This window comes from Staphylococcus sp. LKG4-2 (assembly GCF_050955665.1).
In the GTDB taxonomy this organism is placed as follows: Bacteria; Bacillota; Bacilli; order Staphylococcales; family Staphylococcaceae; genus Staphylococcus; species Staphylococcus saprophyticus.
In genome coordinates this window covers 1,038,090-1,153,432 of record NZ_CP194532.1, presented here as the reverse complement: position 1 = coordinate 1,153,432, position 115,343 = coordinate 1,038,090, and the positions used below count along the sequence as shown (strand labels likewise).

Annotated in this window: 117 protein-coding genes, 2 tRNA genes, 3 rRNA genes and 2 pseudogenes (2 of these 124 cut by a window edge); 35 read left to right on the top strand and 89 right to left on the bottom strand. The window is 33.1% G+C overall.

The window, feature by feature from the left end; translation table 11 throughout:
* The 5 genes from rlmD to gatC all read right to left on the bottom strand — a co-directional run.
* A protein-coding gene (gene rlmD / locus ACM6UH_RS05605) for a 23S rRNA (uracil(1939)-C(5))-methyltransferase RlmD (RefSeq protein WP_011302769.1) crosses the window boundary here: on the bottom strand, nt 1-777 show its 5' portion. Its footprint begins 585 nt before the window's first position; only the first 777 of its 1,362 coding nucleotides appear in the window; it begins with the start codon at nt 775-777; the stop codon falls past the left edge of the window.
* 85 nt (nt 778-862) lie between these two features.
* Entirely contained in the window at nt 863-1,780 is a 918-nt protein-coding gene (locus ACM6UH_RS05600) for a diacylglycerol kinase (RefSeq protein WP_002482831.1), read from the bottom strand.
* Nucleotides 1,781-1,938: 158 nt separating this feature from the next.
* Nucleotides 1,939-3,366, bottom strand: a complete 1,428-nt coding sequence (gatB, locus tag ACM6UH_RS05595) for an Asp-tRNA(Asn)/Glu-tRNA(Gln) amidotransferase subunit GatB (RefSeq protein WP_011302768.1) — start codon at nt 3,364-3,366, stop codon at nt 1,939-1,941.
* Nucleotides 3,367-3,378: 12 nt separating this feature from the next.
* Nucleotides 3,379-4,836, bottom strand: coding sequence for an Asp-tRNA(Asn)/Glu-tRNA(Gln) amidotransferase subunit GatA (gene gatA / locus ACM6UH_RS05590; RefSeq protein ID WP_002482829.1), 1,458 nt, complete (start codon nt 4,834-4,836; stop codon nt 3,379-3,381).
* Nucleotide 4,837: 1 nt separating this feature from the next.
* On the bottom strand, nt 4,838-5,140 hold the full coding sequence (gene gatC / locus ACM6UH_RS05585; protein ID WP_002482828.1) for an Asp-tRNA(Asn)/Glu-tRNA(Gln) amidotransferase subunit GatC: 303 nt from the start codon (nt 5,138-5,140) through the stop codon (nt 4,838-4,840).
* A 375-nt stretch (nt 5,141-5,515) separates the two neighbouring features.
* Between gatC and putP the strand changes: the two genes are divergently transcribed.
* Nucleotides 5,516-7,051, top strand: a complete 1,536-nt coding sequence (gene putP, locus ACM6UH_RS05580) for a sodium/proline symporter PutP (protein ID WP_011302766.1) — start codon at nt 5,516-5,518, stop codon at nt 7,049-7,051.
* A gap of 122 nt (nt 7,052-7,173) precedes the next feature.
* Here putP and ACM6UH_RS05575 read toward each other — a convergent pair whose 3' ends face one another.
* The 11 genes from ACM6UH_RS05575 to ACM6UH_RS05525 form a co-directional block, all read right to left on the bottom strand.
* Nucleotides 7,174-8,382: a CamS family sex pheromone protein gene (locus ACM6UH_RS05575; protein ID WP_011302765.1), complete on the bottom strand. Its 1,209-nt coding sequence runs from the start codon at nt 8,380-8,382 to the stop codon at nt 7,174-7,176.
* A gap of 12 nt (nt 8,383-8,394) precedes the next feature.
* Complete coding sequence (ligA, locus tag ACM6UH_RS05570; RefSeq protein WP_011302764.1) at nt 8,395-10,398, bottom strand: NAD-dependent DNA ligase LigA; 2,004 nt, start codon at nt 10,396-10,398, stop codon at nt 8,395-8,397.
* A gap of 3 nt (nt 10,399-10,401) precedes the next feature.
* Nucleotides 10,402-12,618: a DNA helicase PcrA gene (gene pcrA / locus ACM6UH_RS05565; RefSeq protein WP_011302763.1), complete on the bottom strand. Its 2,217-nt coding sequence runs from the start codon at nt 12,616-12,618 to the stop codon at nt 10,402-10,404.
* Nucleotides 12,618-13,307 carry a heptaprenylglyceryl phosphate synthase gene (locus ACM6UH_RS05560; RefSeq protein WP_011302762.1) on the bottom strand — a complete coding sequence of 230 codons (690 nt, stop codon included), beginning with the start codon at nt 13,305-13,307 and terminating at the stop codon, nt 12,618-12,620. The genes pcrA and ACM6UH_RS05560 overlap by 1 nt, the downstream gene beginning before the upstream one ends.
* 118 nt (nt 13,308-13,425) lie before the next feature.
* Nucleotides 13,426-14,100 carry a M15 family metallopeptidase gene (locus tag ACM6UH_RS05555; RefSeq protein ID WP_047503222.1) on the bottom strand — a complete coding sequence of 225 codons (675 nt, stop codon included), beginning with the start codon at nt 14,098-14,100 and terminating at the stop codon, nt 13,426-13,428.
* A gap of 249 nt (nt 14,101-14,349) precedes the next feature.
* Nucleotides 14,350-14,652, bottom strand: a complete 303-nt coding sequence (locus ACM6UH_RS05550; RefSeq protein ID WP_002482821.1) for a YerC/YecD family TrpR-related protein — start codon at nt 14,650-14,652, stop codon at nt 14,350-14,352.
* An 86-nt stretch (nt 14,653-14,738) separates the two neighbouring features.
* The gene (purB, locus tag ACM6UH_RS05545; protein ID WP_041079959.1) at nt 14,739-16,034 is read right to left on the bottom strand and encodes an adenylosuccinate lyase; all 1,296 of its coding nucleotides are present in this window, start codon (nt 16,032-16,034) and stop codon (nt 14,739-14,741) included.
* Nucleotides 16,035-16,248: 214 nt separating this feature from the next.
* Nucleotides 16,249-16,437, bottom strand: a complete 189-nt coding sequence (locus ACM6UH_RS05540; protein ID WP_002482819.1) for an NETI motif-containing protein — start codon at nt 16,435-16,437, stop codon at nt 16,249-16,251.
* Nucleotides 16,434-17,012 (bottom strand): DUF2179 domain-containing protein, encoded by a 579-nt coding sequence (locus ACM6UH_RS05535; protein WP_037538142.1) that lies wholly within the window; start codon nt 17,010-17,012, stop codon nt 16,434-16,436. The genes ACM6UH_RS05540 and ACM6UH_RS05535 overlap by 4 nt, the downstream gene beginning before the upstream one ends.
* Before the next feature lie 85 nt (nt 17,013-17,097).
* Nucleotides 17,098-17,919, bottom strand: coding sequence for an ammonia-dependent NAD(+) synthetase (gene nadE / locus ACM6UH_RS05530; protein WP_011302758.1), 822 nt, complete (start codon nt 17,917-17,919; stop codon nt 17,098-17,100).
* Complete coding sequence (locus ACM6UH_RS05525) at nt 17,912-19,381, bottom strand: nicotinate phosphoribosyltransferase (RefSeq protein ID WP_011302757.1); 1,470 nt, start codon at nt 19,379-19,381, stop codon at nt 17,912-17,914. Before ACM6UH_RS05525 ends, nadE begins: the two co-directional genes overlap by 8 nt.
* 223 nt (nt 19,382-19,604) lie before the next feature.
* On the opposite strand from ACM6UH_RS05525, the gene ACM6UH_RS05520 reads away from it, so the two are divergent.
* Nucleotides 19,605-20,669, top strand: coding sequence for a nitric oxide synthase oxygenase (locus ACM6UH_RS05520; RefSeq protein ID WP_011302756.1), 1,065 nt, complete (start codon nt 19,605-19,607; stop codon nt 20,667-20,669).
* Between the two features lie 39 nt (nt 20,670-20,708).
* A complete protein-coding gene (locus tag ACM6UH_RS05515) occupies nt 20,709-21,512 on the top strand; it encodes a prephenate dehydratase (protein ID WP_011302755.1) in 804 nt (267 codons plus the stop codon).
* 120 nt (nt 21,513-21,632) lie between these two features.
* On the opposite strand, the gene ACM6UH_RS05510 is transcribed toward ACM6UH_RS05515, so the two are convergent.
* Both ACM6UH_RS05510 and ACM6UH_RS05505 read right to left on the bottom strand, forming a co-directional pair.
* A complete protein-coding gene (locus ACM6UH_RS05510) occupies nt 21,633-23,192 on the bottom strand; it encodes an SLC13 family permease (RefSeq protein WP_011302754.1) in 1,560 nt (519 codons plus the stop codon).
* 134 nt (nt 23,193-23,326) lie between these two features.
* Entirely contained in the window at nt 23,327-24,409 is a 1,083-nt protein-coding gene (locus ACM6UH_RS05505) for a glycosyl hydrolase family 28-related protein (RefSeq protein WP_011302753.1), read from the bottom strand.
* 137 nt (nt 24,410-24,546) lie between these two features.
* Between ACM6UH_RS05505 and ACM6UH_RS05500 the strand changes: the two genes are divergently transcribed.
* The 4 genes from ACM6UH_RS05500 to ACM6UH_RS05485 all read left to right on the top strand — a co-directional run bounded on the left by ACM6UH_RS05500 (nt 24,547) and on the right by ACM6UH_RS05485 (nt 28,001).
* Nucleotides 24,547-25,098 carry a cysteine hydrolase family protein gene (locus ACM6UH_RS05500; protein ID WP_011302752.1) on the top strand — a complete coding sequence of 184 codons (552 nt, stop codon included), beginning with the start codon at nt 24,547-24,549 and terminating at the stop codon, nt 25,096-25,098.
* Nucleotides 25,099-25,154: 56 nt separating this feature from the next.
* The gene (locus ACM6UH_RS05495; protein ID WP_011302751.1) at nt 25,155-26,084 is read left to right on the top strand and encodes a manganese-dependent inorganic pyrophosphatase; all 930 of its coding nucleotides are present in this window, start codon (nt 25,155-25,157) and stop codon (nt 26,082-26,084) included.
* A 145-nt stretch (nt 26,085-26,229) separates the two neighbouring features.
* Nucleotides 26,230-27,609: an aldehyde dehydrogenase gene (locus tag ACM6UH_RS05490; RefSeq protein WP_047503235.1), complete on the top strand. Its 1,380-nt coding sequence runs from the start codon at nt 26,230-26,232 to the stop codon at nt 27,607-27,609.
* A 299-nt stretch (nt 27,610-27,908) separates the two neighbouring features.
* On the top strand, nt 27,909-28,001 hold the full coding sequence (locus ACM6UH_RS05485) for a type I toxin-antitoxin system Fst family toxin (protein ID WP_011302749.1): 93 nt from the start codon (nt 27,909-27,911) through the stop codon (nt 27,999-28,001).
* A gap of 133 nt (nt 28,002-28,134) precedes the next feature.
* Here ACM6UH_RS05485 and pglS read toward each other — a convergent pair whose 3' ends face one another.
* Entirely contained in the window at nt 28,135-29,172 is a 1,038-nt protein-coding gene (pglS, locus tag ACM6UH_RS05480; RefSeq protein WP_047503237.1) for a 6-phosphogluconolactonase, read from the bottom strand.
* 132 nt (nt 29,173-29,304) lie between these two features.
* Between pglS and ACM6UH_RS05475 the strand changes: the two genes are divergently transcribed.
* A complete protein-coding gene (locus tag ACM6UH_RS05475; RefSeq protein ID WP_002482807.1) occupies nt 29,305-29,709 on the top strand; it encodes a YolD-like family protein in 405 nt (134 codons plus the stop codon).
* Between the two features lie 125 nt (nt 29,710-29,834).
* Here the strand turns inward: ACM6UH_RS05475 and ACM6UH_RS05470 are convergent, their stop codons facing one another.
* Complete coding sequence (locus ACM6UH_RS05470; RefSeq protein ID WP_002482806.1) at nt 29,835-30,005, bottom strand: hypothetical protein; 171 nt, start codon at nt 30,003-30,005, stop codon at nt 29,835-29,837.
* A 616-nt stretch (nt 30,006-30,621) separates the two neighbouring features.
* Here ACM6UH_RS05470 and ACM6UH_RS05465 point away from each other — a divergent pair.
* Nucleotides 30,622-31,662, top strand: coding sequence for a C45 family autoproteolytic acyltransferase/hydolase (locus ACM6UH_RS05465; RefSeq protein WP_002482805.1), 1,041 nt, complete (start codon nt 30,622-30,624; stop codon nt 31,660-31,662).
* 68 nt (nt 31,663-31,730) lie between these two features.
* Here ACM6UH_RS05465 and ACM6UH_RS05460 read toward each other — a convergent pair whose 3' ends face one another.
* The 3 genes from ACM6UH_RS05460 to ACM6UH_RS05450 all read right to left on the bottom strand — a co-directional run bounded on the left by ACM6UH_RS05460 (nt 31,731) and on the right by ACM6UH_RS05450 (nt 33,681).
* Complete coding sequence (locus ACM6UH_RS05460; protein ID WP_047503239.1) at nt 31,731-32,582, bottom strand: DUF4097 family beta strand repeat-containing protein; 852 nt, start codon at nt 32,580-32,582, stop codon at nt 31,731-31,733.
* Nucleotides 32,579-33,139, bottom strand: a complete 561-nt coding sequence (locus ACM6UH_RS05455) for an HAAS signaling domain-containing protein (protein ID WP_011302746.1) — start codon at nt 33,137-33,139, stop codon at nt 32,579-32,581. Before ACM6UH_RS05455 ends, ACM6UH_RS05460 begins: the two co-directional genes overlap by 4 nt.
* A gap of 95 nt (nt 33,140-33,234) precedes the next feature.
* Nucleotides 33,235-33,681: a hypothetical protein gene (locus ACM6UH_RS05450; RefSeq protein ID WP_156676095.1), complete on the bottom strand. Its 447-nt coding sequence runs from the start codon at nt 33,679-33,681 to the stop codon at nt 33,235-33,237.
* A gap of 206 nt (nt 33,682-33,887) precedes the next feature.
* Between ACM6UH_RS05450 and ACM6UH_RS05445 the strand changes: the two genes are divergently transcribed.
* On the top strand, nt 33,888-34,448 hold the full coding sequence (locus tag ACM6UH_RS05445) for a thioredoxin family protein (RefSeq protein WP_002482801.1): 561 nt from the start codon (nt 33,888-33,890) through the stop codon (nt 34,446-34,448).
* Nucleotides 34,449-34,529: 81 nt separating this feature from the next.
* On the opposite strand, the gene pmtD is transcribed toward ACM6UH_RS05445, so the two are convergent.
* From pmtD to ACM6UH_RS05410, 7 genes and pseudogenes are all read right to left on the bottom strand, one after another.
* Complete coding sequence (gene pmtD / locus ACM6UH_RS05440; protein WP_048787481.1) at nt 34,530-35,258, bottom strand: phenol-soluble modulin export ABC transporter permease subunit PmtD; 729 nt, start codon at nt 35,256-35,258, stop codon at nt 34,530-34,532.
* On the bottom strand, nt 35,258-36,130 hold the full coding sequence (gene pmtC, locus ACM6UH_RS05435; protein WP_011302742.1) for a phenol-soluble modulin export ABC transporter ATP-binding protein PmtC: 873 nt from the start codon (nt 36,128-36,130) through the stop codon (nt 35,258-35,260). Before pmtC ends, pmtD begins: the two co-directional genes overlap by 1 nt.
* Before the next feature lie 20 nt (nt 36,131-36,150).
* Nucleotides 36,151-36,813, bottom strand: coding sequence for a phenol-soluble modulin export ABC transporter permease subunit PmtB (pmtB, locus tag ACM6UH_RS05430; RefSeq protein WP_011302741.1), 663 nt, complete (start codon nt 36,811-36,813; stop codon nt 36,151-36,153).
* A gap of 15 nt (nt 36,814-36,828) precedes the next feature.
* Nucleotides 36,829-37,715: pseudogene (pmtA, locus tag ACM6UH_RS05425) on the bottom strand (phenol-soluble modulin export ABC transporter ATP-binding protein PmtA).
* Nucleotides 37,712-38,092 (bottom strand): PSM export ABC transporter transcriptional regulator PmtR, encoded by a 381-nt coding sequence (gene pmtR, locus ACM6UH_RS05420; RefSeq protein WP_011302738.1) that lies wholly within the window; start codon nt 38,090-38,092, stop codon nt 37,712-37,714. Before pmtR ends, pmtA begins: the two are co-directional and overlap by 4 nt.
* 206 nt (nt 38,093-38,298) lie before the next feature.
* Nucleotides 38,299-38,487: an SE1626 family protein gene (locus ACM6UH_RS05415; protein ID WP_002482795.1), complete on the bottom strand. Its 189-nt coding sequence runs from the start codon at nt 38,485-38,487 to the stop codon at nt 38,299-38,301.
* A 222-nt stretch (nt 38,488-38,709) separates the two neighbouring features.
* Complete coding sequence (locus tag ACM6UH_RS05410) at nt 38,710-38,805, bottom strand: Trp-rich small protein (protein ID WP_100217374.1); 96 nt, start codon at nt 38,803-38,805, stop codon at nt 38,710-38,712.
* 203 nt (nt 38,806-39,008) lie between these two features.
* Between ACM6UH_RS05410 and ACM6UH_RS05405 the strand changes: the two are divergent.
* Nucleotides 39,009-40,299: pseudogene (locus tag ACM6UH_RS05405) on the top strand (aminotransferase class I/II-fold pyridoxal phosphate-dependent enzyme).
* A 47-nt stretch (nt 40,300-40,346) separates the two neighbouring features.
* Here ACM6UH_RS05405 and ACM6UH_RS05400 read toward each other — a convergent pair.
* Nucleotides 40,347-40,814 carry a bacillithiol transferase BstA gene (locus ACM6UH_RS05400; RefSeq protein ID WP_002482793.1) on the bottom strand — a complete coding sequence of 156 codons (468 nt, stop codon included), beginning with the start codon at nt 40,812-40,814 and terminating at the stop codon, nt 40,347-40,349.
* A gap of 298 nt (nt 40,815-41,112) precedes the next feature.
* Here ACM6UH_RS05400 and ACM6UH_RS05395 point away from each other — a divergent pair, with 298 nt between their 5' ends.
* Nucleotides 41,113-41,601: a GNAT family N-acetyltransferase gene (locus ACM6UH_RS05395; protein WP_047503242.1), complete on the top strand. Its 489-nt coding sequence runs from the start codon at nt 41,113-41,115 to the stop codon at nt 41,599-41,601.
* Nucleotides 41,602-41,629: 28 nt separating this feature from the next.
* Here ACM6UH_RS05395 and ACM6UH_RS05390 read toward each other — a convergent pair whose 3' ends face one another.
* The 4 genes from ACM6UH_RS05390 to ACM6UH_RS05375 form a co-directional block, all read right to left on the bottom strand.
* On the bottom strand, nt 41,630-42,103 hold the full coding sequence (locus ACM6UH_RS05390) for a MarR family winged helix-turn-helix transcriptional regulator (protein ID WP_047503244.1): 474 nt from the start codon (nt 42,101-42,103) through the stop codon (nt 41,630-41,632).
* A gap of 195 nt (nt 42,104-42,298) precedes the next feature.
* A complete protein-coding gene (locus tag ACM6UH_RS05385; protein ID WP_011302733.1) occupies nt 42,299-42,505 on the bottom strand; it encodes a hypothetical protein in 207 nt (68 codons plus the stop codon).
* A 574-nt stretch (nt 42,506-43,079) separates the two neighbouring features.
* Nucleotides 43,080-43,595, bottom strand: coding sequence for a hypothetical protein (locus ACM6UH_RS05380; RefSeq protein ID WP_048787479.1), 516 nt, complete (start codon nt 43,593-43,595; stop codon nt 43,080-43,082).
* Nucleotides 43,596-43,938: 343 nt separating this feature from the next.
* On the bottom strand, nt 43,939-44,259 hold the full coding sequence (locus ACM6UH_RS05375) for a hypothetical protein (protein ID WP_048787478.1): 321 nt from the start codon (nt 44,257-44,259) through the stop codon (nt 43,939-43,941).
* A 351-nt stretch (nt 44,260-44,610) separates the two neighbouring features.
* On the opposite strand from ACM6UH_RS05375, the gene ACM6UH_RS05370 reads away from it, so the two are divergent.
* The 3 genes from ACM6UH_RS05370 to ACM6UH_RS05360 all read left to right on the top strand — a co-directional run bounded on the left by ACM6UH_RS05370 (nt 44,611) and on the right by ACM6UH_RS05360 (nt 46,299).
* Complete coding sequence (locus ACM6UH_RS05370; protein ID WP_037554460.1) at nt 44,611-45,132, top strand: hypothetical protein; 522 nt, start codon at nt 44,611-44,613, stop codon at nt 45,130-45,132.
* Nucleotides 45,125-45,628, top strand: coding sequence for a hypothetical protein (locus tag ACM6UH_RS05365; protein WP_048787477.1), 504 nt, complete (start codon nt 45,125-45,127; stop codon nt 45,626-45,628). The genes ACM6UH_RS05370 and ACM6UH_RS05365 overlap by 8 nt, the downstream gene beginning before the upstream one ends.
* Before the next feature lie 182 nt (nt 45,629-45,810).
* Nucleotides 45,811-46,299, top strand: coding sequence for an AAA family ATPase (locus tag ACM6UH_RS05360; protein WP_002455578.1), 489 nt, complete (start codon nt 45,811-45,813; stop codon nt 46,297-46,299).
* A 28-nt stretch (nt 46,300-46,327) separates the two neighbouring features.
* Here the strand turns inward: ACM6UH_RS05360 and ACM6UH_RS05355 are convergent, their stop codons facing one another.
* From ACM6UH_RS05355 to ACM6UH_RS05265, 19 genes are all read right to left on the bottom strand, one after another.
* Nucleotides 46,328-46,738, bottom strand: coding sequence for a YolD-like family protein (locus ACM6UH_RS05355; RefSeq protein ID WP_048787476.1), 411 nt, complete (start codon nt 46,736-46,738; stop codon nt 46,328-46,330).
* 9 nt (nt 46,739-46,747) lie between these two features.
* Nucleotides 46,748-46,939: a hypothetical protein gene (locus tag ACM6UH_RS05350; RefSeq protein ID WP_048787475.1), complete on the bottom strand. Its 192-nt coding sequence runs from the start codon at nt 46,937-46,939 to the stop codon at nt 46,748-46,750.
* Between the two features lie 101 nt (nt 46,940-47,040).
* Nucleotides 47,041-48,009 carry an Abi family protein gene (locus tag ACM6UH_RS05345; RefSeq protein ID WP_048787051.1) on the bottom strand — a complete coding sequence of 323 codons (969 nt, stop codon included), beginning with the start codon at nt 48,007-48,009 and terminating at the stop codon, nt 47,041-47,043.
* A 167-nt stretch (nt 48,010-48,176) separates the two neighbouring features.
* Entirely contained in the window at nt 48,177-48,512 is a 336-nt protein-coding gene (locus ACM6UH_RS05340) for a hypothetical protein (protein WP_048787050.1), read from the bottom strand.
* A complete protein-coding gene (locus tag ACM6UH_RS05335; protein ID WP_172439363.1) occupies nt 48,509-48,835 on the bottom strand; it encodes a hypothetical protein in 327 nt (108 codons plus the stop codon). The genes ACM6UH_RS05340 and ACM6UH_RS05335 overlap by 4 nt, the downstream gene beginning before the upstream one ends.
* Nucleotides 48,832-49,368 carry a hypothetical protein gene (locus ACM6UH_RS05330; protein ID WP_048787049.1) on the bottom strand — a complete coding sequence of 179 codons (537 nt, stop codon included), beginning with the start codon at nt 49,366-49,368 and terminating at the stop codon, nt 48,832-48,834. The genes ACM6UH_RS05335 and ACM6UH_RS05330 overlap by 4 nt, the downstream gene beginning before the upstream one ends.
* A 40-nt stretch (nt 49,369-49,408) precedes the next feature.
* A complete protein-coding gene (locus ACM6UH_RS05325; protein WP_048787048.1) occupies nt 49,409-49,882 on the bottom strand; it encodes a phage terminase small subunit P27 family in 474 nt (157 codons plus the stop codon).
* A 1,141-nt stretch (nt 49,883-51,023) separates the two neighbouring features.
* The gene (locus ACM6UH_RS05320; RefSeq protein ID WP_145461622.1) at nt 51,024-51,497 is read right to left on the bottom strand and encodes a hypothetical protein; all 474 of its coding nucleotides are present in this window, start codon (nt 51,495-51,497) and stop codon (nt 51,024-51,026) included.
* Nucleotides 51,498-51,508: 11 nt separating this feature from the next.
* The gene (locus ACM6UH_RS05315; protein ID WP_433912011.1) at nt 51,509-52,030 is read right to left on the bottom strand and encodes a hypothetical protein; all 522 of its coding nucleotides are present in this window, start codon (nt 52,028-52,030) and stop codon (nt 51,509-51,511) included.
* Between the two features lie 109 nt (nt 52,031-52,139).
* Entirely contained in the window at nt 52,140-52,340 is a 201-nt protein-coding gene (locus ACM6UH_RS05310; RefSeq protein WP_240925441.1) for a hypothetical protein, read from the bottom strand.
* 91 nt (nt 52,341-52,431) lie between these two features.
* Complete coding sequence (locus tag ACM6UH_RS05305; RefSeq protein WP_145461619.1) at nt 52,432-52,845, bottom strand: hypothetical protein; 414 nt, start codon at nt 52,843-52,845, stop codon at nt 52,432-52,434.
* Nucleotides 52,842-53,126 carry a hypothetical protein gene (locus ACM6UH_RS05300; protein ID WP_064783239.1) on the bottom strand — a complete coding sequence of 95 codons (285 nt, stop codon included), beginning with the start codon at nt 53,124-53,126 and terminating at the stop codon, nt 52,842-52,844. Before ACM6UH_RS05300 ends, ACM6UH_RS05305 begins: the two co-directional genes overlap by 4 nt.
* Complete coding sequence (locus ACM6UH_RS05295) at nt 53,113-53,916, bottom strand: bifunctional DNA primase/polymerase (protein WP_433912010.1); 804 nt, start codon at nt 53,914-53,916, stop codon at nt 53,113-53,115. The genes ACM6UH_RS05300 and ACM6UH_RS05295 overlap by 14 nt, the downstream gene beginning before the upstream one ends.
* A 166-nt stretch (nt 53,917-54,082) precedes the next feature.
* Nucleotides 54,083-55,699, bottom strand: a complete 1,617-nt coding sequence (locus tag ACM6UH_RS05290; protein ID WP_174543094.1) for a phage resistance protein — start codon at nt 55,697-55,699, stop codon at nt 54,083-54,085.
* Nucleotides 55,700-55,758: 59 nt separating this feature from the next.
* A complete protein-coding gene (locus ACM6UH_RS05285; protein WP_174543092.1) occupies nt 55,759-56,067 on the bottom strand; it encodes a hypothetical protein in 309 nt (102 codons plus the stop codon).
* A gap of 1 nt (nt 56,068) precedes the next feature.
* Nucleotides 56,069-56,416: a hypothetical protein gene (locus ACM6UH_RS05280; protein ID WP_064205791.1), complete on the bottom strand. Its 348-nt coding sequence runs from the start codon at nt 56,414-56,416 to the stop codon at nt 56,069-56,071.
* Between the two features lie 4 nt (nt 56,417-56,420).
* Nucleotides 56,421-56,597 (bottom strand): hypothetical protein, encoded by a 177-nt coding sequence (locus ACM6UH_RS05275; RefSeq protein WP_174543090.1) that lies wholly within the window; start codon nt 56,595-56,597, stop codon nt 56,421-56,423.
* A complete protein-coding gene (locus ACM6UH_RS05270) occupies nt 56,594-56,896 on the bottom strand; it encodes a helix-turn-helix domain-containing protein (RefSeq protein ID WP_174543088.1) in 303 nt (100 codons plus the stop codon). Before ACM6UH_RS05270 ends, ACM6UH_RS05275 begins: the two co-directional genes overlap by 4 nt.
* 14 nt (nt 56,897-56,910) lie before the next feature.
* Nucleotides 56,911-57,126, bottom strand: coding sequence for a helix-turn-helix domain-containing protein (locus ACM6UH_RS05265; RefSeq protein ID WP_103301597.1), 216 nt, complete (start codon nt 57,124-57,126; stop codon nt 56,911-56,913).
* A gap of 143 nt (nt 57,127-57,269) precedes the next feature.
* Here ACM6UH_RS05265 and ACM6UH_RS05260 point away from each other — a divergent pair, with 143 nt between their 5' ends.
* Both ACM6UH_RS05260 and ACM6UH_RS05255 read left to right on the top strand, forming a co-directional pair.
* Nucleotides 57,270-58,112: a helix-turn-helix transcriptional regulator gene (locus tag ACM6UH_RS05260; protein ID WP_174543086.1), complete on the top strand. Its 843-nt coding sequence runs from the start codon at nt 57,270-57,272 to the stop codon at nt 58,110-58,112.
* Nucleotides 58,113-59,282 (top strand): tyrosine-type recombinase/integrase, encoded by a 1,170-nt coding sequence (locus tag ACM6UH_RS05255; protein WP_115338437.1) that lies wholly within the window; start codon nt 58,113-58,115, stop codon nt 59,280-59,282.
* Between the two features lie 111 nt (nt 59,283-59,393).
* Here ACM6UH_RS05255 and groL read toward each other — a convergent pair whose 3' ends face one another.
* Nucleotides 59,394-61,016: a chaperonin GroEL gene (gene groL, locus ACM6UH_RS05250; RefSeq protein WP_011302732.1), complete on the bottom strand. Its 1,623-nt coding sequence runs from the start codon at nt 61,014-61,016 to the stop codon at nt 59,394-59,396.
* A 62-nt stretch (nt 61,017-61,078) separates the two neighbouring features.
* Entirely contained in the window at nt 61,079-61,366 is a 288-nt protein-coding gene (gene groES / locus ACM6UH_RS05245; RefSeq protein ID WP_002482789.1) for a co-chaperone GroES, read from the bottom strand.
* Nucleotides 61,367-61,543: 177 nt separating this feature from the next.
* On the opposite strand from groES, the gene mroQ reads away from it, so the two are divergent.
* Nucleotides 61,544-62,296, top strand: coding sequence for an intramembrane glutamic endopeptidase MroQ (gene mroQ, locus ACM6UH_RS05240; protein WP_069793563.1), 753 nt, complete (start codon nt 61,544-61,546; stop codon nt 62,294-62,296).
* Nucleotides 62,297-62,352: 56 nt separating this feature from the next.
* On the opposite strand, the gene ACM6UH_RS05235 is transcribed toward mroQ, so the two are convergent.
* Nucleotides 62,353-64,029: an SdrH family protein gene (locus ACM6UH_RS05235; RefSeq protein WP_069822303.1), complete on the bottom strand. Its 1,677-nt coding sequence runs from the start codon at nt 64,027-64,029 to the stop codon at nt 62,353-62,355.
* A gap of 192 nt (nt 64,030-64,221) precedes the next feature.
* Here ACM6UH_RS05235 and ACM6UH_RS05230 point away from each other — a divergent pair, with 192 nt between their 5' ends.
* The 6 genes from ACM6UH_RS05230 to agrA all read left to right on the top strand — a co-directional run bounded on the left by ACM6UH_RS05230 (nt 64,222) and on the right by agrA (nt 69,349).
* Nucleotides 64,222-64,851, top strand: coding sequence for a nitroreductase family protein (locus tag ACM6UH_RS05230; RefSeq protein ID WP_002482786.1), 630 nt, complete (start codon nt 64,222-64,224; stop codon nt 64,849-64,851).
* A 170-nt stretch (nt 64,852-65,021) separates the two neighbouring features.
* Nucleotides 65,022-65,807 carry a carbon-nitrogen family hydrolase gene (locus ACM6UH_RS05225; RefSeq protein ID WP_011302730.1) on the top strand — a complete coding sequence of 262 codons (786 nt, stop codon included), beginning with the start codon at nt 65,022-65,024 and terminating at the stop codon, nt 65,805-65,807.
* A 758-nt stretch (nt 65,808-66,565) separates the two neighbouring features.
* A complete protein-coding gene (locus tag ACM6UH_RS05220; protein WP_011302729.1) occupies nt 66,566-67,135 on the top strand; it encodes an accessory gene regulator AgrB in 570 nt (189 codons plus the stop codon).
* A 2-nt stretch (nt 67,136-67,137) separates the two neighbouring features.
* Nucleotides 67,138-67,299, top strand: coding sequence for a cyclic lactone autoinducer peptide AgrD (gene agrD / locus ACM6UH_RS05215; RefSeq protein ID WP_002482783.1), 162 nt, complete (start codon nt 67,138-67,140; stop codon nt 67,297-67,299).
* Between the two features lie 25 nt (nt 67,300-67,324).
* On the top strand, nt 67,325-68,620 hold the full coding sequence (gene agrC / locus ACM6UH_RS05210) for a quorum-sensing sensor histidine kinase AgrC (protein WP_011302728.1): 1,296 nt from the start codon (nt 67,325-67,327) through the stop codon (nt 68,618-68,620).
* 12 nt (nt 68,621-68,632) lie between these two features.
* On the top strand, nt 68,633-69,349 hold the full coding sequence (gene agrA, locus ACM6UH_RS05205) for a quorum-sensing response regulator AgrA (RefSeq protein WP_002482781.1): 717 nt from the start codon (nt 68,633-68,635) through the stop codon (nt 69,347-69,349).
* 76 nt (nt 69,350-69,425) lie between these two features.
* On the opposite strand, the gene ACM6UH_RS05200 is transcribed toward agrA, so the two are convergent.
* The 6 genes from ACM6UH_RS05200 to ACM6UH_RS05175 form a co-directional block, all read right to left on the bottom strand.
* Complete coding sequence (locus tag ACM6UH_RS05200; protein ID WP_048787269.1) at nt 69,426-70,394, bottom strand: carbohydrate kinase family protein; 969 nt, start codon at nt 70,392-70,394, stop codon at nt 69,426-69,428.
* Entirely contained in the window at nt 70,391-71,875 is a 1,485-nt protein-coding gene (locus tag ACM6UH_RS05195; protein ID WP_011302726.1) for a sucrose-6-phosphate hydrolase, read from the bottom strand. Before ACM6UH_RS05195 ends, ACM6UH_RS05200 begins: the two co-directional genes overlap by 4 nt.
* A gap of 85 nt (nt 71,876-71,960) precedes the next feature.
* Nucleotides 71,961-72,914, bottom strand: a complete 954-nt coding sequence (locus tag ACM6UH_RS05190; protein WP_011302725.1) for a LacI family DNA-binding transcriptional regulator — start codon at nt 72,912-72,914, stop codon at nt 71,961-71,963.
* 145 nt (nt 72,915-73,059) lie between these two features.
* Complete coding sequence (locus ACM6UH_RS05185; protein ID WP_002482777.1) at nt 73,060-73,284, bottom strand: sulfurtransferase TusA family protein; 225 nt, start codon at nt 73,282-73,284, stop codon at nt 73,060-73,062.
* Nucleotides 73,285-73,305: 21 nt separating this feature from the next.
* A complete protein-coding gene (locus tag ACM6UH_RS05180) occupies nt 73,306-74,394 on the bottom strand; it encodes a YeeE/YedE family protein (protein WP_047503257.1) in 1,089 nt (362 codons plus the stop codon).
* Between the two features lie 215 nt (nt 74,395-74,609).
* Nucleotides 74,610-75,257: a redox-sensing transcriptional repressor Rex gene (locus ACM6UH_RS05175; protein WP_002482775.1), complete on the bottom strand. Its 648-nt coding sequence runs from the start codon at nt 75,255-75,257 to the stop codon at nt 74,610-74,612.
* A 145-nt stretch (nt 75,258-75,402) separates the two neighbouring features.
* On the opposite strand from ACM6UH_RS05175, the gene ACM6UH_RS05170 reads away from it, so the two are divergent.
* Both ACM6UH_RS05170 and ACM6UH_RS05165 read left to right on the top strand, forming a co-directional pair.
* Nucleotides 75,403-77,331 carry an ABC-F family ATP-binding cassette domain-containing protein gene (locus ACM6UH_RS05170; protein WP_047503261.1) on the top strand — a complete coding sequence of 643 codons (1,929 nt, stop codon included), beginning with the start codon at nt 75,403-75,405 and terminating at the stop codon, nt 77,329-77,331.
* A gap of 364 nt (nt 77,332-77,695) precedes the next feature.
* The gene (locus tag ACM6UH_RS05165; RefSeq protein ID WP_041784785.1) at nt 77,696-79,297 is read left to right on the top strand and encodes a MutS-related protein; all 1,602 of its coding nucleotides are present in this window, start codon (nt 77,696-77,698) and stop codon (nt 79,295-79,297) included.
* A gap of 151 nt (nt 79,298-79,448) precedes the next feature.
* Here ACM6UH_RS05165 and ACM6UH_RS05160 read toward each other — a convergent pair whose 3' ends face one another.
* The 5 genes from ACM6UH_RS05160 to tsaE all read right to left on the bottom strand — a co-directional run bounded on the left by ACM6UH_RS05160 (nt 79,449) and on the right by tsaE (nt 82,581).
* Nucleotides 79,449-79,871 carry a VOC family protein gene (locus tag ACM6UH_RS05160; protein ID WP_011302720.1) on the bottom strand — a complete coding sequence of 141 codons (423 nt, stop codon included), beginning with the start codon at nt 79,869-79,871 and terminating at the stop codon, nt 79,449-79,451.
* A 147-nt stretch (nt 79,872-80,018) separates the two neighbouring features.
* Nucleotides 80,019-81,047 carry a tRNA (adenosine(37)-N6)-threonylcarbamoyltransferase complex transferase subunit TsaD gene (gene tsaD, locus ACM6UH_RS05155; protein WP_011302719.1) on the bottom strand — a complete coding sequence of 343 codons (1,029 nt, stop codon included), beginning with the start codon at nt 81,045-81,047 and terminating at the stop codon, nt 80,019-80,021.
* Nucleotides 81,040-81,504, bottom strand: coding sequence for a ribosomal protein S18-alanine N-acetyltransferase (rimI, locus tag ACM6UH_RS05150; protein WP_002482770.1), 465 nt, complete (start codon nt 81,502-81,504; stop codon nt 81,040-81,042). Before rimI ends, tsaD begins: the two co-directional genes overlap by 8 nt.
* Nucleotides 81,477-82,139, bottom strand: a complete 663-nt coding sequence (gene tsaB / locus ACM6UH_RS05145) for a tRNA (adenosine(37)-N6)-threonylcarbamoyltransferase complex dimerization subunit type 1 TsaB (RefSeq protein WP_011302718.1) — start codon at nt 82,137-82,139, stop codon at nt 81,477-81,479. The genes rimI and tsaB overlap by 28 nt, the downstream gene beginning before the upstream one ends.
* A complete protein-coding gene (gene tsaE / locus ACM6UH_RS05140; RefSeq protein ID WP_011302717.1) occupies nt 82,120-82,581 on the bottom strand; it encodes a tRNA (adenosine(37)-N6)-threonylcarbamoyltransferase complex ATPase subunit type 1 TsaE in 462 nt (153 codons plus the stop codon). Before tsaE ends, tsaB begins: the two co-directional genes overlap by 20 nt.
* 580 nt (nt 82,582-83,161) lie before the next feature.
* Between tsaE and ilvD the strand changes: the two genes are divergently transcribed.
* The 9 genes from ilvD (at nt 83,162) to ilvA (ending at nt 94,152) form a co-directional block, all read left to right on the top strand.
* A complete protein-coding gene (ilvD, locus tag ACM6UH_RS05135; RefSeq protein ID WP_047503264.1) occupies nt 83,162-84,850 on the top strand; it encodes a dihydroxy-acid dehydratase in 1,689 nt (562 codons plus the stop codon).
* Between the two features lie 12 nt (nt 84,851-84,862).
* Complete coding sequence (gene ilvB, locus ACM6UH_RS05130) at nt 84,863-86,653, top strand: biosynthetic-type acetolactate synthase large subunit (RefSeq protein WP_048787270.1); 1,791 nt, start codon at nt 84,863-84,865, stop codon at nt 86,651-86,653.
* Nucleotides 86,650-87,123: an acetolactate synthase small subunit gene (ilvN, locus tag ACM6UH_RS05125; protein ID WP_002482765.1), complete on the top strand. Its 474-nt coding sequence runs from the start codon at nt 86,650-86,652 to the stop codon at nt 87,121-87,123. The genes ilvB and ilvN overlap by 4 nt, the downstream gene beginning before the upstream one ends.
* 44 nt (nt 87,124-87,167) lie before the next feature.
* Nucleotides 87,168-88,172, top strand: coding sequence for a ketol-acid reductoisomerase (gene ilvC, locus ACM6UH_RS05120; RefSeq protein ID WP_037538061.1), 1,005 nt, complete (start codon nt 87,168-87,170; stop codon nt 88,170-88,172).
* A 150-nt stretch (nt 88,173-88,322) separates the two neighbouring features.
* A complete protein-coding gene (locus ACM6UH_RS05115) occupies nt 88,323-89,858 on the top strand; it encodes a 2-isopropylmalate synthase (protein ID WP_011302712.1) in 1,536 nt (511 codons plus the stop codon).
* A complete protein-coding gene (gene leuB / locus ACM6UH_RS05110; protein ID WP_048787271.1) occupies nt 89,855-90,895 on the top strand; it encodes a 3-isopropylmalate dehydrogenase in 1,041 nt (346 codons plus the stop codon). Before ACM6UH_RS05115 ends, leuB begins: the two co-directional genes overlap by 4 nt.
* Nucleotides 90,896-90,912: 17 nt before the next feature.
* Entirely contained in the window at nt 90,913-92,283 is a 1,371-nt protein-coding gene (gene leuC / locus ACM6UH_RS05105) for a 3-isopropylmalate dehydratase large subunit (RefSeq protein WP_433912009.1), read from the top strand.
* 1 nt (nt 92,284) lies between these two features.
* A complete protein-coding gene (gene leuD / locus ACM6UH_RS05100) occupies nt 92,285-92,860 on the top strand; it encodes a 3-isopropylmalate dehydratase small subunit (protein ID WP_002482760.1) in 576 nt (191 codons plus the stop codon).
* Nucleotides 92,861-92,883: 23 nt separating this feature from the next.
* Nucleotides 92,884-94,152: a threonine ammonia-lyase IlvA gene (gene ilvA / locus ACM6UH_RS05095; RefSeq protein ID WP_048787272.1), complete on the top strand. Its 1,269-nt coding sequence runs from the start codon at nt 92,884-92,886 to the stop codon at nt 94,150-94,152.
* Between the two features lie 672 nt (nt 94,153-94,824).
* Here ilvA and rrf read toward each other — a convergent pair.
* The 21 genes from rrf to ACM6UH_RS04990 all read right to left on the bottom strand — a co-directional run.
* Nucleotides 94,825-94,939 (bottom strand): 5S ribosomal RNA (rrf, locus tag ACM6UH_RS05090).
* Nucleotides 94,940-95,017: 78 nt separating this feature from the next.
* A 23S ribosomal RNA gene (locus tag ACM6UH_RS05085) occupies nt 95,018-97,940 on the bottom strand.
* 284 nt (nt 97,941-98,224) lie between these two features.
* Nucleotides 98,225-99,777 (bottom strand): 16S ribosomal RNA (locus ACM6UH_RS05080).
* Together the 16S, 23S and 5S rRNA genes with 2 tRNA genes alongside form the textbook arrangement of a ribosomal RNA operon.
* Before the next feature lie 142 nt (nt 99,778-99,919).
* Nucleotides 99,920-99,993, bottom strand: a tRNA-Gly gene (locus tag ACM6UH_RS05075).
* A gap of 25 nt (nt 99,994-100,018) precedes the next feature.
* Nucleotides 100,019-100,101: transfer RNA gene (locus tag ACM6UH_RS05070), tRNA-Leu, on the bottom strand.
* Between the two features lie 373 nt (nt 100,102-100,474).
* Nucleotides 100,475-100,924, bottom strand: a complete 450-nt coding sequence (locus tag ACM6UH_RS05065; RefSeq protein WP_041784782.1) for a SprT family protein — start codon at nt 100,922-100,924, stop codon at nt 100,475-100,477.
* Nucleotides 100,917-103,067 (bottom strand): Tex family protein, encoded by a 2,151-nt coding sequence (locus ACM6UH_RS05060; protein ID WP_061050526.1) that lies wholly within the window; start codon nt 103,065-103,067, stop codon nt 100,917-100,919. The genes ACM6UH_RS05065 and ACM6UH_RS05060 overlap by 8 nt, the downstream gene beginning before the upstream one ends.
* 148 nt (nt 103,068-103,215) lie before the next feature.
* A complete protein-coding gene (gene sigB / locus ACM6UH_RS05055) occupies nt 103,216-103,986 on the bottom strand; it encodes an RNA polymerase sigma factor SigB (RefSeq protein WP_002482756.1) in 771 nt (256 codons plus the stop codon).
* Entirely contained in the window at nt 103,961-104,443 is a 483-nt protein-coding gene (gene rsbW / locus ACM6UH_RS05050; RefSeq protein WP_002482755.1) for an anti-sigma B factor RsbW, read from the bottom strand. The genes sigB and rsbW overlap by 26 nt, the downstream gene beginning before the upstream one ends.
* 1 nt (nt 104,444) lies before the next feature.
* Nucleotides 104,445-104,771: an anti-sigma factor antagonist gene (locus ACM6UH_RS05045; protein WP_011302705.1), complete on the bottom strand. Its 327-nt coding sequence runs from the start codon at nt 104,769-104,771 to the stop codon at nt 104,445-104,447.
* A 78-nt stretch (nt 104,772-104,849) separates the two neighbouring features.
* Nucleotides 104,850-105,893 carry a SpoIIE family protein phosphatase gene (locus ACM6UH_RS05040; protein ID WP_206170445.1) on the bottom strand — a complete coding sequence of 348 codons (1,044 nt, stop codon included), beginning with the start codon at nt 105,891-105,893 and terminating at the stop codon, nt 104,850-104,852.
* A 294-nt stretch (nt 105,894-106,187) separates the two neighbouring features.
* The gene (locus ACM6UH_RS05035) at nt 106,188-106,550 is read right to left on the bottom strand and encodes a type II toxin-antitoxin system PemK/MazF family toxin (RefSeq protein WP_433912008.1); all 363 of its coding nucleotides are present in this window, start codon (nt 106,548-106,550) and stop codon (nt 106,188-106,190) included.
* A complete protein-coding gene (gene mazE, locus ACM6UH_RS05030) occupies nt 106,547-106,717 on the bottom strand; it encodes a type II toxin-antitoxin system antitoxin MazE (protein WP_037538046.1) in 171 nt (56 codons plus the stop codon). The genes ACM6UH_RS05035 and mazE overlap by 4 nt, the downstream gene beginning before the upstream one ends.
* 87 nt (nt 106,718-106,804) lie before the next feature.
* Complete coding sequence (gene alr / locus ACM6UH_RS05025; RefSeq protein ID WP_061050525.1) at nt 106,805-107,953, bottom strand: alanine racemase; 1,149 nt, start codon at nt 107,951-107,953, stop codon at nt 106,805-106,807.
* Between the two features lie 115 nt (nt 107,954-108,068).
* Nucleotides 108,069-108,419, bottom strand: coding sequence for a holo-ACP synthase (gene acpS / locus ACM6UH_RS05020; RefSeq protein WP_002482750.1), 351 nt, complete (start codon nt 108,417-108,419; stop codon nt 108,069-108,071).
* 63 nt (nt 108,420-108,482) lie between these two features.
* The gene (locus tag ACM6UH_RS05015; RefSeq protein ID WP_061050524.1) at nt 108,483-108,983 is read right to left on the bottom strand and encodes a PH domain-containing protein; all 501 of its coding nucleotides are present in this window, start codon (nt 108,981-108,983) and stop codon (nt 108,483-108,485) included.
* Nucleotides 108,976-110,514: a PH domain-containing protein gene (locus tag ACM6UH_RS05010; RefSeq protein ID WP_047503187.1), complete on the bottom strand. Its 1,539-nt coding sequence runs from the start codon at nt 110,512-110,514 to the stop codon at nt 108,976-108,978. Before ACM6UH_RS05010 ends, ACM6UH_RS05015 begins: the two co-directional genes overlap by 8 nt.
* A complete protein-coding gene (locus ACM6UH_RS05005) occupies nt 110,507-110,986 on the bottom strand; it encodes a PH domain-containing protein (RefSeq protein ID WP_011302698.1) in 480 nt (159 codons plus the stop codon). The genes ACM6UH_RS05010 and ACM6UH_RS05005 overlap by 8 nt, the downstream gene beginning before the upstream one ends.
* A 202-nt stretch (nt 110,987-111,188) precedes the next feature.
* Nucleotides 111,189-112,709: a degradosome RNA helicase CshA gene (cshA, locus tag ACM6UH_RS05000; RefSeq protein ID WP_433912006.1), complete on the bottom strand. Its 1,521-nt coding sequence runs from the start codon at nt 112,707-112,709 to the stop codon at nt 111,189-111,191.
* A gap of 625 nt (nt 112,710-113,334) precedes the next feature.
* On the bottom strand, nt 113,335-114,690 hold the full coding sequence (locus ACM6UH_RS04995) for a UDP-N-acetylmuramoyl-tripeptide--D-alanyl-D-alanine ligase (RefSeq protein ID WP_047503189.1): 1,356 nt from the start codon (nt 114,688-114,690) through the stop codon (nt 113,335-113,337).
* Nucleotides 114,691-114,702: 12 nt separating this feature from the next.
* A protein-coding gene (locus ACM6UH_RS04990; protein WP_061050523.1) for a D-alanine--D-alanine ligase crosses the window boundary here: on the bottom strand, nt 114,703-115,343 show its 3' portion. It continues 430 nt past the right edge of the window; 641 of the gene's 1,071 nt are visible here — the last part of the coding sequence; the start codon falls outside the window, past its right edge — the gene reads right to left on this strand; it ends in the stop codon at nt 114,703-114,705.

The following is a 115,343-nucleotide window of genomic DNA, read 5'->3' as shown; positions in this document are numbered from 1 at the left end:
TGAATTTTGTCCCATTATAACGTTGGAATGTGTATCATTTACATTTTGTTTAATACTCACAATTGCTGGAAAATGTTGTTTTAAACGTTCTGTTAGGATGTCACCTTGTTTAAATTTTTTGCCATTTGTTACAAAAATGACCATGAGTTCTCTAGAATGATGCCCTGTTCTTATTACAACATGACGCATCATGCCTTGCTTTTTACGCTCATTATAAACACTGATGTTTAGTTCATTGAACCACGCTTTTAATTTATTTATAACTTCTTGGTGTAGTTGGTCTTGAATCAAACATTCATCCATATTAATAATATCGTGGCTACGTTGACGATAAAATCCTGTTATAACTTTATTCTCATTGTTTTTACCCACTGGAATTTGTGATTTATTTCTGTAGTACCAAGGATTTTCCATACCAATCGTGTCATGAATGATTGTATCTTTAAATCCAGCTTTACGTTGAAATAAATTCACAACTTGTTCTTTTTTCATATTTAACTGCGCTTGATATGTCATGTGCTGCAACTGACAACCACCACATTTATAATAATATATACACGGTGGTTCTACTCGATCAGTGCTTTTTTCTTTAATTTCAACCAGCTTACCAATTGCGAAGTTCTTTTTCACTTTGATTACTTTAAACGCTATCACTTCATTAATGAGTGCATTGGGCACAAAAATTGGATAACGATCAAATTTCACAACACCATGACCTTCATGTGTTAAATCTATCACTGTTCCTTCAATTACTTCATTTTTTTGTATCGCATTCATTACTTCACCCCACATTAAAAGAGGTTAGGATGTATGTTGACTGACCTAACCTCGTAGTTTAATCTAAATCGTATTTTTATTTGTATCATTGTTCTATAATTTCTTCATTTTTAATATCATTTGGTGTGAATACTTCAATATGTTGTTTCAAGTTTAAAAAATTACCAGGTAATTTGCCTCCATATTCACCATCTACATTTAATTGCATATCGGTGAATGATGAAACGCTAATAGATTTGGCCTTCTTGTAATGTACTTTAGGATGCTTGGTATGTTCACCTCTTGATGCTAACGTCATAATGTGGCCTAATTCAGCTAAGTTAGCTTTTTCAACGATAATTAATGTAAAGTAACCATCATCCAATTTAGCATCGGGGACTAATTTTTCAAACCCAGCCATTGAATTCGTAAGCCCTAGTAAGAATAACAAGGCTTCTCCTTGGAATACTTCGTCATCATATTCAATACGAATATCCACGGCTTTCATTTGAGGTAACATTTCAAAACCTTTGATATAATACGCGAATGGTCCTACAATGGATTTCAACTTACTCGGAGTTTCGTATGATACTTGAGTTAGTTGTCCACCTGCAGCTAAGTTAATAAAATAACGACTATTCATCTTACCAATATCCACACGTGTCATATGTCCCTCAATAATGACATCTATCGCACTCATGATATCTGTGGGTAAATGTAATGCACGACCAAAATCATTCACAGTGCCCATCGGTATAATACCTAAACTTGGTCTATTTGGCTTTTCAGCAATGCCATTTATGACTTCATTTAAAGTACCATCTCCACCAGCTGCAATCAGTACATCGTAATTTTGTTCTAAACTACGTGCTGCTTCTGTAGTTGCGTCGCCTACTTTTTCTGTGGCATATGCGCTTGTTTCAAATCCAGCTTTTTCTAATTTAATTAAAACATCTGGTAATGTGCGTTTAAATAATTCCTTTCCAGATGTTGGATTATAAATGATTCTAGCTCTTTTTCTCATAATTTATCCCTCTACTTCATATACTCAATACCTATATTATATGATTTACATAGATGTTAAAAGCATTTTAGGTTAAATTCCAAAGAAAATATTTAAGGCACATCGCATTTAAAAGACCCTGTAGCATAATTTGAGCTACAGGGTCTAGATATATTGAATTATCGTTTATCCAATTCTTGTTTTAACAATTGGTTAACTAACTGTGGATTAGCTTGGCCTTTAGAAGCTTTCATAATTTGTCCAACTAAGAAGCCCATAGCCTTACCTTTACCATTCTTATAGTCTTCAATAGATTGCTCGTTATTATCCAATGCTTCATTTACAAATTTAAGCAATGTTGCTTCGTCAGAAATCTGCACTAAGCCTTTATCTTCCATAATTTGTTTTGCATCCCCGCCATTTTCAGCTAGTTCAGGGAATACTTTTTTAGCTATTTTACTACTCATTGTGCCATCTTCAATTAATTTAATCATACCCGCTAAGTTTTCTGGCGTTAACTTAGTATCTAATAAATCAATTTGATTTTTATTTAGATATTCGTTTACGCCACCCATTAACCAGTTAGATGTCAATTTAACATCTGCACCTTCTGCAACTGCACCTTCGAAGAAATCAGACATTTCTTTTGTCAGTGTAAGTACGTGTGCATCGTAGGCAGGTAAACCATATTGATTTACATACTTTTCTTTTCTTTCATCAGGTAATTCAGGAATCGTTTGACGAACGCGTTCTTTCCATTCTTCATCTACATATAAAGGTACAATATCTGGTTCTGGGAAATAACGGTAATCGTCAGATCCTTCTTTAACACGCATTAATAATGTCTTACCATTAGACTCGTCAAATCGACGTGTTTCTTGTAAAATTTCTCCACCATTTAACAATTCTTCTTCTTGACGTTTTTCTTCGTATTCAAGACCTTTACGAACATATGTAAAGGAGTTTAAGTTTTTCAACTCAGCTTTTGTACCAAATTCTTCTTGACCATACGGACGTAATGAAATGTTGGCATCACAACGTAATGAACCTTCTTCCATCTTACAATCTGAAACGCCTGTATATTGAATGATTGAACGTAGTTTTTCTAGGTATGCGTATGCTTCTTGAGGAGAGCGAATATCTGGTTCCGATACGATTTCAATTAATGGTGTACCTTGTCTATTTAAATCAACTAAAGAATAACCATCTTTATGTGTTGATTTACCAGCATCTTCTTCCATGTGTAAACGCGTAATACCAATGCGTTTTGTTTCACCATCAACCTCGATATCGATATAACCATTTTCACCAATTGGTTGATCAAATTGTGAAATTTGATAAGCTTTTGGATTATCTGGATAAAAATAGTTTTTACGGTCAAATTTAGATTCTGTAGCAATTTCCATGTTCAATGCCATTGAAGCTCTCATGGCCCAATCAACAGCACGTCTGTTTACAACTGGTAATACACCTGGATATGCTAGGTCGATAACATTTGTGTTTGAGTTCGGTTTTGCTCCAAAATGCGCTGGCGCTGGAGAAAACATTTTAGAATCTGTTTTTAACTCAACGTGGACTTCTAGTCCGATAACTGTTTCAAAATGCATGATTTCCACTCCTTATAGTTTTTCGTATTCATTATGAAAATTAAATTTTGTTTCATATTGGTAAGCGACACGATATAGTGTTTTTTCATCAAATGGTTTACCTATAAATTGTAAACCGATTGGGCGGCCATTTGATTGTCCACAAGGAACAGAAATACCTGGTAAACCAGCTAAATTAACTGGCGTTGTTAATAAATCGTTCGCATACATTGTAAGTGGATCATCTATTTCGTCACCTAAATTGAAAGCTGTTGTAGGTGTAGTTGGACCAACGACAACATCATAATTTTCAAATATACGATTGAAATCATCTTTGATTAATGTTCTAACTTTTTGTGATTTTTTATAAAATGCATCATAATAACCTGAACTTAATGCAAATGTTCCCAAGAAGATACGGCGTTTAACTTCCTCACCAAAGCCCTCACTTCTAGACATTTTATATAATTCTTCTAATGAGTTCGCTTCTGGAGAATGATATCCATATCTAATACCATCGAAACGAGACAAGTTAGAAGAAGCTTCAGAAGATGCAATTACATAATAAGAAGGAATCCCATACTTCGTATTCGGTAATGATACTTCTTCTACAGTGGCACCAAGACCTCTTAAAGTTTCGACTGCTTCTTTTACAGATGCTTTGACTTCATCAGAAACACCTTCACCTAAATACTCACTTGGAAGCGCGATTTTCAATCCTTTAATATCTTTACCGATATCAGAAGTGTAATCAGCATCTTCAACTGGCGCACTTGTTGAATCATTTTCGTCTACCCCAGTAATTGCTTCCAAGACTAATGCATTGTCTTTAACTGTACGTGTCAATGGTCCAATTTGATCTAATGACGATGCAAAGGCTACTAGACCAAAACGTGATACACGGCCATATGTTGGTTTCAAACCGACAATTCCACAATAAGCTGCTGGTTGACGAATTGAGCCACCAGTATCAGAACCTAAACTGAAAGGAACTAAACCAGCTGCAACTGCTGCGGCAGAACCACCCGAAGAACCACCAGGTACTGCAGTATGATCGAAAGGATTTACAGTTTTTTTGTAATATGATGTTTCAGTGGAACCACCCATAGCAAATTCATCCATATTTAATTTACCAATAAGCACTGCTTGTTCATTTCGTAATTTATTCATCACAGTTGATTCATAAATTGGTACAAAGCCCTCTAACATTTTACTAGCACATGTTGTTTCTACACCTTCAGTAATAATGTTATCTTTAATACCCATTGGAATACCAAATAACTTGCCTTCCATTTGGTCTTTTGCTTGTAATTCATCTAATTCTTGTGCTTTTTTAATAGCATTTTCTTTATCTAATGCAAGAAACGATTTGATCGTTGGATCAGTTTCTTCAATTGCATCGTAAATATCACTTACAACTTTAGATGGTGTAATTTCTTTGTTTTTGATTAAGTTGATCAAATTCTCAACAGATTCATAACGGATGGTCATCTTAAGCGTCCTCCTCATTCATGATAGATGGTACTTTAAACTGTCCATCTTCCGTCTCTTTAGCATTTTTTAATGCAAGCTCTTGAGGGATGCCCTCGATTGCTTTATCTTCACGTAATACATTTTGTAAATCTAGTACGTGATATGTTGGTTCAATTTCACTAGTATCCGCTGTATCTATTTGATTAGCAAAGTTTAAAATGCTTTCTAATGTATTTTGCATTTCAGTCGTTTCATCTTCAGTAATTTGAAGTCTTGCTAAATTTGCTATATGTTCAACTTCTTCTCGTGTAACTTTAGCCATTAAATAAAAGCCTCCTTTTTACTCATTCATTACAAAATTGTACCAAAATTTCGTTGAAAAATCTAAGTTTTTCAATAATAACGGTAAATTAAAATTTTATATTGCTATTATTTACTTGTCATTCATACGTTAAAAATGGCATTGTTTAAATTTCACCACCTAAATCACGCACGATTTATTTTTTTAAATGCATAATCAATCATTGCACTTTATATTTCATGTAACTATACATCATTATATGGAAGCGCTTAACAAAGCATGGCTAAAATGTATTTTTTCATTAAACTAAAATAATACTATTCTATTTATAAATTACATTGTATAATAATTCATATACCACAATAGAATCATTTAAAACAAAGGGAGATGAGGACGATGCTGATATTAGGCACTTCATTGGCCAACCAAGTACATGCAAGTTGGCAAACATATATAATGATCATCATATATTTCACTATATTATTATTTATCGGTTACTACGGATACAAACAAGCTACAGGTAATTTAAGTGAATTTATGTTAGGTGGTAGGAGCATCGGTCCTTATGTGACAGCACTTTCAGCAGGTGCATCAGATATGAGTGGCTGGATGATTATGGGTCTACCAGGATCTGTTTATAGTACTGGGTTATCTGCTATGTGGATTACCATTGGTCTTTCATTAGGCGCCTATGTAAATTATTTTGTCGTTGCACCTCGTCTACGTGTCTATACAGAATTGGCTGGTGATGCGATTACATTACCAGATTTCTTTAAAAACAGATTAAATGACCACAATAATTACATAAAAATTATATCCGGCTTAATTATTGTTGTTTTTTTCACTTTATACACACATTCCGGTTTTGTATCAGGTGGTAAATTATTCGAAAGTGCCTTCGGTTTGAATTATCATTGGGGATTACTAATGGTTGCATTTATAGTCATATTTTATACATTTTTCGGTGGTTATCTTGCTGTATCTATCACCGACTTCTTCCAAGGAGTGATCATGTTAATCGCTATGGTGATGGTCCCTATCGTTGCACTTATCGATTTAAACGGCATCGATACGTTTAAACAAGTAGCAGAGATGAAACCAACAAATATGAATCTATTTAAAGGCACAACCGTTTTAGGTATCATTTCACTGTTTGCTTGGGGATTGGGTTATTTCGGACAACCTCATATTATTGTTAGATTTATGTCTATAAAATCGCACAAATTATTACCAAAAGCACGAAGATTAGGTATTAGCTGGATGGTGATTGGGTTATTAGGTGCTGTTGCAGTTGGTTTAACAGGTATTGCCTTTATTTCTGAACGCAACATCAAGTTAGAGGATCCTGAAACTTTATTTATCGTTATGAGCCAAATTTTATTCCACCCTTTAGTTGGAGGCTTCTTATTGGCAGCAATTTTGGCAGCCATCATGAGTACAATTTCTTCACAATTACTGGTAACTTCAAGTTCCTTAACGGAAGACTTTTATAAACTCATTCGTGGTGAAGATAAAGCTAAAGCACACGAGAAAGAATTCTTAATGGTTGGTCGTTTATCTGTATTAATTGTAGCGATTGTGGCTATATGGATTGCTTGGTCGCCAAACGATACGATACTAAATTTAGTTGGTAATGCTTGGGCAGGATTTGGTGCCGCATTTAGTCCATTAGTTATCTTCTCACTCTATTGGAAAGGTCTATCACGTACTGGTGCACTTGCAGGCATGATTACCGGCGCATTGGTCGTAATTATTTGGATTGTTTGGATTAAACCATTAGCTTCTATCAATGAGCTATTTGGTATGTATGAAATTATTCCTGGATTCTTAGCAAGTGTGATTACTACTTACTTTGTTAGTAAATACACTAAAAAACCTGGTTCATTTGTGACACATGACCTAGATAAAGTAAAACAAATCGTAAAGGAATAGTTTGATATTATAACTGTTAAATCAATACAAAACGCCAAACTGGTATATCATTATAATTGATATCAGTTTAGCGTTATTTTTTGTCTATGCAAGATTGTCATTATCTTGGTTAATTGTTTCGGTTAATTGTTGTTTTTATAAATATGAACTTGTGGTTCTTTGTCGTCTTTCGTTTTACTTATAAGTGCTTTCGGATTATTACCATCTTTAATATGAATTTCATATTCATCAATACCATCAAAATATTTATCAGCTTGTTCTGTTACATATTGAGTGATACCAATCGTTTCTGCTTTACCGTAATAATCTATAGGTAAATCAACGGATAGTTGTTTCGCTTTTTTATTATCAAATTTAACTGTACCCACTGCTTGTGTGAAATTATTAAAATAGGTTTGTAGGTTGTCATTAAATTGTTTGAAATCGGAATTTAAATTTTCATCAAGCTCTCCCGCTTCTTCAGAAGGTAATAAGGCTGTTTTTTGATTAATATCTTTCCAATCATTAATACGTGTCTTACCATCTTCAACCGTTGTCCCTGCAATAAACTCACCTGGAACAATTGAATTTTCACCAGATTGTTTATAAATAGCAAAATGTATAGGTATTTCTTTCAAATCCTTATTTTCCCGAATTCGAGAAAGTAATTCTTCTGCCATTTGTTTACCTTGTTTTTCAATTTCTTTATCGTCGAGGTCTTTGCTATAGGTTTCACCGTCTTTTTCTTTTTGATAATAATATGTACTATTCATAGCTAAACCTATTGTCATACCTTTTATTTTTTTACCTTTTGTATCACCACTCGCATAAAAATCTTGTTCTAAAATATTAGATAAATATGCAGGTGATTGTTCAGCAATTTTTTCAGGATCTGTTTCACCTTTGTGAGATGGATTTAGTCCCAAGTTTTCATTTGCTTTTTTCTCTTTTCTATCACTTTCATCCATTTTGTTAACTTCATCTTTAGTATACTTTGGATTTAGAAAAGCGTTAATCATATCTTTATCTAAGTATTGTCCATCTTGATATAAGTAGTCATCCGTTGGAAATACACTTTTACTTAAATCTAACAAACCATTTTCAAAGTCTTCACCATTGTAACTGTTCGCCATGTTATCTTGTAATAATCCACGTGCTTGGCTCTCCTTAAATGGTAAAATCGTTCTATAATTATCACCTTGCACATTTTTATCCGTTGCAATTTCTTTTACGGAACCTGACTCTTTTTGTTGCTCTTTTTCATTAGATTGTTCTTTTGATTTTTCATCATTATTTCCACAAGCTGTTAATACCAAAATTGCTGAGATGAATAGTATAATCGTTCGTTTCATGCATAATCTCCTCTATCCCTCTATTTCATTTTGTTTCTGAACAAAAGCTTCTTCTGACCAAATTTCTGTACCAAATTTTTCTGCTTTAGCTAGTTTAGAACCAGCATCTTCACCTGCTATGACCAAATCGGTATTTTTTGTTACGCTATTGGTTACTTTTGCACCTTGTAATGCTAACCAATTGGATGCTTCATTTCTTGTCATTTGATATAACTTACCAGTTAGGACAATTGTTTTGTCTTTAAAATCTGGGTGTCCTTCTAATTCTGTTGTCTTAACACCTTTATAAATCATATTAACATTTTTTGCTTTTAATTTATCAATTAATGCACGTATATCTTCATTTTCTAAATAAGTTACTACAGATTGAGCTAGCTTATGCCCCACATCATGAATATCCATTAACGCTTCTTCCGTCACATGAAACAGTTCATCTATCGTTCCATATTTTTCAGCAATCACTTGGCTAGCTTTAACGCCTAAATGTCGAATACCAAGACCAAATAATAATTGTTCTAATGAATTCGATTTAGCTTTTTCAATAGCATTGAGTAAATTATCTACTTTTTTCTCGCCCATACGGTCCAGTGGTAAAAGATCTTCTTTCGTCAAATAGAAAATATCTGCTACATCTTTTATTTTCTCATTTTCATATAACTGTTGGATTATTTTAGTTCCTAAGCCATCTATATTCATCGCTTGTCGTGAAACAAAGTGAATTAATCCTTCTACTAATTGCGCTTGGCATTTAGGGTTAATACAACGTAATGCCACTTCGCCTTCTATTCTAACTAATTCATGTTCACAACTAGGACAATGTGAAGGCATGTGATAGATTTCTGCATCATCAGGTCGTCTGTCTAATACACTTTTAATTACTTCAGGTATGATGTCGCCTGCTTTTTTAATTACAACGCTATCACCTATTCTTATATCCTTATCATGGATTAAATCTTCATTATGTAGTGAAGCGCGAGAAACGGTTGTACCTGCTACCCTAACTGGTTCAAGAACAGCTGTGGGTGTAACAACACCTGTTCTACCGATACTCAATTCAATATCTAATAATTCCGTAACCACTTCTTCAGCGGGAAATTTATATGCAATAGCCCAGCGCGGTGATTTTTGAGTGAAGCCTAATGTTTCCTGTTGTTCTAAAGCATTGACTTTAATAACAATACCATCAATATCATAAGGCAAGTTTTCACGTTGTTTTGTCCATTTGTCAATGTAAGTCATAACTTCTTCTATCGTTTGAACGCGTTGACGTTCTTGGTTTGTTTTAAAGCCTAGTTGGTCAAGTTCATCTAATGCTTCACTTTGAGTATCTGCATTAAACTGGGTAAAATCATTCACACTATATAAGAAAACGCTCAGTTTACGTTTGGCAGCTAACTTTGAATCTAATTGTCGTAATGAACCAGCCGCTGCATTTCTTGGATTAGCAAATGGCTGTTCTTCATTCGCAGCTTTCGCTTCATTTAAATTAACAAAAGACTTTCTAGGCATATACGCTTCGCCTCTGACTTCAAAAGTTCTACTTTCATTAATTTTTAATGGTATCGCGTGTATTGTCTTTAAATTTTCAGTAATGTCTTCGCCCGTGGTGCCATCCCCACGAGTTAAACCTTGAACAAATCGACCGTTCTCATATTTTAATGAAACTGCAAGTCCATCAATTTTCAATTCACACATGTACTCAACATTTCCTATATTATCACGTATACGCTGATCAAATTTTCTTAAATCTTCTTCGTTAAACGCATTACCTAAACTAAGCATAGGCGTATCATGATTCACTTTTTCGAATGTGGACTGCGCACTACCACCTACTCTAACTGTAGGTGAATCCGCAGTACGATATTCTGGATGTTGCGTTTCTATATCTATCAATTCATGGAGTAATTTATCATACTCACTATCAGGTACTGATGGATTATCTTTCACATAGTACTCATAGCTATATTGATTTAATAATCTATGCAACTCATCTACACGCGATTGTATATCAGCCACTTGTTACTCCCCCTTTTTTTCAATAGGTGCAAATTGTGCTAGCAAGCGTTTTGGTCCTTCAGATTTAAAGATAATATCTAATTCGACAGAACCATTTTTTTCTTTTACATTACTTACCATGCCTTCGCCCCATGACTTATGCATTACTTTATCACCAACATTCCAATTGGTAGCTGATTGCTTTTGTTTTGTTGCAGTAGCACGTTGGCTATGCGCTCGTTTAGCAGGTTGTTTGGTAGCATTCTGGAAACGATTGCTCGTTGCCTGTGCTTGAGATTTTGATTTACCTTTAGATTCATTTTCCAATAAATCTTCAGGAATTTCTCTTAAAAATCTCGAAGGCATATTGGATTGAGGACGACCAAATAACATTCTAGATGTTGCATGTGTTAAGTATAAGGTCTCCTCAGCACGTGTTATTGCAACGTAACAAATACGTCTTTCTTCCTGCATTTCATGTTCATCATCACTCTTAATCGCTCTGATATGTGGGAATAAAGATTCTTCCATACCCATTATAAATACAATTGGAAACTCAAGACCTTTGGCAGAGTGCATCGTCATGAGCGTAATACCATCTTCAATTTGAGCATCATCAATATCAGCAACCAGTGATAAATCAGTTAAAAAGTTAATTAGCGATTGCTCTTCTAAGGGTGTGTTTTCTTCATAATCTTTAGGTACAGACATAAATTCATCGATATTTTCTAATCTACTTCTAGATTCGAGCGTTTGTTCACGTTCTAACATGTCTCTATAGCCTGTCTTAGTCAATACTTCTTCTACAATCTCTGTAATTTCAAGAAATTCTTGTTGTTTAATTAAATTTTGCATAACATCATAAAAACTAATACATTCTTGCGTCACTTTTTTAGATAGTCCTATAAAATCAACCTCTGCTAATGCATCAAACATACTTAAATCATTTTGTGCCGCATATGCTTGAATTTTATCTACAGATGATGGACCGATGCCGCGTTTAGGAATATTGATTACTCGACGTAAACTAATGTCATCATTACTATTTGCAATAATACGTAAGTAACTTAATAAGTCTTTAATTTCTTTTCTGTCATAGAACTTTTGACCACCAACCATAGTATACGGTAAGTTCGATTTCATAAATGTTTCTTCAAGTACACGTGATTGTGCGTTTGTACGATATAAAATGGCCATATCTTGATACTTTTTACCATTTCTTTGGTGTTTCATAATTTCACGCACGACGTATTCAGCTTCATCTCGCTCAGTCGTAGCTTCATAGTAATGAATTTTATCGCCACTCGTATTACCAGTCCATAACCCTTTCGGTTTACGTTCTGAATTATTTTTAATGACTTCATTCGCTGCATTTAATATATTTTTTGTAGAACGATAATTTTGTTCTAAGAAAATCGTTTTGGCTTCTGGATAATCTTCTTCAAAAGAAAGAATATTTTGGATATCTGCACCACGCCAACCATAAATTGATTGATCTGAATCTCCAACAACGCATAAATTTTTAAATTTAGCGGCAAGTAATTTAACTAAAGTATATTGTGCTTTATTCGTATCTTGATATTCATCGACATGAATGTATTGAAATTTATTTTGATAATAATCTAATACATCTGGTACACGTTCGAATAATCGAATCGTCACCATGATCAAATCATCAAAATCAAGTGCTTCATTTCTAGATAATTGTCTTTGATAACCTTTATAAACGGTTGCAACCATTTGTTCATGATAGTCATTTGCTTCTTTTTGTGCATCCTCAGGTGTTTTCAATTCATTTTTAAGGTTACTTATCGCCCCGATAAACATTCTAGGTTCGAATTTTTTACTATCTATATTTTCATTTTTCAGTACATCTTTAATCACTGATTTTTGGTCAGTTGGATCAATAATTGTAAAGTTACGTTCTATACCAATACGGTCTGCATCTCTTCTCAAAATCCTCACGCACATTGAGTGGAATGTAGACATCCACAATACCTGAGCTTGTTCTCCAACTAATGTTTCAACACGTGCTTTCATTTCTTTTGCTGCTTTATTAGTAAAAGTAATCGCTAAGACGTTATACGGAGACACGTCTTTTTCATCTAGCAAGTATGCGATACGATGGGTTAACACACGTGTTTTACCTGAGCCGGCACCTGCCATAATTAGTAGTGGCCCCTCTGTCGTACGTACTGCTTGACTCTGTTCATCATTCATCTTGTTTACTAATGCATTCATTAATGTGTCTCCTTTACTTTAACTGTTTTTAGTGCTTTGTTTATATCTTCGTATATAATATTTCCGACAATGATTGTATCTGCAATAGAAGCCATCATTTCTGCTTCTTCGTAGTTACTAATACCGCCACCATAAAATAATTGTGTTTCCGTTAACATGTCTGCTGCTGCCTTTACCAAGTTAGTTTCGCCATACACACCACTATACTCTATATACATAACTGGTAATTGATACATATCATTGATCATTTGTGCATAAGCTTCAATATCTTCATCATCTATCATCGTGTCAGCTTGCGTTAATTTGGCTACCTTGCAATCTGGATTAAGTACCACATATCCTTCGAACACAACTTCATTAAAATCTATCAATGTACCATATGACTTTAACGCTTCTAGTAATAAACCATTATGGTATTTTACATCTCTACTGTTTAAAACAGTTGGAATAAAATATAAGTCAAAGCCAGGTACAACACTTTCAAGATTAGATATTTCAAGTACTATTGGTAATGAATAACATTTAACTTTATGCATTAAGTGCGCAACATTTTCTTCAGTGATGTCATCCGTTCCACCAATCATAATTGCGTCCGTATCTGATGTACAAATTTTCATTAAATCTTCGTCACTGATGGGCTTTGCGGGGTCCAATTTAAAAATATGTCTCCACTTATTCATGTCAGTCATGATATGTTTCTCCTTCTTTTAGCATACATATGATTATATCATTTTTATGTCTCGAGTTCTAAAATACTGAAGAAAAAATCACCCCAAATTTCTGAGGTGATTTTGCATCATCTTGATATTACTTATTAAGATGGTAATAGCTTTCTAAATTTGTATTTTTCTCATTGATTGTTTTTGCCAATTGAGGTCCTACATACCTTAAATGCCATGGTTCATAAGCATAGCCAGTTTGTTTTGATTGGTTCTTAGGATACCTAATAATAAAACCATAATTGGCTGCATGTTTAGCTAACCATTGTGCTTCTTTAGTTTTTTCAAAATCTGTATGAAAATCATTTAATGGTTGGCTTGTTCCTACATCAAATGCTAAACCTGTTTGGTGTTCAGAATGTCCAGGTTTAGCAGCATATTTAGTTGTCTTTTGCTTACCATCCTTCTCAACAAAAGTATCTACCACTTTTTCTTGATTCTCAAAATTTCTATATCCACTTGTCATGGTCAAATCTAAATTTCTTTTTTCTGCTTGCTTCAATAATTTGTTTAGTTGCTTTTTAGCTATTTTATTTTCGCCTGGTTTATATTTCGCCGGAAGTGCAAGTTGTTTATTCACAATGACATGACCATTGACATAAGTTACACCATTGTTTTCATATTTGAGTGGTAAGGCATTCTTGGGTTTAACAATATTGTCATTAGTTGGTTTAAAATTATTAGCTGATAGAATCATAATAAAAATAACAATAAGACATAAACATACTAAAGTGAACAGAAAAAGCATCACTTTTTTTGACATAGATCTCTTCCTTTCATTCTATAAAAACCATCGCCTATTTTAAAATGGAATCCCATTTTCATAAATGTCTGCTACATATTTCATTACCCTTCTTCAATGTTATAAACCGCAAAAATAATACAAAATGCCAGACAATCACATCGTTATAATATCTCATATTTTAAAATCAAATCCATCATTAGTATAAAAAAATGACGACTTTGGTTACTATACCTAGTCGTCATTCGATAAAATTTATGGTTTAAATCATTAATCGGCCGTTTCTATATTCATACGATCAAGAATCATCGTGTAAGCATCATTACCCCATTGTAGTGATCTCTTCACACGAGAAATTGTCGCTGTTGATGCACCTGATTCTTGTTCGATGGTTGCATATGTGTAACCTTGTTTAATCATTTTTGCAACTTGTAATCGTTGTGATAATGATTGGATTTCGTTCACTGTACATAAATCATCAAAGAATTCATAACACTCTTCTCTATTTTCAAGTGTCAATATTGCATCGAACAGTTCATCTAATGCTTTTCCTCTAAGTTTTTCTATTTGCATTTAAAACAACCCCTGTATTTTTCAATATAATCTTATTTTAACGTATTAGTACATTAAAGTGTAACGATTTCACTTGAAAAATTTTATTATTCTAAACCAGCTCTTTGGAAAATTGTATCCACTTGATTTAGATGATGCTTTGGATTGAAACACTCATCTAAATCTTCTTTTGTTAGTAAGTCTGTAATTGTTGCATCTTCTTCAATTAAAGTTCTAAATGGTGTTTTTGTTTCCCAAGATTCCATAGCCTTTGGTTGTACTTTATCATATGCAGCTTCACGTGCCAAACCTTTGTTAATCAATGCTAATAATACGCGTTGAGAGTATATTAAACCAAATGTTTTATCTATATTCGCTAACATATTATCTTCGAAGACAGTTAGTCTTTCTACAATATTTGTAAACCTATTCAGTCCATAATCTAATGCAATGGTTACATCTGGTAACATAATTCGTTCTGCAGATGAATGAGAAATATCTCTTTCATGCCATAATGGCACGTTTTCATATGCTGTTGTAACGTATCCTCTGATTACACGTGCAATACCAGTGATATTTTCTGAACCAATCGGATTACGTTTATGTGGCATGGCAGATGAACCTTTTTGACCTTTTGCAAATGCTTCTTCTACTTCACGTGTTTCTGTTTTTTGTAAATTACGAATTTCTACAGCAAATTTTTCCATTGAAGTGCTAATTAAAGCTAATGTTGCAACATAATATGCGTGACGATCACGTTGTAGTGTCTGCGTAGACACTGGTGCGGCATCTAATCCTAAATGCTCACACACATAGGCTTCAATTTCTGGAGGAATGTTCGCAAATGTACCAACTGCCCCGCTCATTTTACCAACTTCAATCTCTTTTCTTACTTGTTTAAAACGTTCTAAATTACGTTTCATTTCTGTATACCATAAGGCCATTTTCACACCGAAAGTAGTTGGTTCAGCATGAACACCGTGTGTACGTCCCATCATCAAAGTATATTTATAGTCTTTCGCTTTTTGTGCTAATACATCAATAAAACGTTCCAAGTCTTTTTCAATAATTTCATTTGCTTGTTTGATGACGTAACTTAATGCAGTATCAACTACATCTGTTGAAGTTAAACCATAATGGACCCACTTGCGCTCTTCACCTAATGTTTCAGAAACTTGTCTTGTAAACGCAACTACATCATGACGTGTTTCTTGTTCAATTTCTTGTGCGCGAGCGACGTCTACTTTAGCATTTTCACGTATTTTCTTAACATCTTCAGCTGGAATATCACCTAATTTGCTCCATGCTTCACATGCAAGTATCTCTACCTCTAACCATGCCTCATAGCGATTTTGATCCGTCCAAATATTAGACATTTCTTCTCTAGAATAACGTTCAATCATTGAAATAAGCTCCTATCATACATAAATTTAGTTTGATTCCATTAAAACATGTACATTAATAAATAATTCAGACTAAAAGTTCGTGTTTACCTTTTCAGTAATAGTTTAACAGAATTATATTAAAAAGTATAAGGCTTTTAAGTCATCTTTATAAAATATTTACACATTCCAAAAATAACCGCTACGGATACGATGATCCATAACGGTTCATAAATTATTGCTCTATCATTTTTCCTACAAATTCAATTTCTTGCTTCAATACTTCTAAACTGCCATCTTTATTCTCTTTATAAATTGGCTTTTCGAACCGTTTGACCGGCGCATACCCCGCTTCACGCATACGTTGTAAGCAATCTTGAATCGTCTCGTTATCTGCGACTTTAAATTTTTGCTGTTTTTTCATATACTTTCAACTTCATCCGTATCGTATTGCTTAAGTTTTTTACTTCTAACACCTTTCGCCCAGAAACCACCGTGTATTTGACGTGGTTCATATGCCACAATAAATGCTTTTTCATCGATTTGCTTAATGGTATCAATTAATTTAAATTCGAAACGTCTTGGCGTTAAAATTTGTAATATTAAGCGTTTGCCATCTCGACCATATGCTGTATTGTGGGTTACACCATAACCTAAATCTCTTAATTGTCTCGGTAAGTCTAACTCGTATTCTGATGATGTCACATTTACAACTGTGTAGCCAAGCGCAAGTTTTTCTTCTATCTTCATGCCTACTATGATACCAATTGAAAATCCAAAAGCGTATGCGAACACATTTTGAATTTGATCTAAACTAGACATGACCATACCTAATCCAACAACATATACAAGTACTTCTAAGAAACTGACAATAGCAGCTACATAGCGATATCCTTTAAGTGTTAAGATTGTTCTCATTGTAAGACACGTCACATAAGCAACGTTTATAATAAAAATTGCTAAAACCATTAACCATGGATTAGATGTTATTACTGACATGACCATTTTCCTTTCTCTTACATTAAATTCAAGTAATTTTATCAACTATGATTTCGTTTGTCACTAAAAAGTTATCGGAATTAAATTAATTTTTAGGCCATGTGTATCTTGTATAAGCTAATTCTCGTTTATGCGCATTTTTTATATAATGATTTTCTATTATTTCTTTAGATTCACTTGATACAGATTTGCCTTCTAGATAATCATCAATATCATCATAACTTACACCCAATGCTTCTTCATCAGGCAATTGTGGTTTGTCATCTTCCAAATCAGCGGTTGGCGTTTTTTCATACAAATGCTTAGGCGCTGCTAAATACGCTAAGAGCTGTTTACCCTGGCGCTTATTCAAACCAAATAAAGGTGCAATGTCTGCAGCCCCATCTCCATATTTTGTGTAAAAGCCTGTGACATTTTCAGCGGAATGATCTGTACCAACGACAATCCCTTTTTGTTTAGAAGCAATAGAAAATTGAACTTTCATCCGTTCTCTTGCTTTTTCATTGCCTTTTTGAAAATCTGTTAGATTCACACCAGCTTCTTTCAACGACTGAATACTTTGATCCACAGCTGGTTTAATATTTACAGTTATAATTTTGTCTGGTTGGATATAAGTTAACGCATCTTCTACTTCTGCAGCATCTTTTTGCTCACCATAAGGGAGTTTAACAGCTATAAATTCACAATCATTGCCGTCCTCTTTCAGTTCGTTTACTGCTAATTGACATAATTTACCTGCTAAAGTTGAATCTTGACCACCAGAAATACCTAGTGTTAAAGATTTAATAAACGAATGCGATTGAACATAGTTTTTTATAAATTGGATAATATGTCGTGTTTCACTTTTACTTTCAACCGATGGTTTCACTTTCATTTCTTTCACAACTATATCTTGTAAATTACTCATTTTCTTCCTCCATCTCTTTAACATGTTCTGCAACTTCAAAGATACGTTTGTGTTTATTTTCCCAACATAACGTACTTAAATCAACCGGATATTCCTGTGGGTTTAAGTGACGTTTATTCTCGTCCCATAAATATGCGAGACTATCTTTCAAATAGGCTTGTGCTTCATTTTCATTTGGTAAATCATATACAAGTTCTCCATCTATGAAGATGTCATGATGTAAGTCTTTAGCAATAAATGATTTTATGAATTTCATTTTATATGTGTGTACTGGGTGGAATAATTTCAAAGGCGATTCATCGTATGGATCTTCATGTTCTAAAGTAATGTAATCTCCTTCTGCCTTATTCGTTTTTTTATTAATTATGCGATACACCTTTTTCTTACCTGGTGTCGTTACTTTTTCTGCATTATTTGATAACTTAATGCGGTCAACGTATGATCCATCACTGTCTTCTACAGCAACGAGTTTATAAACAGCACCTAATGCTGGTTGATCGTAACCCGTGATTAATTTAGTTCCTACACCCCAAGAGTCTACTCTAGCGCCCTGCGATTTTAAACTCGTAATCGTTTGTTCATCTAAGTCATTAGATGCAATAATTTTTGCATCAGTAAATCCTGCTTCGTCTAACATACGTCGTGCTTCTTTTGAGAGGTAGGCAATATCACCTGAATCTAGTCGAATACCAACAAAATTAATCTTATCGCCTAATTCTTTAGCAACTTTAATCGCTGTTGGCACACCAGATTTTAATGTATGGAAGGTATCTACTAGAAACACACAATCTTGATGTCTCTCAGCATACTTTTTGAATGCTATGTATTCATCACCATATGTTTGAACCATCGCATGCGCATGCGTCCCTGAAACAGGTATCCCAAATAACTTACCAGCGCGTACATTACTAGTTGAGTTAAAGCCTCCTATATATGCAGCTCTAGCTCCCCACAATGCTGCATCTGCTTCTTGCGCTCGGCGCGTACCAAATTCCATTAACATATCATCATGTGCAACTTGTCTAATTCTGCTTGCTTTTGTCGTAATTAATGTATGAAAATTAACAATATTTAAAAGCATTGTTTCTATCAATTGAGCTTGGATGAGTGGTGCTTCTACTCTAAGCAATGGCTCATTTCCAAAGCAAAGTTCTCCTTCTTGCATTGAACGTATGCTTCCAGTAAAACTCAAGTTTTTCAAATAATTTAAGAAGTCGTCTTGATACCCTATTGATTTTAAATATTCAATATCTGACTTTGAAAAATGAAAACTATTAATATATTCGATAACACGTTTTAATCCATTAAACACTGCATACCCACTATCGAATGGCATACTTCTAAAATATAGATCAAACACTGCCATACGCTCATGGATCCCATCATCCCAATAACTTTCTGCCATATTTATTTGATATAAATCATTATGCAACACTAATGTATCATCTTCATATTGGTACACAACCATCTCTCCAATCAGCTTTTCCATCATTTTAGCATAAATGAAGTATTGTTAGCACTTTAAATAGGACTGATTTACGAATTCAAAATAGAAGTAAAGATATCAGTTATTTATTTAAAATTTGTTTAAAATGTGACATGGTTAACGACAAAGTCATGACAGTTATATGTTTTATCATTTTATAAATTTAAAAATGATATATAATATTTATGAGGTGTTTTTAATGCTAAATGAAGCTAAGTCTTTTATAGAAACCATGTATAATGAATTAAATTATGATAAAAATAAAATAACAGAACGAATTGCTGAAATTGAGTCAGCTATCCTTTCTACTGGCACTTATGAGCATACATTTGAAGAATTGAATTATGGAGCCAAAATGGCATGGAGAAATTCCAATCGTTGTATCGGACGATTTTTTTGGGATTCTTTAACTGTGTCTGATGCAAGACACATACAAAGTGAAGATGAATTTATAGAAGCAATTGAAAACCATATTGACATTGCGACTAATAATGGAAGAATCAAACCTTACATCACAATTTTCTCAAAAGATAACCCCCCGCAAATTTATAACAATCAATTAATTAGATACGCAGGGTACGAAACATGTGGAGATCCAGCTGAGAAAAAGATTACCAAATTAGCACAACATCTTGGATGGCAAGGTCAGTATACACATTTTGATATTTTGCCCTTAATTTACAAAATGCCGAATAGCAAAATAAAATATCATGAATACCCTAAAAATTTAATTAAAGAAGTATCTATTACACATGACAGATTTCCCAAACTGCAACAACTCGGTTTAAAATGGTATGCCGTCCCTATTATTTCAAGTATGGATTTAAAAATTGGTGGCATCACTTATCCTACTGCGCCATTTAACGGTTGGTATATGGTAAATGAAATTGCCGTTCGTAATTTTACTGATGTCTATCGCTATAATTTGTTAGAAAGTGTTGCAGAAGCATTTGAATTTGATACACTTAAAAATAATTCTTTCAATAAAGATCGTGCATTGGTTGAATTAAACGATGCTGTGTATCATTCTTTTAAAAATGCTGGCGTCTCTATCGTCGATCATTTAACAGCATCTAAACAATTTGAAAGATTCGAAATGAATGAAACGAAACACGATAGAGAAGTTACTGGTAAATGGTCTTGGTTAGCACCCTCTTTGTCTCCCACATTGGTGCCCAATTATCATCACGGATACAAAAATGTGATGAAAGAACCTAATTTCTTTTATAAAAAAACCGAAGACTCAGGTTGTCCATTCCATTAAATGATTCACTATATTTAGATAAACAAGGGGTTACATTACATGAAACTTTATTATTTAGGACCAAAGGGCACATTTTCTTATTTAGCTGCGACACAATATAAATCAGAATCAGAAATTGAATTTGTTCCAAAATCTAATTTATACGAAGTCGTCGCATCTGTTTCAGAAGATAGTCAAAGTATTGCTGTTGTGCCTATAGAAAATTCAATAGAAGGTACGATTAATATCGTAGCCGACGCATTAACACAACAGAATATATATGCACAAAGTGAACTTCATTTAGATATACAATTTGCTTTATATGGTTCAGAAAACGCAACCGTAAATGATATTTCAACAGTATACTCAATTGGGCCTGCTATTAGTCAAACCAGCCAATATATACAAGCGCATGGATTTGATATTGCTTATGTAGACAGTACAATTAAAAGTTTAGATAAAATTTCACAAAATGTTGGTGCAATCGCACCTTTAGGTAGCGGTGAAGCTTATGGCTATACATCAATTGCACAAAATATTGAAGATTATCCACATAACGTCACTCGTTTCCTAGTCGTCAGTAATCAACCAAAACACATCGAACAAGCAACCGACACGATGTTATTAATTACACCGAAATTTGATAAACCAGGTCTATTAGCCAGTATATTAAATACGTTTGTATTATTTAATATTAACTTGTCTTGGATTGAATCTCGTCCATTAAAAACGCAATTAGGTATGTATCACTTTTTCGTTCAAGCAGACACACCTATTTCCGAAGACCTTTCAAAAGTGATAAAGATACTTAATACTTTAGACTTTCAAGTCACGATTATAGGTACCTTTAATAAACTCAATTAATTCTTGCTAGTAACTGTCCCATACAACTGTTTAGATGTTTTCATAGCAAAACTTCATCTTGTTATCATGTTGAATATGAAAAGAAGCGTTTGTAACAAAGTTTTGTTACAAACGCTTCTTTTATTTCAATGGCAATGGTTGTGTAACATCTATACCTAAAACAGGTGGCACTAAGAAGTATACAACCAACACGATTACGACAATACTTAATAAATTCACCCAAAAACCAACCGATGCCATTTTTTTGATACTGATTTTGCCAGTGCCAAATACAATGGCATTCGGAGGCGTTCCTACTGGTAACATATATGCACAATTTGCTGCCATAGCAGCAGGAACCATGAGTAACAATGGGTGCACATTAACTGCGACAGATAATGTGGCTAAGATCGGTAATATCATTGTAGCTGTAGCTGTATTGGATGTGATTTCAGTTAAGAATAAGACAAAAATTGTAATTACAAGCACAATAACCAATGGGCTGACACCTTCAATTAACTTTAATTGTTCTCCTAGCCAATTCGCTAAACCACTTTCTGAGATACCTTTTGCTAGTGCTAAACCGCCACCAAACAAAATTAATACTCCCCATGGTAAATCCTTAGCTACTTCCCAGTCTATAATACGTTTATGCTTTTCTTTATTTTTAGCAGGAATTAAGAATAATAAGACAGATATAAACATGGCAATCGTCCCATCAGCAACTTCTGAAGTGAATGTCCAATGCTTTAATAAAAATTCTCGTGTTATCCATAAAAAACTAGCAAGTAAAAATACAATCAATACTACTTTCTCTTCATATTTCATTTTTCCAAGTTCACTTAATTTTTTTCTAATTAAATCTTGCCCACCTGGCAATGTTTTCATATCATGTTTAAACGCAATGTAACGAATATATATCCAAACTAAAAACAGTAAGACGATGACTGTTGGTACACCAATAATCATCCATTTTGCAAAGCTAATTTCTTCACCAAAAGCTGATTGATATTGCCCCTTTAATATAATTAATGGTGGTGTTCCAATTAATGTACCTAAACCACCAATCGTACCCGCATAACCTATCGCTAAGACTAATGCTTGCTCAAATTTAGAAATACTTTCAGGTTTTGTATCTCCGTGTTTCAATTCATTTGCTTCTTTAATAATTGCTAAACCAATAGGTATCATAATCATAACCGCTGCAGTGTTCGAAACAAACATGGATAAAAAACCGGTTGCTATCATAAAGCCTAATAATATTCTTCCTGTACTCGTACCTAATGTATTAATGATTCGGAGCGCTACCCGAGTATGTAGATTCCACCTTTCCATTGCAATAGCTAGAATAAAGCCCCCTAAAAATAAGAAAATAATGTCATTACCATATTGAGCAGATACTTCTTCTGGATTGAGCACATGACCAACTGGAAGTAATATCAAAGGTAATAAACTTGTAGCAGCAATTGGAATCGCTTCGGTAATCCACCAAGTGGCAATCCATAATGTGATAGCTAAGACAAATACACCTTTATCAGATAAATTGTCAGGTTGAAATAACAACAATGTTAGTACAAAGAGCAAAGGACCTAAAATTAACCCTACTAATTGACCAACATTATAAGATTTATTCTCTTTTTTATTTGAGAAAAACATCAAATACTGCGACCTTCTCATATCCCCTTTATTTAAATTATTCATCAAGCTCCCCCTTTAAATTATTATCAGAATATTCACAATAATTCATTAGAGTATAACATAATATATTTCAAATTGGTTTATAATTTTAAATCGTTTACATCACCATTATTTATTATTCAATTTACAAATGATAATCAATCTATATTTACTTTTTTGAATCTGATATCGGCTTCGTTAGATATGTAAAGATGTTTGATATCCTTTAAATACACGCTTTGTGACTCATGATCAAATTCATTTTTTGCTATAACGATATTTTCATGTTTGATATTATTATAACTTTGAATACGTATAGCTTCTTTACGCATTTCTCCTATAAATTGATTTTGGAAAATATTTAAATTGTTTCCTGCTTGTGTCCCCCTTTCATTACCTTTCATATCTTTCGCATTTTTCCCATCTTTTACAGCTAAAAAGCGTATACCGCCCTCACAATTTTTAAAAACATTATGGTGAATATACGTATTTTTATTTTTCAATGGTGTGAGTGCATATTGTTTCATATTTTCAAAAACATTATAGCGAATATGAATATTGTCATAGTATTTATGATAACGGCTTGCATGAGAACCAATTGCTCGGTTCCAAGGTTGCATACCGGGTGTTTCTGAATTACCAAAATAGCAATTTTCTATTATGACATTCTTCGTAATTGTCCCATCAGTTGCACCAAATTTTGGAAAAGCACCTGAAACTTGTATATCTAACTGCACCGCTTCAGAAAAAAATCTTGTGCCATCCGGATCATTGAAACCTAAGAACTTGCATTGATTGATGTACAAACCGTTCACTCCACATGCATCCAAACAATGTCCTCCAACCACATCTTTAAAAGTAACATCCACAATTTGAACGTCACATGCATGTCCCATGCACATCGTCGTATTATTATAAGGGTAGTCGTACCCATTCATATCAAACGTGCCACCTGCTATATGAATATGACTATTTCCGTTATAACCATAATACGATTTAAAACGACGTCCGTTTTTCAATAATGTATCTTTACCGCATCTTTTTAAAATTGCTTTATCATCTAAAAGTAATGTTGTTGCCTCATATATCACAAGCGGCTTGCGAATATGATATTCTCCTTGAGGCACATATATCGTTGTTCCTTTATTTTTCTTTGCATAATTGAGTGCTTTTTGCATTGCACGTGTATCTGCCCATTTGTGTTCCCCTTTTAAACCAAATTGTTTTGCATTAATAATCATAGGCCAGTTCCTTTCATCGTTATTACTTAATAATTAACATAAATATGTTTTTTTAAACGCGTTTACTATATCTTTAATGATTTATCATCTTAGTATATAATTACTATTATATTTAATATTGGGAGTGTAACCATAATATGAAAAAAAGTGCGTTAATTGTAGTAGACTATTCAAATGATTTTGTAGCTGAAAATGGAAAATTAACTTGTGGACTTCCAGGTCAACAAATTGAAAGCTACATAGTGGAAAGAATCGAAGTTTATAACAAAAAGCAATCTGATATCTTTTTTATGATGGATTTGCATTATGAAGAAAATAAATATCATCCTGAAAGTAAGTTGTTTCCACCACATAATATCATCGGTACATTTGGTCGTGAACTTTATGGTAAAGTAAATGATATTTATCAAAATATTTTATTTAACGATCATATCCACTATTTAGATAAAACACGTTATGATTCATTTTGCGGTACACCTTTAGACTTAATGTTGCGTGAGCGAAATATTAATCATTTAGAAATCGTTGGCGTTTGTACGGATATTTGTGTACTCCATACTGCAATCAGCGCATACAACTTAGGATATGGTATTTCCATTTCACATAGAGGTGTCGCTTCCTTTAATCCTTCAGGTCACGAGTGGGCATTAGATCATTTTAAAAATTCACTAGGTGCTGAAGTAGAATAACAATGCGAAATCATGCTAGAATAACATTAACTACTTAAAATAAGGAGAATTTAGATATGGCAAAAACTTATATTTTCGGACATAAAAATCCAGATACAGATGCAATTTCATCTGCTATTATCATGGCAGATTTTGAACAACAAACAGGTAATGCTGAGGCTACTGCATACCGTTTAGGCGAAGTAGGCCCTGAAACACAATACGCTTTAGATCATTTTAATGTAACTGCACCAGAGTTACTAAATGATGATTTAGCCGATCAAAATGTCATTTTAGTTGACCATAATGAATTCCAACAAAGTGCTGATTCAATTGCTGATGCAGCTGTTCAACACGTTGTCGATCATCACAGAATAGCTAACTTTGAAACTGCAGCACCTTTATATTACCGTGCTGAACCAGTTGGCTGTACTGCAACAATTTTATACAAAATGTATAAAGAACGTGGATTTGAAATCAAACCTGAAATTGCTGGTTTAATGATATCTGCAATTATTTCAGATAGTCTATTATTCAAATCACCTACTTGTACTGAGCAAGATGTACAAGCTGCAGAAGCATTAAAATCAATTGCTAATGTTGATTTAGAATCATATGGCTTAGAAATGTTAAAAGCTGGTGCTTCTACAAAAGATAAATCTGTTTCTGATATTTTATCTATGGACGCAAAATCATTTAATATGGGAGATTTTGTTACACGTATTGGTCAAGTAAATACAGTAGATATTGATGAAGTATTTGCACGCCAAGAAGAATTAGAAAAAGAAATGCTTGAAGTAAGCGCCAATGAAAAATATGATTTATTTGTATTAGTTGTTACTGACATTATTAATAGTGATTCTAAAATTCTTGTTGTTGGCGCCGAAAAAGATAAAGTCGGCGTTGCCTTCAATGTAACACTTGATAATAATACTGCCTTCTTACCAGGTGTCGTTTCACGTAAAAAACAAGTTGTACCACAAATTACAGAAGCATTAACGAAGTAATACATCTTTATTAACACAACACTTCGTACAATTTATTCAACATATTAAGTTTTTACAATTCATTATACTGGGACATAGTTGATATGTTCCAGTTTTTTATCAATATAAGTATATTGGACACCCATTCGTACTAGGAGGAATACATTTGAATTCAATAGAACAAACTTTCCATAATAGTAAACAATATTTTAATACACATGCGACCAAGGATCTTAAATTCAGAAAAAAACAACTAAAGCTCCTAAGCAAAAGTATTAAAAATCATGAAGATGCATTATTAAATGCTTTTCAAGAAGATTTAGGTAAAAACAAAGTAGAAGCCTATGCAACAGAAATCGGCTTTACTTTAAAAAATATCAAAACGGCTCGTAAAGAATTAAAAAACTGGGCTAAAAAGAAACAGGTTAATACACCGCTTTATATGTTTCCTACCAAAAGTTATATTGTTAAAGAACCATATGGCACAGTACTAATTATTGGGCCATTTAACTATCCATTCCAATTGCTTATTGAACCGCTTATAGGTGCTATAGCTGCAGGCAATACTGTAATCATTAAACCTTCGGAATTCACGCCACATGTGTCAGCAGTTGTAAAAAATATTATTGAAGATGTGTTCGACCCTGAATACATCAGTATTTGCCAAGGTGACGCCGATACTACACAGTCACTGATTCATTTACCCTTCGATTATATCTTTTTCACCGGAAGCGAACGCGTTGGAAGAATTGTTTATCAAGCAGCAAGTACCAATTTAACACCTGTCACTTTAGAATTAGGTGGCAAATCACCTGTCATCGTAGACGAAACCGCTAATATCAAAGTCGCTAGTGAACGCATCAGTTTTGGTAAATTCACTAATGCTGGCCAAACATGTGTCGCTCCAGATTATGTTCTTGTAAACCATAAAGTCAAAGAAGACTTGATTAAAGCTTTAAAAAATACAATAACAGAATTTTATGGTAAAGAAATACAAGCAAGTCCTGACTTTGGACGTATCGTAAATCAAACGCATTTTGACCGTTTAAACGATTTATTAGGTGTACACAAATCGGAAATTGTTTTTGGTGGCCATTCTGATTCAGCTGAAAACTATATCGGACCTACTTTATTAGATGGTATTACATTTAATGATAAAATTATGGAAGGTGAAATTTTCGGTCCTATACTACCAATTATTACTTATGACGATTTTGATGAAGCGATTGATTTAATTCATACGAAACCCAAGCCACTCAGCCTTTACCTATTCAGTGAAGATGAAAACGCAACAGAACGTGTTCTAAATGAAATTTCTTTTGGTGGCGGTGCTATCAACGATACATTGATGCAATTAGCAAATCCAAACTTACCATTCGGTGGTGTTGGTGCTTCCGGTATTGGTCAATATCACGGCAAATTTAGTTTTGACACATTCAGTCATGATAAATCTTATATATTTAAATCAACTCGATTAGAGTCAAGCCTACTCTTTCCACCTTACAAAGGAAAATTTAAGTATATTAAAACATTTTTCAATAAATAATAAACACCTTTTTATAGGCTTGGGCTATAAACTGTAGCTAATGAGAGTGGAACAGAAATCTTTATTTTATAATTTCTGTTCCACTCTCATTTATGTTATATAGTCACTACTTAAGTATTGGCCTGGATGTTCTTAAGCATATTATTTTCTATTTCATGATTACTTTCCTATTTTATGTCATCGACAATTTTAAACAAACATCCCCTTTTATCTTCTATGGTTAAGATGCTACAAATGATATAATTGAAAAGTCGTCGTTCTACTTCTGTGCTGATTTTAGCATGGAAGGAGGTGACATCATGTGCATTACACTATTTGTAACGTTTATAGCACCTATCGTAGTAGGTGTTATTGTCACATTATTTTCTTATTGGCTGAATAATCGTGACTGACGACGGCAGTGCCAATACACCAAAAAGAGCCCGATAGCTATTCGTAGTAGCTACCGGGCTCGGTGTTTATCATGTTAGTACACTATTTGTTAACTGCATTATAACACCATTCATAATAAAAATGCAAAGTATATTATCTTAGAAACTGTACACAAACACCTTCTGGTGCCGTTTCTTGATTATCAACGATTTCTATGTTTCCAGTAACTTTATCACGTTTAAAAACGGTCAGAGCATAATCGCCTTCTTGGTGTGCACAAACTAAATAATCATCAGATTCAGTTATATTGAAGTCACGTGGAAATTCTCCACCACTTTTAACGATGTCTACTAATGAAATTGTTGCACCCTCGTCTCCTACTTTAAATATAGCAAGACTATCATGACCGCGATTACTTATATATAAGAAATTTTGATCATGCGATATTCTCACTGCTGCCAATTTAGTATCACCATCAAAGTTTTCTGGAATTGTTAAATGTCTTTCGATTTCAGTAAAATGACCATTCTCATATTTTAAAGTACTTACGATATTTGATAACTCATGTACAACGTAAGCATGTTTTCCATTTTCATGGAACGTAATATGTCTTGGGCCATCTCCAGGCTCAAAATCTATAGTATCGTATACTTTTAAACCGTCATCTCCATATTCGTACGTAATCACTTTATCTGTACCTAGATCCATTGCCACAACATATTTTTCATCTGGTGTTGTGTTGAGATAATGGACATGTGGTTGCTCTTGTCTTTCAGAAGGACCAGTTGGATAATCATGCGCTAATTCTTGTATTAGACGAACAATTTCTCCTGTTTCTGGATTTGCTTCATAAATTCTTGCTAAACCAGCACCATAAATTGCTTCGAATATATATTTTCCATCCGGTGATGCAGATACATAGCAACCATTTCCAGCAGTTGACGCTAGACATTTGTTAATCAGACTTAATGTACCATCTGACTCTATTTTCAAACTAGCAATACCACAATCATCGCCTTCTTTAGTTACAGCATATAAAAAATGATTATGTTGATTTACATATGTTGATGCTTCTAGTTCATAACCTGTTTTAACTTCCGTTATCTTGCCAGTTTCTTCATCTAGTTGGAATCGGTAAACCCCTTTACCTTCTTTTTTTGTATATGTTCCAATATAACCTGTTGTCGTCATGTAAACCCCTCCATATTATTATACTCATATTTTAATAAAGATTTTGGGCAAAAGACAATATAATGATTTAACCACTTGAAAAATAGAACGTATGTTCGTATAATGGATATATACTGATTGGAGTGATAATAAGTGAATGACTACAAGAATCAAGAAACAGATTATAGAAAAATACCTAGAGAACAGTTGAATCCCAACATACCGCAAGGCCGTGGCATGGTCAAATGGGCGCCCTTTGCTACTTTACCTGAACAATTCGAAAGTATTCAACAATATTTAATAGATCAAAATAAAATTGATCGTCCAATACTGTCAGATGACCAGCTAAACGAACTTAATTTACAACTCCATCAAGCCTTACATTCAGATACTTTTGTACATATTGAATATTATAAAGACGGATGGCTAGAAAATATAACTGTTAAAATTAAAAATATAGATATGACGCAAATGTTTTTAGAAGGATACCTTTTAAAAACTTCAAACACAATCAAATTGTCCCTTTTTGATATTACAAAAATCACGATAGATAACTAGTTAGCCAACCATATTTAAGCATAGTCAAGTATTCTATAGGGCATACAAGCGATATGAATAGCATAAAAAACTGTCGATAATGTTATCGACAGTTCAAAGTAAAAAACCTATTCATTTTCAATCAATTAATTATTAGATTCGATATCTGAAATAATTTCTTTTGTTTTGCTTTCGATATCTTCAAAGTCTTTTTTGAAAATATAAGCAAATACAACTGCACCAATGCCTGCTGCTAATGATACAGTTAGGATTGTACCGAATACAAATTTAAATAAACCTTTAATAAAATTCCACATTCTGTTTCACCTCAATAAATTATTAACATCACTATTATTAATGATAGCATATTTGATTACATCAATAAATATATACCCACTTTTCATTAATTTAAATCAACATATGAAAGTCGTAATTTTATGATATTATTGTATTAATGCTTCAACAAAACATAAAAAAATTGTTATCTACCAAAGGTTCTTACTACTTTAATATTCAGATAAACATGCGTATTACGTTTATAAGCATTTAAACATAATCATGAACATGAAAAAATTCAAACTTGTTTTGCTTTTAATATATATAGATTCATAAACATTCCAGTGATTATGCTTAATTGATAGAAATTTGCGCTATCACTATCATTGAAGGTGGTTTAAACAAAAAAGAGTGATCTGAATATATCAGGCTCACTCCCATCGTAATTTGATTTATCTCCACCAAGTGGATACTGCATCTTTAATAGCATCATAATAGTTAGCCATTAACAATCACCTCATTAAAAGTATAATTCCTTAATCAGTCGTCGTTGTTATTCTTAATGATAAGGTCTAGTACCCTGTAATGCAATTAACACTACGTTACATTAAAGTTACAATTTTGTAAGACTACACTTTAAACATAGGAGATTTTGAAATGCAAAAAGTAAAATCAGATATTTTAACGCATCGTGGTTCACATTTCGACCTAGGTGTACAAACTGCACAATGGATGCAACATACACCACTATTAAAAAATAGAGAACAAGAATGGAAAAAACGTATGCCACGCTTTGATATTCACATCAAAGAGACTTATGATATTTTTCAAACCTACGCACCTCAAATCTGGGAAGAAATCAGAGGTATGCAGGAAGTGCTTAATTTACCTACACGTCAAATGATTTTAAATTTTGCCCATTACCGCTTTACACCTTTGAAAAATAGCGGTTGCACTGTCTATTTAGGTAACGATTATATGGTACGTAATTATGATTATCACCCTGCCACATATGATGGTCGCTATTTATTGTTTCAACCCAATGATGGTGGTTTAGCTCAAATTGGGCCAACATCTCGTGTCACGGGTAGAATGGATGGCATGAATGAGGCTGGATTAGCAATGGGGTATAATTTTATGCATCGTAAACATCCCGGTGACGGCTTTGTATGCTACATGATTGGCAGACTTGTATTACAGTACTGTAAAGATGTTCCTGAAGCTATTAAATTATTAAAAGAAATACCTCATAGAAGTTCATTTAGCTACATTGTTATGGATAAATATTTAAACCACGCAATCATTGAAGTTACACCACGTTCCATCGATGTGCGTTATGATCATACTTGTACAAATCACTTTAAATTATTAACGCATGAAAATAGAAATTATACAAAAGAATCAACAGAGCGTTTAGATAGGTTAATTAAACAAACACCTGCTCAATTAGGGAAAATGGATGCTTTCAAACTTTTTAATAACCCTGAATTTGAAATTTACAGTAAATTATTTAAAAGTTGGTCTGGCACGATACACACAAGTATGTATGAACCTCAATCGCTAACCGCTCATATTACTTTAGGTGAGAATAAGGCACCTGTGGAAATTGACTTTCAACAATGGTTGAATGGTGAATCTTTGAACATAAACGAACTCACAGGTCAAATTGATACCGAATTAACCTTTGCAACATATTAATATCAAAAGGAAAAAAAGAGTGGGATTAAGAAATCTTGCATACTTTGATTTCTATCCCACTCGCTCATTTAATTTATATAAATATCCCCATTTAATGTATAGAATTCCAATACATGATTACCAGCGCCTACTCTATCATTTGCAAAAGTTTTGTTATTAACGTTGGCTTTCCCTTTTTCTGGGTTTAATTTCAGCAAAGTATTATCCGGTGCTTGATTGTACGACATCTTTATATCCCCATGTTGTGTTGACGCTTTAAAAGCAGAGTCAATATCCATATCACTTAAATTGATATTACCCTGTTTCGCAGATAGTACCGAATCTTTAATTAGAGATTGCTTTCCGATAATACTGGCATTTTTAGTTTTTATATCTGCGTTCAAGATCTCACTGCTATTAAAGTGAACTGTGGATTTTATACCTCTGTATATTAATTTTTTAATTGATGAATTCTTAATGAAAACACGTGCTGCACCAGTTTCAGGCATTGATAAATTAGCACTTTCGATATCTAAGTTCTGTATATTCACTTTATTAACTCTATTAGAAACATACAAATCATCCATTTTTTCACTTGGCATTGTGATATTAATTTCAGCATGTATCTGCCTAAAGGGATTAAAATTCAAACCGTACTTATCTACTTTTTCATTGGTTTCATGAACACTTAACTCATTACCTTCTTGATTGATATCTACCTTATTTTGCCCCTTGTAACGCACTGTAAATTTGTCACCTTTTGTGATATTAACTTTAGTTGATATCCCTTTTATATTTAAAGAGTCGATCGATTTATCAGTAATGTTTTTATCTATGGTATTAATTTTATTATTTTGTTTTTCAAAGCCAAACCACGTTATACATCCTAGAAGAAAACAGACAATGAACAAACTAAAACCACTCAAAAATAATTTCTTCATTCTTCTGCACTTCCTTTAATCGTTCTAATATTCCAGCGTAAATATTTTAATATTAATCGATACACCAGTTCAGCCAACTTCGCAATAATTACAAATAAGACAATACCTAAACCACTAAATGCAAATGCAAATAAATAATTACTAATAGCCAAACTAAACATACTGTTCAGTAATCCATGTATGATTAAGAGTAACGGACTTATAACTAAAACCATTGCAGCACATAACAATATCAACATAAATCCACCGACAAATATCATTGGAATCAGTATAATCACTAAGGATAAAATGCCCATACCTAACGAAGCCATGATTGCTCTTAAAATTGTCCTAGCATTGGTCCGGTATTCAGCAGATACAATTGCACTTCTAGCATTTATTTCTTTACCTATTTTTTTAGGTGGTTCTAAAGCCCCAATAATTTGATATTCATTTTTACCTTCACTTTCTTGCTCAAAAAAATATTGTTCATATTCATACATCACTTTATCTCGCTCAGCCCTAGGTAAATTATCGAGCTCTTGTTCAAGTTCATTTAAAAAAGTGATTTTATCCAAAATATCTACCACCATTCAAATTCTAAAGTCTATTTCTTAAATTATGTAAAATTAAAGAATGGTAATTATCCAATAAAATCACCATTCTTTAATTATTATTTTGAGTAAACTTCAATCTTTTTTATTTTATCATGTTTGTATATAATAGATAACTTTATATGATTATCTTTATCATAATATATCATTAAACGATAGGCATCGCGTAATTTCTTTTGTTTATAGCTACTTCCTAAATGATGTACAACATCTTGAATATTCCCTTCAATTTTCCCACCAAAGTTTGTATTAACATCAGTGTTTTTAATTAATGTCATACCCTTTATTTTTGAATTACCTTTATTCACTTTAAATACTAAATTAGGTTGATTATGTTTAGTGTATAAATTGTGTTTTTTTAAAAGAATTTCGTCATCTTCTATAAATTTATCTTTGTCTATTTTTGCATTTAATTGCATGTCATCAATGGTAATACGAGATAAATCTGTAGTATGTTCATTTTTTATGTAACTTACAATGAATAATGTAGCTATTCCCATTAACATAAAAACACTCCATACTAGCCATTTATTTATTTTATGAAAATTCACTTTCCTTCAACTCCATTTACTTAATCAATATAGCATACACAATAGTCTCTTTCATCTTAAAAGAATGTCGTAAAATGCATAACTTTTCAAAGTATTTAAAATTTTCTTTCATATAAAATAATTGATATAATAATATCTAATAAGCTAAAGGGGGAAATATTATGACAAGTTTAGAAACATATTTCAAAAACAGTCAACCACTTGATCAATATATCGAGGTCATGACTGAAAACAAAGAGAATGTCTTATCTATTTACAATTCTTTCTCTTTACCATTAAATGATGATCGTATTGAAAAAATTAAATCATTAAATTATTCAAAAGTGTTAGTTATCACGGAAGATTGGTGTGGCGATGCCATGATGAATGTACCTATCTTAAAACATATTAGTGAAGCTTTAAATTTAGAAGTTCGCGTTTTCCATCGTGATGAGAACACTGATTTAATTGATCAGTATTTAACAAATGGTACTGCACGTTCAATACCTATTTTTGTATTCCTTAATGATAATTTTGAACAAGAAACGGTTTGGGGTCCCCGTGCTAGACAAGTTCAACATTTTGTTGAAGATACACGTTCAGATGTCCCTTCAAAAGATGATCCTACCTTTGAAGATAAGTCTGCAGAAGCACATAAAATTATGACGAATCGTTATAAAACAGATTCTCAACTTTGGAAATATGTATATGACTCCATTTTAGATAAATTAATCATTAAATAGTAAAAAGACGTATGAATGATGCTGAGACTAACCGCAAATTCATACGTCTTTTATATATTGACTTACTTATCGGTTATTATTTTAAATATCTTTCTTAGAAACATAGAAAATATTTACAATAAATAAAATTACAATTGAAGCTGAAGTAATAAACCATTGCCAATTTGTGAATGTATAGTCCCCAGAAGTTGTTTTTGAAGTTAAATAACTAAAAGGTATATACTTTAATGAATCTTGAATATTATCACCAATTTTAGGAATCATTGGTAAAAATGGTTCTGCGAAAGGAACAATTAATACTAAAAATATGCCTAGTGTAAAAATAAGTGCTGTCTTAGGCACAATAAGTGAAAATAAATAAAGTAATAAACCAAAGAATAAATGGAACATTAAGAAGAACCATAGTAATTCAAAAGCTTTACTAGTAGTAATGTTCTTCCCATCAACTACACCTTGCACAATAAGTACAAATCCCACAAGAACTGCTGTAATCAGTATCGCAATAAGTATGATAGAAATTACTTTAGCTATTACATAACCAATACGGCTTGATGTTTTATTCATATAAAGCTGAATTGTACCTTGTGAAATATCACGCGTAATTGTTTTTATTACAAATAGTAAGCCCATAATTGAAAAGAACCAACTACCGATAGAGAGTAATGTATTACCATTCATTTCATCTGATTGTCGAACAAATAATATTGTAAAACCAATCAATGGTAAAATTGTTAAAAGTAACGCTAAGTAAGTTAATGGACTTTTAAAAATACTATACATATCATATTTTACGAGTTGTAAACTATTCATTATTGGCCACCTTTCTGATTAATATTGAAGTAAGTATCACGTAACGAACTCTTACGCGTCTCAATAAATTTAGGGAAAACAGATTCACTTGCTAAACCTTTTAGTACTTTTTTATAGCTGCGTTGTGCATTGATAATCACTTCGCCACTAGCTTCTTGCGTTTGTACTACATTATATTGCTCTTTTAAGAAGGCTAATCCAGCTTCAAAATCCTCATTTTCAAATATAATGACTGTAGAATCAGATGCTGTGCCCTCTTTCATATTTACATCTTGCACGAACTTACCATCACGTAAAAATACGGCTCTATCACAAATCAATTCAATATCTTCAAGTTTATGACTAGAAATTAAAATTTTCATATCTAAGTCTTTAACAAGCGATTGTATTGTTTTAAGCACATCAATTGAACCATCCGGATCCATACCATTTGTTGGTTCATCTAAAATTAAATACTTTGGTTTATTCATTAATGAAACTGCTATGGCCAATTTTTGTTTCATACCCATAGAGTATTTTTTAACTTTCTTTTTAACATAGGGTCTCATACCAAATGCATCGATAATTTGATCTGCATATTTTTTATCAAAACCATTACCAAGGACATTAGCAAAAAGTTTTAAATTAAATAAACCTGTTTTATTATCATACAATTTAGGATGTTCAATTAAGTAACCAACATTTTGCTTATTACCTAATTTGACGTCTCCTTTATAATTGATAATATTTCCATTCATGACTTTCATTAAGGTTGTCTTTCCGACACCATTTTTACCAATCAAACCAACAATCTGACTTTGACCAAAATCAAAATCAATATGGTCAAGCACATTATTATTTCCATATGTTTTTGTTATATTCTTTAATTGCATAAATGCGCCTCCTTTTAAAGTTAATTTACTTTTTTATACTGTATAAAATAATTAGCTATAAGAAAAATGATACTTAAGCCTAAAAAGCCATAATTAAAAACTGGCTCAAAATAATCAAGTGCAGTTAACTTAATTTTGAATATGAGTAATACTGCTAATGTTATAAGCACTGCAACAATTGGAATAATGAATAACATCACAAGCAAATACATTAAATAAGAAATATTTTCAGATTTTTGTTCGGAATATTTTTTAAATGCGATAGGTATAGCAAAGAAATTAATTGCGATATATGAATAAGGTAAAGTAACATCAATACTAATGCCACTAGCAGCAAAATTTGAATTAGGAATATGGGAAAGTGATAATATTCCAGCCCCAATCAGTGTAAATAAAATTAAGGTTACATAGTTTGCATTAAGCATATCCTTTTTGGATACTGGCAAACTACCAAAAAAATCATACGCATTTGAGTGGCCTAACTTACTATTCAGTCGAAATACATGTCCTGAATCAAGGACAGAAACAAATAGTAAAATCATAGCAACTAAAGAATAAAGTATTCTTGTAAGCAATGAATGATTTTCGATTATTAATTGTAATGGAGATATTAATAATAATACGGCATAAATAACGATAGTCCATTTACGTAGTTTAATATTTCTAATTAGTAAATTCTTCATCGAATGGCCTCCCCACTATATAATTCCATCACTATACTGTTTATGTTTTCGTTGCCCTTTTTCGAGGTAAACCATTAGTTCTTCGATGGTTGGATTCGTTATTGCCACATCACTACCAAATAGTTCTTTAAACACATTAGCATGTGTCGTAAGTGCTGTAAAACCCGTATGATTATATTCAATGTAATGCGTTAAATCAATCAATTCATTATCTAGTTGATTTGGGTCGCCTTTAACAATTTGATATTGATTTAGAATATCATCTGAAAATTGGTTCAAAATGATTTCTCCATCCTTGATATAAACCAGATAATCAGCAATTTTCTTCAAATCTGAAATGATATGTGTAGAAATAAAAACGGATTTTTTTCATCAATTAATTCTTCTTGAATGACATCTAACACTTCATTTCTAACAATTGGATCGAGACCAGAGGTTGGTTCATCAAGTATAAATAGCTCTGCATGATGACTAAATGCTATTGCTATGGATAGTTTCATTTTCATACCTGTTGAAAAACTTTTAATCTTCTTGTTTACAGGTAAATTAAATTTTTCAAGAAAAAAATCAAAGCGTTCATAATCCCACTCACTATAAAAAGGCGCAATATAAGACTCAATTTTTTTAACATTCCACTTATCATTTAAATATAATTCTGAATAAATAAAACCAATTTTATTTTTTATTTCAACTGCATGACGATCCATTCTTTTATCAAATAAGCGAATTTCACCTTCATCTGGTTCTATAAGATCCATAATTAATCTAATGATTGTCGTTTTACCAACGCCATTAGCTCCAATAAATCCAGTAACAAATCCTTGAGGAACTCGAAAAGAAACGTCCTTTAGTTTGAATTCTTTATACTGATAATTGACAGCATTCAATTCTATCGCGTTCATTCTTCGTCCTCCTCAAAAATCAGCTCAACGATTTCTTGTAATTCAGATAAAGACATGCCTATTGTCTTAGCTTCTTTACTCATTGATTTAGCTAATGACTCAATAACAATAAATTGTTTTTCTTTTAAAATCGAATTATCTTGTTCCTTAACATAGGTACCTTTTCCTCTAACAGTATAAACAAAGCCATCTTTTTCTAAATCTTCGTATGCACGCTTTGTTGTTATCACGCTAACACTTAAATCATGTGCTAATTCTCTCATAGACGGTAAATGCTCACCTGGTGCAACATAGCCCTTTAAAATGTTTTCTTTAATTTGTTGCTTAATTTGTTCATAAATAGGTCGTTCACTACTATTTTTTAAAAGTATTTTCATGGACGTCCTCCCCTACAACTGTATATACGCAATATATACAATATATACACGTTTGTAAAGTGTTAATTTATAATTACATACACTTTATTATTTTACTTGATAATGCAATTCGTCATTAGTCATTTTGCGTTTTAAAATATAAAAAAATATAGCTAGTGCTTTGCTAAATTCGACTCAGCTCCACACTAACTATAGTTTTATTGACTCTATTTTCGATTTTGATTTCTCTTCTTACGTCTATTATTGCTTCTATTAATAAAAGCACAAATCATAAACATAATTGCAGCAATAAGTAATTTAATTCCAGAATCTTCTTGTCCTGTTGCCTGTAAATAATAACCAACGATGAACAAGACGATTGCAATAATTACAAATATCTTTGTTAAATGTTTCATCTCTTCACCTCAAACAATGTTATTGTATCAAATTTTACCAATAATTACTAAAAACCTATAATTGAGAACTTATATTTTTTTAATCATAAGTTATGTTAACTGTAAAATAAATTGATTGCAGTATTTCGTTCTGGATGATAAACTTGTAAATGTATCCACGGATTATATTACACAACCCCAAGTCTGGGCCAACAGACTTGGGGTTTTTTTGTGTAAGGCCACCTATTTGTCATTCCATTTATTTTCTAACCAAACACGAAAAACAACAAGTAAGCTACCTGTTAATAAAGTTGTAATTATTTCTTGCCACCACGAGATCATATTACACCTCCCACAGAAAAAAGTACCATGTAGGAATTCGATGGCCTATCCACATTCTAACACAAAACAGAACGTGTGTTCGTATAAATGTATAGATTTTTTAAATTTTAATTTAATATAGCCACTAAGCTTTAATTTTAAGCTATTTCAAGATAATATAAAGGTATCATTGAAAAAGTAAAAGAGAGGTTGACCCACATATGAATCCTTTAGCTTTAGATTTAAATGAACAATTATCTAAATCAAACCCTGAAATTGCAGATATGTTATCTGACCTAGGAAAATTAATGTATTATCCAAAAGGCATTTTATCTCAATCTGCTGAAGCAAAATCTACTCAATATAATGCTACAATTGGTATGGCAACATATAAGCATAGCAAGATGTATGCTGACACGCTTAATGACGTTTTTACAAACTTAGAACCAGATGAAATCTTTCCATATGCCCCACCACAAGGTATAGAATCTCTACGCGATTTATGGCAGCAGAAAATGCTAAAAGAAAATCCTGAATTAAATGCAACTGATATGACAAGAACCAATACTTACAAATGCGTTAACACATGGTTTATCACTCGTTGCAGATATGTTTATTGATAGTGGCGATACGATTTTATTACCAACGCACAATTGGGGAAATTATAAATTAGTTTATAGTACGAGACATAGTGCGGATATCGAAACTTATGATATTTTTGATGAGTCAGGACACTTTACGACAGAAAACTTAATTGCAACTTTAGAAAATTATACAAAAGATAAAGTGATGTTAATTTTAAATTATCCAAATAACCCAACAGGCTATACACCTACAAAAGATGAAGTAAAAACAATAGTTGAAGCAATTCAAGCATTAGCTAAACGTGGTACCAATGTAATTGCTTTAGTAGATGATGCTTATTACGGCTTATTCTATGAAGATGTTTATACACAATCATTATTTACTGCACTAACAAACTTGCATTTAGATAATTTATTACCTATCAGATTAGATGGTGCAACGAAAGAGTTCTTCGCTTGGGGATTACGTGTAGGTTTTATGAGCTTTGGTGTATCCAATGAAACAACAAAACAAGTCCTAGAAGCAAAAGTTAAAGGACTAATCAGAAGTAATATATCTAGCGGACCTATGCCTTCACAAAGTGCAGTGAAATATGTATTAGAGCATCCTGAAACTTTCGACAAAGAGATTCAAGAAAATATTGATACGCTACAAGCGAGATACGAAGTTACAAAAGCAGTGGTTTATGACCCACAATATGCATCCTACTGGAAAGCTTACGACTTTAATTCTGGTTATTTCATGGCTTTAAAAGTTTATGATGTAGATCCTGAACAATTACGACTTCATCTTATCAATAACTATTCTATCGGTATCATCGCACTTAACGATACTGATATTAGAATTGCATTTAGTTGTGTTGAAAAAGATGATATTCCACATGTATTTGATTCTATTGCAAAAGCCATTGCTGAGTTACAAAAATAATATAGTTAAAAAAATGGAGCATGTCACATCAGACACGCTCCATTTTTTTATTGTTGTTGTTTAAGTACACGCGACATTTCTTCTATTTTTCCAGCGTGTAACGGAATATGAATCGCATTGAGAACTAATAATTCATTTAATGTACTACAACCAGCTATTGTTTCAGTAAGCTCTTGTTCTAATTGTTCATCTGTAAGTTTGCGAGCACGTTCAGGTAATGTTCTAATGTGTTTAAATATTTCATCAATTGTAGGTACGTCACTATCTCCCCATTTTTCAGGTGAAGAACCATATCCAAATAAATTTGTATACTTAGCAATATCAACTTCATTTTGTTCACATAATGACAATACACTTTCAAAAATCGTTAGCACATGCCCATATTGCCAGTGAATTGTATTAGGAAAAGCGTCAATTTTATCGTCTAATACCTGTTCATTACTCCAATTATCGTAACCTGATAACAGATAATTCACTCCTGAATCAAGAACCTCATACACTGTTGGTTTTGTCATAATTTATCTCCTTTTCTTATAAAATATTAGAAACTTATCACACTTGTATAAGAACCGTTACTAATTATACCTACTTACTTTACCCAAATCGTTAAAAGATTATTCATATAACAAATGTAATCCCTTATCTTATATATTGAAATTTTATTTTCTTAATATGAACGATACGACTCATTGACACTTAATATTTGTTATATAACCAAATTTCTATACATATTTTTAATATTTGACGGAAAATAGTTAAGGTGCTAAACTATTTTTAATTTCAAAAATTCAAAAATAAAGTGAGGAATCATTAATGTATCATTTCAGAACTGTGGCTATGCGTGACTTGAATACTATTTTACAAATTGAGAATAAGGGTTTTTCATCTGAAGAAGCCGCTTCAAAAGAAGCACTTATTAATAGAATTAATGTTATCAAAGATACATTTATCGTAGCAGAATATGATGGCGAAATCGCTGGCTATGTCAATGGTCCTGTTATTAATCAAGCTTTTATCACTGATGATTTATTTGATGAAACTACAAAGAACCCTCCCCATGGCGGCTATATCGCTATTTTAGGGCTGGTTGTAGGTGAAAGTTATAGAAACCAAGGTCTTGCAGGAAAATTATTGGATCATTTAGAACATCTTGCAATAGAACATGAACGTCAAGGTATAACATTAACTTGCAAAGCTTCTTTGATTTCTTTTTACGAACAATATAGCTATTTAAATTATGGCGTTTCTGAATCTAAACATGGCGGCATACAATGGTTTAATTTGGTTAAAAATTTGGATTAATTGTAGTGTCTATCTTTTAATATATAGGTTAATGAGTTCGTGTATCATTTATTAAATAATTTAAGTTTTCACTTATCATGTTTAAAAAATGCTCAATGTTTTCAAAATCTTTAGTATCATATGTTTCTAGTTTTTCTAAATAAGTGTTATAAACGTTACTATCTAATGCCTGATGATATTGAAATACTTTTTCGCCTTTATCAGTTAATTCGATACTGACTTCTCTAGAACTATGTGTACTTTTATTTTTAACAACTAAGCCTTTTTGAACAAGCCTTGTTATTTTTTGTGAAGCCGCGCTTTTAGTTCTATTCATTTGTTTAGCAATTTCAGATATATTCATTACCTTATTGACACCAATCAGATTAATCATATGTGCTTCGACCATATACAATTCATCATCTGTACCATATTTTCTCGGTATATTTTCATATTGATTTAATAAGTGTGCAGTTTCATAAAGTTGGTCAATCGCTTTTAAAAAAGTTGTTTTTCTAGTCATTACGTCGCTCCTAATAATCATTTGGGTTTATTTTAACATATGAAACAATCACATTATAAATCATTATTCAAACTAAAAACGCTTCCCAAAAGTGTAAAACTTATGGAAAGCATAAATAAAATAATACATTAAATTTTTAAAGTTAAATGATAGTTATCAATAAACATACAAAGGTTAGTTAAAAATGGATGAGTTTTACATTATTTCTACTTTTATTGATATTATATGACTAACATTTATATATCTGCCACTATCTTTTAAATAAAAATAACGATGTTTTCTAATTGCTTTTTCAAATCGTTCCAAAGCTAATCTTTCATCGATTTCTAAAACATTTTCTACATACTCGCGAAATACATTCCCATCATTCGTTTCTATTATAAAAACAAAAATTTCATTCATCTATATTCACCCTATGTAATCATTATATATATAATTATCTAACTAATTACTTTTCAATGCAACACAGACACATGCACGACATCATTTTAATTGATATTGATTTAGTATTATTGAAATACATGGACAATTATATCACAAGGATTAACCGAAAATAATCAACGTCCGTTTCAAATAACAATTAGGAAACTAAAAAGACGCTTTCCAAAGGGTTGAGTGCCCTAATGGAAAACGTCTCTAATGAATTATTTTAAATTTTTATGTCAATATGATGTTATTTATGACTTTTAAATGCCTTCAAATCAGTGTTTGAATGCTATTTTACATCATACCTGGCATTCTGTACATATACAAACTACTATAAATACGTTAACAAAAGACTGTTAAATCAATGTTTTATAATTTTACATATGCCATTATTTTTAGTTTTTTCATTCTGTTATGACCAAATTATGACCACGTATCGTATGTGTGAGATACCTATTTTTGGTTTTTATTGATATCTGTAATTAATCTATTCCGATTCCTTAAAATAAATTTATTAAAGTAGCACATAATAAGTAATATAAAAATTTTATCAAGACCATTTGTTTATACATAACATTTCAATTAGTTTTTGGAAGTCTTCATTCTGGTTTGAAGAAACTATAGCTTTTTCAGAAATTGTAAAAAGATTATTACATTCATTTATTTCGAAAGTCAATTCCTCAATTTTCGGGTAAGAAACAGTCTTTTTCTCCATTTCATCATAAACTGCAAAATTTGCATAGTTGAACTTAACTTTGTCCACCTTTACATTTATAATTTCAACAGACTTTTCTTCCTTATTAAATATCAATCCTTTTTCTCCGTTTAATAATAAAACTTTACTACTATTAACATAATCAAAGGCATCTAATATTGTGTATTTGCTTAAAATAAAATTTTCTTCTGAAAATTGAGCAAAGAAATTAACTAAAAACCAACTAAGGGATTCTTCTATATTTCTACCCATTTTCAAATCACCTAATATAGTATTTTCATTATCATTTACAAGTCGTTCCAAGTAACCAAGTTCGGTTGCTAAATTATCTTCTAATTGTCCTTTGTCCATTATTTCTCCCCTTTTTAATATGATGTAATATATTACCATTCTCATATAAATTTTTTAAAATAACAAGAAAATTGTATTACTTAAACACTTAATTTATTTATAAAGTTTAACGAAACTAAAATTGAGTCTTCTCCTTCGTTTATTAAAAACACGGTTTCACTTTTAATAAACGAACTGATTCAAATCTTGTAAGTTGTAGTGAGTTTTTAATATAACTTACCTAGTCACATAGACATCGTGCTATAGATTATCTAAACCTACTTATTGTGATCAAATAATTATACAACTACAAAACCAAAATTTTACACTCTGTACTACGTTGAATGATAAATATAACTTACAGCTATTGTATTTCTGTACCTTGATGAAACAATAACTTCCAATCATTTTTATAGTATTTCCAAATAGAACTTCGATTAGTTATAATATTATTTGTTGTATTAACCATAGTATATGTACATAATATACAATCTTCAGACAATATGTATTCTTCAAAATTACTAATCCTATAGTCATCTTCATCTAGTTGTGCTTGCTTTATATCAGTTTTATAAAAAACTTTTCCCGACTTTCCAAATTCTTTAAAATCGGGATGCAAAACATTCAAAATTTTACTATTAGATCTATTTTCACTTTTTAGATGCAACCATTCATATTCAATCATTTCACATCTTCCTTTTTGGAAATATTTTATATACTTTAAATATTCTAACCATAATTAAGAGATTTATCTATTCTGACATTCGCCCTGTGCTGCATCGAGAAATAAATTAACGTATAGTTGTTCGTTTGACGTTCTATAATTATGTCCATATTATCATTAAATATAAACAAATTCTTAAATTTTTATATTAATCATAACTTTTTGTTATCACCATTATTTTTTAGATATAGTACAATTAAATCATTATCTTTTTTACAATATCCATTAATAAGTTGCACGAATTTTAATAATTTCAGTTTGAGGCATTGCGTGTGTTTGAATATAAAAAAATTAAATAAGGGGGTATGTAGAATGGGTGTTGGAAATAGTAATTTAGAAATAAAACCTACACTAAGTAATTTACAGTTTTACATAGGTCAAACAGGCAAACCTGAACATGATCCATTGCTAGACTTTTCATTGTTATATGAACACGCAGAATTAGGTATTAAATTCACTTTGAGTGGTTTAGACAAAATTGATAATCCTTATAATACAGATAATGAATTATATTTAATAATTCTATTATACGATAAGGTTGGAGGTATCGGTTTTGATTTACGTAATTTTTGGACATTAAATTTAAATGCCGAAACCATGAAAAAACCTTATGAAACAATCCAATTCACGTTATATAAATTTGAACCTAATAATAGAAGTTACGATTTCACTAATATTTATCAACAATTAAAAGTATTAGTCTTGCCTGAAGAAATTGGTAAAGAAGAAATTGACAAAGATACTTTTATGAATTGGATGACTTGGCCACAACAGAACGAAATTTTAAGTACTAAAATACCTATTTATCATCACAAGGAGATTAATAATGAGTAATTTAGAGCCTGTACCTCACAAAACTTTATTAAACAGAATATATCCAAATGGTGATATTCCAGTCAATTTTATGAATGATACTAAAAATCAAAAAGATGATATAATGGAATTAAATAAAAACGATGAATCCGGAGGTGGCGATATGAACAACTATGTAACTAGAGATGAATTTAATAATGGAATAAAAGAATTCAAAGATGAAATGCGTGCTATGAGAACTGATATGAATAACAACATGAATAGCATCAGAACTGATATGAACAATAATATGAATAGTTTACGTACAGAAATGAATACTAATTCTAATTATTTACGCAGTGAAATGCAAAATTCTATTAGTAAGTTACCTACTAATTCTGAAGTTGAAAATATTTTACTAAAAAACAATAAAGAATTAGACAAAGAAGCAAAGCAAAATAGAAACACAATTATAGGTTGGACTATTGGTATAGTTGGTTTAGGTTTCACAATTGCTAAAAGTCTCGGATGGCTATAAATTAATAATAAGGGTAGTACACCTACCCTTATTATTTTTCATCTTAATTGACATACAAAACAACCCACCTATTCATATAAATGAGTGGGGGGTTGTTTGTTAATATAATTTTTCATATAATTAATATCAACACAAGAAGAATTCGTTTACACACTTTTCAAAAAAATCGGAGGTACATAAATTTGAATAATTTAGGAACTTTATATTTTTTCTCAGGAAAAATGGGAGCAGGAAAATCAACTAGATCTAAAGAGATAGCACAAACTGAAAATGCAGTTTTATTGTCTGAAGATGAATGGTTAGAAAAATTATATCCAAATCAAATAAATGATTTTGATGATTACTTAAGTTACTCAAAGTTAATAAAACCATTATTGAAAGAGCACATCCAGCGAATTTTAAAAGTCGGTAGTAATGTAGTATTAGATTTTCCAGGTAACACTAAAACTCAAAGAAAATGGCTATTAAGTGTAGCTTCAGAAATTAATGCAAATCATCAATTAATTTTTCTCAATATAAGTGATGATAAATGTTTGAAACAAATTAATATAAGACGTAGTGAAGAACCAGAAAGAGAACAATTCGATACTAAAGAAACTTTCGAATATGTTTCTAGTTTCTTCGAACCCCCTGAATTTTCAGAAGGTTTAAATATTATAGAAATCAAATAGTTAACCCCATCTTTTCATTTAGGTGGGCTTATTTTATCTCCACAATATCTTTTAAATTCAATATACTAATTCCAGTATCTTCATACATGTGCAGTGTTTTAGTATACACATCTACTTTATGAATGTAACCTACTTTCGTTTTAATATATCCATTTTCGAAGTAACGCAATTCAATAGATGGGTCGTTGTACATTTTGAAAATTAATGTGTTATTTAATTCATTCAACTGATCGTCGTCTAATATCGGTTTTTCAATTTTATTTTGGTCTTGTATGTATTGTTCTAGTTGCTCGTATTGCTCAGGCAGCGTCTTAAAGGCTTGCCACTTAACAATTCCACGCCCTTTTGGTATACGTGGATTAAGATACTCTCTAGGTATATTACGGTAATCAGTTTCGTATTTGTATTCATCTGGTACATCTGGATTGATTGGTTTCATATAATCACCTCAAAAAAATGGAATCGTTTTACTAGCTTTTATAATATCTTTTGTAAAGAAGAATTGTTTGCCTTGTCCTGTATATGCAGGGTTGAGTATCATATTTGCTTTTGCGTTATATAACCATTCGGGATGTATTCCTGAATTCAAAATATCCTGGAATTCTTGGAAATCTTTATTCCAATCTAAATTTGGTTCCATTTATAATCACCTCATGAATATAATAGAACACTTGTTCGCATATGTAAAGATGTATATTACATGTAAATAAACATAAAAAAACACCCACCAGTTGGTGAGTGTTAAAGTAAGTCTTGTAAATATACATTTTCAGGAAATTTCATTTTTTTGTACATCTCTTGCAATGTAATAGTTTTTAAATTTTTATCATAATATTTAAAAGTTTTGTTCAATTTATTAATCATATTTGTGTAGTCTCTTTTATTTAAACAATGTGATAGACTAATAATCAAATCAAATATAGAGCTTTTATTCATATTCTGAGTATAATTTTTATTAAACGCTTTATTATAGTTACTGAAAATATTATTTCTAGATCTTGGTTTTTTTACTGTAAAATCATATAACCTTTCTTCATGAGCACACACATTTCTAAATAGGTGAGCTTGTTGTAATATACTGTCAATATCATTTGGCTCAATTTGCAAAGCAATTTTATATTCTCTTCTAAATTTAGTTTTAAAATCCAAAGCTATTTTTAATCTTAAGTCATCGTCCAAGTTAGAATACATATGTGATATGGTACCTAAAGATAAATAATTTACTAAAACCCACAAAGGTACTCCATTATGAGTGTTTATATAATGTTTAAGTGGTTCGTTTTTTCTGTTACTCATTATGTTACTTAAACTTGCAACTGTCCTAACAATACTGTCAGTTTTTTTAGGATTATCTGAATAGTTTTTGAAATATAAATACGAATGGGACTCTTGATATTTTTCACTAAAATAGTAAGCAATGCGAGACTTAATCTGCGTTTCAAAAACCAATAAGTACTCTAATAAGTTATTTCTTAATTTTCTGTCTAATTTATACAAAGAAAAAACCTCATCAAAATGCGTTCCTTCGATAAATTTTTCTGGGACTTCAGGCAGCCCACGACTATCTATACATAAAAATAAATCCTTATATCCATTTATTATATTATAGTAGTTTTCATTTTCTAAATCTCTTTTTTTCTCACTAGGGACCTCTAACCCTCTATCTCGTAATATTTTCAACTGTTGATTATGTGTTTTAAAAGGTTTCATTTTATTCAATGCTCCTAAAAAAGTAGCCATAACCCGAATAGAGTTATGGCTAGATCATTTGTATATATAATACACCAATCCCCCTATTAAATGCAACTACAAAAATTGATTTTATACGATTTAAAAACACAAAAACAGGGCAAGCACATAAGTGCCTACCCTTTAATTTATTGTTCCAACTTATCCAACAATCTATTCAACATTTGCTTAGCTCTTGCTTCTTTAACACCAAATATATTTCCAGCCTTTTCAAAACTCACACCATTACATATCAACAAAAATAAATTGTGTTCTTTTTCAGTCGCTACCCTTTCTATAACAGCTTCTAATTCGTTATAAAATATACTTTCTTCAACATTATTATCTATATCGTGAGTTTCTGCTTGATCATTCACATTAAAGAACTCATCTATATCAATATCTTCATTATATGCATCACTATTATTTATTGTCTTGTGATAGTTCAATATAAACTCTTTTACTGTTGCTTTATCATACCTCATACATAATCTACTGCCTTTGCAACACGTTTTAATATAATTTCTCTCGCATGTCTTAGTGTTAATTCACTTACACCTATCACATTAGCTACAACTTCATCTGTGTATATCTTATCATCCCACCATGTAAGCTTAATAATCTGCTGCACTTTTACATCACTATCGTTATAAACTTGAGTAATGCCTTTTACAATGGATTCTAAGTTCATATACTTTAATTCGTCCATATCATTAGCCTTATTCTTATAAGTATCAACCATACTATGATAATTACGCATGTATTTTTCTAATATTGGATAATCTACTTTATCTAATCCTCTAATCACACAACCAACTCCTCACGCTCATTATTTAAGCTTTCTTTCACTTTTACTACAAAGTTTTGATATATAACTTCATTCTCATTTTCACGCTGTTCATTGCGTTCTATACGTTTATTGTGATGTATCTTATATAAATCTTCCTGTAACTTATCAATTGTCTTATAAGGCTTGTTACTCCCATTAGATTTGAAATATCTCATCACTTCTTTTTGTTCCTTAGGTGTATAGTTACTGATAAGTTTCTTCAATAAATTGAGTTTCTTGGTACTATTAATTTTAAAACGATTCAATTCATCTTTTTGATCAGTTATCCATATAACTAATTTATCTAATGGATATGAAACTGTAATAACACCAGCGATTTCATCACACACTGTATGGGATGTATTAAGATGATACATTGCATTGATTTGTTCCTGTATTGCTCGAATCTTACTATTAATGAATTGTGGATTGTAATTAGTTAGCAACTCATATTCAGTAATTTTCATTTCTTCTTTATACCACAAAACTGATTTACAACGTTTTAATATCATAGTAGCCCTCCTAGACACTTATAATGAAACAAATTTATTTTTAATCGTCATCATCCATACCGAATATGTCAAAAACTGATTTTCCAGTCACTTTTTCTTTTGAAGGATCTAATATTTTCAATCTTGATTCCACAGTAAGTCCCAACTTAGGCGCAATACTATTTAATTGTGATAGTGAATCTCTTTTAATAGCGTGATTCTGATTAAGTTTCGTGCCACGTTCCGTTTCTATAATTGCACTTTCATTTTTCATTCGTATAGTTGCATTGATATAGTCCGAATACGCTGTGCAATATGCTGATACAAGTGCTAAATCTAAACTAGCTATTGGTAATTCTTCTAGTAACGGGAATATCCTGTGCCATTCCTTTGTGGCTGTATCATCTAACCATTCAGGTGGATCTGGTTGTAATTTAGTAAGTTGTTTCAATGCTTCTTCTGTAGCTTGCTTTGTTTCCTGTGCTTCTGTAGTTAATCTACTCTTTTGCTGTGACAATAATTTTCTTTGAGCCATTCAATTTCCCCTTTTCTAAATGATTTTCTCACTATGTAAAGCTACTTTTCTTTACACATTTTCAACTTTCATTTTCAACATTCTAGCGAGATTACCTGTCGACCGATAACAAACAACTTCAAAACAAGTGGGGGCTAATAGATGCCTCCCTTTTTTAAATTGATGCTGTTCAGTTGGTAATAGCAGCACTAAAATGACGTGCATTTATTATTTATAACGCCTTTATCACACTGTTCTTACATGCTCTGAAACAGTCTCTAAATGCCTTGTATGAAGTATGATTTTCAAGTGCTTTATCATCTTATTCATCATGTAACTTGCTATTTATTATGATTCTATTTAGATCTACAAATAACCACATTATATGATTCTTTTAACCTCTAAACACATCATTATAATTGGATAATTTATAACCATTGTATTAGTAATCTATTTGCTATTAACCTATTATCACTATTAAGCCTTTAACCTATGAATAAGTATGAAGATACTTATTGTATTCATGTTCATATTTAATGTTTATTTATTTTTATTTTAATAATTTATTATATATTTAATTTCAAACGAAAGAACAAAAACATTTTATAATCATTTATCTTTTAAGTTTGTTCATCAAAGTTATTTCGTTCATCAATCTTCTATTGATAATACAAATGAATTCATTATGATCTAATCATTTACTTATCTTAATATCATTGTTGATGTAACAACTTTATCTTTATCATCATTGAACTAATATCTTTGTTAATGTTCAATACAACTTCAATCATTATCTATCTTAAATACTTCTTAACTTAACATCACAACAACTTATTATTATTCTCTTCTGAATCAATGTTCATTATCAATATGTTAATCATGATCTAATCACATGTTAGATGTGATTGCTTAATACTAGAATCAACCAATGATATTTCCTTTACAATAAACCTTGATATTAAAACAGCCACCACCACAAGTACAAGAGCAGGACAAGTGATGATGGCGTATAAGGAAACGTGCAATTTACAAGAACAAGCTATTAATAAATTGTTACCAGAAGAATTAACTGAATGATTTATAAAGCATTCAATGGTAGATTTCTACCTACTTACATTATACTACATAAATCATATTATAACAATACTATTTTATAAGTTATTTATTTTGTATTAATAGATATTAATTCTATCTTATCAATGTTCCCTATCGTTGTATTATCCATCCCTATTTTACTTGCATAGCTTTGTACTGATACCGATTTTTTATTCTTGGCTATATCTACTAATTCTTGTAATCCTTCGCCTTTATCTTCAACCTTATCTACCTGAATACCAAAGCCAATATATTCTTCATTAATAACAGTAAGAACGCCCTTATCTTTACTATTAGCAACGAATGAGTTCTCATTGTTGTTTATCACAATATTGATACCATCAGTATCTTTAAAGTTTTTAAATACTCTCCTAGTTAGAGAACCTTTTTTATAATTAATATCAGAACTAGCCACACCATCGGACGTAGCTATTCCAACTTTCGTATTTGAATATAGTGGTTTTAAAATAATAGTATTTTTCTTTTCATCAAACCCTAATGCGTAATCTTGTTCTAATGGACTTAAAACTGTGTAACTCATTTAAATTCCCCCTACCATTTTTTATTTCCGTTGTTAAATTCTGAATCTGCATGACCATTAATATTAAATAACTTCTGTTCAAATTTATTAGCTATTATTCTAGGGTTTGTATTAGTTCTAAATGGATCATCAACTAAATTTGTATTACGTTGTAAACTTAATCTCCATTGGTCTGGATTACTGATTGCTGTGTTCATATAATTACGTCTTGATGCTCTGCGAATAGCTTCTACCTTATTAGCTGCAATCTTTTCATATACTTCATATGCACCATTTAATTTTTCATTGAACTCTTGAATCAATTTATCATTCGTATTACGTAATTCGTTTACTTCCTTATCATATGCATCGTTAAATGATTTAATATCTTCATCTAACAATTTGTGATTCTCATCTTCACTTTGTTCATGTAATGCTACAATTTCATCTTCTAGTTTGCCTTGTTCCTTTTTAAGTGAAGCAATCATTGTATAATCGTTTTCAGCACGATAGTGAGACATTTTATAATCGAACTCTTTAAGCTTGTCAGTCACTTTAATCTTTTCCAGCGCCACATGTTTTTTATTTTCTACCTTTGGTTCAATTACCTAATTGAATACTTCGATTGATTTTTCATTTACTTTAGCCATTTAAAAAACTCCCTTATTTTTTAGTTATAAAATCTTTGTATGTTTTAATCTGTTTATTTATTTTCAATTCGTTGATACATTGTTTCACTTCTTCAATATCTTCACGCCTAGTTACATATCGCTTGATGACACAATCTAAATAACTTTCTGATACATTACTTATATCGGTCGGTAATCTGGCAACAATTTGATTAACCACATCTCTATACCACATGTGCATATCTCCTTTAATAATATAGATATAAACAATCCTTAATATCTGTTAATGATTTGTAGCTATACAATTTCAATTGAACATCTTACTTTTAAAGTTGTTTAATACTACGCTCACTTATCGTATAAAACCAATTGAGATCGTCTGCACTCTTAGGCTTAAATCCAGCAAGTGCCATGACTTCTTTCATGTTCCCATTTGATATATAAAAGCCATAAGACTCACGTTCAAACATATGCTTTAAGTTATAACTAGAACAATTTTCGTTTACTGATTTCATCGGCTCTAACTGTTTACACCACATCAATACTGTTTCAAGTTGCTCCATTGTCATATCATTAAAATCAATTGCATTAAATCCTAAATTATTATCACTCATATACTGCTGCAATTCTTCATCGGTAAAGTAAAATACTTCACGTGGATATTCTGTAATCACACGATTTACATTATTTTTAGTTACTACTGTTCCATATCTATTGCCACTGTTGTATAAGTATCTCATTTTCTTCCCCCTCTATTCTTTTTGATATATCCTAAATAATTCTTAGTACGTGCCATTACTAATTCAAAGCCACCATGAGCAATCATTTTATAACTGGTGCGCCTATTACTATTGGGTACATAGCTTTCACGCCATGCCACCCAATTATTATCAATATACTCAACATATACTTGCGACACCTTACTAATTGAACAGAAATACATTTCTTCTGATATCCCAACTATTAAACCTGCCTTATTTGCTTGTTCATCATAATTTATTTCAATATTAGTAGCCTGCACTTCTTACAGTCGCCTCCCAACTTCTCTCATCGAATATATCGCCGTTTTTATTATCCCCAATTAATATACGCAACGGTTCAATGTCGATGTTACATTGCTTCGCATAGCTTGCTGCTTTATATAAATCATCATTTCTATATTCACTTTCACCATTTACAATACGTTGATAGGCTTGCTTACCTAATCCACCTTTACCAGCACCTAAATGGTCAAAATTATAGTCTGATAACACTCGTTTCATAGAATACGGTTCTAATACTTGTTGTGTATAATTACCACGTTTAGAAAATATACGGTTTTCAAATCCTCCATTATATTCAGATACATTTATACCATTGTGTTTGTAATTACCTTTATGTGTTCGACTGTTTGCTAACACAAAATAGTTATTATTATGTGCCTTTATATCTACTGATGGTAAATAATCTATTTTTTGACCGTATTCAATACCGACACGTTTTTTGAATACTATGTGCTTGCCACCACTAGGTGTAGTTTGTACCAAAGTATTTTGAGCATTTGCTACAATCTCATCATTGTAAGGAATCATCTTTAAACTCTCGAATCCGTTTTTACCTTTAGCGTGATCTACATCAATATCGATACACCATAGACCACGTGTAAGCACACCTAATACATGCGTTTGATGATACAAACTTGAATGATATTCAATGAAATCGTCGGTAACATCTATATCAGCAAATGAAACACTAGGTTTCTTATACTGATTTAAAGGTATAACTTGAATATTCTTTTTTAATAAATATTTTGCTACATGATAACCTGTCATTGAATACCTCCTTTACTAACCCTTATAACGCTTATTTTTCCCCTACTAGTAATACATATTTATATTTATAAAAAACGCTATAGGAATATAGGGTTATAAGAGTTAGTGACTGTTATTACAACATTTTAAGAGTTATGATAAGAGTTAGTAAGAGTTATACTAACCCTTACTCTTCAGAAATTAATTCTAATGCCATATTAAACAATTCTGGATTTTCAACTTTATGCACCTTTGTATTTACTCCATCTATCCATTTTTGATTATTTATGCTTATTCCGATTTTTTTCATATCATCTTTAGCCTGTTTGTACCTCAAACTTTTATAATCCTGTTCAATCATTTTCTGTAATGTTTCATCACCAGCAAATAAAAAACTTTGTTTCGCCAAAACTTTAATCATATTAACTTGTGTTTCGGTCAATTCATCTTCGCTAAAATAGTTTTTAAGTGTTACATCACTAAACTTAAACTCTCGACCAGTTTCTTTCAGATACTCCAAACTCGCAATCAAAAACGAAACTGCAGCTGCTACTGATTTCTTACCATTTGGCTGTACAAAATCCCAATAAGGCTTAAATATTTGATAACGTTCTTCATCTGTTTCGTTAAGTGGTCTGTCTTTGAGTGAAATTTTAATTGTACGTGTAGTGTTCGCTGTAATTTCCCCTGTATCTACGTTTTCATTAGTATCTAAAATTAAAACTGCTCTATTTGTAAATTTAAAACTGTTTCTTTGAATACCACGTCCAGAAATTGTCTCACCAGTAGCGATTTTTCGTAATATTCGCATCATAAATTTAGTAATCTCACCAGTTTCATTTGCATGTGCTATATCTGCACCATAAAAATTCATCCATTCGTTAGATGCTTCAAAGCCTGGAGACAATAAACTATCAAAGTTTACTTTATTAACCTGTAACAGTGCATCAAATGTAGTCATCAGTAACCCTTTTCCCGACCTACCGAAATCTTTCATCAAAAACCATTTCTCAGCTTGTATAAGGTCCATCTTGCGATACATTGTATAAGCGTGTATTAACATTAAATTATTTTTACTTTTATCATTTTCTGTAACTAGATCATAGAATTTTTTAGGTGTATTTGTATCAATCGCTGATGCATTAACATCATATTTTTTAGCGTATAATTCATCTGAATTGAGTGATTTTTTCTTAAACTCTAAGTTTCTGCAATCGTATATCCAATCATTACCAGCAATGGTATATGGAAGGACATTGTAACCATGTTCTACATTTAAGTGTTCACGGTACATTTCAAGCATCACTTCCAAAAAGTCGTTTATCTGATGCTTATTATCGACCGGATAATTTAGTGCAAAATTCGTATCGTCTATCACTTCATACGTGTTACTTTTTACTATTAAAAATGCATCTAATTCATCTGAATAAATCACTTTATCTGATATGAGATCAGCTATAAATCTTGCGTAATTGTTGAATACATCTGCTTTAAATGTAGATTTCTTTTCTTCTTCACCGTTATCATTTTCAGTAGTTTTTGTGTAAATCGTTCCATAAATAACTCCAATTTCTTTAGGAATTATGATATAATCTAAAGTAAGATTATTAATGTAATCGCCTATATTACTTTTCTCACGATGATATAAATTTCCTTTATTATTAAAGATTTGTTTATCACCAGAGATAGAAGCGAAATTGATTCGCTTACTAATCTCCTTGATTTTTGATAAACTCGTTGTATTGATATAATCTAAATTTGAATGAAACTCAAAATGTTTTTTATATAGTGTTACTTCGTCCATACAATCAACCTTTCATATATGTTAGTATTTAGTTAGATATTTTTATTTAAATATTTGTATTAAGCGTTATCTGATCTCTCGCCAAAGTTCTCAGATGCGCTTTTTTCTTGCTTAATATCAGCTTGAATATCATCGTGCATGTTCTCAATGTCTGTTCTGATCGCTTGTAACGTGCTTGAGACAATATAATTTTGCTTAATATTGTTATTAATAGCTTGGTGATATATAGGCTGATTCTTCTTGACTGCATACTCTCTTTCATCTTCTAATTCTGATGTTTCCATTCCAAGGTAGTCCAATACGGCTTGTACCTTATTTCTCAAATCTGCGAACTCAACACTTTCTTGTACTTTTTCTGTGTATAACATTTTATTTACTCTCCTTATTAAAATTAATAACTTTATTATTTTTGCCTAATTGAACATTTATACCGTAAAAAGCACAAACATTTTTAAGTCGTTTCGCTTTCTGCTTGAATTCTTTTAGCGATTTATGAAAATCTTCATACAAATAATTAATTTCTGGCTCAATATCATCTAATGCGATATTCGCTATTGCATTCGCTCCTAAATTATCTCCTTCTTCTCTATAGGCTTTTACTTTTTCACTTAATACACCTACTAACTCTGAAAGTCTGTTCAACTCTGCATTTAAGGAATAAACTTTATTAGACGCGCTTGTCATTTCTTCAAAAGCATTTAAAATATCATTATTCATTTCCCTAATCCTCCAATAATTGTTTTTTAATTTTTCTATCGTTAAACCATTCTGTTATTGCCCATGATGTAATAGCTAGTGGCGTGTATAAACTTATTGCATTAAATATATCCTCCGTTACATAACCCACTGCAAATGAAGTCAATGAGCTTGCTGTGATAAGTGCTGCGAATAATTTCATAGATTCACCTTCTTTAAACTTTTTAAATCGTTGTTAGTAATATCCATCTGCGAAGTAATGTGATCCATGAAATCATCTACATCAGACTTCTTAAAACGGTACGTGCTACCTACACGAAAATATTTCATTCCGTTTTTGATTAGCAAATCTTCTATAGTAGGTTTAGATAAATTAAGATATTTTGATAACTCGTTATAAGTCATAAAGTATTTCTCTTTTGCCAATTCTTCTACACGTTCATCAATTGCTTGCTGTAGCAACTCACGTGCTTCATCTTCATCAATGCCGATATTAAACATGGTTTATGCCTCCTTTATACTTTTTCTTTAATTTCAAATATTTCCGACACATCAACTTCAAGTGCATTAGAAATTTTTATAGCCATTAAATCTGAAGGACTTGCTTTACCATTAATAATTTTATTTAAGTAAACGTAATCCATAGGCACATGTTCTGCTAATTGTTTAGCGTTCCATCCTTTTTTTACTATCGAAAATTTAAATGCCATTCTTTTGATAGCAACACTCATTTTCCTCACCACCTTCCAACTTATTGACGCTAGTAACGTAATTTGCGTAACTAACTTAATCTAAATATACACTACTTTTACTAACGTTGCAAGCGTAAGTTGTGTTAGAATTTATATTAAGAATCAAAAAGGAGTGATAAACCTTGTTACTAAAGGATTTATTAAAAGAATTAAGAGAATCAAGAGGTCTAAATAAACAAGAATTGGCAAATAAAGTTGATATTTCTCGTTCTTATATATCAACTATTGAAAGTGGTAAGGTAGAAAAACCAACAAAAAAGACATTAATGAAAATTGCCTACGTTTTCGATCCTGATGATGAACAAAGTATATATAGTGCTTTGTTGGAAGCTTCTGGTTATGACACTGAAAGCAGTAAAGAAGAATATAGAGATTATATAAATGAAATGAGTACAAATTTTCAGGAAACAAAAAAATTTAACGGCGAGGTTATATCTGGTATGAAATATCGTGTGAACAAACATGATAATTCTGTTGTATTTTTAGATAAGCCATACATGAATGTTTTATGGTTATTGGAACAGGAAGATTTTAAAGTCTATTTAGGTTATGAAGATGATGAATTTTTTATTGATGATAATGGCACACCTTTTAATAAACCATTAGAACTTGACGATGAAGATAAAAATAACTTGTTAATTCAAGTACATAATTTTCAAAGTAATTTATTGTTAATGAAAAAAGCTTTAAAAAACAAAAATGATATTGAAGCATTAAATATTGAATCAATGGAATACACTTTAATTTTCGATTTATTAAATAATCGTATTAATGATAAAAATGAACTAATAAGTAAATTAGCAGTTATTAATAAAGAACGAGAAATTTTCAATGCAAAAGAATATCACGAAGAATTAGATAAAGCTGCACAAGAACAAGACGCTTTAAAATTGCAACGTCTAATAAGAATGACCACAATTGTTGAATTAAAACAATATTTATCAGAACAGAATAAAGGTGATTAAATGGCAAACTATGAAAAACGTGGCAACAACTGGCGTTATCGTATATCACTAGGTAAAAATCCTAACACTGGTAAATATGAATATATATCTAAATCGGGTTTTGCTCGTAAATCTGATGCTAAGAATCACGCTGAAATGGTTGAAAGACAAATAAGAAATGGTGAGTATATCGCACCTTCCACTCATACATTCAACTTTGTAGCTGATGAATGGATAAAACATTATAGTAGAGATGCAAAAATAAGTAGTGTGAGAGCACGTGAGAAGGCTATATACCACGCTAAAGAGCTATTTGGTAATAGAAGTATACAAACAATAACTAAGCGTGACTATCAAGCATTTGTGGACGATATAAGCACTAGATTCAGTAAAAATTATGTGGATAGTATTGTAAGCTCAACTAATCTTATATTTAAGTATGCGTTGGATATGAAGATAATTGCTAAATTGCCTATTGAGGGAATAAAAAGGGCCAAATTTAAGCCGACTGTTGAGGATTTGGAACAGAATAACATACAACAAAAGTTTCTTGAAAAAGATGAATTATTTGAGTTTTTAAGCGTTGCTAAGCACCACCACAAGCCACTGAATAGCTTTGAATTATTTACCTTCCTTTCATATTCTGGTATGCGTGCTGGTGAAGTGTTAGCACTTAAATGGTCTGACATAGACTTTGAAAAATGTACAGTAAGTATCACAAAAACTTATTACAATCCGAATAACAACAAGAAAAATTATCAAATACTCACACCAAAAACAGAATCATCTATCGGTAAAATTTCAATAGATCCTAACGTTATTAAGTTACTTCAAGATTATAAAGTAAATGTGCAAGATAAATGGAAAAATGAGTTATACGTGGATAATGGTTTCATCTTTACAGACAATAATGGTTACCCACTTGTTATAAAAAAACTCTCACAATGGATACAGTCGATTATGTCCATGACTGATATTGATAAGAATATTACGACACACAGTTTCCGTTACACTCATTGCAGCCTTTTAATAGAAGCTGGTGTGCACATTAAAGAGATACAGGAACGACTACGCCACAAAGATATACAAACAACTATGAATATTTACGCAAGCATTACAAAATCATACAAAAAAGACGCTTCCCAAAGATTTAGTAATCTCATGGAAAACGTCAGTAAAGAATTATTTTAATACCGTTTAATTCACCTGAACTAAACGGTGTTTTATTTTTCGAAATTTCTATGACCAAATTATGACCATCGGACGAACGATATACTGTCATATCAATGTTCTATGGTCTTTTTACATCATACCTGGCATGCCACCCATACCTGCTTGTGCATCATTGTTACTTTCTTCTGGAATATTAGCAACAACTGCTTCTGTAGTAAGGAACATAGCTGCCACACTTGCAGCATGTTGAAGTGATGAACGTGTCACTTTCGTTGGATCTACGATACCTGCTTCTAACATATTCACCCATTCATTTGTCGCAGCATTAAAACCAACACCTATATCAGCATTTTTTAGTCGTTCAACAATAATTGAACCTTCTAGTCCAGCATTTTCAGCAATTTGACGAACTGGTGCTTCTAAAGCTTTTAAGACAATATTAATACCAGTAGCAATGTCGCCTTCTGCTTCAATTTTAGCTACTTTTTCATAAATATTCATAAATGCAGTACCACCACCAGCTACAATACCTTCTTCAACTGCAGCTCTAGTAGAGTTTAATGCATCTTCAATACGTAATTTACGTTCTTTTAATTCTGTTTCACTTGCTGCACCAACTTTAATTACTGCAACGCCACCAGCTAATTTAGCTAAGCGCTCTTGTAATTTTTCTTTGTCAAATTCAGAATCAGTTTCTTCAATTTGAGCTTTAATTTGGCTCACACGTGCATCGATACTGTTTTGATCTCCATCACCGTCAACAACTGTTGTGTTGTCTTTCGTAATTTCAGCTTTATTTGCAGTACCTAACATATCCATAGTCGCTTCTTTTAATTCTAAACCTAAGTCATCCGTAATTACTTGTGCACCTGTTAAGATAGCTAAATCTTCTAACATTGCTTTACGACGATCGCCAAATCCTGGTGCTTTCACTGCAACAGCAGTAAATGTGCCACGCATACGGTTAAGCACGATATTAGTTAATGCATCGCCTTCAACGTCATCAGCAACAATTAAGATAGGACGATTTGATTGTACGACTTGTTCTAATAACGGTAAGATGTCTTGGAATGATGAAATCTTTTTATCAGTAATTAAAATATATGGTCTTTCAAGATCAGCGACCATTTTATCTGAGTCAGTCACCATATATGGTGATTGATAACCTCGGTCAAATTGCATACCTTCTACTACTTCTAATTCTGTATTAAAACCACTAGACTCTTCAATAGTGATGACACCATCATTACCTACTTTTTCCATTGCTTCAGAAATGTATTTACCAATTTCTTCATCTGCAGCTGAAATAGAACCAACTTGTGCAATTTCATTTTTATTATCTACATTTTGTGAAATTTCATGTAATGCCTCAATTGCTACTTCTACAGCTTTATCAATACCTTGTCTTAAACCAACAGGGTTTGCACCACTTGTTACGTTTTTCAAACCTTCTTGAATCATAGCTTGTGCTAGCACTGTTGCTGTTGTCGTACCGTCACCAGCAATTTCATTTGTTTTATTTGCTACTTCTTGAACTAGTTTCGCACCCATATTTTCATAAGGATCTTCTAATTCAATTTCTTTAGCAATTGTAACACCATCATTAGTGATGAGTGGTGATGTATATTCTTTATCTAATACAACATTACGCCCTTTAGGACCGATTGTAACTTTAACGGCATTTGCTAATTTATCTACACCTCTTAGCATTGATTGACGTGCATCTTCAGAGAATTTTAAATCTTTCGCCATATTTTATATACCTCCATGTTGTTTCTATGATAATTATTGTTTATTTTTAAAATTTTTTTATATTAAGATTCAATTATTGCTAAAATATCTTCTTCATTAACGATTAAATATGTTTCGTCTCCTCGTTTAACTTCAGTTCCAGCATATTGTTGGAATACTACTTTGTCGCCTTCGTTTACTTCAGGAGCAACACGAGAACCATCTTTTAAAATACGTCCTGCACCTACTGCAATTATCGTACCTTCGTTGGATTTCTCTTTAGCGCTATCAGTTAATACGATACCACTTTTAGTTGTTTGCTCTTGTTCTGATTTTTGAATAATTACTCGGTTACCTAATGGCTTTAACATTTTTCGTTCCTCCTCAAAAGTTTAAATGTTAGCACTTTAAGTTAATGAGTGCTAATGTACTTTCTATAATAATCAAATTTGGTCAACTTTTCAAGTTAAAACCATTATCCTCTTAATTTTGTACAAACGATGATTTTGCGATAAAATAAAGTATCATTTAATTTTTGGAGGTTCATTATGTCTCGTTTATGGGTGTCCATATTGACATTAGTTATTTATGGTTTAGCACAATTTGGTGTTATTTTATTACATATGGCTGGCCTATTTAACAATCTAAGTAGCAAGGAACTTGTCTTTGCTAACATATACACACAAGTTGGTTTATTTATAATAGCTGCTATTTTAATAATTATAATCAATAACTTTATTTCTAATCCTACCCGATTAGAGCAACAAACAAAAGAAAAGAAACGTTACGTTATTGTTTGGGCAATTGTTGGTTATTTCGTTGTTATGATTTATCAGATACTTGCAGGCATGATTAATATGTACGTATTTGGTGCGCCTCAATCAAGTCCAAATACTGAACGACTGATGAAAGTTGCACAAGAAATACCCCTATTTATCATATTAATTTCAATTGTAGGACCAATACTTGAAGAGTTTGTTTTTAGAAAAGTTATTTTTGGTGAAATTTACAATTTAATTAATGCAAATAAAACGATAAAATTTTTAATTGCTGCCATTGTAAGTTCCATCATATTTAGTGCAGCACACGCAGATCCATCATTTTTTATAATTTATTTTGGTATGGGCTTCATTTTTGCTGCATTTTACGTATATACCAAACGAATTTGGGTTCCTATCTTAGTGCACATGATGCAAAATGGATTTGTTGTCATCATACAAGTACTTATTGGACCAGAAAAGATAAAAGAGCTACAAGAATCAACATCATTCATATTTAATCTTTTATTTTTAATAATGTAAATATATAAAGGGAAGTACGTATGATTCATTTAGTACGTACTTCCCTTTTATTGTTTTTATTTTAATTTGTCATTCTTGCGTCTAACAAAGTAGCCAATAACCACACCAACAAAAATAATAAGCATTGCTGTGATTAAAGCAAATAAAGTTCTTTCAAATTTCATTTGAATCGTATCACTGGCTTCTTTATCTTTCGTATGTGTCATTTCTTCATCACTACTTGTATGATATTCATATTTACCTGTAGTATTTTTATTCTCTGGTTTTTTCAAATCTGGCATAGAACCAATATCACCAGTAATCAAAGCCAATACTTGTTTATCTAAATTTTTATAATAATCTCTTGATTTCAATGGATTAAAATATTGGAATTTAAAATAATTTGTATCTTTTTGTAATTCATTTAAAAATGCATTATCCGCGAAATTTTGTTTTTTTAAAACTGCGGAAATTTCACTATCAGAAACTTGTTCTTTATTACTACCTAATTGTTTAACTTGATTTAATACAAATGGATTGTATTTAAAAGAACCGGTTGTCATTTGATTAAATCGATTCATTAATTGGTGTTCATTCGATTCCCTATTTTGGTTATTTTCTGTTGTTTGATTCATAGACGGCTGATCTATATTATTCGAATTCGAGCTATTTTTCCCATTATTTGATTGACTATTTGAATCATTTTGCGTACTTGAGCGATGTGTTCTATTTACACTGTCACGATTATTTGTTTCTGTGCTCGATGCGTTGCCAGTCTCATTACTAGATTTATTTGAATTACTTGGTGTATAAGCGTTGCCACCTGAATTATTAGGTTTCTCTGGCTTTTCAGTAGTTCCATTGCCCTTGTTTGGCTGTTCTGGCTTTCCATTTCCTTCACCATGCTTATTGGGTTTTTGTGGTTTTCCTGATCCACCACCACTGCCATTTGGTTGTTGTGGTTCTTCGCTCCCTCCACCATCTTCATTTGAGTTGTCTGGCTCACCTGATCCGCCACCACTACCGCCTGAGTGGTTCGGTTCTTCGCTTCCTCCGCCATCTTCATTTGAGTTGTCTGGCTTACCTGATCCGCCACCACTACCGCCTGAGTGGTTCGGTTCTTTGCTCCCTCCACCATCTTCATTTGAGTTGTCTGGCTTACCTGATCCGCCACCACTACCGCCTGAGTAGTTCGGTTCTTTGCTCCCTCCACCTTGGTTATTGGAATCCTCTGAATCTCCTGATTCTCCATCACTGCCATCTTGATTATTTTGCTTATCTGGATCTTCTGTTGATTGTTTATCTTCTTTTCCATTTTGTTTATCTGGATCTTCGGCTGACTGTTTATCTTCTTTTCCATTTTGTTTATCTGGATCTTCGGCTGACTGTTTATCTTCTTTTTCGTTTTGTTTATTTGGATCTCCGGTTGATCGTTCTTCGTCATTCACTTCACTCGTGTTATCTGTTTGCTCAGTTGCTCTAGTTTGACTATCAGATACTTTTTGATTGCTAGGAAGTGACACATTATTAGAACGGTCTACATCACTGCTTTGATCATTTTTATTTGTATTTTCACTATTTTTAGTTAATACATCATTATCATCCTTAATAACTGATGAACTATTATTTTGCGCATTTTTATCTAATTCATTTTCTTGCTGTTCTATTGCTTGTGTCGGGTGCGCAACTATAGACGTACTTAAAGCAATAGCAAAACTTGATATCACAAATTTATGAGCATTATACCGCTTCACATCATCACCTCCATTAAAAAACAAATATATTTATGTACAGTATATAGAAAATACTATACTTTTTCATTAAAAGTTGGTTTTTGAAAGAAAATATTAATACTTTTGAAATTTTATGTAAAATCTATTTACAAATCAAGATATAATAATTATACTAGGTATATAAAATAAATTGACTTGAAGGAGATTTTTCACATGGGATTATTTACAAAAAATGCTTCAACATTAGAAACTTTTCAAAATGCAATTGAAACAAGACGTTCTATTTACAGTTTAGAAAAAGAAATTTCTATATCTGATAAAGAAGTTGAGGATATTATTGAACATGCCATTAAACATGTACCATCTTCATTTAACTCACAATCTACACGTATCGTTTTATTATTAAATGATAATCATGATAAATTTTGGGACATTACTAAAAGAGAACTTAAAAATGCAATGGGTCCAGATCGTGAATTCCAAGCAACTGCTGACAAAATTGATAACTTCAAACATTCGCACGGTACAATTCTTTATTTTGAAGACCAAGACGTTGTTGAAGGATTACAAAATCAAATGCCAAACTATGCTGAAAACTTTGCTGTTTGGTCAACTCAAACAAATGCAATGCACCAATTTGCTGTTTGGACAGCATTAGGAACAAAAGGTATCGGAGCATCTTTACAACATTATAACCCACTGGTAGATGTTGCAGTTACAGAGGCTTTCGATATTCCTAAAACTTGGAAACTTGTTGCACAAATGCCATTTGGTAACATTCGTGACGAAGCTGGAGAAAAAGCATTCCAAGATGTTAAAGATCGTTTCTTAGTTAGAAAATAATAAATTAACCTGCGATTCATCGTTTTCTATAAAATTAACGAGGTTCGGACATAGATGATATTGTCCAACCTCGTTTTTTTTATTAAATAAATTATTCAAACAGTGCTTATTTTGAGTTATCAGAATTTTTTTAGTATATTGGGACAAACAGCTTTTAAGGGGCGATTAATATGAATATAGAAATTTTTCAATTTAAAGTAGAACCAGCAAATACAGAATTAAATGAAGAAACAATTGCTACTTGGTTTTCTAACTATGTTACATCACAAACAGATGTCGTTGTATTACCTGAAATGTGGAATAACGGATATGCCCTACCACAACTTCAAGCATTATCTGATAGCCGATTGTCTCGTAGTTACGAGTTTATTTCTAAACTTGCAATAAAGTATCAGGTTGATGTTATTGCTGGATCTGTTTCAAATGCAAAAAGTAATGAAGTATATAATACTGCCTTTGCCGTTTCAAAATACGGAAAACTTTTAAATAACTACGATAAAGTACACTTAGTACCCATGTTGAATGAACCTAGCTTTTTAAATGCAGGTAATGCTGTGCCTGAGCCATTTAATTTATCGAATGGTGCGAGAGTCACACAAATCATTTGCTACGATTTACGTTTCCCCGAATTATTACGTTATCCAGCACGTAAAGATGCACAAATTGCTTTTTATGTTGCACAATGGCCATTAGTCAGATTAGATCATTGGATTGCGCTATTAAAAGCACGTGCTATTGAAAATGATATGTATGTCATTGGATGTAATGGATGTGGAGATGATGGTCAAACGGAATACGCAGGTAATTCTATCGTCATTAATCCTAATGGCGAAATATTGTCACAATTAGGTTATAAACCTGACCACATAACTTGCGAAATTGATTTGGAGGAAGTTGACAAGCAAAGAGACACTATTCCAGTGTTTAAAAATTTACGACCACATTTATATAAATAATAAAAAACCGTGAGCTTGGGAGGGACTCACGGTTTTTGTAACTTATTATTAAGGGAATGTTTTTACAGTTATTTCTCTATCTATTTTTGGGGATGTTATTAATTATGAAAAAATTTAGTGAATTTACCGATTTAAAATGATAAATTGAATGATGTTTACGATAGCTTACATGTTAAAACTTTAATTGTCTCTGTTATAGACAATGTTAAAATGATATTTGAATTGAGACTGGGAATGTTCTACAAATTCAAATTAGGGATTGCTTAATTTGCTTAAGCGCGTTGTGTACCTGAAAGTATTATTTTACGAAATCACTAATTACTGCTGAGAAATGGTTTGTCACTACATCAGCCTCCTCTTGTTTGTAATCAATTAATTGAAAAAACGAGTACTAATTGTGTAACTATAATAACTATACGAAGAAAGTACAGTTACAAAGATTAGTGTGTTCATTAGACCCCTGCTCAAAAGTCTAACCAACTTCATCATTCAAACAAAAATTTCAAACAAAATTTGATTAAATGATTTGTAAAATGTAATCACTTCTTTGTGATACAAGTACATTTAACCATGATTTTTCTACTTAGAGTTAAAAATTCCCTAACTCGACAAAATTCGTGCCTAAATGTTTTTAAAAATATGATAAAATTAGTCAGATAAGATTTTCAAACAGTTAGGAATTCAAAATATACAGTTAAGCAATAAGACGCATAAAACTTAATTACAATTGTATAATACGAGTAAGGAGAGAAACCAACATGGTAAAATTTATAGATGCTAAAATAGACAATTTTGCTAAACAACTGCAACAACGAAATAACTTGGACCGTATTGAATATTTAAAGATGCGTTTAGGTATGCAAGTTGTCGTAAATAATTTCTTTAAAACAATTGTTATTTATGGTGTTTCACTCCTTTGCCATATGTTTTTATACACACTAACTGTTCATTTAACATTTTTTTTTATTAGACACTTTGCGCATGGCGCACACGCTAAGAATTCTTTACTTTGTTATATACAAAGTGTAATTTATTTTGTTTTACTACCTTGGATAGTCGGGTATGTACAAGTGTCATCTCTAATTATGTATACTTTAGCACTAGTTGGATTAATCATAATTAGTATATATGCACCTTCTGCTACTAAAAAGCAACCTATACCTGAACGACTAAGAAGAGGCAAAAAAATTAAAGCAATATGTTTAACATTAATCTTTTTATTAATTTCGCTCTTTTTAAATGAGCCCTACCAGCAATTAATGTTATTAGGTATTGTGATTATATCTATTTTGCAGTTCCCGATATTTTTCCCTAAGGAGGATTATTAATAATGAATGTTATAAAATCTATTTCAAAATCTATTTCAAAATCTATTTCAAATTATTTCGCTAAAGTCTTTGCTTCTATAGGTTCAATATCTACTATCAATCCTTGTTTTGGTTATACTGATGAATCTGAAATTCCAAAAGAATTAACAGATCTTTACGAATAATAGTTATGTAGAAAGTGTGTATAATATGGCAGTTTTTTATTCTTTGTTTTTCTCATTATTACAAGCAATTATTATATTTTACAATATGAAACTTATTAGCGGCATCCGCTATACTAAAAGGGATTTTATTTCAATTATTGGAATAATAATCCCTTCAACCATTTTGTTTTTTATTTTTTCTTCTGCATCTGTTATATTTTTATTTTTTACAAGTACAATTCTTATGTATTATAAAAACAAATTTATAGGAGTTGTTACTTCATTAATCTGTTTTTTCATTTTATACATGGCTAACTTTACAAGTTTATGGTTAAGTAGTGTGATTGTAAATGCAATTGGTATTGATAGTGTTTATATGCTATTTGTAGCTATTTCATTCACTATATTCTCCATAATTTACGCTTATATAGCAAAATTCTTTATTAAACAATTATCAGTTTCAGACTTATCGTTAAATAAAATATATTTAACATTAGTTAGCCTATTTTTATTAACTATCTTAGGTCTAATTTACTTTTATTTACCTAATAGAGAGATGTCTTTTGGTGATGCAAAATTCATTTCGATTATGTATGCAGTTGTCATTATCACCACTGCTATTCTTATCATTACAATTTCTTTTAGCATTATTCGCCAAATACAATACAAACGTAATATGCAAGAAATTGAGAATTATTATAAATACACATTACAAATTGAAAAAATTAACCATGAGATGCGCAAATTCAGACATGACTATGTCAACATCTTATCTACTTTATCTGATTTTATTAGAGAAGAAGATATGGATGGACTTAGAAAGTATTTTCGATCTGAAATACTTCCAATGCAAGATAGCATGCAAATGAATGCAATTAAAATCAATGGTCTTGAGAACTTACATATTCGAGAAATTAAAGGACTGCTAACAACAAAGATATTACAAGCACAAGAAAAAAGTATCCGTATCAGTATAGAGGTACCTGACCCAATTGAAAAAATTGAAATGCCAACGATTAATTTAAGTAGAATTATTGGTATTATACTGGATAATGCGATAGAAGCTTCAGAAAAAATTGAAGATGATCCATTGATACGTATCGCGTTTATTAAAAACGAAGATGATTCTGTTATGTTCATCGTTATGAATAAATGCGAACCAAATATGCCAAAAGTTCATACCCTTTTCCAAGAAAACTTTTCTACAAAAGGAAAGAATCGTGGTCTCGGTTTATCTACTCTGAAGGAATTGACGGATTCCACAACAAATGTTTTATTAGATACAACCATTGATAATAACTACTTTATCCAAAAGGTAGAAATTTTAAATTCTGATTCATAAGGATGTGTAACTATGAAAATATTCATTTGTGAAGATGATGAAAGACAACGTGAGCACATGGTTTCTATTATTAATAACTACATCATGATTGAAGAAAAGCCAATGGAAATCGAAGTTGCTACTGCTGATCCTTATGACATCTTAGAACGCTCTAAGAACCTCAATGATATTGGGTGTTATTTTTTAGATATTCAGCTTGAAGCTGATATTAATGGTATCAAACTTGCTAGTGAGATTCGTAAACATGATCCTGTAGGTAATATCATCTTTGTTACAAGTCACAGTGAGTTAACTTACCTAACATTTGTCTATAAGGTAGCCGCGATGGATTTCATTTTTAAAGATGATCCAGATGAATTAAAATCAAGAATTATTGACTGTCTTGAAACTTCAGAATCAAGATTGAAGCTTCTTTCAAAAGAAAGTAGTGTTGAAACAATTGAATTAAAACGTGGAAGTAATTCGATTTATGTCCAATATGATGATGTTATGTTCTTTGAATCATCTACTAAATCGCATCGATTGATTGCACATCTTGATAATCGTCAAATTGAGTTTTATGGCAATTTAAAAGAATTAGATCAACTTGATGAGCGATTTTTCAGATGTCATAATAGCTTTGTCGTCAATAGACACAATATAGATTCTATTGACTCTAAGTCACGTGTTGTCTATTTTAAAAATAATGAACATTGCTATGCATCTGTTAGAAATGTCAAAAAAATATAATATACATAAAAAAGCCAAACCAATAGTCATTACTGACAAATGGTTTGGCTTTCTTTTTTGATTGCTTCAACAATTCCTATTTAATATTTAATGCTTCTTTCACTTTGTCTAGTGAAGGGATACTTTCTATTGCACCGTATTGCGTCGTGACGATAGCAGCAACATAATTACTAAATTCTAGGATAGCATGCCCCTCATTCTTCAGTAACTGGATTATATCTCGCTCATTACTATCCAATAATCTACTAATCACCGCACCAATAAATGCATCACCAGCACCTGTCGTATCAATCGCCTTCACTTTATAGCCTTGCTCAACAATTGTTGTTCCATCCTTTAAGTAAATTGCAGCACCTTCTGCACCTTTGGTATAAATAACCGCTTGGACATGTCCTTGAAATAGCCATTGAATTGCTTGGCTCTCATCTTCATATCCTGTCACAAATGACAGTTCTTCATCGGAAATTTTGATGATATCTGCAAAAGGTACAAACGCTTGAATTGCTGATTTACAATCCGCTTCACTATCCCATAACGGTAAACGCACATTAGGATCAAATACAACTGTCCCATTAGCATGTCTAACTTTTTCAATTAGGGCTTTATGGGCCATTTTCATCGGACTATCTACGAGGTCTACTGAACAAAAGTGTAGTATATCTTGTTCCGTTACTTCTATTTGACTCACTTGTTCTTCATTATATAGCATATCTGCTGAAGGCTTACGATAAAATGAAAAATCCCTTTCTCCCTCTTTAGTTAAACTTACAAATGCGAGCGCAGTATTCGCTTCAGATGAACGTTTCAAATATTGCGTACCGACACCCAAATCTTCTAATGTTTCTACGATAAGATCACCGAAAGCATCTTCTCCTAATTGGGTAATCATTTCTGCCTGACCACCTAATTTTGTCGTAGTACAAGCAACATTACAAGGTGCCCCACCAACTTGTCTCGAAAATCCTTCTACATCTTTGAGTTTAGAATCTGTTGTATTAGGTATAAAATCAATTAGTGCTTCACCTATTGCGAGTAGACGTCTCATTGTGTATCACCTTTCAAATCATATTTTGTAAATCGTAAGTATACTTGTCCTGATTCTGTTGATGTTTTAATGCCAGTTGCATCTTCTCCAGAAAATATTCTAGAGGACATCACTCGTTCTCCATCGTTACAGAAAATTTCAATACTTGAAGTATCTACATATAACTGTAACTGCGATAAAGGTGTATCTAAATAAGTACTACGAGACGTACCTTCTACAGGATTAGGCAATGGTCCACTTTCACTTCTATCAAATGTTAATTTTTGTTCTTTAGTATTATACGTAATTAGCGACGTCTCCGTTTTACTCGTTCTCACTTCAAAGTATACTTCTGTTGCTTCATTTTCCAAAATATCAATAATTAATTCAAACTGTTTACCTTCATATGGATGTAACTGTTTCGTAAATTTATTAGCATATCCCAAAGCAGTTTCTTCATTTGAACGTAACTTTTCTAGTGCTTTAATCGGACGTTGTTTTAAATTACCTTCCTCTACTGTAAGTACACGTGGAATAGTTAAACAATGTGCCCATCCGTCTTCATCAGTTGGATAATTAATTTCTGGTAAGCCCATCCAACCAATGAGTATACGCTGTCCTTGTTCATCTAAAAATGTTTGTGGCGCATAAAAATCAAATCCATGATCTAACTCATGAAAATCACCATGATTCATAGTTAATTGATTCATATCATATTGTCCCATGATGTAGCCTGATTGATAAATATTTCTAAACTGATCCCCTTCAGCGTCAATACCTTGTGGACAGAATAATAACATATCATATCCATTTAAATTGAAATAATCTGGACATTCCCACATAAAACCAAAATCATCTAAATTTGTTTGTATTTCACCTTGGAATTCCCAATTAACAATATCTGAGGATCGATATTGTAAAATACGACCTTGCTTGTCAATATTTTGTGCAGCAATTACAGCATAATATGTACCATCTTTTTCATAAACTTTCGGGTCTCTAAAGTGTTGCGTGTAACCAAAAGGTGGTGCTGAAATGACAGGCTTTGGAAATTTTTTTATTTCTCCATTCTTTGTCATTTTTGCTATCTGTTGGGTAGAAATTCGATGCCAATCTTCATCGCGATGATTCGCAGTATACATATAATATAAATGCTGGTTATATTCAAATGCACTACCACTATATACACCATGACTATCGTCGTTTGTATCTGGTTTGAGTGTTGGTCCTACTGCATTAAAATGAATAAGATCTTTACTCGTATATGTATACCAATATTTTAGTCCATGCACTGGTCCTAATGGGAACCACTGATGTGATATATAATAATTACCATTAAAATATATCAATCCATTTGGATCATTAAGTAAACCTGATTTAGGTTGTATATGAAAAGTTTGTCTGTATTTAGATTGATTAACACGTTCTGTTAATTCAGCTAAATATTGTTGATCTGCGTCTTCATATTTTTGATAACGTGCTTCCTTTGTCCACTCTACCATTTCGAGCTTCCTCCTAGTTTCAAGTAATTAATTGTCATTTTTGGTACCGGTTCCATTTATTCATATTTATAATATCATGTTTCGTTTAATTTTTAAACGAATGGTCAATTTCAATAGTGATTTGTTTTTCTACGTCTTTATGTTGTATTAATTGATTTAATTTTTCCATAGCAACTTCTCCTGCATAATCAAAAGCATATCTCACCGTATGTATAGATGGCGAAACAATTTTTGTAACTGGATCTCCACCAAAACCAACGATATATTTAGACATATGATGTTCCGAATTATATTTATGAACAGCTAAAGCTATCGAATCAGTCGCCCCTACGATGGCATCAAAATGTGGATATTTTTGTAATACGCTAGCTACGTCTGGTTTGGCTTCTTGATAGTTAAAAGATGTTATCGAAATACTGGGCTCAATACCATGAACTTTAAGTCCATCGATAAATCCTTGCTTTCTATAGATACCTACAGCCGTATCTGTCTCCGTAACACCAAAGAATTGAATATCCTTATAGCCCTGTTTTCCCAGTGTATCTCCAACAAGATAACCAGCTTGATAATCATCGTGAACAATACAATGTAATTGTTCATGAGTTTGACCAACAATGATCACAGGTACATTGATTTTATGAATCACTTCTAAATGTTTATCTGTAATATCTGTGGCCATAAAGATAATCCCGTCCACTTTACTTCTGTAAAAAGTCTCTAGTGCATCTAGTTCTAAATCTGAATTCAAATTGGTGTAATTAAGCAATAGCCTATAATTTTGTTTATCGCATATCGTTTTAACACCTTTAATCGTTTCATCAACTGCAAACGAATTCATTCTTGGTATGATAGCGCCTATCATATTTGTACGATGTGCTCTTAAGCTTTGTGCGAATTGATTCGGCTGATAATCATGTTCTTGTATGATTTTATCTAATTTTTCTTTTGTTTTCATACTTACCGAGCCATCATTTAAATATCTAGAAACTGTACTTTTAGAGACACCGGCTAGTTTTGCTATATCATCAATATTTTTCATAGTTTCTCACTCTCATTACTTCACTATTATGAACAATATCAATTCTATCATAATGGAATCGCTTTAAATACTATTTAAATTAAAAACCAATTTGCTTCAATCAAGGTATACTACCTTAGATTAAACAAATTGGTTTAATGTATATTTAAGCTTTTTGAATTGTAATCGTCCATGAAGCATCGTCTAATTGTTCGTAATTCGTTACGGGGTAACCTTGCTCTGCTGCCCAGTTAGGTAATGCTTCTGTTGCTTGTGTACAATCGAAGTCAATTTTTAATTCTTCACCATTGTCTAATGTATTCATTTTCTTTTGTGCTTCTATTAATGGAAATGGACAAACCATTCCAACTGTACCTAATTCATGTACCATATCGTATTACCTCCATTTTAATTATGATGTTTGCGTTTGTGATGAAACTTTCGTGTTTGAAGTTTGGCTTTGTGCTTTTTTCATTGGTCTAATAAATACAAAATAACTCATTGTCCATGCGCCTAATATCATTGAAGCAAGTGCAATCCAGCCTTTCCATGACATTGTCGCTGTCTCAACTAAACCATTCCCTATAGAGCAACCACCTGCTACAGATGCACCAAATCCCATTAACACACCGCCTATAATACTATTGCGTATTGTTTTTTTATCCGGTAATCTCCATTTAAACTCTTTAGCACCTTTAGCCGCAATATAAGAGCCAAAGAATATACCTAGAACCAGGAAGACACCCCAGTCCAATAATTTCAAGTCACCCGTTACAAAAAATTGTACCAAGTTTGCAGAAGGTGTTGTAATACCTAAACCATACATTCTACCAGTTGATTCACTCACCGGCCATGCGAGCAATGCGATAAGTCCTACTGCGATTGCTGCCACAAATGGGTGGTATTTTTTCTCAAATAAATAATGACGTATACCTGTGAATTTTTGCTTTAGTTTAGGTACTGCAAATTTTGGTTTTGGTTTACGTAATGTTTTTACTACGAAGAATAAAGTGATTACTATGAGTACAATTACGAAAACCCAGGTTGGAATACCTGTTGTTTGTGACATACTCGTATTTACATTAGTAGGTTTATTTAAACCGTTCATTAATGGTAGTAATAAACCAAATTTTGTTGCGGCGGAAGTAAAAGCATAAGCAATTAACGCCATCCAACTACCGATTAGTCCTTCACCAGCTCTATACCATGTTCCTGTAGCACAGCCACCTGCCATAATAATACCTAATCCAAAAATAAATGATCCAATCACTGTACCAATGATAGGATATGTTGACTCTGGTATTTCAACTAATCTTGTTGAAGTTAATAGCAATAAGCCAATACTTTGTACAGAAATCGCAATTAATAAGGCGTAAAACATTTTGTTACTCTTTTGAATATACATATCCCTGAATCCACCAGCTAGACAAAATCGTGTTCGCTGCATAACAAACCCCAATAGAGCGCCTACGACCAGTCCACTGATAATTAACCATGTCATATCATAACCTCTTTCCCGATAAAATCAATAAGATTAATAATATTAGATTTCGTATAAAATTTCAACCTTACAGTTTCACGAAAATTTATTTTAAAAATCAGCTGGCTTTTAAAATAATTAACAACTCGAAGACAAATAAAAAACTAGCTTTCCATAAATACTTTGTCCACATGGTTATCACATGCCGTATTTATCAAAAACTAGTTCATTACATTTTATTTATGACTATAATTCTTCATAAAGAATAATAAAGATTGCAGTTCTATACCCAAATCAATGTGATGTACTTGTACATCGGATGGCGTTTGTACACGACTAGGCGTAAAGTTCAATATACCTTTAACGCCTGCTTTCACTAATGTATCAGCAACCTTCTGAGCCGCTTCCTCAGGCGTTGTCAGAATAACGACATCTATCTGTTCATGCGATAGTATGTCTGTAATTTTTTCAAATGGACTAACTGTCACTTTCCCTATTTGTGTACCAATGACCTCTTCTCGAATATCAAATGCTTCTGTTATTGTCATTTCATCATGTATTGAGAAGTTATATGTTAATAATGCTTTACCTAAGTTCCCTACACCTACAATTGCAATCTTAATTTCATCGTTTTCGCTTATTTCGTTTTTAAAAAAATGTAATAAGCTATCTATATTATAGCCGTAGCCCTTTTTACCTAATTCACCAAAATATGAAAAATCCCTACGTATCGTTGCAGAATCAATGTTTAAGCCTTCACTAATTGCTTTTGAATTAACTCTGTCTATACCTTTTGATTTTAATGTATTGACGAATCTATAATATAACGGTAAACGTTTCAATGTAGCACGAGGAATCTTTTCGCTTTGATTAGCCAAGATCATGTCCCCCTATTTCAATGTCTAATACTGTATAATCTTATAATCACTACAACATTATACATGAATGCATCATAAAAATAAACAATGATAGTTTTAACCACAGCGTGAATACTGTAGAATGATAATTGAATAGAGAGGTGCAAATCGGATGATATTATTACAACTTAATGATTTAACAAAGTCATTCGACGGTGAAGATATTTTTAACAATGTGGATTTCGAAGTCAAAACGGGCGAACGTATTGGAATTGTCGGACGTAATGGAGCTGGAAAATCAACATTAATGAAAATAATCGCTGGCGTCGAAGGGTATGATAGTGGTTATGTATCTAAAAGTAAAAATTTAAAACTTGGTTACTTAACACAACAAATGACCTTAGACACAAATCAAACTGTATTTGAAGAAATGTCTAAGCCATTTGAAGCAATGAAAAAATTAGAACTAGAAATGAAAAAAGAAACGGATTGGCTTGCACAACATGCCAATGAATACGATACAGAAGCATATAAAATACATATTGATCGTTATGAGTCATTATCAAACACATTTGAAAAACAAGATGGCTATCAATATGAAAGTAAAATTAAAACGGTGCTACATGGCTTAAACTTCACTGAATCAGATTTTAATAGACCCATTAATGATTTTAGTGGTGGTCAAAAGACCCGACTATCTTTAGCACAAATGTTACTAAGTGAACCAGATTTATTATTACTCGATGAGCCTACCAACCATTTAGACATGGAAACAACTCAATGGCTAGAAAGTTATTTGAATTATTTTAACGGGGCCATTGTAATCATCAGTCACGATAGATACTTCTTAGATAAAATTGTCACTCAAATATATGATGTAGCACTCGGTGATGTACAACACTATGTAGGAAACTATGCACAATTCATAGAACAACGAGATAAGTATTACGAAAAGCGCATGCAAGCCTATGAAAGTCAACAAGCTGAAATCAAACGCTTAGAAACATTCGTAGAAAAAAACATTGCGCGTGCCTCTACGACTGGGATGGCAAAAAGTCGTCGCAAAAAGTTAGATAAAATCGATCGCATTAATAAACCTATGATTGATGCTAAAAGTACAAATATTCAATTTGATTTCGACCGTAATACAGGTAATGACGTATTCCATATAAAAAATCTAGAGATTGGGTACAATACACCTATTACAAAAGGGATTAACATCGAAGTTACAAAGGGTGATCATATCGCTATTATTGGCCCGAATGGTATAGGTAAATCAACTTTAATTAAAACCATCGCTGGTCTACATGATCAATTAGGCGGCGAAGTCACAACGGGTGCCAATTTAAAAATAGGTTACTATGATCAAAAGCAAGCTGAATTTAAATCAAATAAAACGATCTTAGATTATTTATGGGATCAATACCCTACTATGAATGAAAAAGATATCAGAGCTGTTTTAGGTCGTTTCCTATTCGTTCAAGAAGATGTAAAAAAAATTATTAATGATTTATCTGGTGGAGAAAAAGCACGACTGCAACTCGCTTTATTAATGTTAGAACGTAATAATGTACTCATATTAGATGAGCCTACCAACCATCTAGATATTGATTCTAAAGAGATGTTAGAACAAGCTTTGGATAATTTTAAGGGCACAATTCTTTTTGTTTCACATGACCGTTATTTCATTAATCAACTAGCTAATAAAGTATATGATTTAAATTATGACGGTGGCACGATGTATTTAGGTGATTATCAATACTTCATTGAAAAAGTAGAAGAGCAAGCAGCAATACAAGCGAAAAAAGACTCAGAGAATCCTACTTCACTTGAAATAGAAGCATCAACAACTAATTCTTATATTGATCAGAAAGCTCAGAAACGTAAACAACGTCAAATCGAACGCCAAATTGAAACTTGTGAAGCGGATATTGAGCAATTTGAAGCGCAAATTAATGAAATCAATGAGCAGCTCACATTACCTGATGTATATTCAAACCCTGAAAAAGCGAATGATTTAGCAATATCCAAACAACATACCGAACAAAAATTAGAACAGGTTATGTCTGAATGGGCAGAATTACAAGAAAAGTTAATTTAAACGCTCATCCTATTAAAAAATGAAAGTAGAATTTTCTACTTTCATTTTTTTATTTCATGATTCATCACCAAAACTATTCACACAAAAAAACTTATGATAAAAGCTATCCACAAAGTTATCCTAGTTATCCACAAGTAAAATGTAATGTTTATTTCTATATAAAATTCAGAATTCAATCCCTATCCACACCATTTGCACCGACTTATCCACAAGTTGTGCACTATTTGTTGATAAGTACGCACGTTCCCTATTGACATCATTTTCGTCTCATGTAGTCATAGACAAATCTAGTTTGGGAAACAAATGAGACAATGTCATAATGAACAAGTACAAATTTAAGTTATTGAAAGGAAGTTTTGTAACTATGCCTGCAATTTTATGGTTTATTATTGCATTGATATTAGCCTCCCTATTATTAACGATCATCATGCCTATCATTGAAAATAAAAAATTAATGACAAAGATAAAAATGTTATGGTCAGCACAACGACCATTAGAATCATTCATTAGACCAAATCATAATTATAGTTATCAATTCGATACATATAAGCATAAGCATGATAGCGATGAACTACTCGATGATAAAACCTGGTCCGATTTAAATTTAGATAGTGTGTTCCAAAATATGAATTTTAATTTTACAGCAATTGGTGAAATGAGACTTTTTGCTACATTAAGACAGATGTTTGAAGTAAATAATCAGTCACTCATACATCACTTTAAATCGGATAGTCATTTTAGAAATCAACTGTCATTGCACTTAGCACAAATCGGAAAATCTATTTATCCAATTTTTCCTGATCAAATTGCATTTATAAAACGAAATCACTTCTATATGATTTGTACATATATCCCTATTGTAGGTTTACTTTTATCTTTCATATCACCAAGTGTTGGAATCCCATTAACCATCATTGCTTGTATTTATAATATGATTTTGAGTGGTTTCTTAAAACGGACATTTGAGCAAGATTTAAATTCAATGTTCTATACATCTAATGTTATTAAAAAAGCATATGCAATCCAGCAACTTGAACAAACACCTAGTTTAGATGTTAATTTCAAACATTTTACGACAGCACGTCGTTTTAGTGGATTACTCGGACGCGTGAATACGAATGATGAAACTTCAATTTTCTCAATGCTTTTTAAATTAATATTTATGTTGGATTACCATTTGTTCCATTTAATTCAAAATAGTTTTAAAACATACGAAGATGAAGTAATGGCCTGTTATGATTATGTAGCAAGTATCGATAATCATTATGCCGTTGCTTTATGGCAAGAAACATTAGATGACTATACCATACCTGAACCATCACAGAATGACTCGATTATATTTGAAAATTTAACCCATCCGCTCATCTCTGATGCAGTACCTAATTCCTTAACGGTAGATCAACATATTTTATTAACTGGTTCTAATGCTTCAGGCAAATCAACATTTATGAAAGCCGTCGCTTTGAATATTGTGTTATCTCAAACAATTCATACTGCAACAGCGCATAAATTTATTTACAAACCAGGGCTTGTTTATACTTCAATGGTTAATCAAGATGATATTTTATCTGGAGATAGTTACTTCATGAGTGAAGTTAAATCGATTAAACGCCTTTTCGATATTCAATCACATAAAAAGATATATGTATTTATTGATGAAATTTTCAAGGGCACCAATACAACGGAACGGATTGCAGCATCAGAATCCGTATTAACTTATTTAAATCATTTACAATCTTTTAGAATCATTGCAGCTACACACGATATTGAGTTATCCACTTTATTAGAAGATACTTATTCAAATTATCATTTTAATGAATCCATCACAGATAATGAAATCTCTTTTGATTTTAAAATTAAAGCAGGCAAAGCTGATACCAGAAATGCGATTGAATTATTACGCATAATGGAATTTCCAAATCATGTTTACCATCGTGCTAAAGCTAAAGCAAATCATAATAATTAAAAATAGGAGCATATCATGTAATCAAAAATCACTTTGATTACATGATATGCTCCATTACTTAAAAAACACTTATTGAATATTAAGCGTATTTTATAATTTGATATAAGACATGCGCCGCACTCCTGGCTACCTTAGTAAAACTTATTTCTGCTTATTCTGCATTAATCATCCATGTAATACCGAATGGATCGTTGAACATACCATAAAATTCAGACCATTCCGTAGCACCTAATGGCATCGTCACTTCACAACCAGCTTCAACAGCTTTATCAAAAAATGCTTGAGCAGCTGCTTTATCCGCTTCATTACTATGGTCAAAAGTAAATGTCACGATGGCACCACTATTATCAATCTTTTTATTTTTCCACGTGTCACTACAATAAAATCTTTCTCCAAGTATTTCAAAAGATGCATTCATCGTAAAATCTGGAGGTACTTGAAATTCTTCAGGCATATCATTAAACATCTCATTGTCTCCGCTAACACGTTGAATATTTGTTGCTCCTAAATGTTTTTCATAAAAATTTAATGCTGCTAAGCTATTTTGAAAATTGAAATATTGTACAGCTTTCATTTTATTTCTCCTCCTTTAAAAATCTTCATCTCAAAAAATTTTATGTTGTTCAATTAATCTAAAATACCTATACCCTTATTTCATTTGTTTAAATTTAACTTACTAACAAAAAAACTGAGATATAAATATCTCAGTTCTTTTATTATTTTATGATTCAATTGAACATTGTTCAATATCCATATGATTATAACCATTTAATGCCATATCTGCAGTCACACCAGCTTTAAATAAATAATAACCTGCAGCGCCTATCATTGCTGCATTATCTGTACATAGTTTAGGACTAGGTATGGATAAATTGATGTCATTTGACTCACATGCGGATGATAAATGCGCTCTTAATCCTTTATTACTTGCAACGCCACCAGCTACTATAAGTTGATTCACGTTATAATTTTTACATGCCGCTATTGTTTTACCAACCAATACTTCAACGACACTATTTTGAAAACTTGTAGCTACGTTTGCTTCATTTATTGCTTCACCTTTTTGGCGTAAGTTATGCAATTTATTAATTACTGCACTTTTTAAACCACTAAAGCTAAAATCATAACTGTTTTTATCTAACCATACTCTAGGGAAATCGTAACTATCCTCACCATGAGCCGCTAAATTATCTACTTGAGGTCCCCCCGGATAACTTAATCCAATGGTTCTCGCTACTTTATCATACGCCTCACCAACAGCGTCATCTCGCGTTTCACCGATCACTTCAAAGCTCAAATGATTTTTCATATAAACTAATTCAGTATGTCCCCCTGAAACAATCAGTGCGATTAAAGGGAACTGTAATGGCTTTTCTAGATGATTCGCATAAACATGACCAGCAATATGATGAACTGGAATTAATGGTTTATCATAAGCAAATGCAAGTGCTTTTGCAGCATTAATCCCTACCAATAATGCACCTATCAAGCCAGGTCCTTGTGTTACAGCCACTGCATCAATATCATTCATTGTAGTATTGGCACTGTTTAATGCCTCATCAATGGTTGTCGTAATCCCTTCAACATGATGTCTGCTTGCTACCTCAGGGACAACACCGCCAAATCGTTTATGACTCTCAATTTGACTTAATACGATATTACTAAGTATGTTTTTTCCATTTTCAATAATGCTAACACTTGTTTCATCACAGCTTGATTCTATCGCTAATATCAATGTTGTTTCACTCATTTAAATTCACCCACATCACTATTGCATCCTCACCTTCACCATAATAATTTTTACGTTTTCCTCCATATTGAAAACCTAAATTCGTATACACATGTTGTGCTACATCGTTATCAACTCGTACTTCTAAACTCATCACGTCACATTTTGTCTGCACGTAATTCATAGCATACTTAAGCAATAACTGTCCTAACCCGTATCCTCTATATGTTTCATCAATGGCAATTGTGGTAATTTGTGCTTGATCTATAACTAACCAAATTCCGATATAACCAATAATTTTTTCATTAAATTCTATAACAAAATAATGAGCAAATTCATTTTGCTCTACTTCGTGATAAAATGCATCAATTGACCAACTACTATCATTAAAACTATTTCTTTCAATATCAAATACTTGTGGCACATCATTTAAACCCATTAAACGAATATTTAATTCTTGTTCTGTTGGTCTAACCAATTTCTCTCTGCCTCTGATATTTTAATATAGTTGGGTTTGAATTGATGAATTTCAGTTGGATGATCAATCAGTGCTTTCATTTCTTTTGCTTTTGGCAAATTAGGTATGCAGTCATGGTTTAATAAATCAGCTAATTTTTCTGTATCTGCCCCTACAAATTTAAAATGTTCACCTTGTTTATATAGCAATTCCTTTAACATTGTAATCGAAAGATACTGATCTTCAATCAATTGTACTAAATGTCCATTTTGATACTGATATACACCTGAATAAACTGCTTCTCGTCTTGCGTCAAAGACAGGTACAATTAAAATGTTTTCTTCCTTTACTGTAGCTGCTAAGGCTTTTAATGAGGACACACCGTATAACTTCGTATTAAGTGCATATGCCAATGTCTTAGCTACAGTCACACCTATTCTTAAGCCAGTATAAGATCCTGGACCTTCCGCAACAATAATTGCATCAAGTTCCTTTTTATCTAATTGACTTTCTTCTAATATATTAGCAATTGCTGGCATCAATTGAACAGAATGGTTCTTTTTTTCATTTGTATTAAATTCACTTAGTACTTTATCATCTTGCATAATAGCAACAGATAAAGGCTGATTAGATGTATCAATCAGTAGATAATTCACGCAAAATCGACTCCTTAATATCTATATAATGCTTTCCAATAGCGTTGAATTCTATGGTTCTTTCTGTAGGGCTTATAGCTTTAATATCTAGTGTTAGTGACGTTTCAGGAAGGTATTCTGAAATAAATTGACTCCACTCTATTAATACAATCGCTTGATCTTCAAAATATTCATCAAAGCCTAAATCTTCTTCCGTATTTTCTAATCTATAGCAATCCATATGGTGTAATTTCAGATGACTACCTTGATAAGATTTTATGATATTAAAAGTAGGAGAATTAATATTTCTCTTCACGCCCAATGCTTTGCCTATAAACTGACTTAACGTTGTCTTACCCGCACCTAAATCACCATTTAACAAAATCACATCACCAGCGGATAAATATTTTGTTAAAATGCCAGCAAATGTTTCCATATCTTCTAAATTTTTAATTTTTATCATTGGCCTCTCCTTTTTAAAGCAACTTCACAATTTATTGTGAATAGTTGCTTTTATGCATGAGCTTCAGCTCAGGTATTCCTTCATTAAATTTATTGTGCGTAGCTGATTTTCTTATTTAATATGAGTTAGCTTATGAATAGCCTTGTCATTTACTAACGGTTATATATATATCTTAAAATTAACTACTCTAGTTTAACAAATTTTTCCATATAATACTTCAAAGTGAAACAAGTTCCTTTAATTTTGAAATATTTGAATTGACAGAAAAATAAAAAAAGTTATTGACACAACCCATTTGATATAGTAAATTTAATTTATCAAATTTTTAGACATTTCAAACAAATCAGAAAAAAATAAACCATTCTATCGAGAGGAGTATAATAAAATGACCAAACATACAACGCAAGCTCAACCAACAACTTCAAATATTTTAGTCATTTTATTATGCTCATAGGACTGGAACTTTAGTAAAGAAACTACTAAACGTTTAAGTCCTTATTCTAGTTGAATGGGACTTTAAAGTGTCCCAATAATTTATTGGGACACTTTTTTTATTTTCAATTTTATGGGGGAATTAAATATGAGAAGTGACATGATCAAAAAAGGAGATCAACAAGCACCAGCAAGAAGTCTTTTACATGCAACGGGTGCATTAGAAAAACCAACAGATATGAACAAGCCATTCGTGGCAATTTGTAACTCATATATTGATATTGTCCCTGGACACGTACATCTTAGAGAATTAGCAGACATAGCAAAAGAAGCCATTCGTGAAGCTGGTGCGATTCCCTTTGAATTTGACACAATCGGTGTAGATGACGGTATTGCAATGGGCCATATTGGAATGAGATATTCCCTACCATCTAGAGAAATCATAGCTGATGCAGCTGAAACAGTTATTAATGCACATTGGTTTGATGGTGTATTCTACATCCCAAATTGCGATAAAATTACACCAGGCATGTTATTAGCATCTGTTCGTACCAATGTACCAGCTATCTTTTGTTCGGGTGGTCCAATGAAAGCCGGTTTATCTTCAGAAGGTAAAGCTTTAACACTTTCTTCAATGTTCGAAGCAGTTGGTGCATTTAAAGATGGATCTATTTCAAAAGATGAATTTTTAGATATGGAACAAAATGCTTGTCCAACTTGTGGTTCATGTTCTGGTATGTTTACTGCGAATTCAATGAACTGTTTAATGGAAGTGTTAGGGTTAGCCCTTCCATATAATGGTACTGCACTTGCAGTAAGTGACCAACGTAGAGAAATGATTAGAGAAGCTGCATTCAAACTAGTAGATAATATTAAAAACGATCTTAAACCAAAAGATATTGTAACCCTAGAAGCAATTGACGATGCTTTTGCATTAGACATGGCCATGGGTGGTTCAACCAATACTGTACTGCATACACTTGCTATCGCAAATGAAGCAGGTATTGATTATGATTTAACAAGAATTAATGAAATTGCTAAGAAAACACCATATCTTTCAAAAATAGCACCAAGCTCATCCTATTCAATGCATGATGTACATGAAGCTGGTGGTGTTCCAGCTATCATAAACGAATTATTTAAAAAAGAAGGTACATTGCATCCAGATAGAATTACAGCTACAGGTAAAACATTACGTGAAAACAATGAAGATAAAGAAATCTTAAATAGTGATGTTATAAGACATTTAGATAATCCATATGATAAACAAGGTGGACTTTCCATCCTTTATGGAAATATCGCTCCCAAAGGTGCTGTTATAAAAGTTGGTGGTGTAGACCCTTCCATTAAAGTCTTTAAAGGTAAAGCAATTTGTTTTGACTCACATGACGAAGCTGTCGAAGCGATTGATAACCATGATGTTCGTGAAGGTCACGTAGTTGTTATCCGATATGAAGGCCCTAAAGGTGGTCCAGGGATGCCAGAAATGTTAGCCCCTACTTCATCCATTGTAGGACGAGGCTTAGGAAAAGATGTAGCGCTTATCACAGATGGAAGATTTTCAGGTGCTACACGTGGTATTGCTGTTGGTCATATATCACCAGAAGCTGCAGCAGGTGGTCCAATTGGGTTAATAAATGACGGAGATGAAATAACGATTGATTTAACGAACCGTACATTAGATGTCAATGTTTCAACTGAAGAATTAGACGCTAGAAAGCAAAACGTAAAACCATTTAAAGCAAAAGTAAAAACAGGTTATCTTGCGCGTTACACTGCATTAGTAACAAGTGCTAATACAGGTGGTATCATGCAAGTACCAGAAAATCTCATTTAAGGAGTGAGCATTATGTCTAAACAAACGGAAACACTTGAAAACGAATTGTCAGAAAATTTTGATTCTTTAGAAGCAGCTGAAGCCGTTGAACCTGAGGTAGAGTTAGAACAACAAACAATAGATGAGATGAAATCCGGGTCAGAATTGTTAGTAGAATCACTTGCAAATGAGAACGTAGACTTTATCTTTGGGTATCCGGGTGGTGCAGTACTCCCCCTTTACGACACATTTTATGATGGAAAAATTGAACATATCTTAGCAAGACATGAACAAGGTGCTACACACGCAGCTGAAGGATATGCAAGAGTATCCGGTAATACAGGCGTTGTTGTCGTAACAAGCGGGCCAGGAGCAACCAATGCAATTACAGGTATTGCTGATGCTTATAGTGACTCATTGCCACTTGTTGTCATCACTGGTCAAGTCGCTACACCTGGTATTGGTAAAGATGCTTTCCAAGAAGCTGATTTACTTTCAATGACAACACCAATAACAAAACACAATTATCAAGTAAAAAATGTAAACGACATCCCTACTATCATTCATGAAGCGTTTCATATCGCCAATACTGGTAGAAAAGGTCCAGTTGTAATTGATTTTCCAAAAGATATGGGGATCTTATCAACAAACGCACAAGTAACAGAAGAATTAGAATTACCAGGTTATTCCGTACCAAATCAACCTAAAAAAGAAGAAATTCAAAAACTACGTGATTATTTAAAAAGTGCTAAAAAGCCTGTTGTACTTTCAGGTGCAGGTATTAATCATGCCAAAGCCAATAAAGTATTTACTGAATTTGTAAATAGACATCAATTACCTGTCGTTAGTACGCTATTAGGTCTCGGTGCTATACCATATGAACATCCCCTATTTTTAGGTATGGGTGGTATGCACGGCTCATATGCTAGCAATATGGCATTAACGGATTGCGATTTACTCATTAACTTTGGTAGTCGGTTTGACGATAGATTAGCAAGTGATCCAGAATCATTTGCACCAAATGCCAAAATAGTACATGTGGACATCGACGCATCTGAAATAAATAAAATCATCAAAGTAGATTTAGGTATCGTTGCTGACTGTAAAGCAACTTTAGAAGCATTATTAGATTTCGATAGTTATTCAATTAGACATGATGACTGGTTAGAAACTTGTAATGAAAATAAAGCTAAACAACCTTTTGCATATAAAGAAGATGAGGACGGCGTATTTTCTAAACCTCAAAGAACGATTGAATATATTGGTGAAATCACACAAGGTGACGCCGTAGTAACTACCGATGTCGGACAACATCAAATGTGGGTTGCCCAATTCTATCCATTTAAAAATCATGGTCAATTAGTAACAAGTGGTGGTCTCGGCACAATGGGATTTGGTATCCCTGCTGCTATTGGAGCAAAACTTGCAGCACCTGATAAAACAGTCGTTGCCTTTGTTGGTGATGGTGGATTCCAAATGACAAACCAAGAAATGGCCATTTTAGAAGAATACAACCTTGATATCAAGATTGTCATTATTAACAACGGTACACTCGGCATGGTTAAGCAATGGCAGGATAAATTCTTTAATAAACGTTTCTCTCACTCAGTATTTAATGGCCAACCAGACTTTTTGAAATTAGCTGAAGCTTACAATGTGAAAGGTTACTTAGTTGAAAATCCAAGCCAATTAGAACAACAGTTAGATGCAGCTTTTCAACATGAAGGACCTGCACTCATTGATGTACGTATTTCACCTATTGAACCTGTATCACCAATGGTACCAAGCGGCAAAGCTAATCATGAAATGGAGGGTCTATTATGAGAAGGACTTTTAGAACAAAAGTAAGAGATAAAGCTGGGACGTTAAATCGCTTAACAAGTATCTTCGTCCGTAGACAGTTTAACATCGTGACATTGTCAGCGACTCCAACTTTAGAAGAAGGTATTTCGGACATTACTTTTGTAGCAGAAGTACCTGATAGAGATGTGTTACGTAATCTACTTCAACAACTAGAAAAACAAATAAACATTATTGATGTTGAAGACATTACTGAAAGTAACACTTACAACAGAGAGTTGGTGCTAGTGAAATTAAAAACACCGACGAATCAGCAAGATTTACAAAATGTAATCAAACCATATGATGCGCTAGTCTCTATATTAAAACATGAAGCACCTTTTACGTATCTTCAAGCTTCAGGCCCACAATATACAATGGACAACTTATTAGATGATCTATCATCATATGAAATTGAACAAGTTTCTAGAACTGGTTCAGCAGCATTAGTTTAACAAAGCTTCAACTATACTTAATTACAAAAATGGAGGATTTTATTATGACAACAGTTTATTATGACCAATCAGTTACGAAAGACGCTTTACAAGGTAAAAAAGTAGCAATCATAGGCTATGGTTCTCAAGGACACGCACATGCTCAAAATTTAAAAGACAACGGTTATGATGTCATTATCGGAATCAGACCTGGACGTTCTTTTGACAAAGCTAAAGATGATGGCTTCGAAGTATATCCTGTAGATGAAGCAGCAAAACAAGCTGATGTCATCATGGTGTTATTACCAGATGAAATTCAAGGCCAAGTATATAAAGAAGAAATTGAACCAAACTTAGAAGCAAACAATGCATTAGTATTCGCGCATGGTTTTAATATTCATTTCGGTGTTATTCAACCACCAGAAAACGTAGATGTATTCTTAGTAGCGCCTAAAGGACCTGGACATTTAGTACGTCGTACATTTGCTGAAGGAAGCGCAGTCCCTGCCCTATTCGCAGTTGAACAAGATCCGAGTGGTGAAGCTAGAGATTTAGCATTAAGCTATGCTAAAGGTATCGGTGCAACACGTGCAGGTGTATTAGAAACATCATTTAAAGAAGAAACAGAAACAGATTTATTCGGTGAACAAGCAGTGCTTTGTGGTGGTACGACTAAATTAGTACAATCTGGTTTCGAAACGTTAGTAGAAGCAGGTTACCAACCAGAAATTGCATACTTTGAAGTATTGCATGAAATGAAATTGATTGTTGATTTAATGTATGAAGGCGGTATGGAAAATATGCGCTATTCAATTTCAAATACAGCTGAATTTGGTGACTATGTTTCTGGACCACGTATTATCACACCGGATGTTAAAGATAATATGAAAGCTGTATTAGATGATATTCAAAAAGGAAACTTCAGTGATCGATTCATTAAAGATAATCAAAATAATTTTGAAGAATTCCATAAATTAAGAGAAGAACAACATGGTCATCAAATCGAAGCGGTTGGTAGAGAACTCCGTGATATGATGCCATTCATCAAATCTAAGAGCATTGAAAAATAATTAGGCAAACTACCATATCTATCGATAAAAATGACATCAAGCTAAGTTCTAATGCAAATCGTAATATTTTGCATTAGCTAACTTGGTAAGATGTTTCAAATTTCTCGATAAATATGATTGTCTAAAATTCATTTATAGGAGATGTTGAAAATGAGTAGCCATATTCAAATTTTTGATACAACACTAAGAGACGGCGAACAAACACCTGGCGTAAATTTTTCATTCGATGAAAGATTAAAGATTGCTAAACAACTTGAAAAATGGGGCGTAGACATTATTGAAGCAGGTTTCCCCGCTTCTAGTTCTGGTAGTTTCAAATCAGTTGAAGCTATTGCTAAAACATTAACTACTACCGCTGTCTGTGGCTTAGCACGTTGTGTAAAAAAAGACATAGATGCAGTATACGAATCAACTAAAGCAGCAGCTAAACCTAGGATTCATGTATTTATTGCAACAAGCCCTATCCATCGTGATTCAAAACTAATGATGTCAAAAGAAGAAGTATTAGCATCTATTAAGGAGCATGTTTCTTATGCTAAACAATATTTTGATGTTGTTCAGTTTTCACCAGAAGATGCAACAAGAACGGAATTACCATTTTTAATTGAATGTGTTCAAACAGCTGTTGATGCAGGCGCTAGTGTAATTAACATCCCTGATACTGTAGGTTTTAGCTATCCTAAAGAATATGGTGAAATTTTCAAAACGTTACAAGAATCTGTTCATGCTGATCATGATGTGATTTATAGCGCACATTGTCACGATGATTTAGGCCTAGCAGTAGCAAATAGTATGGCAGCAATAGAGAATGGCGCAAAACGTATTGAAGGCACGCTTAATGGTATTGGCGAACGTGCTGGTAATACAGCTTTAGAAGAAGTTGCACTGGGCCTTTATGTTAGACAAGATCATTATGATAATCAAACTCAAATTAATTTAGAAGAAACAAAACAAACATCTGATTTAATTGCTCGATTCGCAGGTATTCGAGTCCCAAGAAACAAAGCCATTGTTGGACAAAACGCATTTAGTCATGAATCAGGTATACACCAAGATGGCGTTCTTAAAAATCCAGAAACTTATGAAATTATGACACCTCAACTTGTCGGAGTTAAAACAACAGAATTACCACTTGGTAAACTTTCTGGTAAGCACGCTTTTGCAGAAAAACTAACTGCCCTAGGTTACGATGTTGATCCTGAAGAACAAAAAACTTTATTCAAACAATTTAAAACGGTCGCTGATAAGAAAAAAGCAGTAACTGATCGTGACATCCATGCTTTAATTCAAGGTACGGAACATGAACAAAATGCAATTTATAAAGTAGAGACACTTCAATTACAATTTGTTTCTAATGGTTTACAAAGTGCTGTCGTTGTAATTAAAGATATAGACGGTAATACGTACCAAGATTCAAGTATTGGAACAGGCTCCATTGTTTCTGTATACAACGCTGTTGATCGTATCTTTGATCGTAAAACAGAACTTATTGAATATCGCATAGACTCTGTTACTGAAGGCACAGATGCTCAAGCTGAAGTACATGTTCAGATTAAGATAGATGACCAAATTGTTACTGGTGTAGGTATTGACCACGATATCTTACTCGCTTCTTGTAAATCATATGTTGAAGCGCATGCGAAATATGTAGCTAATACAAAAGTGGAAGAAGGTATTCATTCATGAGTTATAAGATTGTAGCCCTTCCTGGAGACGGAATTGGACCAGAAATATTAAATGGTTCATTAGAAATATTACAACAGCTAAGTAAAGAATTTCATTTTGAATATGAATTAGAATCACATGACTTTGGCGGTATTGCTATAGATAATCATGGCAAACCACTTCCAGATTCCACATTAAATGCTTGTAAAAATGCAGACGCAATTCTATTAGGTGCTGTGGGGGGACCCAAGTGGACAGATCCAAATAATAGACCAGAACAAGGTTTACTTGGCATTCGTAAAGCTTTGGGTCTGTTTGCAAATATACGCCCCACTACAGTTACAAATGGCACAAGCCATTTATCCCCTATTAAAGAAGAACGTGTCGCAAATACAGATTTTATTTTAGTAAGAGAATTAACCGGTGGCATCTATTTTGGTGAACCAAAACAATTAAGTGAAAACGACGCACTGGATTCCTTGACTTATACTAGAGATGAAATCGAAAGAATTGCTAGAGTTGGTTTTGGATTAGCTCAAAAGCGTCATAAAAAGTTAACTTCAGTTGATAAAGAAAATGTACTTTCATCTAGTAAATTATGGCGAAATGTAATAAATGAAGTATCTCAATCATATCCTGATGTTGAGGTAAACCATTTACTCGTCGATGCTTGTGCCATGCACTTAATAACAAATCCATCACAATTTGATGTCATTGTGACAGAAAATTTATTTGGCGATATTTTAAGTGACGAAGCTTCAGTCATTCCTGGTTCTTTGGGATTATCACCTTCGGCAAGCTTTAGCGAACAAGGTCCAAGACTATATGAACCTATTCATGGTTCAGCTCCAGATATTGCAAATCAAGATATTGCCAATCCTTTTGGCATGTTACTATCCGTGGCAATGTGTCTTAGAGAAAGTCTAAATGAAGACAAAGCAGCAGATAAATTAGAAAATGTTATATATCAATTAATAAAAGAAGGAAAAACAACCCGTGATCTCAATGGTAATTATCTTACATCAGAAATTTTTAATTACGTCAAAGAAAATCTTTAAAAAGGAGGAGATGTCATATGGGTAAAACACTATTTGATAAAGTTTGGAACAAGCATGTCTTAACTGGTAAAGAAGGTGACCCACAATTATTATATATTGACCTACATCTAATACATGAAGTCACATCTCCTCAAGCTTTTGAAGGATTAAGACTACAAAATAGACAATTGCGTAGACCTGATTTAACCTATGCAACACTTGATCATAACGTGCCAACGGTCGATATTTTCAATATTAAAGATGAAATTGCAAACAAACAAATCACAACTTTACAAAAAAATGCAAAGGCCTTTGGTGTTCATATTTTTGATATGGGATCCGATGAACAAGGTATCGTTCATATGGTTGGCCCAGAAACAGGATTGACTCAACCAGGAAAAACCATCGTCTGCGGTGACTCACATACTGCGACTCATGGTGCTTTTGGTGCAATCGCTTTTGGTATTGGTACAAGTGAAGTTGAACACGTTTTTGCAACACAATCACTTTGGCAAACTAAACCTAAAAATTTAAAAATTGAAGTAAATGGTAAATTACCTACAGGTGTTTACGCAAAAGATATTATTTTGCATCTTATCAATCAACATGGTGTTGATTTCGGTACTGGTTATGCTCTAGAATTTTCTGGTGAAACAATTCGCAGTTTATCCATGGAAGCGAGAATGACAATTTGCAATATGGCTATAGAAGCTGGTGCAAAATACGGTATGATGGCTCCAGATGAAACAACTTTTAAGTATGTTAAAGGACGTCCTTATGCTACAAATTATAAATATGATATTGATGCATGGCGCGAACTATATACTGATGAAGATGCAGAATTTGATAGAGTGATCACATTAGATGTAACTGATCTAGAACCTCAAGTAACTTGGGGTACAAATCCTGAAATGGGTGTAAGTTTTAATACGCCCTTCCCTGAAATACAAAATGTAAATGATGAACGTGCTTATAATTACATGGGCCTTCAACCTGGTCAAAAAGCTGAGGACATAGACTTAGGTTATGTATTCTTAGGTTCTTGTACTAATGCTCGCCTTTCTGACTTGGTTGAAGCAAGTCACGTCGTTAAAGGGAATAAAGTACACCCAAACATTACTGCAATTGTTGTACCAGGTTCACGTACAGTTAAGATAGAAGCTGAAAAATTAGGTCTTGATAAAATATTTAAAGACGCTGGTTTTGATTGGAGAGAGCCTGGATGCTCCATGTGCCTAGGAATGAATCCAGACCAAGTGCCTAATGGTGTACATTGTGCTTCTACGAGTAACCGTAACTTTGAAGGACGACAAGGTAAAGGCGCTCGTACTCATTTAGTATCACCTGCAATGGCAGCAGCTGCTGCTATTAATGGAAAATTTGTAGATGTTAGAAAGGTGGTTGTATAAAATGGAAATCAAACCAATCACAACATACACTGGTAAAGTCGTACCACTTTTTAATGACAATATTGATACCGATCAAATTATTCCAAAAGTACATTTAAAACGTATTTCTAAGTCAGGTTTTGGACCTTTTGCATTTGATGAATGGCGCTATTTAGATGATGGTTCTGATAACCCGGATTTTAATCCTAATAAACCAGAATATAAAGATGCTTCAATTTTAATTACTGGTGAAAATTTTGGATGTGGATCCAGTCGTGAACATGCGGCATGGGCTATTAAAGACTATGGTTTTGACATTATTATCGCCGGTAGCTATAGTGATATTTTTTATATGAATTGTACTAAAAATGCAATGTTGCCTATTGTATTAGACAAAGAAGCAAGAGAGTATCTAGCAGATGCTGGAGAGATTACAATAGATTTACCAAATCAAACTGTTTCGACAAAAGATAAATCATTTGATTTTCAAATTGATGAAACATGGAAGAAAAAACTCGTCAATGGACTTGATGATATTGATATCACTTTACAGTTTGAAGATGCAATCAAAAATTACGAAGCAGCAAAAACATACTAATTAATACAAAAAGGGTGAAACTAATGACTGTAAAAACAACAGTTTCTTCAAAGGATATAGATGAAGCTTATTTACAATTAAAAGATATAGTTAAAGAGACACCATTACAAAAAGATCACTATTTATCACAAAAATATGATTGTAAGGTTTATTTAAAACGTGAAGATTTGCAATGGGTTAGGTCATTTAAACTCAGAGGTGCATATAACGCGATTATTGCTTTAGATGAAGCTGATCGTCAAAACGGTATCACGTGTGCAAGTGCGGGTAATCATGCACAAGGCGTAGCTTATACAGCTAGTAAATTAAACTTGAATGCTGTCATATTTATGCCAGTAACTACCCCACTTCAAAAAATTAACCAAGTGAAATTCTTTGGTGGCGACAATACTGAAGTCGTATTAACTGGTGATACTTTTGACGACTGCCTTAAAGAAGCCCTTGTTTATACTGAAGAAAATAAAATGAACTTTATTGACCCTTTTAATAATATTTATACTATTGCTGGTCAAGGCACATTAGCTAAAGAAATACTTGAACAATCTAAAGATAACGACATTCAATTCGATTATTTATTTGCTGCAATCGGTGGTGGCGGTTTAATTTCTGGAGTTGGTACTTATTTCAAAACGCATTCTCCAGAAACTTCAATTATAGGTGTTGAGCCTGCGGGTGCAGCAAGTATGTATACTTCAGTAGTATTGGAAAATCAACTAGTTACTTTACCAGATATTGATAAATTTGTAGATGGCGCATCTGTAGCGCGTGTTGGACAAATTACTTTTGATATTTCTAAAGATATCGTTGATGATTATATCCAAGTACATGAGGGTGCTGTTTGTTCAACTATTTTAGATATGTACTCTAAACAAGCTATTATTGCTGAACCTGCGGGTGCATTAAGTGTAGCTGCACTTGATCAATATCAAGCAGAAATCAAAGGAAAAACTGTTGTCTGTGTCGTTAGTGGTGGCAATAATGATATTAATCGTATGAAGGAAATTGAAGAACGTTCATTATTATTTGAAGAGATGAAGCATTACTTCATCCTAAATTTCCCGCAACGTCCAGGCGCATTAAGAGAATTTGTTAACGAAGTACTTGGTCCTAAAGATGATATTACGAAATTTGAATATCTCAAAAAATCTTCCCAAAATACTGGAACTGTAATTATAGGTATTCAGTTGAATAATCATAAAGATTTGGGACATTTAAAAGCAAATGTCGATGAATTTGATAAATCAAATATTTATATTAACGAAAATAAAATGTTATATTCATTGCTGATTTAAGCATTATAAGAGGCCTAATCCTTACTATATAGGGTTAGGCCTCTTTATATTTAAAATTATTTTGCAATTTTGATCGTACATTACTTGTTAGGTGTATGTTTGCTCCTGTAGTCGCACTCATTCTATTTACTGCAGTAAGTACGTTCATATATAGAGTGTCTTTCCAATTTATTGGATTTAGTTATTCTTACATACGAGTTTTGACTCGTATGTTCATTTAATCAATACCGCTTGTAAGCTCGCTTCGTCTTTTGCTCAGTTCGTCAGTTTCAAACGCTTTCTCATAATAGCTTATTTTAGGCTTTTCAGTTCTTCGAACTGGAGAAGTTAAGCCTTTTTTGACATAAAAAAAGAGACCTCTCGGCTCATCGCATCCTATTAATGCTGCCTGGCAACGTCCTACTCTTGCGGAACGTAAGTCGGCTACCATCGGCGCTAAGGAGCTTTTCCTATCATGAGGCAAGCGCTCGCATCTTTTCTCACTTTCACGCCTTCCTAGCTTACTTACCGCTTGTAAGCTCGCTTCGTCTTTTGCTCAGTTCGTCAGCTTCAAACGCTTTCTCATAATAGCTTATTTTAGGCTTTTCAGTTCTTCGAACTGGAGAAGTTAAGCCTTTTTTGACATAAAAAAAGAGACCTCTCGGTCTCGGCTCATCGCATCCTATTAATGCTGCCTGGCAACGTCCTACTCTTGCGGAACGTAAGTCCGACTACCATCGGCGCTAAGGAGCTTAACTTCTGTGTTCGGCATGGGAACAGGTGTGACCTCCTTGCCATTGTCACCAGACAATGAAATGTATGAAATTATACATTCAAAACTAGATAGTAAGTAAAATATGATTCAACCAAACAAAACATTTAAAATTTGATTAAGTCTTCGATCGATTAGTATTCGTCAGCTGCACATATCGCTATGCTTCCACCTCGAACCTATTAACCTCATCATCTTTGAGGGATCTTATAACCGAAGTTGGGAAATCTCATCTTGAGGGGGGCTTCATGCTTAGATGCTTTCAGCACTTATCCCGTCCATACATAGCTACCCAGCGATGCCGTTGGCACGACAACTGGTACACCAGAGGTATGTCCATCCCGGTCCTCTCGTACTAAGGACAGCTCCTCTCAAATTTCCTACGCCCACGACGGATAGGGACCGAACTGTCTCACGACGTTCTGAACCCAGCTCGCGTACCGCTTTAATGGGCGAACAGCCCAACCCTTGGGACCGACTACAGCCCCAGGATGCGATGAGCCGACATCGAGGTGCCAAACCTCCCCGTCGATGTGAACTCTTGGGGGAGATAAGCCTGTTATCCCCGGGGTAGCTTTTATCCGTTGAGCGATGGCCCTTCCATGCGGAACCACCGGATCACTAAGTCCGTCTTTCGACCCTGCTCGACTTGTAAGTCTCGCAGTCAAGCTTCCTTATGCCTTTACACTCTATGAATGATTTCCAACCATTCTGAGGAAACCTTTGAGCGCCTCCGTTACTCTTTAGGAGGCGACCGCCCCAGTCAAACTGCCCATCTGACACTGTCTCCCACCATGATAAATGGTGCGGGTTAGAAATCCAACACAGCGAGGGTAGTATCCCACCAACGCCTCCACGTAAGCTAGCGCTCACGTATCTCAGGCTCCTACCTATCCTGTACAAGCTGTGCCGAATTTCAATATCAGACTACAGTAAAGCTCCACGGGGTCTTTCCGTCCTGTCGCGGGTAACCTGCATCTTCACAGGTACTATGATTTCACCGAGTCTCTCGTTGAGACAGTGCCCAAATCGTTACGCCTTTCGTGCGGGTCGGAACTTACCCGACAAGGAATTTCGCTACCTTAGGACCGTTATAGTTACGGCCGCCGTTTACTGGGGCTTCGATTCGTAGCTTCGCAGAAGCTAACCACTCCTCTTAACCTTCCAGCACCGGGCAGGCGTCAGCCCCTATACATCACCTTACGGTTTAGCAGAGACCTGTGTTTTTGATAAACAGTCGCTTGGGCCTATTCACTGCGGCTCTCCTGGGCGTTAACCCTAAAGAGCACCCCTTCTCCCGAAGTTACGGGGTCATTTTGCCGAGTTCCTTAACGAGAGTTCGCTCGCTCACCTTAGAATTCTCATCTTGACTACCTGTGTCGGTTTGCGGTACGGGCACCACAATTCTAGCTAGAGGCTTTTCTTGGCAGTGTGAAATCAACGACTCGAGGAAACAATTTCCTCTCCCCATCACAGCTCAATCTTAAGAGTGCCGGATTTGCCTAACACTCAATCTCACTGCTTGGACGTACAATCCAATCGTACGCTTCGCCTATCCTACTGCGTCCCCCCATCGCTTAAAACGAATAATGGTGGTACAGGAATATCAACCTGTTATCCATCGCCTACGCCTATCGGCCTCAGCTTAGGACCCGACTAACCCAGAGCGGACGAGCCTTCCTCTGGAAACCTTAGTCAATCGGTGGACGGGATTCTCACCCGTCTTTCGCTACTCACACCGGCATTCTCACTTCTAAGCGCTCCACATGTCCTTGCGATCATGCTTCAACGCCCTTAGAACGCTCTCCTACCATTGTCCTTACGGACAATCCACAGCTTCGGTAATATGTTTAGCCCCGGTACATTTTCGGCGCAGTGTCACTCGACTAGTGAGCTATTACGCACTCTTTAAATGATGGCTGCTTCTAAGCCAACATCCTAGTTGTCTGGGCAACGCCACATCCTTTTCCACTTAACATATATTTTGGGACCTTAGCTGGTGGTCTGGGCTGTTTCCCTTTCGAACACGGACCTTATCACCCGCGTTCTGACTCCCAAGTTAAATTGATTGGCATTCGGAGTTTGTCTGAATTCGGTAACCCGATAAGGGCCCCTCGTCCAAACAGTGCTCTACCTCCAATAATCATCACTTGAGGCTAGCCCTAAAGCTATTTCGGAGAGAACCAGCTATCTCCAGGTTCGATTGGAATTTCTCCGCTACCCACAACTCATCCGCTCACTTTTCAACGTAAGTCGGTTCGGTCCTCCATTCAGTGTTACCTGAACTTCAACCTGGTCATGGGTAGATCACCTGGTTTCGGGTCTACGACCAAATACTCAACGCCCTATTCAGACTCGCTTTCGCTACGGCTCCACATTCACTGCTTAACCTTGCATCAAATCGTAACTCGCCGGTTCATTCTACAAAAGGCACGCCATCACCCATTAACGGGCTCTGACTACTTGTAAGCACACGGTTTCAAGTTCTATTTCACTCCCCTTCCGGGGTACTTTTCACCTTTCCCTCACGGTACTGGTTCACTATCGGTCACTAGAGAGTATTTAGCCTTGGGAGATGGTCCTCCCAGATTCCGACGGAATTTCTCGTGTTCCGTCGTACTCAGGATCCACTCAAGAGTGAACAAACTTTCGACTACAGGATTATTACCTTCTTTGATTCATCTTTCCAGATGATTCGTCTAGTCTGTTCTTTTGTAACTCCGTATAGAGTGTCCTACAACCCCAACAAGCAAGCTCGTTGGTTTGGGCTCTTCCCGTTTCGCTCGCCGCTACTCAGGGAATCGATTTTTCTTTCTCTTCCTGCGGGTACTAAGATGTTTCAGTTCTCCGCGTCTGCCTTCAGATATGCTATGTATTCACATATCGATAACACGACATAACTCGTGCTGGGTTTCCCCATTCGGAAATCTCTGGATCAAAGCTTACTTACAGCTCCCCAAAGCATATCGTCGTTAGTAACGTCCTTCGTCGGCTTCTAGTGCCAAGGCATCCACCGTGCGCCCTTAATAACTTAATCTTTTTTGACTTTCAACACGAACAAGTCGGTTGAAAACCCAAAATGTTATTAATCTGTGAGTGTTCTTTCGAACACTAGCGATTATTTCTTTTTGAATTCAAAGCTTGTTAAAAAACTCTAATTCACTCGGTTTTGCTTGGTAAAATCATAAATTTTACTTACTTATCTAGTTTTCAATGTACAAAATTATGCAATGAATACTCCAATGAGCATTCAAAACTGAATACAATATGTCAATGTTATTCCTACATCTTCGTAAGAAGATGTTCCGAATATATCCTTAGAAAGGAGGTGATCCAGCCGCACCTTCCGATACGGCTACCTTGTTACGACTTCACCCCAATCATTTGTCCCACCTTCGACGGCTAGCTCCATAAATGGTTACTCCACCGGCTTCGGGTGTTACAAACTCTCGTGGTGTGACGGGCGGTGTGTACAAGACCCGGGAACGTATTCACCGTAGCATGCTGATCTACGATTACTAGCGATTCCAGCTTCATGTAGTCGAGTTGCAGACTACAATCCGAACTGAGAACAACTTTATGGGATTTGCATGACCTCGCGGTTTAGCTGCCCTTTGTATTGTCCATTGTAGCACGTGTGTAGCCCAAATCATAAGGGGCATGATGATTTGACGTCATCCCCACCTTCCTCCGGTTTGTCACCGGCAGTCAACCTAGAGTGCCCAACTTAATGATGGCAACTAAGCTTAAGGGTTGCGCTCGTTGCGGGACTTAACCCAACATCTCACGACACGAGCTGACGACAACCATGCACCACCTGTCACTTTGTCCCCCGAAGGGGAAGGCTCTATCTCTAGAGTTTTCAAAGGATGTCAAGATTTGGTAAGGTTCTTCGCGTTGCTTCGAATTAAACCACATGCTCCACCGCTTGTGCGGGTCCCCGTCAATTCCTTTGAGTTTCAACCTTGCGGTCGTACTCCCCAGGCGGAGTGCTTAATGCGTTAGCTGCAGCACTAAGGGGCGGAAACCCCCTAACACTTAGCACTCATCGTTTACGGCGTGGACTACCAGGGTATCTAATCCTGTTTGATCCCCACGCTTTCGCACATCAGCGTCAGTTACAGACCAGAAAGTCGCCTTCGCCACTGGTGTTCCTCCATATCTCTGCGCATTTCACCGCTACACATGGAATTCCACTTTCCTCTTCTGCACTCAAGTTTCCCAGTTTCCAATGACCCTCCACGGTTGAGCCGTGGGCTTTCACATCAGACTTAAGAAACCGCCTACGCGCGCTTTACGCCCAATAATTCCGGATAACGCTTGCCACCTACGTATTACCGCGGCTGCTGGCACGTAGTTAGCCGTGGCTTTCTGATTAGGTACCGTCAAGACGTGCACAGTTACTTACACATTTGTTCTTCCCTAATAACAGAGTTTTACGAGCCGAAACCCTTCATCACTCACGCGGCGTTGCTCCGTCAGGCTTTCGCCCATTGCGGAAGATTCCCTACTGCTGCCTCCCGTAGGAGTCTGGACCGTGTCTCAGTTCCAGTGTGGCCGATCACCCTCTCAGGTCGGCTACGTATCGTCGCCTTGGTAAGCCGTTACCTTACCAACTAGCTAATACGGCGCGGGTCCATCTATAAGTGATAGCAAAACCATCTTTCACTTTAGAACCATGCGGTTCCAAATGTTATCCGGTATTAGCTCCGGTTTCCCGAAGTTATCCCAGTCTTATAGGTAGGTTACCCACGTGTTACTCACCCGTCCGCCGCTAACGTCAAAGGAGCAAGCTCCTTATCTGTTCGCTCGACTTGCATGTATTAGGCACGCCGCCAGCGTTCATCCTGAGCCAGGATCAAACTCTCCATAAATGAATTATGATGTTTGATTAGCTCATAAAATACTAATTTGTGTTATCTCTAACACTTGTTTTGAACCAACAATTTAATGTTGTGTTCGGAATTAACGTTGACATATTGCAATTCAGTTTTCAATGTTCATTTAAATTTCTATTGGAGCGGGTGATGGGAATCGAACCCACAACATCAGCTTGGAAGGCTGAGGTTTTGCCATTAAACTACACCCGCATATTTATTCATTAAAGGTATTTGATGCGGCCGAGAGGATTTGAACCTCCACGGGAATACTCCCACTAGGCCCTCAACCTAGCGCGTCTGCCGTTCCGCCACGGCCGCTTAGCAAAACGGTTAATTTGTTTCTCGTTCATTAAGTAACAAATAATATTGTAATATATTCTTAATCATTTGTCAACAACTTTTTAAATTGTATTTAACAAAATTAATGTTTCCTTAACCAAAGTTGCTATTAATTTCGCAACGTTTAATATCATATAATATATTTCGCTCATCGTCAATGAATAAACAAAACTAAAAAGAGTAAATTAACAAGATTAATTAATTAAACTTTCTAATTTGGTGAAAGTACACACAAAATACTCTATTTTTTCCTTAATCATTGCTAAAAATCTTCCATAAAATACATTCTATATATAAATAATGAACGCCTATCGACTAAATTATCGATAGGCGTTCATTATTTATAAGTATATTAGTTGTTTAATTCTTTCAGTTTTCCATTACATTTTCCACAAACCATTTTATTTGTATCGACTTTTCTTATTCTTGGAAATCTAGACGCACATTTTTGACATTGATATATATAATTAACTCGATCTTCATATTTTTCAATTGCAGAACAAAATCTAGGTGCACCTGTTTGTTGGCACAGACGTTTAAAATCTTTATCTTTATGTTGGTATCCTTTCTTCTGTAAGTGCAAATGATAATGACATAATTCGTGCTTAATAATATCAATGATAGCTGATTCACCAAACTTAGCAAATTGCTTTTCATTCACTTCTATATTGTGTGAACTTAATAAATAGCGACCACCAGTCGTTCTTAAACGCTTATTGAAATATGCTTTATGTTTAAATGGCATTTTAAAATACTTTAACGAGATTGTCTCTGTTAATTTTTGTAATGCACTGTTATCCATTTGGATCAATCATTGTTAATGATACTTTACCTTTTTTATCATCAATATCTAATATCCATACATCTACAATATCACCAACACTTACAATATCCATTGGGTTTTTAACAAACTTCTTAGCAAGCTTTGATACGTGTACGAGTCCATCTTGTTTTACCCCAATATCTACAAATGCACCAAAATCAACCACGTTCCTTACAGTCCCACTAAGTTTCATGTTTTTAGTTAAGTCTTCAATAGATAGTACATCAGATTTTAAAATAGGAGTTTCGAATTCATCTCTTGGATCTCTATTAGGTGCAATCAATGAGTTAATAATATCTTCAAGTGTCGGTTGACCAATATTTAACTTTTCTGCCATTGCCACAATATCAATTTTGTTCAAGGCAAGTTTAAGTTTTTCCGTTCCTAAATCATGTGTAGTCATTTCAATTTCAGTTAATAATTGATTTGCTACATTATAACTTTCTGGATGAATCGAAGTATTGTCTAAGGGTTCTTTACCACCTACGATTCTCATAAATCCAATACTTTGTTCAAATGTTTTCGCACCTAATCTTTTAACTTTAGCAATTTCTTTATTATGCGTTATAGCACCATTCTCTTCTCTATAATCTATAATATTTTGTGCAATTGTGGGCGTTAAACCTGATACATATTGTAGTAATGAACGTGAAGCAGTATTCACATCAACCCCCACTTGGTTAACCGCAGTTTCAACAACAAATGACAATGCACCTTCTAATGACTTTTGGTTAACATCATGTTGATATTGACCAACGCCGATAGATTTTGGATCTATTTTCACTAATTCACTCAATGGATCTTGTACTCTTCTACCTATCGAAACAGCACTACGCTCCTCAACTTGAAAATCTGGGAATTCATTTCTTGCCACTTCCGATGCAGAGTATACAGATGCCCCCGCTTCATTAACAATGATAAATTGAACGTTTAATTGGTGTTCTTGTATCATTGAAGCAACAAATTGTTCAGTTTCACGGCTCGCTGTACCATTACCGATAGCTATTAATTCGACATCATATGTTTTAACGAAGTCCACAAATATTTTTTCAGCATCTTCTTTTTTATTTACTGGAGGATGAGGATACATGACTCCTTTAGCTACAAATGTACCAAATGGATTAATGACTGCAAGTTTACAACCTGTTCTAAAAGCGGGATCAATACCAAGTATTTGCTTTCCTTTCATAGGTGGTTGTAATAACAAGTTTCTCAAATTTTCACTAAATACATCGATTGCATGATTTTCAGCTTTTTCAGTTAAATCACTTCTTATTTCTCTTTCGATCGATGGCATGATTAATCTTTTCAAACTATCTTTAATAGCATCTATAATGACATAGGTACCATTATGTTCAGATGATATTTCTTTGCTTCTAATAAAATTTTCTATCCCTTGTATATCCATTTCTATTTTAACTGATAAAACCTTTTCTTTTTCACCACGATTAACTGCAAGCACTCGATGATTGGCGATTTTTTTAATCGGTTCGGTATAATCATAATACATAGAAAAAATTTCTTTCTCATCTTCTGCATGCTTTTTCTTTTGCGTTATAATATTGCCCTGTTGAAATGTATCTTTAAGTATTTTACTTCTATATATAGGTTTATCTGAAACAATTTCTGCAATGATATCTTGAGCGCCTTTGATTGCATCTTCTACACTTGTGACTTCATCGTTAATAAATTGTTGTGCTTTCGTTTCAACAGATGTGTCTATATTTGTTTGTTGTAACCATTGCGCAAATGGCTCTAATCCTTTTCGTTTTGCCTCAGTTGCTCTTGTTTTCTTTTTCTGTTTGAACGGTCTGTATAAATCTTCTACTCTTTGTAATTTTGTTTGTTTTAAAATATCACTTTTCAAATCCGAAGTTAATAAGCCTTGTTCTTCGATATTATTAATAACTTCTTCTTTTCTCTTCTGTAGATTTACCATATATTGATATTCATCATCAATTTGTTTAATTTCTACTTCATCCAAACCACCTGTTTGCTCTTTTCTATAACGAGCTATAAAGGGTACTGTATTTTTATCTTCTAATAAAGATAAAACAGCATTAATTTGCTTGGTTGTGAAGCTATATTTATCTCTGATTGATTGAATTAAATTACTATCCATGAAATCCTCCGCTTATCATTATGTAATATTATTTTGTTAATAAATACATTTTAACATATCTGTATCACATGACTCTCTCAGAATCATCAATACAATTAAAAAAGCAGATTCCATAAAATTCGAAATCTGCCTTGTCTATATATTCAATTTATTTATTTGCTGCTTCCTGTAATTTCTTAATCGCTGTTCTCTGCAATCTTGATACATGCATTTGACTTAAGCCAATTCGTTCTCCTGTTTCTTTTTGGCTTAAACCTTCAATAAAAGTACATTGAATAATTTGTCTTTCTCGTTCTGAAAGTATTGGAAGTATTTTTTCCAATATCATCCTTTTTTCTGTTAAATCATAATTATCATCTTGTTGACCCATGATATCTAGTAAAGTTACAGTCGAACCGTCTTTATCTGCTTCAATAGAATGATCTACGCTCAACGCATTGTAGCTTTGACCCATTTCCATTGCTTCAAGCACATCTTCTTCATTCACTTCTAATCGATCTGCAATTTCAGTAATAGAAGGTGAACGTTCGAGTTCATTTGTTAATTCATCTGTAACTTTCTTAATTCGTGGTCCAATTTCTTTGATTCTTCTAGGTACATGAACACTCCATGTTTTATCACGCAAATAGCGTTTAATCTCACCAATCACAGTTGGTACTAAAAAGGCTTCAAACTTTCTATCAAAGGACAAGTCAAATCGATTGATTGCACCGATTAAACCAACCATACCAACCTGAACGAGGTCTTCGTGATGAGATTGACCTTTAGAATATTTATATGCCAAGGATTCGATTAACTTTCTATAATGTCTTACAAGTTGATCTTGTGCATCTGTATTTTCATTGTTTTGATGCTGCATAATCCATTGGTTTATTTGTTCAGGTGATACATCATTAACTGATTTCGACTCTCTCGCCATTATTTCGCACCTGCTCTTTTTTAATATACTTTATCATACTGATTGTCACACCTGATTGTTTATCAACTGTAACCTCATCCATTAAAGATTCAATTAAAAACAGACCCAAACCGCCTTCTCTAAGGAAGTCTATGTTTTCATTTTCTTTATATGGTCCTAATTTTGCTTTTGTTTCTTCATAATCGAAACTATCACCTTGATCAGAAATAATAATTTTAATTTTATCATCGAAGATTTCGAAGCAAAGATTAATCATCCCCACTTGATTGTAATCATCTTTATAAGCGTGTTTCACTGCATTAGTCACTGCTTCGCTGACAGCAATTTTAGCATCTTCTATATCATCATATGACGCACCTGCTCTTGAAAATACGCCGGATAATGTCAAACGAATTAAACTTACATATTCTGCGGATGCTGGTAAACGCATTTCTATATAATCTTGTTTAAATTGCATGTTATTCGACCTCCGTTCCTTCATTAACATGCATCAAATCTTTTAATCCAGTTATATCAAAAAGACGACTTATTCGATCTGAAACACCTAATATATATAATTCTTTATCGTTTTGGTTTAATGCTTTTAATGTACCTACAAATAAACCTAATCCTGTTGAATCCATGTAACTCACATTTTCTAAATTCACATAGATATCGTGTGTTCCCTCTTGTCTCATTGGAACTAAGACTTCTTCTAATTCAGGAACTGTATATACATCCAGTTCACCGCCAACTTTCACCTCATAATGTGAATCATGAGTTACAGTCTCAATATTAAGCTTCATAACATTACACTCCTAATTATAGTCTCATTAATAACTTTTATACCCTTAAATTTAAATTTTAAATCTAAACACTAAAAACTAATTTACTCTTTTAATGATTAATATCGTTAAATCATCTCTTTTATCTGGGTTTTGTATTTTTAATATGGCTTCATATAATAATTGCACAATATCTTGAGGGTGCATATGTTTATATTTATGAATCATATCTAATAAATGTTGTTTGTCTAAAAAGTCGCCCGCTTCATTTCTGACTTCAGTTACGCCATCTGTAAAAATAATAACTAAATCATCTAAATAAATAGGTATTTCTTGTTGCTTATAACGTGTTTGTTGACTCACACCAAGTACTCTTCCTCGAACTCCCATTTCCTCAAATGTTTCTGTTTCAGCTCGATAAATATAACCTGGTTCATGGCCTGCAGAACTACAATATAATAAATGATTTAATTCTTCATATAAGCCATAAAACATTGTTACGAACATATTTTGATTCACATTTTTTTCAACAACTCGGTTCAGTCGTTTTAAACCATCACTTGGTAATTGTGAATGACCATATGAATCCATTCCAAATTTAATCATACTCATAGCTAATGCAGCTGGGATACCTTTGCCAATGACATCCGCAACAGCGAAACTCATCGTGCCATCTTTATGATCAATTAAGTTAAAATAATCACCGCTTACTTTTTGCGCTGCAACTGAAATGACACCGATTTGTATACTATCAAATTGAGGTATATCTGTTTTTAACATGGTTTGCTGCAGACGTGAAGCTAAATCTATTTCTTTATCGTGATACTGTAATCTGTCCACTAATTGTTTATAGTCTCTATAACTATAACCAAATCCTTTAACAATTTCTTTTAACACATTAAAGGTTTTCAAAATTTGTGCTTCACTTAAATTTTGACCTTTTATATAATCTTTATGTATTTGAACGATATCTTCGGGCAAAATATCTTTTTTTATAACTTCTTCAGTAAAACCTTCACACTTCTTTATTAAATCGCTTGTATCAATCGTGTGTAAGCTTTCATCAATTAGCGCTTTATATTGATTTTTGAATTCTTTCACGCAGTAATTCCTCCTCAAAATGCAAATATAAATCGCATACATTGAATGCAACATATTCAAATGTTCTGTATGTATGTCAATCGCTCCATTGAATAAAACAACTTTAATTGTTAAATATTCATGCATCTTTTATTAAATGTACTTTAGATACTTAAAAAAGCTTTAGGAAACCCTAAAGCTTTTAAATTAGACATCTTATTCAAAGGTCACAACCATTTATTAAAAGCAATCTTGGTTAAAATTGATTAATTCATTAATAAATGATTATTGCATGTTATAGAGAATCAATGTCTATAATTCACTATTTTATTAACTTATTAGCTAAACCTTTGAAAATCAGGATTTGTGACTCCTAATAGTATGTAATCCTAAACTAATATCAATGGCATTATTAACTTCTTTCATTTTTTTATCAGAAAGATAAGTTAATTTTTCTTTCAGCCTATTTTTATCTAAAGTTCTAATCTGCTCTAGCAATATAACAGAATCTTTATCTAATTTATATTTACTTTTTTCTATTTCTACATGTGTAGGTATTTTAGCTTTATTTATCCTACCAGTAATTGCGGCTACAATTACGGTAGGACTATATTTATTACCAGTATCGTTTTGTATAATTACGACAGGTCTTATTCCCCCTTGTTCAGACCCCTGGACTGGTGATAAATCAGCTAAAAAAACGTCACCACGTCTCATCATTCATTATTATTCTTGGAGCTAATATATACTTCGTTGCAATCACAAGCTTCACATTCAAACGGAAATGCTTCTGCTGCGAGGGAGAGGTTCAAATCAGCCATTTGAGAATAGCCTTCTTTTAAAAGTTGTTCTATACTATGAATTCTACTTTGGTTGAAACTTGCCATGAATAAAGACCTCCATGTAACTATAATATAAATCTTCGAGATTGGTTGTTAGATACATGATAACAAATTTTACAAACAGTGACTATACTATTTTAGTAATTCATTGCGAATTTCTAGGTCTTTAGAACTATGGTAAACACGTGGTAGTCTTCTACTCAAGCGACATAACACTTCATAATTTATGGTTTGTTGATGATGCGCCAGCTCTTCGGCTGATTGTGGGGTATCGCTGTGATGATCCATTATGATTACTTTATCCCCAACTTGAATCTCATCAGGAATTTTAATAATTGTTTGATCCATGCACACTTTTCCTATGACTTCACATTGTTTGCCATTCACATTCACTGAGAAACCTTTCATCATTCTAGGATAACCATCCGCATAACCTACTGGAATGACACCAATTTTAGTTATTTCGTCAGCCGTATATACACTACCATAACTGACTGATTCACCTGCATGAAGTAATTTCGTCTGTACAATTTCACTTATCCACTGTGCACTTGGTTTTAAATGCACTTTCACATTTGATTTAACATAAGCGGATGGATAATAGCCATATAGGGAAATACCTACTCTAACTGCGTTACAAAATTGTGTGTCTTTCATCAAAGCACCAGCAGAATTTTGTGAATGTATATAATCTGGTTTATCGGCTTGTCCAACGATTTCTTCAAACATTGTTTGTTGGCGGTTCATTGAGTCGCCAGGTTCATCTGCACATGCGAAATGCGTAAATACACCTTCAAATATTAAATGGCTATGGCCATTAATAAGCTCTATGACTTCTTTGTATTCTTCTGCTGTCTTCATACCTAATCTACCCATACCCGTGTCTAATTTTACGTGTATCCATAAATCTTTTTCATTTGATTCTGGAATTTCTTTCACGGCTTCTACTAGCCATGATTTTGATGGTACAGTGATTGCAACACGATGTTGAATCGCTTTATTAATATGCTCCGTTGGAATAACGCCTAAAACTAAAATCTTAGCATCAATGCCATGCATACGTAATTCAATCGCTTCATCCAAAGTTGCTACAGCAAAAAACTCAGCACCATTATCCATGAGCTGTCTTGCTACCTTAATACTTCCAAGGCCATAACCATTTGCTTTCACTACTGGCATAACCGTCTTATTTGGATGTAATTTTTGAAAGACTTGAAAATTTGCAACGATTGCATTTAAATCTACATTGACGTAAGTCGATCTATAATACTTATCAGACATAAAGCACGTACCTCCTATATCAGTTCATAACCTGGTTAATAAATATATTATCTTAATTTTATAACAATACAGATAATATATCCAAATTTAATAAACTGAAATCACCTAAATTAATTTAAACCTCTAAAATAACCTGACTCATTGCATAGTGTTCTGTATGCGAAATACTCACATGTACTTTGTACCCCTCATAATGTATGCAAGGCTTACCATCTTCATCATTAACACAATCAATATCCGTGAAAGATACTGTTTTTCCTAAACCACTACCTAAAGCTTTACTAAACGCTTCTTTCGTTGCAAATCGACCAGCTAAAAATTCCATTTTTCGTTGTTCATTATTAAATTGATTAAACTTATGTTGTTCATTTATTGTTAAAATGCGATCAACCAGTTTCGATTGACGTTTATAAAGATTCTTTATTCTACTTATTTCAATTAAATCGACACCTATACCGTGTATCATTTCCGTCTCCTACCTCCCATATAACGTCTTTATACTAACGCTATCTTGTTATATGGCTTTCGTTTAATGATTTGTGTTTTCTATAGCACTATCTTGATTCACTTGTTTTATAGTTTGTTTTAACTTAGCGGCTACCTCTTTATTGACCAGTTTAATTTCAGTATTTCCTCCAGCTGTAGACAATGTTAAACTTGCTAACTGATATTTTCTCATTAAAATACCTTCGTGTGTGTCAACGTTTTGTATTCTGAATAAAGGCATCTTCACAACTTTTACAAACCACAAACCATTTCTAACCGTTATCGTGTGATCTTCTATATTATATTTAAATATTTTATAACGATATTTGGGTATAATAACCAATTCGACAATAATATACAGCAATATGATTACTGCACCGATAATTAAAATCCATTTCATTGTTTCTTGTGCAAACCACTCGAGCCACAAATGATTTACTAAATAAAACGCTACTAATAAAACACATAATATCACAGTAACAATTGACGCTGCTATGCGCATGACTGTTTTACCAGATGCGTGCATATACTGATAATTACTCATTTTGTTCACCTCTCAAATACCATGATTGTAAGGATTTAACTCGTTGATATGCATTGAATTTCAACCCAATATGTTCATTACCAGCAGCTTTTGCAATAATAAAATTAAAATTACCTAAGTCACTATTAATTAAAAATGGGGTACGTCGTACTTCTAGTCCTAATATTTTATCTTGTTTGAAATAAGTATTTTTAAATCCAAATAAAGTGACATTACGTACTACAAGTTCATCTTCAACTAATTTCATACCAGAAAATTTAGTCACAAGGTAACTACGCACAATAAAAATTAATATAATAACTCCTGCAATTAAAAAGGCCCATGCCGCCCAAAAATAATTAATTACCGCAGCTACCATGATAAGTAACAAAGCTTGTTTCCAAAAATGGCGATGAAAACCTCTCCACGGCATACCTACTGTTGCTTTTTCAAACGTCATATTCGGCATTAAAGTTTTAATAATTTCAAATGCTTTTTTACGCTTAATGAAAGGAAGTATCATCACATTGCCATCTAAGGATACGTCATCTTTATCCATATCATTCATATCACTTGTTATTACAAAATGAATGGATGTATACCCAAACAATTTTCTAAGAAATGATTGCTTTTCAACGACAGCCTGTACCCTATCTGTGGGAACGGTAATATTTTTAACATTAAATAGTCCATACTTAATATTTAATTGATTACCATGCTTCGTCACCGTGTAATTAAAGTTGCGTACAATAACAATTAATGTCCCGATGATATAACTCGCAATGGCAATGGTCGCAACCATCATTAAGACAATGACAAAAATTGCTTGTGAAATTTGTGAGAACTCATCAGTTATCCAATCCCATGGAATAACGTCTGACAATCCCCCAATTATCGGAGAAAGTGCAGCGAAGGCAACACCAATGGCTCCACTCGTTAATGCCATAAATAACAATTCTTTAAAATTCAATTTATATAAAAACTTAACTTCATCTTTAGCATTTGTTTCATTTGTCGTTACATTGATATCATCGTTCGTCAATTCTGAATCATCGATCTCTTGTGTAGATACAGGATCTACTGCTTGTGCTTCGCTAGTAGATAGTTCATGTTGCTTTTCCTTTAAAGTTTGTTGTATCCATTCGCTCTGTTTTTTAGAAACAGTATCCAAATCAATTCCATCACTTGGGGTTTTAATCTGTAATTTAACACCGCCAACGATTTGATTTATGATGCCTTGCGTTGTATCAAGTGTTTGGATACGTCGTATATTGAGCTCTTTTCTTTCTTTGGTAAAAATACCTGTAGCAAGTACAAAGTGGTCATTTTCAATCCAATATCTTGTGTTATATACTTTTAAAACCTGAGCTATGAATGAAAAAAGAAATAATATGGTTACAATACCTGGGAAAATATAAGCATAAATATTAGTGAAATCAAAATCACGAATATTAAACACTAGAAAAATAATGATTAAAACGATATTTTGTTTGATTGCTTCGATCACACCCGTTATATATGAAATTGGATGTAATTTTTGAGGACTATACATCATAATCAGCTCCTCTCAAATAATCAAGACTTATCGCTTCAAATGTTTCTGCATCTTTAATGCTAAGTAATGGGAATGTTGCATGATGACCAGCAGTCACTAATGATGCTTTAGCTAAACCTAACCTTTTCAGTATTGGATTATATTTACGTTCTATATATTGCATACGTTCTAATTTTACGAATTTTTGTGATTTGAAGAAAAAATCATATTTAACTTCTATATCATTTTCACCAATTCGATAATATGTATAATGGTACTTAATCCAAGGTCCAAATGCAGCATAAACTATATCTATTAAGATAAGAAAAATGAATATATAAATTAAAAAGTGCCACCAATTAAAATGGCTCCATAAGAATATTAATACCATCATAACGATCAAATGCACTATAAATTCTAGTCCTTCTATTAAATAATAATATTTTATAGCTTCTTTTGGACTTTTTTTAAAGAGCTGGTCGTTTGTCATAAATACACTCCTTCATTAAGATTTCCCCCATTATAACACAGGGTATAGTGCGCATTCATCCTCACTTCAAAATATGTATCAACACAATTAAAATATTAAAGTATTTTATTCTTTCATTCCCATCTAAACTCCATTTAACATAAAAAAATCACCCCAAATAAATGGAGTGATTAAACCTAAATTTCATATATGATAAATCGTTTTATTTTTTATGGTCTGCAAACGTGCGACCTTTCATTGATTTCTTGTTATTGTTTCTGTCAGAAGAAGGTCTATCATTTTTCTTCTTATTGTTGAATCCGCCTTTACCTGAACGACGGTTCTTGTTATCAAACTTGCCGCCAGCACGTTTATGGTTACCGCCACGTTTTGGTCCACCTTTACCTTGACGACCTTTACCGCGAGATAATGGTTTTTCAAATGTTAATTGAACATCAACTTCGTCGTTTGATTCGACTAGCTCTTGTAATAATGACGCGATTAAATCCACATCATTATATTCACCAAGTAACTCTGTAGCAATACGTTGTAATCTTGGTTCATTGTCTCTTGACATCCAGTTTTGTACTTTACCTTTAATATCGTTTTCACGTGCTTTTAACACTTCTTTACGATGAGGCGGTCTTAAAGCTGTCATTTGGCGTTTGTTTGCTTGTTCAATTTGACGAATATAATCCATCTCAATTGGATTTACAAATGTGATTGCAACACCTTTTTTACCAGCACGACCAGTACGACCAATTCTGTGCGTATAACTTTCAGTATCTTGAGGGATATCAAAGTTGTATACGTGACTTACACCTGAAATATCAAGTCCTCTTGCCGCAACATCTGTTGCAACTAAAATATCTAATTGATCATTTTTGAATTTTTTCAATACTTCTAAACGTTTAGCTTGAGTGATATCACCATGTAATCCTTCAGCTTTGTATCCTTTTGAGATTAACGCGCTTGTTAATTCATCAACACGACGTTTTGTACGTCCGAATACGATAGCTAATTCTGGTTGGTGTACATCTAAGAAACTTGTAAAAGTATCAAATTTCTCTAATTCTTTTACGATAGTATAATATTCTTCAATTTGTGGATCTGACATTTCATTATTCATCGTTTTAACGATAACTGGTGATTTCATGAATTGTTGAACCAATGTTTGAATTGCTTTAGGCATAGTAGCTGAGAACAACATTGTTTGACGTTGTTCAGCTGGAATTTTGTCCATGATGAATTTCATATCATCAATGAATCCCATATTCATCATTTCATCCGCTTCATCTAGGATAAGCGTATGAATATCATTCGTTTTTAATGTACGACGGTTTAAATGGTCAATTACACGACCTGGTGTACCTACTACGATTTGTGGACCTTTTTTAAGTGCTTTAATTTGACGGTCGATTGGCATACCACCAAATACAGTAACAACTTGAATATTTTGTCCTTTAGCGAATGCTTTTAATGATTCAGCAACTTGCATTGCTAACTCTCTTGTTGGTGCAAGGATTAATGATTGTACACCTTCTTGGTCTGCCACTTTTTCAATTAATGGAATACCAAACGCACCTGTTTTACCTGTACCTGTTTGCGCTTGACCAAGAACATCTTTGCCTTCTAAGGCAAGAGGGATACTCTCTTTTTGAATAGGAGTGGCCTCATTGAACCCCATGGATTGTAGGGTTTCTGCCATCTTATCTGAGATCCCTAATTCTTTAAAATTTTGCAATATAATTCTCCTTTATTTATCTGTATTTCTATACATATATGTTCACTTAAGTTTCTTCAACTTCTTTATAGTACCACCTCAAGTGCATAATCGCAATAAACCAAATTAGAATAAATTGAGTGAATCTCTCGTAATCATCACGTTTTCTCAGCTTATAAACGCCGAAATACATAGGTTGTAAGCGTTTAATTTTATTTTTTCATATTACTTTTTACTTTCTGAAAAAAATTTGTTAATTTATTTATTCTGTTAATGATTAAATTATTCCACTTAATTATTATGACTTAAGCATTTTTATAAAATGATATTATGAAGTATGATTCATAAACCAAACTATTTTCCATACAAATCTTTTAGCCTATGCAAATTTTAAAGAAAATAATAATTAAGCATGACATTTTAATAAAATGAAATTTTTGATTCACCTTATCTTAGTAAAATAATAACTGATTAATATAAAAGCACTTAGTTTCATAAAATATCATTTTATATTTAAAACTGTCTACCGCATTATTCAGTTGATTTGGTCATTATCTCATATAATAAAGAACCCAAGACGATTGTACGTCCCGGGTTCTTTGAGCTCAATAATATATTGATTCCATATTTATGGTAGTTAATCGTTTTAAATTAACGCTTCCACCACTTCTTCTAATTTCATTCCTCTTGATCCTTTGACTAATACTTTGTCATTCGCTTGAACATAACCTTTTAATGAACGAATAAGGTCTGCTTTTTCTTTAAAAGCTTCAGACTTTTTAACGAAAGCTTTACCAGTATGACTAATGTGAGCCGCCTCATTACCAAGCGTAAATAATGCGTCAATATCTTTGTCTTCAAAATATAGTCCTACAGCTTCATGCATGATTTGACTATCAGGACCTAATTCTAATACATCGCCAAGGACAATAATTTTTCTACCTTCCATGCCAGAAAGTGTGTCTATGGCCGCTTTCATACTCGTTGGACTTGCATTATAAGCATCATTAATGACAAGTATTTCATCTTTTGTATGATGTTGTTCCATTCTCATGCCAGTAAGCACGACATTTTTCAAATTATTGAAAATAGTTTGGTATGTTAAATTTAATCTCTTACCTACTACAATAGCAATCGTAGCATTTTTCATATTATGTTCACCTAAGATAGGAAGTTCATAATGTTCATCATGATTAATTGTGAATGCAATACCATGATCTTTGATTGTTTCAATAGTACTTACCAGCGTATTATCAGAATTTTTACCAAAACTTACTAAATCAGCATTTTGTATTTCGTTAGCATACGGTTCTAGTAATGGTTCGTCACCGTCATAGATAAATAAGCCTCCTGGTTTTAAACCAAGTGTAATTTCTGATTTAGCTTTAGCAATACCTTCTCTTGACCCTAAATCTTGCATATGAGACTCACCAATATTAGTGATTATGGCAATATCGGGTTGAGCTAATTTAGATAATAATTCAATTTCGTGGAAACCTGACATGCCCATTTCAAGAATGGAAATTTCAGTATCAATATCTAATTGTAAAATGGTTAATGGCATACCTATTTCATTATTATAGTTTCCTTGCGTCTTTTTAACTTTAAATTGTGGTTTCAAGACACTTTCAATCATATCTTTCGTTGTTGTTTTACCATTAGAACCAGTAACTGCAATGACTTGTGGATTGACAAATTCTAAATATGCTTTTGCTAAATGTTGTAAAGCTTCTAATGTGTCATCGACCCATATAATAGGTCCATCAATATTTTCGTCTAACGGTTCACCTTTTTGATAAAATGCAGCACCTGCACCATCTTTAAGTGCTTGTGCTACATATTTATGGCCATCTACATGTTCGCCTTTAAATGGAATAAATAAATTTTGATTGTGAATGTCACGTGAATCAATAGAAACACCTTTAATACCATGATCCATAAATTCATTTTCTATTTCACATGGAATCCATGTTTTAATTTGTTCTAACGTTACCTCTATCATAATTTATTCGCCTCAGTCAATTTTGTATTTATTTTGTTTTTTATCTTCATGTTTTTCTTTAGCTAACTCAATTAATTTCTTAATTAAATCAGAGTAACTCACACCCATATTTTCCCATAAGCTTGGGTACATGCTAAATGCAGTGAATCCAGGCATCGCATTAGTTTCATTTATAAAAATTTGATTATCGTCTGTTACAAAGAAATCAGCTCGTAGTAACCCTCCACAGTCTGTTGCTTTAAAAGCTTCAACAGCCATATTTCTTAACGTCATTTGAACCTCTTCGTCTAAGTCAGCTGGAATATCTAATTTTATTTTTCCGTCTTTATATTTTGCCTTATAGTCATAGAAAGCCACTTCTTTGATAACTTCTCCAGGCCATGTCGTTTCTGGATAGTCATTTCCCAATACAGCAACTTCAATTTCACGCGCTTCAATACCCTGTTCGATAACTAACTTGCGGTCAAATTGGAAAGCTTCTTCTATACCGTTTTTAAGCTCTTCTTCATTATTACATTTACTAATACCTACACTAGATCCTAGGTTAGCTGGTTTTACAAATACTGGATATTCTAATTTATCATGTACTAATTTTAAGATGTTACCTTCATATTTGTGATACTCACTTCTTAAAAAGCTAACATAGGGTAATT

Bases quoted from the DNA above. Each gene is read 5' to 3' on its own strand.
- ACM6UH_RS05600 (WP_002482831.1), bottom strand. From the start codon at position 1,780: ATGAGAAAAAGAGCTAGAATCATTTATAATCCAACATCTGGAAAGGAA.
- gatB (WP_011302768.1), bottom strand. From the start codon at position 3,366: ATGCATTTTGAAACAGTTATCGGACTAGAAGTCCACGTTGAGTTAAAA.
- gatA (WP_002482829.1), bottom strand. From the start codon at position 4,836: ATGACCATCCGTTATGAATCTGTTGAGAATTTGATCAACTTAATCAAA.
- gatC (WP_002482828.1), bottom strand. From the start codon at position 5,140: ATGGCTAAAGTTACACGAGAAGAAGTTGAACATATAGCAAATTTAGCA.
- putP (WP_011302766.1), top strand. From the start codon at position 5,516: ATGCTGATATTAGGCACTTCATTGGCCAACCAAGTACATGCAAGTTGG.
- ACM6UH_RS05575 (WP_011302765.1), bottom strand. From the start codon at position 8,382: ATGAAACGAACGATTATACTATTCATCTCAGCAATTTTGGTATTAACA.
- pcrA (WP_011302763.1), bottom strand. From the start codon at position 12,618: ATGAATGCATTAGTAAACAAGATGAATGATGAACAGAGTCAAGCAGTA.
- ACM6UH_RS05560 (WP_011302762.1), bottom strand. From the start codon at position 13,307: ATGACTGACATGAATAAGTGGAGACATATTTTTAAATTGGACCCCGCA.
- ACM6UH_RS05555 (WP_047503222.1), bottom strand. From the start codon at position 14,100: ATGTCAAAAAAAGTGATGCTTTTTCTGTTCACTTTAGTATGTTTATGT.
- ACM6UH_RS05550 (WP_002482821.1), bottom strand. From the start codon at position 14,652: ATGCAAATAGAAAAACTTAGAGGAAAAGCATTAGATGAACTGTTCGAT.
- purB (WP_041079959.1), bottom strand. From the start codon at position 16,034: ATGATTGAACGTTATTCTAGAGAAGAAATGTCTAATATTTGGACGGAT.
- ACM6UH_RS05540 (WP_002482819.1), bottom strand. From the start codon at position 16,437: ATGAAAAAACAGCAAAAATTTAAAGTCGCAGATAACGAGACGATTCAA.
- ACM6UH_RS05535 (WP_037538142.1), bottom strand. From the start codon at position 17,012: ATGTCAGTAATAACATCTAATCCATGGTTAATGGTTTTAGCAATTTTT.
- nadE (WP_011302758.1), bottom strand. From the start codon at position 17,919: ATGAGTAATTTACAAGATATAGTTGTGAAAGAAATGAAAGTGAAACCA.
- ACM6UH_RS05520 (WP_011302756.1), top strand. From the start codon at position 19,605: ATGCTAAATGAAGCTAAGTCTTTTATAGAAACCATGTATAATGAATTA.
- ACM6UH_RS05515 (WP_011302755.1), top strand. From the start codon at position 20,709: ATGAAACTTTATTATTTAGGACCAAAGGGCACATTTTCTTATTTAGCT.
- ACM6UH_RS05510 (WP_011302754.1), bottom strand. From the start codon at position 23,192: ATGAATAATTTAAATAAAGGGGATATGAGAAGGTCGCAGTATTTGATG.
- ACM6UH_RS05505 (WP_011302753.1), bottom strand. From the start codon at position 24,409: ATGATTATTAATGCAAAACAATTTGGTTTAAAAGGGGAACACAAATGG.
- ACM6UH_RS05500 (WP_011302752.1), top strand. From the start codon at position 24,547: ATGAAAAAAAGTGCGTTAATTGTAGTAGACTATTCAAATGATTTTGTA.
- ACM6UH_RS05495 (WP_011302751.1), top strand. From the start codon at position 25,155: ATGGCAAAAACTTATATTTTCGGACATAAAAATCCAGATACAGATGCA.
- ACM6UH_RS05485 (WP_011302749.1), top strand. From the start codon at position 27,909: ATGTGCATTACACTATTTGTAACGTTTATAGCACCTATCGTAGTAGGT.
- pglS (WP_047503237.1), bottom strand. From the start codon at position 29,172: ATGACGACAACAGGTTATATTGGAACATATACAAAAAAAGAAGGTAAA.
- ACM6UH_RS05470 (WP_002482806.1), bottom strand. From the start codon at position 30,005: ATGTGGAATTTTATTAAAGGTTTATTTAAATTTGTATTCGGTACAATC.
- ACM6UH_RS05465 (WP_002482805.1), top strand. From the start codon at position 30,622: ATGCAAAAAGTAAAATCAGATATTTTAACGCATCGTGGTTCACATTTC.
- ACM6UH_RS05460 (WP_047503239.1), bottom strand. From the start codon at position 32,582: ATGAAGAAATTATTTTTGAGTGGTTTTAGTTTGTTCATTGTCTGTTTT.
- ACM6UH_RS05450 (WP_156676095.1), bottom strand. From the start codon at position 33,681: ATGTTAATGGGAATAGCTACATTATTCATTGTAAGTTACATAAAAAAT.
- ACM6UH_RS05445 (WP_002482801.1), top strand. From the start codon at position 33,888: ATGACAAGTTTAGAAACATATTTCAAAAACAGTCAACCACTTGATCAA.
- pmtD (WP_048787481.1), bottom strand. From the start codon at position 35,258: ATGAATAGTTTACAACTCGTAAAATATGATATGTATAGTATTTTTAAA.
- pmtC (WP_011302742.1), bottom strand. From the start codon at position 36,130: ATGCAATTAAAGAATATAACAAAAACATATGGAAATAATAATGTGCTT.
- pmtB (WP_011302741.1), bottom strand. From the start codon at position 36,813: ATGAAGAATTTACTAATTAGAAATATTAAACTACGTAAATGGACTATC.
- pmtR (WP_011302738.1), bottom strand. From the start codon at position 38,092: ATGAAAATACTTTTAAAAAATAGTAGTGAACGACCTATTTATGAACAA.
- ACM6UH_RS05415 (WP_002482795.1), bottom strand. From the start codon at position 38,487: ATGAAACATTTAACAAAGATATTTGTAATTATTGCAATCGTCTTGTTC.
- ACM6UH_RS05400 (WP_002482793.1), bottom strand. From the start codon at position 40,814: ATGACAAAACCAACAGTGTATGAGGTTCTTGATTCAGGAGTGAATTAT.
- ACM6UH_RS05395 (WP_047503242.1), top strand. From the start codon at position 41,113: ATGTATCATTTCAGAACTGTGGCTATGCGTGACTTGAATACTATTTTA.
- ACM6UH_RS05390 (WP_047503244.1), bottom strand. From the start codon at position 42,103: ATGACTAGAAAAACAACTTTTTTAAAAGCGATTGACCAACTTTATGAA.
- ACM6UH_RS05385 (WP_011302733.1), bottom strand. From the start codon at position 42,505: ATGAATGAAATTTTTGTTTTTATAATAGAAACGAATGATGGGAATGTA.
- ACM6UH_RS05380 (WP_048787479.1), bottom strand. From the start codon at position 43,595: ATGGACAAAGGACAATTAGAAGATAATTTAGCAACCGAACTTGGTTAC.
- ACM6UH_RS05375 (WP_048787478.1), bottom strand. From the start codon at position 44,259: ATGATTGAATATGAATGGTTGCATCTAAAAAGTGAAAATAGATCTAAT.
- ACM6UH_RS05370 (WP_037554460.1), top strand. From the start codon at position 44,611: ATGGGTGTTGGAAATAGTAATTTAGAAATAAAACCTACACTAAGTAAT.
- ACM6UH_RS05365 (WP_048787477.1), top strand. From the start codon at position 45,125: ATGAGTAATTTAGAGCCTGTACCTCACAAAACTTTATTAAACAGAATA.
- ACM6UH_RS05355 (WP_048787476.1), bottom strand. From the start codon at position 46,738: ATGAAACCAATCAATCCAGATGTACCAGATGAATACAAATACGAAACT.
- ACM6UH_RS05350 (WP_048787475.1), bottom strand. From the start codon at position 46,939: ATGGAACCAAATTTAGATTGGAATAAAGATTTCCAAGAATTCCAGGAT.
- ACM6UH_RS05345 (WP_048787051.1), bottom strand. From the start codon at position 48,009: ATGAAACCTTTTAAAACACATAATCAACAGTTGAAAATATTACGAGAT.
- ACM6UH_RS05340 (WP_048787050.1), bottom strand. From the start codon at position 48,512: ATGAGGTATGATAAAGCAACAGTAAAAGAGTTTATATTGAACTATCAC.
- ACM6UH_RS05330 (WP_048787049.1), bottom strand. From the start codon at position 49,368: ATGATATTAAAACGTTGTAAATCAGTTTTGTGGTATAAAGAAGAAATG.
- ACM6UH_RS05325 (WP_048787048.1), bottom strand. From the start codon at position 49,882: ATGGCTCAAAGAAAATTATTGTCACAGCAAAAGAGTAGATTAACTACA.
- ACM6UH_RS05320 (WP_145461622.1), bottom strand. From the start codon at position 51,497: ATGAGTTACACAGTTTTAAGTCCATTAGAACAAGATTACGCATTAGGG.
- ACM6UH_RS05310 (WP_240925441.1), bottom strand. From the start codon at position 52,340: ATGTGGTATAGAGATGTGGTTAATCAAATTGTTGCCAGATTACCGACC.
- ACM6UH_RS05305 (WP_145461619.1), bottom strand. From the start codon at position 52,845: ATGAGATACTTATACAACAGTGGCAATAGATATGGAACAGTAGTAACT.
- ACM6UH_RS05295 (WP_433912010.1), bottom strand. From the start codon at position 53,916: ATGACAGGTTATCATGTAGCAAAATATTTATTAAAAAAGAATATTCAA.
- ACM6UH_RS05290 (WP_174543094.1), bottom strand. From the start codon at position 55,699: ATGGACGAAGTAACACTATATAAAAAACATTTTGAGTTTCATTCAAAT.
- ACM6UH_RS05285 (WP_174543092.1), bottom strand. From the start codon at position 56,067: ATGTTATACACAGAAAAAGTACAAGAAAGTGTTGAGTTCGCAGATTTG.
- ACM6UH_RS05280 (WP_064205791.1), bottom strand. From the start codon at position 56,416: ATGAATAATGATATTTTAAATGCTTTTGAAGAAATGACAAGCGCGTCT.
- ACM6UH_RS05275 (WP_174543090.1), bottom strand. From the start codon at position 56,597: ATGAAATTATTCGCAGCACTTATCACAGCAAGCTCATTGACTTCATTT.
- ACM6UH_RS05270 (WP_174543088.1), bottom strand. From the start codon at position 56,896: ATGTTTAATATCGGCATTGATGAAGATGAAGCACGTGAGTTGCTACAG.
- ACM6UH_RS05265 (WP_103301597.1), bottom strand. From the start codon at position 57,126: ATGAGTGTTGCTATCAAAAGAATGGCATTTAAATTTTCGATAGTAAAA.
- ACM6UH_RS05255 (WP_115338437.1), top strand. From the start codon at position 58,113: ATGGCAAACTATGAAAAACGTGGCAACAACTGGCGTTATCGTATATCA.
- groL (WP_011302732.1), bottom strand. From the start codon at position 61,016: ATGGCGAAAGATTTAAAATTCTCTGAAGATGCACGTCAATCAATGCTA.
- groES (WP_002482789.1), bottom strand. From the start codon at position 61,366: ATGTTAAAGCCATTAGGTAACCGAGTAATTATTCAAAAATCAGAACAA.
- mroQ (WP_069793563.1), top strand. From the start codon at position 61,544: ATGTCTCGTTTATGGGTGTCCATATTGACATTAGTTATTTATGGTTTA.
- ACM6UH_RS05230 (WP_002482786.1), top strand. From the start codon at position 64,222: ATGGGATTATTTACAAAAAATGCTTCAACATTAGAAACTTTTCAAAAT.
- ACM6UH_RS05225 (WP_011302730.1), top strand. From the start codon at position 65,022: ATGAATATAGAAATTTTTCAATTTAAAGTAGAACCAGCAAATACAGAA.
- ACM6UH_RS05220 (WP_011302729.1), top strand. From the start codon at position 66,566: ATGGTAAAATTTATAGATGCTAAAATAGACAATTTTGCTAAACAACTG.
- agrD (WP_002482783.1), top strand. From the start codon at position 67,138: ATGAATGTTATAAAATCTATTTCAAAATCTATTTCAAAATCTATTTCA.
- agrC (WP_011302728.1), top strand. From the start codon at position 67,325: ATGGCAGTTTTTTATTCTTTGTTTTTCTCATTATTACAAGCAATTATT.
- agrA (WP_002482781.1), top strand. From the start codon at position 68,633: ATGAAAATATTCATTTGTGAAGATGATGAAAGACAACGTGAGCACATG.
- ACM6UH_RS05200 (WP_048787269.1), bottom strand. From the start codon at position 70,394: ATGAGACGTCTACTCGCAATAGGTGAAGCACTAATTGATTTTATACCT.
- ACM6UH_RS05195 (WP_011302726.1), bottom strand. From the start codon at position 71,875: ATGGTAGAGTGGACAAAGGAAGCACGTTATCAAAAATATGAAGACGCA.
- ACM6UH_RS05190 (WP_011302725.1), bottom strand. From the start codon at position 72,914: ATGAAAAATATTGATGATATAGCAAAACTAGCCGGTGTCTCTAAAAGT.
- ACM6UH_RS05185 (WP_002482777.1), bottom strand. From the start codon at position 73,284: ATGGTACATGAATTAGGTACAGTTGGAATGGTTTGTCCATTTCCATTA.
- ACM6UH_RS05180 (WP_047503257.1), bottom strand. From the start codon at position 74,394: ATGACATGGTTAATTATCAGTGGACTGGTCGTAGGCGCTCTATTGGGG.
- ACM6UH_RS05175 (WP_002482775.1), bottom strand. From the start codon at position 75,257: ATGATCTTGGCTAATCAAAGCGAAAAGATTCCTCGTGCTACATTGAAA.
- ACM6UH_RS05170 (WP_047503261.1), top strand. From the start codon at position 75,403: ATGATATTATTACAACTTAATGATTTAACAAAGTCATTCGACGGTGAA.
- ACM6UH_RS05165 (WP_041784785.1), top strand. From the start codon at position 77,696: ATGCCTGCAATTTTATGGTTTATTATTGCATTGATATTAGCCTCCCTA.
- ACM6UH_RS05160 (WP_011302720.1), bottom strand. From the start codon at position 79,871: ATGAAAGCTGTACAATATTTCAATTTTCAAAATAGCTTAGCAGCATTA.
- tsaD (WP_011302719.1), bottom strand. From the start codon at position 81,047: ATGAGTGAAACAACATTGATATTAGCGATAGAATCAAGCTGTGATGAA.
- tsaE (WP_011302717.1), bottom strand. From the start codon at position 82,581: ATGATAAAAATTAAAAATTTAGAAGATATGGAAACATTTGCTGGCATT.
- ilvD (WP_047503264.1), top strand. From the start codon at position 83,162: ATGAGAAGTGACATGATCAAAAAAGGAGATCAACAAGCACCAGCAAGA.
- ilvB (WP_048787270.1), top strand. From the start codon at position 84,863: ATGTCTAAACAAACGGAAACACTTGAAAACGAATTGTCAGAAAATTTT.
- ilvN (WP_002482765.1), top strand. From the start codon at position 86,650: ATGAGAAGGACTTTTAGAACAAAAGTAAGAGATAAAGCTGGGACGTTA.
- ilvC (WP_037538061.1), top strand. From the start codon at position 87,168: ATGACAACAGTTTATTATGACCAATCAGTTACGAAAGACGCTTTACAA.
- ACM6UH_RS05115 (WP_011302712.1), top strand. From the start codon at position 88,323: ATGAGTAGCCATATTCAAATTTTTGATACAACACTAAGAGACGGCGAA.
- leuB (WP_048787271.1), top strand. From the start codon at position 89,855: ATGAGTTATAAGATTGTAGCCCTTCCTGGAGACGGAATTGGACCAGAA.
- leuC (WP_433912009.1), top strand. From the start codon at position 90,913: ATGGGTAAAACACTATTTGATAAAGTTTGGAACAAGCATGTCTTAACT.
- leuD (WP_002482760.1), top strand. From the start codon at position 92,285: ATGGAAATCAAACCAATCACAACATACACTGGTAAAGTCGTACCACTT.
- ilvA (WP_048787272.1), top strand. From the start codon at position 92,884: ATGACTGTAAAAACAACAGTTTCTTCAAAGGATATAGATGAAGCTTAT.
- ACM6UH_RS05065 (WP_041784782.1), bottom strand. From the start codon at position 100,924: ATGGATAACAGTGCATTACAAAAATTAACAGAGACAATCTCGTTAAAG.
- ACM6UH_RS05060 (WP_061050526.1), bottom strand. From the start codon at position 103,067: ATGGATAGTAATTTAATTCAATCAATCAGAGATAAATATAGCTTCACA.
- sigB (WP_002482756.1), bottom strand. From the start codon at position 103,986: ATGGCGAGAGAGTCGAAATCAGTTAATGATGTATCACCTGAACAAATA.
- rsbW (WP_002482755.1), bottom strand. From the start codon at position 104,443: ATGCAATTTAAACAAGATTATATAGAAATGCGTTTACCAGCATCCGCA.
- ACM6UH_RS05045 (WP_011302705.1), bottom strand. From the start codon at position 104,771: ATGAAGCTTAATATTGAGACTGTAACTCATGATTCACATTATGAGGTG.
- ACM6UH_RS05040 (WP_206170445.1), bottom strand. From the start codon at position 105,893: ATGTATGCGATTTATATTTGCATTTTGAGGAGGAATTACTGCGTGAAA.
- ACM6UH_RS05035 (WP_433912008.1), bottom strand. From the start codon at position 106,550: ATGATGAGACGTGGTGACGTTTTTTTAGCTGATTTATCACCAGTCCAG.
- mazE (WP_037538046.1), bottom strand. From the start codon at position 106,717: ATGGCAAGTTTCAACCAAAGTAGAATTCATAGTATAGAACAACTTTTA.
- alr (WP_061050525.1), bottom strand. From the start codon at position 107,953: ATGTCTGATAAGTATTATAGATCGACTTACGTCAATGTAGATTTAAAT.
- acpS (WP_002482750.1), bottom strand. From the start codon at position 108,419: ATGATACACGGTATAGGTGTCGATTTAATTGAAATAAGTAGAATAAAG.
- ACM6UH_RS05015 (WP_061050524.1), bottom strand. From the start codon at position 108,983: ATGAGTAATTATCAGTATATGCACGCATCTGGTAAAACAGTCATGCGC.
- ACM6UH_RS05010 (WP_047503187.1), bottom strand. From the start codon at position 110,514: ATGTATAGTCCTCAAAAATTACATCCAATTTCATATATAACGGGTGTG.
- ACM6UH_RS05005 (WP_011302698.1), bottom strand. From the start codon at position 110,986: ATGACAAACGACCAGCTCTTTAAAAAAAGTCCAAAAGAAGCTATAAAA.
- ACM6UH_RS04995 (WP_047503189.1), bottom strand. From the start codon at position 114,690: ATGATAGAGGTAACGTTAGAACAAATTAAAACATGGATTCCATGTGAA.